The sequence below is a fragment of the Pseudonocardia sp. T1-2H genome (assembly GCF_038039215.1).
Lineage (GTDB): Bacteria > Actinomycetota > Actinomycetes > Mycobacteriales > Pseudonocardiaceae > Pseudonocardia.
The window spans coordinates 4433054-4545861 of sequence record NZ_JBBPCL010000001.1; the positions used below are offsets into that span (position 1 = coordinate 4433054).

Sequence of the window (112808 nt, forward strand, 5' to 3'; positions counted from 1 at the left end):
GGCCTGCCTCGCCACACCGCCGCCTCGGCGTACCTCCACGAGAAGGCGGGCGACCTTCGGACCGCGGCGCGGTTGTATGCCGACGCCGCCCGGTCCGCCCCCAACCTCGCCGAACGTCACCACCTCACCCGGCAGGCAGCGCGGATCAGTCAAGCGCTGCGTGGGTGAGCCTGTTGGTCAACCACTCCCGCAAGGCGAACCCCGGTCAGCCCGCGCTCCGCGCGGCGCCGCTCGGCCCGCTCGCCCACCGCGCGGAAACCGAACATCACCACGATGCCCGCGCCGAAACCGACGATCGCCACCATCGGCGACTGCTCGAGGACGCGGGGCAACAACTCGACCGCCACCGCCGCGAAGACGATGGACCCACCACCAGAGACGGCACCCTTGGCGGGTCGCTGCAGGAATGTTCAAGGTCCTGCTGCTGGCCACCAGCTCGGTGACCTTCCGGGTGCCCGGCGCGAGCGGATCGACACGCCACCGCCGGATTTCCGATCGGCCACCACTCGCCTGGGTACCCCAAGGACGTCGACCTGGGCAGGTCGACAACCGAACCGACCCGGAGAGGGAACCATGATCAGTGCACTACCCGTCCCCGCTCGTGACGTCGCACTGCTCATCGTGCGGATCGTGCTGGGCGTCATCCTCATCGCGCACGGTGCGCAGAAGTTCTTCTCCTACGGCATCGGCGGCACCGCGGCGTCGTTCGCCCCGATGGGGATTCGCTGCCGACCGTCTCGGCGGTGGTCGCGGCCGTGATCGAGCTGGTCGGCGGGGCGTTGCTAATCGTGGGCCTCGCGACGGCCGTGGCGGGCCTGCTCGTCGTCCTCGACATGCTCGGCGCGGCCCTGTTCGTGCACGCAACCCACGGCATCTTCGCGGCCGACGAGGGCTGGGAGCTCGTGGGCGCGATCGGCGCCGCGGCGTTGGCCCTGGCGGCCGTCGGCCCCGGCCGCTTCAGCATCGACCACGCCGTCGGGGCGCGCCGGCCCACAGCCGTGACCCGCTGACTCTCACCAGGTCGCCCCCGTTCGCGGCGGCTGACGGGTGGCGAAGGTTCATGGATACGGCCACGGGTTCTCCGACACCCGTCCAGGCCGACGGCTGCTGCCCTTCGGCCCGCCGCCGCAGGACAGGCTCTCCGCACGCTGCGCGCCGTGGGTTCATCACCGCGGCGGACCCGGACGGGAGCCCGCTCCGATCCCCCGCATCGTCCTGCGCCCACCGCGTCGACGATGCCGCTCGCTTCTACACCGTCGCCGTGGTGAGCTTGCTGGTGTCCTGCCTGCTAGGGACGCTCGACGACCAGCTTCGGCACCTGCCCACCCGGGCCGGCGTCCGCCGGACCCTCTGATCCGAGGAAGGACGATCCGACCATGAGGTCCGAACCGCGCACGGATCCGGATGCACCGGTCCTGGTGCTGGGCGCGACCGGAGGACAGGGCGGTGCGGTCCTTCGGGCCCTGCGGGAACGCGGCCGCAAGGTGCGCGCACTGGTGCGGGACCCGACGGCCCCTTCGGCACGCCGGCTCGCCGCGGAGGGCATCGGACTGGCCGCCGGCGAGTTCACCGACCGCGACGCGCTGGCCGCGGCGATGAACGGCGTCGTCGCGGCGTTCGCGCTGACCACCCCGTTCGAGTCCGGCGTGAACGCCGAACTGGTGCAGGGCCGGGCGATCCTCGGTGCCGCTGCCGACGCCGGCCTGCCGCACCTGGTGTTCGCGTCGGTGGCGGGGGCGACGTCGGGCTCCGGGGTGCCGCACTTCGAGAGCAAGGCCGTCGTCGAGCGCGAGCTCGCCGGCGGAGACCTGCCGTACACGGTCGTTGCGCCCACCTACTTCTACGACAACGCCCTCAGCGGCGAGCGGGAGATCCTGGACGGCGTCCTGGCCCTGCCCCTTCCACCCGACCACCCGCTGCAGCAGCTCGACCGGGACGACCTCGGCCGGTTCGTCGCCGAGGTCCTCGACGCACCGGCCCGGTACACCGCACAGCGGATCGAGCTGGCCGGTGACGATCCGACCCCGAAGCAGATGGCGTCCGCGCTCGCCGCCGCGTCGAACCGGCCCGTGCGGCACGAGGAGGTACCGATGGCCGCGGTCCGCCGGGGCAGCGCGGACATGGCCGCGATGTGGGAGTTCCTGCGCGGCGACGGCTACCAGGTCGACATCGCGGCCCTGCACCGCGATCACCCGGAGATCGGGTGGACCTCGTTCGCCAGCTGGGCCGATCGCACGTTCGCCGGAGGTGGCAACTGATGGTTCCCTCCCTGTCGGACGACCGGCGGCCCCGGGGCCGGCTGGGCGGAAGCTGTGGTGTCCGCAGGCGCCGGCCTCCCGACCAGGCATAGCGGTCGATGTCCCAGCCGGCTCGAGAGGCGCCGGCCCGGTAGGCGCCCTCGTAGAAGTCGAGCATCGCGGCCCGACGCTCCGGTGCGGCGCGGACGTCGGCGTAGGGCAGGACGGCGAGGTGGCTGCCGTCCCGCTCGAGCCAGTGGGCGCCGGCCGGCAGCGGTGCGTCGGCCACCCCCGCGGGCTCGGGTGCGGTGTAGGGGTAGAACGCCGACTCCGGGTAGGTCGGGTCGCCGAACCAGAACACGGAGCTGATCACCTCGCGCGAGTAGGCCTCGCGGGTCACATCCCGTTCAGGTTGGGGCGGGGTCGGGACAGGATGATCTGAGCGACCCCGACGATGAGGACGGCGATGGTCAGCAGCCGTTCAGCGGCGGGCAGTGGCCGGAAGTAGCCGTAGACCTGGGTGGCCACGGCGAACAGCTGGGCGCCGAGTGGCAGCACGATCGCGGGCCAACCGGTGATCTCCCGCGACGGACGGGGTAGCGACGGCAGCCGGGTGGCGCCGACCGCGAACGCGAGCGCGCCCGCGCTCCAGAGGAAGTCGTAGGGTCCGTTGTGGGCCACGACGTCGGCCGCGGTGAGGCTGTATGCGGTGTCGGCGACGGTCGGGCAGACCAGCCCCACGCCCACCCACGGCCAGCTACCCCCAGACGCCAGGACAGCAGCGGGAGGCTGCCGAGGAGCGCGCCGAGCAACAGCACGTCGCCGAGGGGGTAGGCGACGGTGACGATCTTTCCCAGCGGATCGATCGGAGCGTTCCCCAGCACCGGCTCGATGAGCAGCAGCACGCCTGGGGTCGCCACGACGAGGACCAGGACAAAGCCGTCGAGCCACCGGCTCCACGGGACGTCGAGCGCCCGGGCCCGGATCATGAGCACGAGGCCCGCCATGAACAGCGGATACGTGCTCAGATAGAGAGCGTCGGTGGGGTTCGGCGAGGGCACGTCGCCACCGCCGGAGTACAGCGCACTCCAGGTGATCTCGGCGAGGCCGAACAGCAGCATCGCCGCGGCGAAGCACCACCACGCCGCCCGGGACGGACCCGCACGCCGGCGACGCGCACCCCACGCGCAGATCGCGCTCGAGGCCAGGATCAGCCCTGCCTGGAGCCAGTCGTCGACGACCGGCAGATCCGAAGGGTGGTCGCCGCCGGAGAGCTGGTGGACGGCCTCCACGACCAGCCCGATCAGCAGCACCACGGCAAGGGCCCACCGCGGACCCGTCCCGCCGCTTCGCTCGCGGAGCCGCACGAGCCAGCGTGGGTGCGACACAGCTCCGCCTCCGATACCTGAGGGGTCCGGCTCTCCCCCGACCCAGGACCTTCCACGCCAAGTGCAGTGCGGTTGACGGTGGCAGTCGTGTCGATCACGGTGGATGAGCCGGCCAAGCAACTCTACGTCGACCCGGGCGACGTCCGCGTCATTCCCGCCACACTCACGGACGAACCGATGTGGGCCGAGCGGGCTCCCGCAGCCCGTCGAGCCCGGCCCGCGACCGCATGATGCCTTTCTGATGCTCTTCCGACCCCGAACATGACGAAGGCCCTGGTCTCAGATCCGCGGTTAAGACGTCATTTCAGAAGTCGGGCCCGCTTCTGGTGGCTCCGGTGGGGCTGACAGCATCGAAGGATGCCCGCGCCTCGCGTGACTGCGAAGACGAAGATCTTCGAGTTCGAGATCGTGTTGGAGGAGGTCCAGCCGCCGGTCCGGCGCCGCGTGCAGGTCCCGGGCGAGGTGAACCTGGCCGTGCTGCATGAGGTGGTGCAGTCGGCGATGGGCTGGACCAACTCGCATCTGCACGAGTTCGAGATCGGCGGGCGCCGCTACGGGGTCCCGGACCCGGACTGGGACGGCCAGCAGGTCACCGACGAGGCCAAGGGCAAGCTGTTCCGCCTGGTCAAGCCCGGTGACCGGTTCGGCTACCTGTACGACTTCGGCGACAACTGGACCCACCAGCTCACCGTGGAGAAGATCGTCTCGCCGGAGCCGGGTGTGCGCTATCCGCGGTGTGTGTCCGGGCAGGGGGCCTGCCTGCCGGAGGACGTCGGGGGCCCCTGGGGCTACGAGGAGTTCCGGGCCGTGCTGGCCGACCCGTCGCATCCCGAGCATGACGAGCGCCTCGAGTGGGCCGGCGGACAGTTCGACCCGCACCGCTTCGACCTCGACGAGGCCGATCGGGCCCTGGAGTGGCTGGCCTGGCGGCCGCTCACCTCCCTGTCATAGAGCGCGGCGAAAGCGGCGCCGGAAGCGCCGTCACGACGGTCGCGGGCGGTGCTGGGCGAGGCGGCGGCGACAGATCAGGGCGCCGGCCAGCGACAGCAACGCCGTGATGGTGGACTCGCAGCGGTCGTAGCGCAGCGCCAGGCGCCGGAAATCCAGCAGCCAGGACATCGTGCGCTCGACGACCCAGCGGACCCGCCCAAGGCGAGTGGAATCCTCGATCCCGCGCCGCCCGATCCGCACCCCGATCCCGCGACGGGCCAGGTAGCGCCGACAACGGGGGTAGTCATAGCCCTTGTCGGCATGCAGCTTGCCCGGCCGCCGACGGGGACGACCCGGCCATCCTGCGCGTTCGCGGACGCCCGGGTTGGTGTCCAACAACTTCGCGAGCATGCGGCTGTCGTGGGTGTTCGCGCCGCTGACCAGGGCGTGCAGCGGCAGCCCGTTGCGGTCGCACAGCACGTGGTACTTGCTGCCGGCCTTCCCGCGATCGGTCAGCGACGGCCCGGTGGCCTCACCGCGCCGCTTGGCCCGCACGCTCACGCTGTCCACCGCAGCCCGGGACCAGTCCAGCAGATTCTGCTGGGCGAGCCGGTCGAGAACGACCCGGTGCAGCCGCTGCCACACCCCGGCGTCCTGCTACTCGCGCAGCCGCCGCCAACAGGTCACCCCGGAGCCACACCCGAGCTCCTGGGGCAGGTCGTTCCAGCTGATCCCGGTCCTGAGCACGAACACGATCCCAGCCAGCGCAGCACGGTCCGGCACCCGCGGCCGCCCGGTCCGTCCTCGCTCCGCCGGCCGAGGCTTCCGGATCAGCGGTTCCACCAGCTCCCACAGCTCGTCGCTGACCAACCGCTCGACACAAGATCGTCTCGCCATCGACAGCGATGATCAGCAACGGGCGCGGATCCACACAGGACCGACACGCCGACTTCTGAAATGACGTCTAAACCAGACTGGCCCCTGCCCACCCGCGGCGGCGGGGTCGGCGATCGCCTCCAGGTCGCCATGCGGTCGCGGGGCCCTTGGAGGGCCGGCCGCCTCGCGCCTCCCAGTTGGCCTCGCCCGCGCCTGCCGCCGGCCTGGCTGGGGCCCTCGGTCCCCGCCCGGCCACGCCGGCATCGCCACCCCGGTTCTCGACGAGCCCCATGACGTCGACGACGAGCCCGAGGCCGCCGCGGAGCCCGAGCCCGGGGCCGGGGCCGGGGCCGGGGCCGGGGCCGCAGGTCAACCCAACGACGACGGGCCTGGCACGGAAGCCCCCTCCAAACGGGCGTATCTGCAGCTCGCGACGGGTAAGCCTATTCCCAATTTCCAAATCTATGGGCCATCCGGGGGCAAGTGTGTGGGCCATGCGCGCGGACCGCGTCACGACGGAGGGTGGAATTAACTAGGCGAATCGCTACAGGCGTATCCGTGATTTCGACGATGCAGCGCTGGCGGGCGCCCCGTTTGACTGCATGACGTCGGGTCGAGTTACCGGTAGGCTACTTGCCCGGGGCGATCCGGACGGGAGACGCGATGCCAACGACCGATCACGACTGGATCAAACCCGCGGCGATGGCCATTCCTAAGGAGGGCTACTTCGAGCTTGAGCGGGGCAGGTACGGCCCGATCTACCCCAGGACACCGGCGTGTTACGGGTTCTCGATCATCGCGAAGGTCAAACCGGGCCGCGAAGAAGCCGTTCGGGCGCACGGAAAGGAGATCGAGGCCACGATAGCCGCTAGCCCCAATGCGCTGGCCCCGCTGCGGCTGCATTATCTGCGTTGGCTGCTGTTTGATGTGGGCTTCGGACTGCATTTCCAATATCAAGGCATCTTCGACACCGATTTCGACAAGTACACCGAGGATGCAGTGGAGCTGTTCAGCCAAACCGGCATCACCACTGTATTCACGAACCTCGAAGGGTTTCCCGAGGACTGGAAAACAAACCCCGAGGCATTCGTCATGTTCGTTCGTGAACATCATTTTCCGAGCTTCCTGGAGTACGGAGAATACCCCTACGTCACCTCGGATGAGATCAAGAAAGCGCTGCGGCTGAAGGCGGCGTTCTCGGACATGCTCGATCAGATGCAGTGACCGCACCAGGGCGTGCGCCATGCTTGAGCTCGATGACATCCAGCACATCCTCCTGACCCGGACGCCCGCGATGACAGGGCGCTATGAGTTTCTGTCGTTCGATGACCCCGCCGGCGGCCGGGCCTGGCTGGCGGAGTTGCTCGACCGGGTGCAGTCCGCCGCCGCCGTGCGAGCCACGATGGACAGCTCTCAACGCTGGATCACGTTGGCGTTCACCTGGAACGGTCTGCGGGCGCTCGGGGTGCCCGAGGAATCACTGGCGAGCTTCCCGGAGGAGTTCCGGGAGGGCATGGCCGCTCGCGCCGACATCCTTGGCGACACCGGCGCGAACCACCCCGACAACTGGGTGGGTGGTCTTGCGAGCGAACACCTACACGCGATCGCTATTTTGTTCGCACGCACCGATGCCGAGCACCTGCGGTGCACAGGAGAACACGACAAGCTGGTCGCGCGGTGCGCTGGCGTGCGGGTGCTGTCTTTTCTGGATCTCAACGCCACGCCCCCGTTCAATTACGCCCATGACCACTTTGGGTTCCGTGACCGGTTGTCGCAGCCGGTGATGGAGGGATCGGGCGAGGAGCCGACGCCGGGATCGGGTGCACCGCTGAAGCCGGGCGAGTTCATCCTCGGCTACCCCGACGAGAAGGGGCCGCCCACCGGCCCGCCTCAGCCGGATGTGTTGTCCCGCAATGGCAGCTACCTAGCCTACCGGCGGCTACAAGAACACGTCTCGTTGTTCCGCGACTACCTGCGCGAGTATGCCGACTCACCGGAAGAACAAGAACTGCTCGCCGCTAAGTTCATGGGCCGCTGGCGCAGCGGCGCGCCGTTGGTGCTGGCACCTGCACACGACGATCCAGAGCTCGGCGCGGATCCCATACGCAACAACGACTTCAACTACAGAGAGATGGATCCGCACGGCTATGCGGTGCCGTTGGGTGCGCACACGCGTCGCCTCAACCCACGCGACACCGCAGTGAACATGAATCGCCGCAGGATGATTCGCCGTGGCGCCACCTATGGACCGGCCTTGGCGGAAGGTGCACCCGATGATGGGGCGGACCGTGGCATTGCCGCATTCATCATCTGCGCCAGCCTGGTTCGCCAGTTCGAGTTCGCGCAGAACGTGTGGATCAATGACCCAACATTCCACGAACTCGGCAATGAGCGCGATCCCATCATCGGCACCCAGGACGGCACACTGGAGTTCACAATCCCGAATAGGCCCATCCGCAAAGTCCACAAAGGGCTGCCAGCCTTCACCACCCTGAAGGGCGGAGCGTACTTCTTCCTGCCCGGGCTCAAGGCGCTGCGATACCTAACGACGCTCAACGGTTAAGAGGAATCACGATGAGTACGCTTCCCGCTGCACGTACCTATAACCAGAACCAGGTTCCCCGCAAGCACACACCGGGGCAGCGGCGCATCAGCATCTACTGGACCTGGAGTTATCCCTGGGAAGCCCAACGCGATCCCGCCGAAATGTACAACCGCTTCTCTACGATGACCGAAGTTCGCAACGTCTTGTGGCCCAGCTACGAGACCCCTGAGTACGATGCGGCGCACTTCCTGCAGGGCATCGCCGGAACACTGGAGCTGTTCCACCGCTCGACGTTGGCTTTCCAAGAGCTGGCCGGTGAAGCTACCGGCCACCCGGTCGCTGTGTTCCAGCGCATCGACCAGGCGGGCTACAAGCTGCCGATCGACGAGCGGGTCCTCGCCGATACCGACACTCTCATGGTCTTCGGGCTTGACCACATCCTCTCCGAGCAAGAAGCCGCACCCGAGGAGGTCAGCGCGATCCGTGAATGGTTGCAGAAGGAAGGCACGTGCCTCCTGCTGGCTCCGCATCACGATGTCGGCTTCACCGACGATTTCACCCAGCGTCAGGTTGAATACCAACACCACGGCGACGCACTGGTTCCGCGCCAACAACGTTTCGGCCAGTACACCCGCTCGCTGATGGAAGCGCTCGACGTGCCGGTTCACAACAAGTGGGGGCTACGTCCCGCTGTCGTCGAGGGCACCAACGAGATCGCACCGCTGACCGCGTTTCGTGATCTGGACCCAGCGAGGCTGCTCGGCAACGTCACCACGTTTAACTTCCATCCTCATCTGCCGCACTACGAACTCACCGCGCCGCAAAGTGACTCGGTGCGGGTACTGGGCCGCCAACGCATCGACCCCAACCGGCCCCACCCCTTCACCGAAGCAGGCAATACCGAATTCAACGCCCTTATCTGGATGCCGCCGGAAGGACAACGTGCAGGCGACATCGTCCTGGTCGACTCCACCAACTTCACCACGCTCTTCGGCGGCACCGACAGCCTCAGGAACCTTTGGCGCAACCTCGCCACCATGAAATAGCAGGCGCCATGATCAGCATCGAGCACTGCTCCATACCGGGCCGACACGCCTACTTCTGAAACGACGTCTAAGCGGCTGACCAGGGCCTTCGGCAAGTGGGCGATACTGGGATCGAACCAGTGACCTCTTCGGTGTGAACGCGGATGCGGTGGGATCTCGGCGCCCGGCTGGTGCCGTCCTGTGCCGTCTGATCTGGGGCTTCGTGCCGTCGAGTACCGACAGCTACCGGACGCTGACGGTGGCCTCGCTCCGGAAATGCTCCGCTGCGGACAGGGTGTGCTGGCCGACGCCTCAGCTCGCGCAACCATGTGCCCAACGTCGCTACAGCATGAGTAGCAGGACGATAGCCGTCGCGAAGCCGGCCACTGCCCAGCCGATCAGGAGGACCTCGGTCCGGGCATCGGACACGATGTTCTTTCCCGCTATGACACGGATCGCTCTGGTCCGCCGCCCGCGCCTGTGACCGAGCCCCAGGACGAGTACCGCCAGCAGCGCCGCCGTGGCGGCCAGGAGGGTACGTGCGGCTGCGGGTGGTCCAGTCTGCCGGAACAGCAGGATCGCGCTGCTGGCAAGGAGCCCGATTGCGCTGCGCTCCCACGACAGCTCGGTTCGTTCCGCTTGCAGTCCGGGCTTGTCCTGGGGTTGACGAGGCACGTCACGGCCCCCTACGGCCCCGGGACGAGGAACACGACGAGCACCAGGACCGCCACGGCCAGGAGGGTGATGCCGAGCAGTACCGGAACCCGGGTTGGTGGCAGCTCGGCATCTCGGCGCATCGCGGTTTGTACTCGTTGCCAGCGCCGGACGGCCAGCGCCGCCAGAACACCACCCCCAGCAGCGAGTAGCACGCCGAGGGCGTGCCGCCCTCCTGGAATTCCGAACTCCGGAACGAGCTGGACGACGGCGACGCCGCCGGCGATCAGCGCGAGCGCGGTCCGGATCCAGGCGAGGAAGGTCCGCTCGTTGGCGAGCGTGAAGCGGTAGTCCGGCTCCTGCTCGTCGCCGGCCACCTCGTGTTGTCGTTCCTGATCGGCCGGGTTCATCAGCTCACAGAGTCCTCAGCGCGCTGGACGGCGCCGATCGATTGGTTGCGGCGTCCTCGTGCGACGGTTCGGCTCCGCAGAGCACGCATTGGAGATTCGACGCACACGGGGTGGGCCAGCACCGAAGTTTGGAGGTAGCCCAGCTCATTCCACGACGTGGAGTCTGGTTGGGTGTTGCCCTGGTCATCGGTGGCGCGTACCCGCAGCGTGTGTTCGCCGGGTGCCGGAGTCCAACTGAACTGCCAGCGCACCCACACCCCCGGCGTTACCGGCGAAGTGATCAACGCGTCCTGCCAAGGACCGTCATCGATGCGGTACTGGACCCTCTCGACCCGGTTCTCACCGGCGAACGCTCGTCCTCGGATCATCTGCGGTTCCGGCCGTAGCCGCGCCGGCCAGGGCAACTCCACCAGACTCGACACCGGGAGCGCGGTGATCGCCGGGCCACGTGCGGGCTCAGCCGCGGGGAAGTCCGGGCCGATCAGCACGTAGTCCTCGGTGTTCCAGGGCACGTACAGGGGATGGTCGGAGACCTGGATCCGGCCCAGCCATTTGATGCTGGCCGCACCGAGCCACCCGGACACCACCAGGCGAGCCGGGAACCCGTGATCAGCCGGGAGCACCTCGCCGTTCATGGCCAACGCGACCAGGGTGTCGTCAGCACACGCCTTGGCCAGCGGCACCGGCAGGCGAGCACGGATCTCGTCGAGTGATTCCGACATGACCTCGCACGCGCCGGGGGTGATCCCGGCCGGTTCCAGCAGGTCGCGCAGCCGGACGCCGGTCCACTCGGCGGTGCCGATCGCACCGCGCCCCCATTGAGTGCCCTCGAACGTGCGCCCGACTTCCTCACCGAACAACACACGGCGATTACCCGCACACTCAATCGTGCGATTCACGGAAACCAGCGGAAAGCGATTCCACAGATCGTCGTAGGTGTAGGCGATCGGTTCGTGTACCCCATTGCCCTCGACCTGAAGTGTCCACGTCGCCGCATCCAAGTGCGGAGTGGGCGCGTGGCTGCGGAGGTAGAAGCGATCGGTCGGGGTGAGATAGCCCGGCATGCGGTCTGGTCGGGTCCCGTAGTCCAGGCCCGTACCCGCGTCCTCCATCAGCTCCTCGGGAGTGGCTTTGACGACTTTGGGGTCGGCTGAGGAGGCACCTGCCGCCGTAGTTCGGGCGCTCATCGAATACATCTCCTCCCCACTCGCTGCGCAACCTTCGTGGTCTCTCGGGGTGACGGGGGTGCGACGACATCCATGACTGCGATAGTCGACTCTTGCGGGGGACATATCGTCACGGTCACCGCCCATCTGCGCTCCCGGTCAGCCGGACTCTGGACATACCCGCCAGCTGCAAATGCCTCGGGCCGGCTACCCAGCTGCTGCCATACCTCGGTGCGCAGAGGCAACCGACGACCGAGCCACCTGCGCGGGGAACCTCATCCTGAACGCGAACCTGCGGTGGCCCGATCAGCCCCCATGACCGCCTCTTCTCCGAGCACGCGGCGCAATGGGTGGCCACCTGGAACACCGAGACCACGACCGCGGCCCTGGACAGCTCGATCATGCGCACCCATGTGCTCTCGCAATGGGCCCGGTGCAGCTCGGCAAGATCGACCACGTGCACCCCACCGTCACGCCCGGGTCCAGGACTGGTGCGCCGGCAACGGGGTCGAGTTGGTGTTCCTGCCGACCCACGGCTCGTGGCTGAACCGGATCGAGGCCGAGTTCGCCGCACTGCGCTACTTCGCGCTCAACGGCACCGACCACCGCTCCCACGCCGAGCAGAACACCGCCATCGCCGGCTACGTGCGCTGGCGCAACGCCCGAGCTCAACCGAAGGTCCACTTCGCGGTCGGGTCACCGATCCGGACCTGGACCGATTACCCGGTCAAGGCTGCGTGACGAGCCACTAGGAACCGATAGGAACCATCACGGGCGCTCTCCTGCTCTATCGGGGACGCGTCCGGACCCCCTCCCGATGCCCGTCCAGCGCCCCGGCCCGCGGTGCGCGGATCCCGGGTCGGCAGGCGCATGGCGGCACTACTTGCCGCCGCCCACCCGGGAGGAAGGTGGCGTGGGTCGGCCGCGCCGCACCGCGGGTTCGGCGGGGACCGAACGCCCGGGCCTCGGGCCCGGCGCATCGCGGCGCTGCGTGCGGGGACGGCGATCCGCGCGGCTCCCCCGGCGCTCGCTCGGCTCGCTGTCCTCGCCCGCGGCGTCCTGCTCTGGCCCGTCCTCGTCGGCGCCGGCTCCTCTCGGCTCGGGCGGTGCCGTGCGGGATCGGCGGGCGAGGCGCCGCAGCGCCTCGAGCAGTTTCAGGGCCAGCCGCTGCAGGAACTGCAACAGCGCAACGGCGCGGGCGACGACGAGGCTGAACGCGGCGTCCATCCGCACGCGTACCGCCCTCCCGGTCTTCCGGACGTCCCCGGCGTCCTTCCGGTCCGACCGCAGCGGGGCGGGCCTGCCGGTCAGCGCCTCCCGCAGGCCGGTGCCCCCGCTCTCCGCGACGCGGTCGAGCCGGTCGGCGACACGGTCGACCCGCGAGACGGCCATGTCGACCACGGCCCCGAGCACCACACTGCCGGCTTCGCTCATCACCTTGCGGGCGGCCCCGCCCGCAACGCGACGACCGAACTCTCGGCCGGCCTGCTGGGCACCGCCGGCGGCGCGTGCTGCTGTGTGCGTCACGGTGTTGGTCATCAGGTCACGTCCCTTCTCGCGGCGCAGCGTTTCCATGATCATCGGTGCAGCCACCCCGGGTGGCGGGTGGAGCCATCAGCGGGGCCATCAACGGATCCGGTCCCGACCGGAGCCGGTCAGGCTCGACAGGTCCAGCGCGCCGTCGACCCAGCGGCCCACGAGCAGGCCGACAGCGCCGAGCACGAGCACGATGAGGAGGGCGACCAGCCCGCCGAACGCGCCGGCGAAACCGAGCGCCAGCCCAGCGAGCAAACCGATCAGGGTGCCGTTCATGGGTCAGAACTCCTTGGGCTCCTTCGTTCTGGCAGTGATGCCGGTGATGTCGGGCTGCGGGTGCGACGATGGTTCACCGGGAACCGCGAGGTCTTCGATGGCCACGGCGACCCGCAGCTCGCCCGCAAACGGCGCGACCGCCCGCCGGACCTGGCCGGCGACCTGCTCCATGACGGCGGGGTAGCAGGCGACGACGTGGATGGCCACCTCGTCGACGGTGATGCGGATGCCCGTGATCCGCCGCCCGGGCAGATAGGTGACCGCCTGGCCATCCCGGCCGCCGTGCAAACCGGCGACCAGCGGACAGGCCAGCACCGCGGCCACGATCGGGTCCACCCGCCGGTCGATCTCGCGCCCGATCGGCGCGGCGGCCGTGGTGCCCGGGTTGGTGGGATCGGCGGTCACGGATGCGGAGTCATTCGACGCGGGCCGGTTGCCGGGCCTGCTCCTCGCCGGTGTTCTCGCCGGGCAGCTGCAGGTCGACCACGCTGATGTTGACCTCGACGACCTCGAGACCGGTCATCTGCTCGATGGAGCCGATCACGTTGCGCCGGATCGCGCGGGCCAGCTCGACGATCGCCACCCCGTATTCCACGACGATGATCAGGTCGATCGCGGCCTGGCGTTCGCCCACCTCGACCGCCACTCCCTGGCTGCCGCTGGCCCGCGCGCCCGGGATGCGCTCGCGGACAGCGCCCATCGCTCGCGCCGCGCCGCTACCGAAGCCGGCGACCCCGTTCACCTGCCGCGTGGCCAACCCGGCGATCTTGGACACCACGGTGTCGGCGATCGTGGTCTTACCCTGGCTGGTTTCCAGATCGCCGCCGCGACCCCGAGCCGCGACCGTCGCGCGGGTCGACGCAGGTGCCTCGTTACGCGGGGTCTCCGGGCTGCTCGAGGCCGCGGCTCCGCTCGCGGCCGAGATTCCACTCGGTACAGTCATCATCAGCCATCGATCTCCCTCAGCTACCGGGAGGTGGTGCCCGAGGGATTGGCGACTTCCCGGAGCGGCGTGCGCGTCGCGGTGCGCCACTACCTGCTATATACCCGGCGCCCCCTCCCCGCGGATGATCGAATTCGTCCTACGAATGTGATATGTATCACATTCGTAGGGTAGGCCCCTGCAACCGGGAGGCGGCTCAGGTGAAAACGTCGTCGACGACGGACGACGACCAGCCGGCGCGGCGTCGGCCGCGACGCCGACTACCTCACCACCCACCTGCTGCTTCGGGTCGCCGGCCGCACCCGGTGCTACGCAGGCGCACCTGACGCCTGTCGACTGAGCCACCGATGGGCGAGGACTCCTGGCGCCGGTCGGGAAGGTGGGGCGGGTCAGCAACGACAGCAGCGGTTTCGCCGAGCGGCTGGCCTGGATCACCGACCACGCACCAGGCCCGCGGGTGGTGGTGTCGATCGAAGGTTCCCGCAGCGTTGGCGTCGGCGTGGCCCGCGCGGTCACCGCGGCCGGGCTGGTGGTGGTTCACGCTGGACGAGCAGGCCCAGCAGTCGCTGACCGGCGTCCTTCAGCGCGTCCGTGGGTAGGCCGTCCGCGCGGCCGGGCTTCCCCGTCGTCTCAGCCATTGCTGTCAGCAGGCCGGCCGCTCCTGCGACCGGCCGCGACCTTGCCTGCCGTATTTGCGACGGGGGCGGCCCTCCGCTTGGGGGTCGCCGTCGCGGCGCCCGCGCCCACAGGCGCGGCCCTTCCGAGCGAGGGCGAGCAGGAGGCGGCTCTGATGCCTCGGCTGTCTTCTCGTCCTCGGCAATGTCGTCGGGCTCGGCGCCCTCGTCCTCGGCGTACTCGTCCGTCTCGGGCTCCTCCTCGGCCTTTGCTGGCGGCACGGGTTGCCGGCTACACCCACGTGCAGCTCGACGGCACGCTGATCCGTACCGACCGCTACAAGGCGGTCGGCCCGACGGCGGAGGTCGACCTGTGGTGGTGCTCACGGCCGGGCCGCACCTCGGCCAGCGACGGAGGGGCCACCGGCCGCGTCCCGACGGCGGGGTCGCCCAGCCACCGACCCCTTCGACGCGGCCTGCACCGGCGGCCGACGGCTGGAACCTGGTGAGTGCGGACTGGCCCATCCGACCCGGGCTCTGCGCACCTGTCTCCGATCGGCAGTCCTACCCCACCCCAGCGATGTTTTCCCGCGATGGCCCCTGTGCTCGGGGTCACACCGGTACTAGCGTCGGCCGTTACCACCCAATCTGCACCAGAAGGGGGCTGCCATGCAGGTCGACGAACTTCTGAAGCCGTTCCCGATCAAGGAGTTCCACCCGTTCCCGCGGGCGATGATGGGGCCTGGGGCGCACGAGATGATCGGCCCGGAGGCCCTCAAGCTGGGCTTCAAGAAGACGCTCGTGATGACCTCGGGCCTGCGCGGCACCGACATCGTCCACAAGATCGTCGAGTCGATGAAGTACCACGGCCTCGAGGTCGTGGTCTACGACAAGGTCGAGTCCAACCCCAAGGACTACAACGTCATGGACGCTGTGGGCCTCTACCAGCAGAACAAGTGCGATTCGTTCGTCTCGATCGGCGGCGGTTCCTCGCACGACGCCTGCAAGGGCGCGCGCGTCTCGGTGGCCCACGACGGCCGCAACGTCAACGAGTTCGAAGGCTTCAACAAGTCCGAGAACCCGCAGAACCCGCCCCACATCGCGGTCTCCACCACGGCCGGCACCGGCTCGGAGACCTCGTGGGCCTACGTCATCACCGACACCACGACGGACCCGGACAACCCGCACAAGTACGTGGCGTTCGACGACGCGTGCGTGACCTCGCTGGCGATCGACGACCCGGTGCTCTACTACGACTGCCCGATCGACTACACCGCGCAGTGCGGCTTCGACGTGCTCGCGCACGCCTCCGAGCCCTACGTCTCCCGGCTGAACTTCCCGCCGTCGCTCGGCAACGCGCTCTACGCGATCAAGCTGACCAACCAGAACCTGCGTGCCGCGGTGTGGAACGGGCAGGACCTGCCCGGTCGCGAGGGCATGATGTACGCGCAGTACATCGCCGCCCAGGCGTTCAACTCCGGCGGCCTGGGGATCATCCACTCGATCTCGCACGCCATGTCCGCGTTCTACGACACCCACCACGGCCTGAACAACGCCGTCGCGCTCCCGCGCGTCTGGGCGTTCAACATGCCGGTGGCCTACGAGCGGTTCGCCGACATCGCCGAGATGATGGACATCGACACCCACGGCATGACCAAGGTGCAGGCCGCCGAGGCCGCGCTGGCGGCATCGATCCGGCTGTTGCGCGATGTGGGCATCCCGGAGCGCTTCGTCGATGTCACGAAGGACAGCTACTCGAAGAACCGGCTCGGCCAGGGCCCGACCAAGTTCTACGAGAATCGGGGCACCATCTCCGGTGACGCCACCGAAGTGGACCGCCTCACCAACCACGTCCTCGGTGACGCGTGCACCCCGGGCAACCCCAAGGAGTGCACGTTCGAGACGGTCCGCCCGGTGGTCGAGCACTGCATGAACGGCGACCTGGACGAACTCCTTCGCTGATCCGCCCCCAGCGAGGAGTGCGCGTCGCACCGCTGGTCACTCGCCTTCCGAGCGCTTCCTCGCCGCGCGCCCGCTGCTCGAGGCGATCCGCTACGAGCAGCCCGTCGTGCTGCTCATCGACGAGGTCGACCGCGCCGCGAGGCGCTGGAGGCGGTGCTGCTGGATTGGAGACCCGGGCGACCGGGAACGGGCGGCGAGGGACCGGGCGGCCGGCACGGCGAGGGCAGCTACGGCGACTCGGTGCGATCGGCCCGACCGGCCGAGGAGAACACCGCACCGGAGTCGCGCAAGGTCACCTCGAGCCAGGGCAGCCGGTCGTTCGGCCTGGGCCGCAAGCGCGCTCTGTGAGAGCGGCAGGGTAGGGAGGCGAGAGGCGTGGAAGCGAGCATCCACCGCTTCGTCCGACTGCTCCGGCGGCGGGGCGTGCGCATCTCGGTGTCCGAGACCCTGGATGCCATGGCGTGCGCAGGACAACCCGGAATCCTCGCCGAGCGGGAGGTGCTGCGGGAGGCACTGCGCGCCGCGGTGATCAAGGGCAGGCGCGACGACCCACCCCGGAGCCGCGGTACTCGTGGGCGCTCGGGCGCTGCGACCTGCCGGCCTACGCCGAGTCCTGCGACCGTGTGCGGGTGGTCCGCGACCTCACCGGCCTGGAGGCCACCGCCCACGAGATGGCCGACGAGCTGATCGGGCGCTGAGCACCATCCGGCCGACGGTCCGCCCTACGTGGTCGTGCTGGTTCGGACCGACCCAGCACGCGGACCGGTCGCGCGGCGGAGCCCTTCAACCCGGCGGCAGGCGCCATTACCCTCATCCTGCTTGGGAACGAGAGGTGGCAGCCGCCGATGATCTCGCTGGACAGGCTGGACAACGACCTCGCAGGCTGGCTGGCCCGCACCCTGATCGCGCCGGGGTTGCTGACCCCGGCGGCGTTCGAGGCCGCTTTCGTGGCAGTGGTGACGGCGGCGGCGGACGACCCGGACGACGCGTGGCTCGCCTTCTACCGCAACACCCTGGCCGCGCTGACCGGCCGCGCGGTCCCTGGTGGAACCAACGCCGAGCTGGCGCCGGTGTACGCGCGGGCGGCGGAGCTCGTCGTGGGCACCGACGTCGTGGAGCTCGGGTGCTGCTTCGGCTTCTTCGCGCTGCGCCTGGCCGGCGCCGGGCGCCGGGTCACCGCGATGGACATCTCGGCCGGCACCGTGGCGCTGCTGGCCCGGATCGCGCCCCGGCTGGGTCTGCACCTCGACGCGGTGGCCGGCGACGCCCGTGCCGCGCCGTTTGCGTCCGGATCGGCCGACACCGTGCTCGCCCTGCACCTGCTGGAGCACCTGCCCGAGGCCGCCGGCGACGCGGTGCTGGCCGAGATGCTGCGACTGGCCCGGCACCGGGCGGTCGTCGCCGTGCCCTACGAGGCGACGCCGAACCCGACCTGGGGTCACGTCCGCTGTTTCGACCACGCCGCGCTGCAGTCCCTCGGGGCGCGCACCGGCCGGCCGTTTCAGGTCACCGACCATCACGGCGGGTGGCTGGTCGTCGAGCCCTGACGGCAGTACTGGTACTTCGTGCGCTGGGAGCAAGCCAAGGCGACCGAGAAGATCCTGCCTGTCGTGCGTGCGCAGCTTCGGTTGCAGCAGGGTCGTAACGCCGAGCCCAGTGCCGGGCTGATCGGCTCCCAGAGCGTCAAGGGTGCCGACACCGTCGGGCGCGACACCCGCGGCTACGACGCCGGGAAGAAGATCAACGGCCGGACCGCGACGGCGCGAAGCCGGTGCTGCTGGACACCCACCTGCGCACCCGGGCGCGGTTCGTGTTCGCCGACGGCGGGTTCGCCGGCCGGCTCCTGGACTGGGCCACACAGGTTCTGCGCACCACGGTCCAGGTCGTGCGTAAGCCCGCGGACCAGCGCGAATTGGCTGTCCTCCCACGCCGGTGGGCGGTCGAACGCACGCTGGCGTGGCTCACTGCGCACCGCCGTGATCCGCTGGGCCGCGATCAACACCATGACCCGACGACTCGCCCACGGCGCCCCGGCAACCCGTCGACAACGGCGCACGTTCCAGCCCGTCAGATGATCTTCTCAAACACGCTTTGAGATCCGAGCACAAATGCGATTTCACGATACTCATTCGCACTCTCGGATGCTCATGGTTTCCGAGGGACCGTCGTTGGACACCTTCACGCAAGGGAGCTGGACTCGTATGCGAATTGTTGTGGTTGGCCCACCGGGAGCGGGCAAGGGGACCCAGGCGGAGCGGTCAGCCGCCCAGGTGAATGTCCTGCACGTTTCCACCGGCGAGCTGTTCCGCGACAGTCTGCAGAACAATACGCCGCTCGGTGTCGAGGCGAAACGCTATATCGATGCCGGCGATCTTGCTCCAGACGAAGTGACGTCGACATGGTGCGCGACCGGCTCGGCGAGACCGATAGCGCGGAGGGGTTCGTCCTCGACGGCTTTCCACGCACGGTGGCGCAGGCAGAGTCGCTGGCCGGATTGCTCGGCAAGCACGACACCGAACTCGATGCGGTCATCGAGTTCACTGCGCCCGACGACGTGGTTGTGCAGCGACTGATCGGCCGTGGGAGATACGACGACACCGAGGAGGTTATCCGCCGACGCCAGCAGGTCTACCGGGACGACACTGCGCCCTACTCGGCTTCTACCGCGACCGGCCGATCAGCGTCGACGCGGTCGGCACCGTCGAGGAGATCATCGACCGGCTATTCGACAAACTGCCAGACGAGCGGGCCGAGCAGGAGCAAGCATCTGAGGAGGCGATCACCCGCTTCGAAGTGGTGATTGCGACCGGACCGGCGCCGGTCGGCATCGATGCGTTATGGCGGATCAGCTGCCCGCTTTCTGGCGGAACGATTCGACTATTGCCTCATACGACGGCTGCTCGGCGACCGCATGCACATCCCAGCTGAGGAGGTCCATGTACGGCTGGAGCATGTCTGTCAGCTCGCGAGGATCGTCCGTCTCGATCAACATGAATCCTGCTCCACCACCGGCCAAGTCGTACCAGCCGCGAATCCGATCTGGCTGGTTCGTGCCGGCGCTGTCCTGTTCGAGGATCCGGCGGCGCAATGCTTCGACCGTGGTGTGCGCATGCCACTTGAATTTGCAGTACCACAGCATGTCTTTCGCCTCCTAATTTTGATCAATCCAATTGTTCACTGGGCCCGTGAGCGCGTCAAGCCAGCGTGAGTGTGAGGCGTCGTCGGGCGAGCGCGTGGAAGCCCGGTTCTCGACGAGGAGACTCGAACGTGTGGGTGCCCGAAACTCGGCACATGTCATGCGACGTGCTGGTATTCGTGAAGGAGTCCGCCGAGCCGGTCGTGTCGTCGGACGTGGGTGGTGTCGGTGTGGGTCTGGCGATGTTCGGGGGACTGAGTGGGAATCGGGGGGCGCCGTCAGGGCGACAGCGCCACCCGCAGACGCGTGCCGGGCGGCTCGTCCATCTACGGTGCTGCTCCAGGAGATGAGGTCGTTGCCCTCACGGGTATGGCACCTCGGTGTTCGATGACGCCGGACTCGACTTGTCGAAGCTGGGCGCCTGACGGTGGATACCCCACAGCTCGCCGGTGATCTCCCGGTGCTGGGCGATCTCCAGGGTCAGGGTGCGAGCGAGCTCGCCGAAGGAGACGTCGAGCGTCAGGGCGTTGTACAGCTCCGGGACGGAGTTGCGTGGGAGCTCGACGTCGACGACCGGGCCGGCGACCTGAGCGACCCGGCCGGCCCTGGTCTGGGTACCAGCGGTGGCGGTCATCAGGTCTCGCTTCCTGCGCTCGAGCCCTGGTGCGCGCTGGAGCCGGGTGGGCCTCGCAGAAGCGGTCGGCGGCCTCCTTGTCCCGCGAGTAGCCCGCAGCCACGGTCACGCCGCGGTTGGCCAGGCGATCGCAGGCCGCCCCGATGCCCCGGGTCCCCCGGTGACCAGCGCTACCTGCCCAGTCATGTCCGACATATCGATGATCTCTTCTCAGGCCGGAACGCGGAGGACGAGGGCTTCGCCCTGGCCGCCGCCGCCGCACAGGCCCGCGGCGCCGAGCCCGCCGCCGCGGCGGCCCAGTTCGAGCGCGAGGTGCAGGGCGAGACGAGCGCCCGACGCGCCGACGGGATGTCCCATCGCGATGGCCCCGCCGTTGACATTGACCACGGACGGGTCGATGCCCAGGTCGCGCATCGACTGGATGGCGACCGCGGCGAAGGCCTCGTTGATCTCGAACAGGTCGATGTCGGCGGGGGCCAAGCCCTCGCGGTCCAGAGCCTTGGCGATCGCGTTGGCCGGCTGGGACAGCAACGACGGGTCCGGGCCGGCGACGACGCCGTGCGCGCCGATCTCGGCGAGCACCGGAACGCCGAGCTGTTCGGCCGTGGCCCGGCTCATCACCACCACCGCCGCGCCGCCGTCGGAGATCTGCGAGGCAGATCCGGCCGTGATCGTGCCGTCGGCGGCGAAGGCAGGGCGCAGCTTGCCCAGCGACTCGGCGGTGGTCCCGGGGCGCACACCCTCGTCCTCGGTGACCAGCAGCGGGTCGCCGCGGCGTTGGGGCACCTCCACGTTGACGATCTCGTCGTCGAACAGGCCGTTCTTGCCCGCGGTGGTGGCTCGCTCGTGTGACATCGCCGAATACTCGTCCTGTTCGGCGCGCCCGATGCCCCGGGCTGCGGTGTAGCGGTCGGTGGCGTCGCCCATCCCGAGCTGGTCGAACGAGCAGAACAGCGCGTCGCGCTGGGTGGCATCGATGAGGGAACCGTCGCCGTAGCGGTAGCCCAGCCGCGCGCCGGACAGCAGGTAGGGGCCGTTCGTCATCGACTCCATGCCCCCGGCGACGACCACGTCGAACTCGCCGTAGCCGATGAGCTGGTCGGCCGTGGCAATCGCATTGAGACCGGACAGACAGACCTTGTTCACGGTCAGCGCCGGCACGGTCATCGGGATCCCGCCCTTGACGGCGGCTTGGCGGGCGGTGATCTGTCCCGCGCCGGCTTGGATGACGTGTCCCATGATCACGTAGTCCACTTGGTCACCGGAGACCCCGGATCTGACCAGGGCTTCTGCGATGGCGATGCCCCCCAGGTCCATGGCCGTGAAGCACTTGAGCGCGCCGGAAAGCTTGCCGATCGGGGTCCGGGCGCCTCCGACGATGACCGACCCTGGCATTGGGAACACTTCCTCACGTGGACTTACTTCGAATTGCTTGTCGGGCACATAGTTGGTGCTTACTGCAGACCGTGGTGGCCAACCCTGGACGAGCGGGCCGATCCCACCCGGAGGGTGCGCACCAGGCCAGGCTCTGTCGATCGGCCGCCGCGGCGCAGGGTGCCGGCCTGCGCTAGGGCGCTCGGGTGAAGTCCGCAGGAACGATCAGATCGTCGCGAACAAGATCGTGGATCGAGGCCCGCCCGAGTCCGAGGAGTGCCTCGTCGATCCCGCTGCGCAGGATCTCCAGCACGTTCTTGACCCCGGCCTCGCCGTTGGCCGCCATCCCCCACAGGTAGGCGCGTCCGATCATCACGGCCTTGGCACCGAGGGCGAGGGCCTTGACGACGTCGCTTCCGCGGCGGATCCCGCCGTCGAGCAGGACCTCGATCTGGTCTCCGACCGCGTCGACCACGCCGGGCAGGGCGCGGATGGACCCCGGGGTGCCGTCGAGGTTGTTGCCCCCGTGATTGGACACCGAGATGGCGGTGGCCCCGATGTCGACCGCGCGGCGGGCGTCGTCGGGATGCATGATCCCCTTGATGGCGAAGGGGCCGCCCCACTCCTCGCGCAGCCATCTGACGTCGTCCCATGCCGGCAGCGGCGTGCCCATCCACTCCCCGTAGGCACCGAAGAACGTCGGGGCCTGCTCGCCGGGCGCGGCGAGGTTGGGCGTGGTGAGGTCGGGAATCCCGCCGTGGCGCATGAAGTCGATCAGCCACCAGGGCCGCACGATCCCCTCCGGCGCGAACCGCAGCATCGCCTTCAGGCTCATCCGCTCCGGGATCGGCGGGCTGCCCCAATCCCGCCGGGTGGAGAACGACCAGTCCAGCGTGACGATCAGGGCCTTAGCCCCGGCCTTCTTGGCCCGCTCCGCCCGCTCCAGGATGCGCTCCCGGGTCCCCACCCAGTACATCTGGAAGAAGACCTGCGGGTTGGCCTCGGCGACGTCCTCGATCGGTTTGCTGGCGAACGAGCTCAACCCGATCGCCGTCCCGGCCGCCGCCGAGGCCCGGGCGACCGCGACCTCCCCGTCCGGGCTCACCGCCTGCACCCCGGTCGGCGAGATGATCACCGGCAAGGAGATGTCCTGACCGAGCACCCTGGTCGACTGGTCCCGGTGCTGGGGAAGGTCGGCGATGTGCGGCCGGAACCCCAGCTCACTGAACGCGTTCACGTTGTCGTCGAGGGTCAGGCCCTGCTCGGACCCGGCGACCAGCGCCATGTATACCGATTTCGGCAGCCGCTTCTTCGCCCGACGCTGCGCCTCGGCAACCGTCTCGAACCACTCTCTACTGCTTGCCATTTCCACTCCCGTACCGCTCTCACAGCCGGTCCAGATCCGATCTGGTGAGGGGTTGCGTCGGGTGCCGCGACGCGGCCCCGACCCCGTTCATGTGCCCCTCTCCATTGCGGAACTCCGGTCAGAGGGACCGGTCCTGGTCACAGTCGCATGCACACGGATTTGATCTGGGTGTACAGGTTGAGGACCTCGTGGCCCATTTCGCGGCCCCACCCGGACTGCTTGTAGCCGCCGAAGGGCAGTGCGGCGTCGAAGACGTTGTAGCAGTTGACCCAGACGGTGCCGGCGTGCAGCCGTTCGGCCATGCGGTGGGCTCTGCTCAGGTCCTTGGTCCAGACCCCGGAGCCGAGGCCGTAGATCGTGTCGTTGGCCGCGGGCAGCACGTCGTTCTCCCGGGAGAAGGGATGGGCGGTGACCACCGGCCCGAAGATCTCCTCGCGCACCACCTTCATGTTCGGGTTGGTGTCCACCAGCACGGTCGGTTCGATGAAGTATCCGGGACCGTCCATCTTGCGGCCGCCGCTCAACGCCCGGGCCCCCTCGGCGAACCCGGACTCGACGTAGTCCCAGACCCGGTCCAACTGCTCCTCGGCCACCAGCGGGCCCATCTCGGTGGCCGGATCCATGCCCGGGCCGACCTTCATCTGCTTCGCTTGTTCGGCTACTCCCTCGGTCACCTCGTCGAAAGCGCCGTCCTCGACATACAGCCGCGACCCGGCCGAGCAGACCTGGCCGTGGTTGAAGAAGATCGCGCTCGCCGCACCGGGAATCGCCTGATCCATGTCGGCGTCGGCGAACACCACGTTCGGCGACTTGCCGCCCAGTTCCAGCGTGACCTTCTTCAGGTTGCCCGTCGCAGCCCCGATGATGCGTTTGCCGACCGCGGTGGAGCCGGTGAAAGCGATCTTGTCCACGTCCGGGTGCGCGGCCAGGGCCTCCCCGGCGATCGGCCCCGGCCCGGGAACGACGTTGACCACACCCTTGGGGAAACCGGCCTCCATGATCAGCTCGCCCAGGCGCAGCGCCGTCAGCGGGGTGTGCTCGGCCGGCTTGAACACGACCGTGTTGCCCCCGGCCAGGGCGGGACCCAGTTTCCAGGCGGCCATGAGCAGCGGGAAGTTCCACGGGATGATCTGCCCCACCACCCCCAACGGTTCCCGCAGCGTGTAGGCGTGGTACATCGCGCCGGGCGTGTAGGGCACCGACAGCGGGATCGTGTTGCCCTCCAGCTTGTTGGCCCAGCCGGCCATGTACTGGAACAGCTCAGCGGTCAGCGGCACATCGACCGCGCGGGTGACGCTGATCGGCTTGCCGTTGTCGAGGGTTTCCAGCTCGGCGAACTCCTCCAGGTGCTCCAGCACCAGATCGCCGAGCTTCCAGATGAGCCGCCCCCGCTCGGTCGCGGTCATCGCCGGCCAGGGCCCGGTCTCAAACGCCCGCCGCGCCGCCCGCACCGCCCGGTCGATGTCGACCTCGTCGGCCTGGGCGCACTCGGCCAGGAGCTCACCGGTGGCCGGATTGTGGGTCTGGAAGGTCTGCTCGGACTTCGCCTTCACCCAGTCCCCGTCGATGAGCAGCTCCCACCGACGGGCGGTGTACTCCTTGACCTTCGGGTCTACCGGAAGATCAGCTATCGCGTTCATGAATCCTCCCATGCCGGTGCGGTGTCCCACCGCGCGATCGTGGTGGGCGACATGGCCCGATGGTCGACAAAAAGTAGGCACGCTGCAGCGGAGCCGAGCAGGCCGGGAACCGTCTGTACCGTGAGCCGAGCCAGACGCGTTGCTCAGGGAACCGCCCTGGGCAGCGGTGGGAAAGGACGGATCGGAGAACGGCTCATCACCATCCCCGATAACACCTTCATGATCGCCCTCAGGATCGCGCTTGGCCCGCCACCTGAGCCCGCGGTTCCAGCCAGCCCAGCCGCCGGGACAGCGCGCGGGCGCACCCGAGGACGGCGTGGACGTGCTCGGAGGAGTCACCGGCCCGCCACAGCAGCGACCACGGATAGCGCGACGGGGGAGCCACCAACGGCCTCCATGCCATCCCCGTCCCCGGCGGTACACACGAGGACGGTGCACACAGCACGCAGCGCTGTTGCACGACGAGGTCGACCGAGGCTCGGATGCTGTCCACGGTCCCCCGGTACAGGGTGGGGATGAAACCGACCGAGCGGCACAGCTCGATCACGAACTGGTTGAACTCCGGGGCCCGTTCGTCCTCGGCGAACAGCAGAGGTTCGGTGGCGAGGGTGGCGACCGGGACGACGGACAGCCCCCCGAAGCGGTGTCCCTCGGCGACGAGCACCCCGAGCGGGTCCAGACGAAACAGTTCGGAGGCCACGCTCGGCGGGGCCAGCGACGCCCGCCCGAGGCCCACGTCCAACCGCCCGTCGACCAGTCGCTGGAACTGTTCGGGCACACCGACCTCGACCTGGTGGATCTCCAGGTCGGGATAGCGCTGCCGGAGCTCATGCAGGATCAGTGGCATCGAGTCGTAGCTGGCGTCGACGATCCCCACCCGCAGGTGGGGCGTTGAGCAGGCGGCGCGCTGCGCGGCCACCGCCGCCCGCTCGACGTGGGCGAGGATCTGCCGGGCCTCGATCAGAAAAGCGGCGCCGGCCGCGTTCAGCTGCACGTGGTGGGTCGTACGCTCGATCAGGAGCACCCCCAGCTCCCGCTCCAAACGTTGCAGCTGCTGGCTCAGCGCAGACTGGACGATGTGTTCGCGTGCCGCGGCCCGGCCGAAGTGCAGCTCCTCGGCGAGGGTGACGAAGTAGTGCAGCTGCCGAAGCTCCATGCGCGACACCCCCGATCAGGCTTGCCGTGGAGTCACGCCGCTACGGTCAGTCTGGCGGGTTGCCTTGGCACAGTCCAGGTCCCGCGGCCGGAGCGAGGTGCCGTTCACCTCCCGGGTGGCCGGGGTTCCCTGTTCCTGTGCGACCCAGCGCGCTAGCCTGATCGGTCCGCACCGTTTGATCCCTCGCCGGGCTTCTTCCCAGGAGCGAGTGATGACTGACAACGCCAAGCTCGTGCAGAGCGCAGCAGAACTCGAGCGGCTCCTCGACGACCTGCAGAAGGTCGAGAAGTTCGAGCCTCCGGCGAAGTTCCGCGCCCGGGCGCGCGTGCGGGACCCCGGTGTGTACGAGGTGGCTGCGCGCGACCCGGAGGGCTACTGGGCCGAACAGGCCCGCCAACTGCACTGGGACCGGCCGTTCACGACCGTTCTGGACGATTCCGACCCACCGTTCTTCACCTGGTTCGGCGATGGAACCCTCAACGTCTCCTACAACTGTCTGGATCGGCATATCGAGGCCGGGCTCGGCGACCGGGTCGCCTATCACTGGCGTGGCGAGGAGGGCGAGGAGCGCGCGATCACGTACGCGGATCTGCACCGCGACGTGCAGCGGCTGGCCAATGGCCTGAAGGATCTCGGAGTCGGCAGGGGGGACGTGGTCGGGATCTTCCTTCCGATGATTCCCGAGGTCGTCGTCGCGATGCTCGCCTGCGCCCGGATCGGTGCTCCGCACAACGTGGTCTTCGGCGGCTTCGCCCCGGAGTCGGTGCGGGAGCGGATGGAGGTGTCGCACGCGAAGGCGCTCATCACCGTCGACGGCGCCCGGCGCAAGGGCAGGACGGCGCCCATCAAGCGCGAGGTCGATCGGGTCATGTCCGGCCTGACCGAGCTTCGCTCGATCGTGGTGGTTCGCCATACCGGCGCCGACTGCCCGATGCAGGACGGCCGGGACGTCTTCTACGACGACCTGCTCGCGCGCAGCGAGCCGGTCTGCCCGGCCGAGCCGCTGCCGGCCGAGCATCCGCTCTTCATCCTGTACTCGTCGGGCTCGACGGCGAAGCCGAAGGGCATCCTGCACACCACCGGTGGATACCTGACCGGAGTTGCGGCCACCCACCGGGACGTCTTCGACCTCCGGCCGGACTCCGACGTGTTCTGGTGCACGGCCGACGTCGGCTGGGTCACCGGGCACTCCTACATCGTGTACGGGCCGCTCGCGAACGGGTGCACCAGCGTGATGTTCGAAGGCGCCCCGGACTACCCGAGCAAAGACGTCTGGTGGGAGATCATCGAGCGCTACGGCGTCACGACCTTCTACACCGCGCCGACCGCCGTCCGGGTCTGCATGAAGTGGGGTATCGAGTACCCGAACAGGCATGACCTGTCGTCGCTGCGCCTGCTCGGGTCGGTCGGCGAACCGATCAACCCGAAGGCCTGGCTGTGGTTCTACGCGGTGATCGGCCGCCAGCAGTGCCCGGTCGTCGACACCTGGTGGCAGACCGAGACCGGGCACATCATGATCGCGCCGCTGCCCGGGCTGACGCCGACCAAGCCCGGTTCGGCCACCCTTCCGTTGCCCGGCGTCTCGGCGGCACTGGTGGACCTGGACGGCAACGAACTGGCCGAGGGAACCGGGTTGCTGGTCCTCACCCGGCCCTGGCCGGGGATGCTGCGCACGCTCTACGGCGACGACGAGCGCTACGTCTCGACGTACTTCGACCGGTTCGGACCGCGCACCTACGTGGTCGGTGACGCGGCCCGGCGCGACAGCGACGGATACTTCTGGATCATCGGACGGACCGACGACGTCATCAACGTGTCGGGCCACCGGTTGTCCACCGCGGAGGTCGAGTCCGCGATCGTCGCCCACGAGAAGGTCGCCGAGGCGGCCGTGGTCGCCGAGACCGACCAGGTGACCGGTCAGGCCATCGTCGCCTTCGTGACGTTGAACGCGGACCTGCGGGGTGACGACCAGGTGGCCGCCGAGATCCGGGAGTACGTCGGCGTGCGGATCGGCAAGCTGGCCCGTCCGAAGTCGATCATCTGGGCCGAGGATCTGCCGAAGACCCGCTCCGGAAAGATCATGCGCCGGCTGCTGCGGGATATCGCCGACGGGCGTGAGCCGGGTGACGTCACGACGCTGGGCGACCCGTCGGTTCTCCACCAGCTTCAGGAGAGAGCCGCCGCCCGCGGAAAGGCCACGTCGTAGCGGGAGGCGGTGAGGCGATCTCATGAGCGGGTCGGTCGTCCTCGTATGGAGCGAGGAGCTGCTGAACTACGACCTCGGAGCCACTCACCCGATGGCTCCGGGCCGCCTCGAGTTCACCATGGCCCTGGCCCGCGACCTCGACGTGTTCGCCGGGCGCCACACGCGGATCACGGCACCGCGGCCGGCTTCCGACGACGTGCTCCAGCTCATCCACGACCCGGCTTACGTCGCCGCGGTACGCGCCGCGCCGCGGCGCCGGTCCGCCCAGCCGTACGACACGTTCGGGTTGGGCGGCGAGGACAACCCGATCTTCGGCCGGATTCACGAGGCGTCGGCTCTCGTCACCGGCGGCACGGTGGACGCCGCCCGGGCGGTCCGCAGCAACGGGGCGCAGCACGCCGTCAACCTCGCCGGCGGTCTCCACCACGCGATGCCGTCGAAGGCATCCGGGTTCTGCGTATACAACGACGCCGCGGTTGCCATCGCCTGGCTACTGGCCGACGGTGTACAGCGGGTGGCCTACGTCGACGTGGACGCCCACCACGGCGACGGCGTGGAGGCGGCGTTCTACGGCGACCCCCGAGTTCTGACGATCAGCCTGCACGAGAGCGGCTACACAGCATTCCCGGGCACCGGTTTCCCGGAGGAGTCCGGCCACGGCGCCGCGGAAGGCGCCGCGGTCAACGTCGCGTTGCCGCCGGGTACCGGCGACGCCGGCTGGCTGCGCGCGTTCCATGCCGTCGTGCCGCCGCTCGTGCGGGCCTTCGAGCCGCAGATCCTCATCACCCAACTCGGCTGCGACACCCACCGCCTCGATCCGTTGGCCCAGCTCAACCTCACCGTCGACGCGCACCGGCACAGCTACGCGGTGCTGCACCAACTGGCACACGAGGTTGCCGGCGGCCGCTGGGTCGCGGTCGGCGGCGGGGGCTACGAGATCGTGCAGGTCGTACCCCGGTCGTGGACCCACCTGCTTGCCGAAGTCACCGGTAGCCCGCTCGACCCCGACACGGCGACGCCCGACGGCTGGCTGCAGTTCGTCCACGGACGTACCGGACGCGAGGGACCGAAGCTCCTCACCGACGGCACCGAACCGACGTACTACGCCTGGGACGCCGGTGAGGGCGACCCCGACGATCCGGTGGATCGCGCGATCGCCGCGACCCGTCGCGCGGTGTTCCCCGACCACGGCCTCGACCACATCGATCCGCGATGAGTCCAGGTTCCGCGGCCGGAACGAGGTACCGCTCATCATCTCCGGTGATGAACGCTCCACGTGTTGGCCATTTCGCGCACGGCCGAGCGAGAGTTGGCTAGCCGGGCGCCAGATGGCATGGGGCACGGCAGCGAGGAGCATGATGCCAAGAGCGATCCTCCACAGGGCAGACCTCGGTGACCTGCGCCGCTGCGCGCACGCTGCCGCCGCCACGCGCGTCGAGCCCCTCTCCACGGTGTGTCTGGAGTGCCGGGAACACGGGCACGGCTGGGTCGAGCTGTGGTTGTGCCTGTCCTGCGGCTGGGTGGCATGCTCGGACAATTCACCCAACCAGCACGCCAGAGCCCACTACGAGGAAACGGATCACCCCGTCGCCGGGCCACTGCAGGACGACGCACGCCCGCGGTGGTGCTACGTCCATGAACGCTCCGTCGGATCTGTATCCGCAGGTAGACCTTGATCTTCATGTCGTGTGCTGCAGTCGCCGGACGGCTCAGCGCAGCTGCTGGATGCGGATCAGGTTGCCCGCGGGATCGCGGAAGGCGCAGTCGCGAACCCCGTACGGCTGCTCGATCGGCTCGTGGACGACCTCGGCGTCGCTGGCCTGCAGCTTCTCGAAGGTGCCGTCGCCGTCCTGTTCGGTGTGCTCGCCGTCATCGGCAGCGGCGTCGACCGCTCAGCAGGCGGCGGCAGCAGCGCGAACGGGCTGTCCGCGTCCTCGGGCGTCGACGAGCGGATCACGATCCCCAACGTCGTCGGCATGACCGGCGACCAAGTGGCCCAGACCCTCAACGCCGCCGGCGCTACGAACGTCCACCTCCCGCAACACGCCGCCAGTCTCCCGATCCCGCTGACCCAGCCGGCGCACCACGACACGGACGCCGCTCCGGGAAGTCGCCAGTACCCTCGGGCACCACCTCCCGGTAGCTGAGGGAGATCGATGGTTGATGATGACTGTCCCGAGTGGAATCTCGGCCGCGACCGCCGCCGCCGACTCGAACACGCCGCAGACCGTGCGCAACGAGGCAACTGCGTCGACCTGCGGGCCAGTCTCGGCCCGCAGTCGCGGCGATCTGGAAACCAGCCAGGGTAAGACCACGATCGCCGAGACCGTGGTGTCGAAGATCGCCGGGTCGGCCACGCGGTAGGCGAACGGGGTCGCCAGCTTCGGTAGCGGTGCCGCGCGCCGATGAGCGCTGTCCGCGAGCGCATCCCGGGCGCGCGGGCCAGCAGCAGCCAGGGAGTGGCGGTCCGGCCGAGATCATGAGCGGCCTCGTGACACCATGATCCGGACATCGTTGCGATGGTCGCTCGAATTCACCGACACACGTGCTCTCCCGTTGCGCCTGTCAGGACGTCGTTCTAGCCTTCCGGTAGAGCCAGTAAGGCTCCGCCTTATGCCCCGGACCTCGGTGTATCGCCTTGATGCAGTTCCCGTGGACGGGGCTGATTTCTGTGTTTACACGCGCGGTGACCGGCCGAAGCGTCGGAGACCGGGTTGCCCGACGAACGCTCGCGCAGCTCCCGGCACCCGTCCGCCGGCACGCGGTCCTTGGTCCGAACCCTGGGCGCCGTGCCGTGGACGGGTGGACAGAACGTCCGCTCGGCCCGTGCCGAGGAGGCGGCGCGCGTGAGCTGACCGTCGGAACCCCTCGGGTCCCCGTCGTGCTCGGGCTCCGGAGCCTGCGAACGAAGATGTGTGGTGGCTGCCGATGACCGACCTCGATCACGGCTGCCGGTGCCGGGGCGGCGCGAATGGTTGAGCTGGGTTCGGTCACCCGAGCGCTGCTGGCCATCGCCCATGACGGCGCGGACGAGCGCGCGTTGGCCGAGCGGATCTGTCAGGCGTGTGTGACGGGTTTGGACGTCGACGGCGCGGTGATCTCCGTGCTCACCGCGAGTGTGTCGCGGGAGACGTTGTGGGCCACCGACGCGACGGCGGAACTGTTGGAGGAGTTGCAGTTCACGCTGAACGAGGGCGCCTGCATGGAAGCGGCGGCGACCGGGTCACCGGTGCTCATCCCGGACCTGCACCACAGCACCGAGACGGCGCGCTGGCCGATGTTCGCCGCCGCCGTGGCGGAGCAGACAGATGTCAGGGCACTGTTCGCCCTGCCGCTGCAATGGGGAACGGTCAACGTGGGTGTGCTCGACCTGTACCGGATCGCGCCGGGCGGGTTGAGCGCGGCGCAACGCCGGGACGCCGTCAGCGCTTCGGAGACCGCAACGTTGCTGATACTCGGGTTGCGCACCGACCCTGGGCACTCCGACCCCGAACGCGACGGCGGCATGTCATGGCTGGATCAGTCGCACAGCAGCCGCGCGGAGATCCACCAGGCCACCGGCATGGTGCTGGCCCAGCTCGGGGTCAGCGCACAGGAAGCGTTGGCCCGGATGCGGGGCCTCGCGTTCGTCGAGCAGCGGTTGCTCATCGACGTGGCCCGCGACGTGGTGTCACGACGGTTGCGGTTCACCGAGGAGATGAGGTAGCACCAATGCGATCCCGGGAGGAGAAGACCCTCATGAGCCAGGCGGGCAGAGGTCGCGAGCAACTGGTGGGCCTGGCGTTCGTCTCCTTGGCCGACACCCTGGTCGACGAGTACGACATCATCGATCTGCTCGACCGGCTGGTCGGCCACAGCGTCGAGCTGCTCGCCGCGGACGCGGCCGGGATCGTGCTCGGTGACGCGCGGCGCGAGTTGCGGGTGGTGGCGGCATCCAGCGAGGACGCGCAGCTGATGGAGCTGCTGCAGCTGCAGAGCGACGAGGGCCCGTGCCTGGACTGCTTCACGAACGCCGCCCCGGTCAGCGCGGTCGACCTGGCCGAGGCCGCGGATCGGTGGCCGGTGTTCGCCGCTGCGGTCGCCGACCGAGGTGCGTTCCGCTCGGTCCATGCGCTGCCGCTGCGGCTGCGCGGGGAGGCGATCGGCGCGTTGAACCTGTTCCACCGCCAACCCGGATCGCTGCCCGCCGTCGACCTTGCTCTGGGCCAAGCGTTGGCCGATGTGGCAACGATCGGGATCCTGTCCGAACGCGCCATCCGCCGCGGTGAGGTGCTCAACGAGCAACTCCAGTCCGCACTCAACAGCCGAGTGATCATCGAACAGGCCAAGGGAGTACTCGCCAACAGCGGAAACCTGAGCACGGACGCGGCATTCGACCGGCTGCGACGCTACGCCCGCAGCAACAACCTGCGGCTCAGCGACGTGGCCCGCAACGTCGTCGAGACCGACCTCGCCGCCGACATACTGGCCCCGCGTGGGGCCTGGAGACCCAAGCATCGGTGACCACGACGTCACGCAATTGCTTGTTCGACTCCGGAGGGCCCGCCCAAACGGTAGCTGTCAGTGCGCCAGACCCTGGCAATCTCGTCCACGACGCCCGCCGGAGGTGGCTGCCATGTCGGGACAGCAGGACGACATCAGCTCAGACGCACGTCCTCGCACGGCAGCCCGTTTCGTCCACGGCGCCCGGGGTGATCCCGCTGCCTCGACTCTGATCACCAAGCTGGTGGCGCCGCTCCCCCGCGACTGGCGGTAGCTGTGCAGGCCTCCCACCACACCCAGGGCCAGCCCCTTGACGACGTATCCGACTTGGCCCAATCGCGCCACGCCGCTTCGGGCGACGGGGGACATCGACGAAGTGTCAATCTCCTCGCTGAAAGACTCCCCCACGCCCCTGACCACCGCCGTACGCCGACCCCGATGGTGATCGGCCCCGCGGCCACGCCGATCGCCCGTCCGCCGGGCCACGCGAGCACACCGGTAGTGGCGTGCTGCTGGGACTGCGAGCTCGACGATGTCGAGCCGAGCGCGACCGACGCTGCGCTGCCCCCCGGTGCGGCGTAGACCACGGCCTTGGCCCCGCTGAGGATCCGCTTGGCCCCTTCACGGTTGCGATAGCCCCAGATGGCTTGAGTGGCCTGCCAGAGCGCGAGCGCCCCACGCGATCTGCAGCGCCAACCACGCGATCAACAGGTGTACGACGCCGTAAGCGATCAACCCGACGCGGGCGAGCATCTCCAGTGACGTGCTGTCACCGGGCTGTTCGGCCTCGCCGCGGGGCTGCTTGGCCTTGCCGCCAGAATTGGTTGTCATCGCAGGGGCCCTCCGCCTCGGCGCCGGAGTTCCGCGCGGAACAGATCGTGGGCTTGTCGGCCGGGGGTGTCTAGCGGCCCCGGGCGTGCCCGAGTGCGAGGTACCCGGTACCGAAGGCCAGCTCATGAACCCGCAGGTCCGGGACGAACTCGGCCAGCAGTCGCCACGGCCGGTCGAAACCGGTGAAATCGTCGATGAACGGCGCGTGCAGGTCGGCCACCCACCCCCGCAGCGGCCACATCCACGGGCCGGGCTGTTTCCCGCCGGCCGCGGCCACCGCCGCGCCGGGACGCAGGTGGTCGAAGACGTTGCCCAGGGCTGCAGGGGACTGCATCACATCGTGCACCGCGCAGAACAGGGCGGCGTCGGCGGTGGCGTCGATCGGCGCGTGCTCGATCGGGGCGGCCAGGAGCCGCACGTTGTCCCAGCCGTGCTCGGCGACCCGGTCAGCGGCCACGGCGAGCATCTGCTCGGATGCGTCGATGCCCACGATGGCCCCGGTGGTGCCGGTCTTGTGCTGCAGCTGCGAGAGGCACAACCCGGTGCCGCAGCCCACGTCGAGGACCGTGTCCCCGCTGCGGGCGGCCAGCTGGTCGACCAGGAGTTCGCGCCAATAGCGGAAGGACTCGGTCCGCTGATCGTAGCGGCCGGCCTGGCTGCGGTAGGCCTCCGACGCTCTGCGTTGGTCTTGTGCGAGGCGGTGTTGCGGAGGGGGCCGGGGCAGCTGTCGGTCCGGCGCAGTTGACGCGGTGCGCGGTTGGGGTGTCGCCATGGTGAGGGCCTTCTCAGAGGTCGACGTACGCGAGTGGGGGGCGCAGGTGCGCTAGATGGCGGGGTCGTGATGCTCGGTGAGCCAGTCCCTGAGCACGGTGGCGAACCGGTCGGGGCATTCCACGTGGGGCAGGTGCCCGCAGTCGGGGAACAGCGACAGCCGCCCTCGGGGCAGCCGCTCCACCGCGGCGTGTGCCTGGTAGGCGGGTAGCACGTAGTCACACCCGCCCCAGACGACCAGGGTGGGCATCGTCACGGTGTGGAGTTGGCCGAGCAGGACCCCGCGCTGTCCGGTTGCGTCGAACAGGGCGCGGGCCATCGCGGTGGAGGCCTCGAGTTGGCCCGGGCGGCGTCCCAGGGCGTGCTGCTCGGTGAAGAACTCGGCGGGTACCCGCCAGGGCTGGGCGAACAGCATCGCCGCGGACATGCCGGTGCGCCCCACGTGTCCCCCCGGTACGCGGCTGAGCAGGATGGCCAGCTCGCCGAGGAAGGGCAGGGTGTCCAGGGCGAGCAGCGGGTTGACGTCGCGACCCAGGCCGGCGCTGTCGACCAGGGCCAGCGTTCGCACCCGCGCCGGGTTGGCCAGGGCCAGGCGCAGCGCGACCGCACCGCCGGCCGAGTGTCCGACCACGTCGAGTGGCCCGACGGCGAGGGTGTCGAGGAACTCGGCCAGGAACGGAGCCAGGTCCGCACCCGGGGCATAGCCACCGACCGCCGGGGCACTGTCTCCGTGACCGGGCAGGCTCAGGGCGAGCACCCGATGTGTGCGGGCCAGCGCGGGGATGACCCATCGCCAACTGGTTGCGCTCTGCTCGTGACCGTGCACCAGCAACAACGCCGGCCCGGTCCCGGCCTCCAGGTACTGGATGCTCATCCCATCCACGATGACCCGACGGTCTCGAACAGCGACCTCGCCCTGGTCCCGACGTTGTGACTCGGACAAAACAGGCATCGAGATGATTGGCATGACCGACATGGAGCCTCCTGGTGTGCGCCGCTGGTGTGATAACTGGCTGCGTCACCGAGGGCTGGGGCAACACCGGAACTTCGTGGAACAGCGACGGGAGTCGCCGAAAATCGCGTGGCGATAACTATAGTACGCGCAGTCGTCGTTGGTCGGATAGTGCCGGCCGCGATCCGCGATCCGCGATCCCAAGGATGCGTCCGGGCAACGCGCCGCCGCAACTGGCGGCCGTCATCGGAAGCGGCCGGTCGTCGGCACGTTACGCGTCGGCCGGGCGGACACGCGTCCCGAGCACACGGCGAGGCGCACGACCGGCCGGAGGATGTCAGGCTGGCCCGCGCCTCGTCCGTGCATCCACTCCGACCGTCGGCGGGGCGTTTGGCGGCCTCGACAGTCGGTGCTCGGGCTGGGAGACTGACCCGCACAGACCGCCCTGGACCTCGGCGGCCCACTAATGGGGCACGCTGAGGTGGGTTGTTAATGGGCGGCGAGACGTGGCCCGGTCGCAGTTCCGAGCCTGGTGGTGTGTGCACCACGCTCGCCGATGCCGGTGATGTCACCGTCATGCGGGTACAGGGCGAGGTGGACCTCGCCACCGTGCCGATCGTGCGAACCACGTTCGGTCGGGCCCTCGGTGCGGGGCCGGCGGAATCTCGTTGTGGATGTGTGCGGCGTGACGTTCTGCGGAGTGCGCGGTCTGGCGGACCTCATGAGCGCTGCGACCGTGGCTGCCGGGCAGGGAACCCGCTACGCGGTCAGTGGGCTCTCACCGTTTCTTGCGCGGATATGCGAGATGGCGTGGATCGGAATCCCGAGCCTCGCGGTGCGCACACCCTCACCCGCTCAACGGTGTCGGTGGTGACCGTGACGTGGGTACGGGGCGAGGTGGACGTGTCCACCGTGGCGATCGTGCGCACCGCGTTCGGTAGGACTCGGGGTCCGGGCTGGACGGAATCTCGTCGTGGATGTGCTCGGCATGACGTTCTGCGGGGTGTGCGGTCTGACGGACCATGCCATCCCGACAGATCCGATCCCAGCCGACCCCGGCGCGGCCGGTTGTGCAATCCAGGTCGCGGGTCGCGGGTGGATTCAGGAGACGCTCGACTTGGGGGTGACGCGTGAAACCGTTCGTGGTCAACCGACACGGTCGTCTGGTATTCCCGGCGAATTTCCTCGGCGAACTGGACTTCTCGGTCCTGGAGACGCTCGATCAGTTCACCGCCGTGATCGGGCGGGATTTCGAGGCGAAGGCACCGACCGGGACCGACATCCTGGGCCGGGTCGAGTCCGGGGCGTATCCGGGGCGTTTCGAACTGCTGCGTGATCTGGGCCAGAACCTGTTCTGGGTCAACCGGTACGCGATCACCATGTTCGAGAAGCGGCCCACGCGCTGGCGCGACGTGGCGAGGAGTCGCGATGACGTGTTCCTGCCGGTGCTGACCCCGTGGGAGGACGGCGAGCGGAAGGTGGCCGCGGTCGAGCGCGCCTACCGTGAGCTGCCCGCGACGTGGGATGCCGACGCCGAGGACACGGTGTTCGGCCTGTTGTTCGACCTGTTCCGCAACAAGCTGCACCACGCAACCGAGCTGCCGGCGATCAAGCCGACGGTCGCCGAGTTCCTGGGCCGGCCCGACGCGCTGACGTTCGTGCTGCCCGACCACGACCCCGATTACCCGGTCTTCCGGGCCGAGGAGATCCTCGACGCCGACGAGAAGGTGCCCGAGCTGGAAGCGCTGATGCGCTGGGCCATGGTGCTGCACAACCAGTACCCGTGGGACCGCTCCCGCACCGAGCTGCGCGGGCCCGCCGACATCGGCGACGACGACTTCGTGGTCGCGTTCCACCCCCGCAACCGCGACGTGATGGCCTTCATCGACCGGGTCAAGAGCGCCCGCGGCGCCGGTGAGAGCGCGGCCGGTGAGAGCGCCGCCGCGCCGACCCGGCGCGAGCCGGTCGAGGCCGTCGCGCCCGCTACCCCCTACCCGCCGGTGCGGGTGCGGGAGGCGTTCGCGATCCAGCCGAAACTGGAGGCGTTGGCGGTCGTGCGCGGGGAGCACGTCTGCGACAACGTCGACGTCATCCGCAACTCGAGTTTCTCCTGGTCGCCGATGACCGCCGACGAGATCGCCACCAAGACCGGCATCGAGCAGCGCCGCTACACCAGCCGGGAGCCGGAGCACCTGGCCCTTGACGCCGCCCGGGCCGCGCTGGCGAAGTCCGGCCGGACGCCCGAGGACATCGGGGCGGTGCTGGTGAGCACCTGCAGCAGCAACCGGCTGATCCCGTCGATGGCCTGTTGGCTGTCCGGCGAGCTGGGCCTGCTGCAGACCCACGCCTCGGTCGACATGGTGGCGGCCTGTGCGGGGCTGCCCTACGGGCTGGCCGAGGCCATCCGGCAAATTCAGGAGATCCAGCGACCGGTCCTGCTGGTGTGCGTGGAGAAGTTCTCCGACAAGATCGGCAGCGCCCGGACCTCGCGGATGATCTTCGGGGACGGCGCCGCGGCGTTAATCGTGGCCCCGGCCGCCGCGGGCACCACCGGCGACGTCGAGGTCGTGCAGACCTACGCGAGCGGGCCGTGGAGCGAGGTCAACTCGATCATCTGGCCGAACCCGGAGTTCGATAACGACCTCACCGTGTACGGCCCCGAGGTCAAGTCCCTGGTGCAGCGCTACCTGGCCCAGATGATCGACGAGCTCGGCGCGCAGTCGGATCCGGACGACCCCGGGCGCACGCTGCTGCAGAGCATCGAGCTGATCGTCCCGCACCAGGCCAACAAGACGATGATCCTGAACCTGGCCGCCAAGGCGGGGCTGTCCGCCGATCAGCTGTACTTCAACATCGAGACGATGGGCAACGTCTCGGCGGCGAGCATCCCGATCGCGGTGCACGACGCCGTACGCGACGGCGTGATCGCCCGCCCGACCAGGGTCTTCACACCCGGCTTCGGGGCCGGCGCCGTCGGCGGGTACGCGGTGATGCGGATCGACCCCGCGATCGTGGCCGACGAAGTGGTGCTGGACGACATCGCGGGGGCCGCCGGCAGCGGACCCGCCGGCGCATCACGGGTGACCGGGACGACGACCGACGACGTGCGCGTCGCGTTCGGCGGGTGACGGTATGAGCCACGGGACTCGACCTGCCTTCCAGCGCCTCGCGATCGTGAACCGGGGCGAACCCGCGATGCGACTGATCAATGCCGTGCGCGAATGGAACGCCGAGGCCGGCGCGCAACCGGGCGGCGCCCAGTGGGAACCGTTGCGCACCATCGCCATCTACACCGTCGCCGACCGGCAGGCGATGTTCGTCCGGGAGGCGGACGAGGCGGCGCTGATCGGTCCGGAGGACGAGGACGGCTTCGGCGCCAACCCGTACCTCGACTACGCCGAACTGGAGCGCGCACTGCGCGCGTGCCGCGCCGACGCGGTGTGGCCGGGCTGGGGGTTCGTATCGGAGAAGGCCGAGTTCGCCGAGCTGTGCGAGCGGCTGGGGATCATCTTCGTCGGCCCGTCGGCGGAGGTTATGCGCCGGCTCGGCGACAAGATCGAGTCGAAGCGGCTGGCCGGGCAGGTCGGCGTGCCGCTCGCGGCCTGGAGCGGTGGCCCGGTGGCCGACCTGGACCAGGCCCGCGAGCACGCCGAGACGATCGGCTACCCGTTGATGGTCAAGGCGACCGCGGGCGGCGGCGGGCGGGGCATCCGGCTGGTGAGCTCGCCGGAGGAGCTGGCGGAGGCCTTCGAGCGGGCGGGCTCGGAGGCGTCGAAGACCGCCGGGGACGCGACGGTGTTCCTGGAGCGGGCGATCCGCGGCGGCCGGCATGTCGAGGTGCAGGTCGTCGCCGATGCCGACGGCGCCGTGTGGACGTTGGGCGTCCGGGACTGCAGCGTGCAGCGGCGCAACCAGAAGGTGATCGAGGAGTCGGCCTCGACGGCGCTGGGCGCCGAGCAGGAGCAACTGCTGCGCTCCAGCGCGGCCGAGCTGGTCCGGGCGGCCGGCTACGCCAACGCCGGGACCGTGGAGTTCCTCTACGAGCCCAAGGATCGGCTGCTGTCATTCCTGGAGGTCAACACCCGGCTGCAGGTCGAGCACCCGGTCACCGAGGCGACCACCGGGGTCGACATCGTCAAGCTGCAGCTACACGTCGCGGCGGGCGGGCGGCTGGCCGACATCTCGACCGGCGCGCCGTCGGAGTTCGGGCATGCCATCGAGGCCCGGCTGACCGCCGAGGACCCGGAGCGCGGGTTCGCCCCCGCACCGGGTCTGATCGAGCACCTGGTGCTGCCCACCGGCCCGGGCATCCGGGTCGACACCGGAGTGGCGGCCGGCGACGTCATCCCGCCGCAGTACGACTCCATGATCGCGAAGGTGATCGCCTGGGGCCGGACCCGTTCCGAGGCACGCGCCCGGCTCTCGCGCGCGCTGAGCCAGACCACCGCGGTGATCGACGGCGGCACCACGAACAAGGCGTTCCTGCTCGACCTGCTCGACCGGCCGGAGTTCGTCTCCGGCGAGGTCGACACCACCTGGCTCGACACCATGATGGCTGACGGCTACACCCCGCCGCGACGCCTCGACGTCGCCCTGCTCGCGACCGCGGTGGAGGCGCACGACGCGCACGTGGCCCGCCAGCGCGACCGCCTGTTCACCTCCGCCGAGCGCGGCCGCCCCGAGGTCGGGCACGAGTCCTGGTACCAGGTCGACGTCCGCGCGGCCGGCGAGGCCTACCGGCTGCGGGTGGCCCGGTCCCGGGCCGCCCGGTACCGGGTGGAGCTGGACGGGCGCGCGGTGGACGTCGACGTCGAGCGGTCGGGCCGGTTCGAGCGCCGCCTGACCGTCGGCGACCAGACGTTCGCGGTGCTCTCGGTCGCCCAGGGCGCGGACTACCTCGTCGAGGTCGACGGCGCGGTGCACCGGATCTCCGGCGGTGAGGCCGGACTGGTCCGTGCCCCGGCACCGGCGATGGTGGTGGCCATCCCGGTGAAGGCCGGCGACACGGTGACCGAGGGCGACATCGTCGCCGTCGTGGAGAGCATGAAACTGGAGACGGCGCTGCGCGCCCCGCTCGCGGGCCGGGTCGCCGAGGTACTGGTCGACCCCAACACCCAGGTCGAGGGCGGCACCAAGCTGGTCCGCATGGAACACGACCCAGAACTGGACGGGGTCGGGGACCCTTCGTCGGGCACCCGGGCCGACCTGAGCGCGCTGGCCGGCACCGCCACGGCCGACCGCGGTGCGGCCGACACACTGGCCGCGCTGCGCTCGCTGGTGCTGGGCTTCGACATCGACGAGCGGGAGGCCCGCTCGCTGCTGCAGGGACTGACCAGCGCGCGGGCCGAGCTGCCCGCCGACGACCTGGGGCTGCTCGCCGGCGAGATCGAGGTCCTGCGGATCTTCGCCGACCTGTGCGCGCTCTCGCGCAACCGGCGGGTGCCCGACGGGATGGAAGGCGACGACTCCGCCGTCGACGCCGAGGCCACCCGCAACCCGCAGGAGTACCTCTACGCCTACCTGCGCTCCCGCGACGCCGACGCCGAAGGGCTGCCCGAGTCGTTCCGGATCAAGCTGCGCCGCGCCCTGGCCCACTACGGGATCACTGACCTGGAACCCTCGCCCGACCTGGGCCCCGCGCTCTACCGGATGTTCCTCGCCCACCGCCGCGCGACCGCGCACGTCCCGGCGATCTCGGAGCTGCTGCAATGGCGGCTGCGGCACCCGGAGTCGCTGCCCGCCGACGCCCGCGACGGTTACCGGCAGGTCCTCGACCACGTCGTCACCGCGACCCAGCTGCGGCATCCCGTGATCGGCGATCTGGCCCGGCAGGTCCGGTACCGCTGCTTCGACGCCCCGCTGATCGCCGAGGGCCGCGCCAGGGTGCAGCAGCAGGTCCGCGAGCGGCTCGACCAGCTGGCCGACGATCCCGCCGAGCGTGCAGCGCAGATCGACGAGATCGTCGCGTCCGGGGAGCCGATCCTCGAAGTCTTCGCCGAGCGGCACCACGCCGCGATGCTCGAGGTGATGACCCGCCGGTACTACCGGATCCGGTCGCTGCAGAAGTCGGCCGTCGTCGAGCACGACGGCCGTGCGCTGCTGACCGCGGACTACGTCCACGACGGCGAGGCCTACACGGTGCTGGCGGCCGTCTTCGACGCCACCGCGGCCGGCGGCGCCAAGGGGCCATCCGCGCTCGCGACCGACCTGAGCCAGATCGTCGACGCGCTGCCGCCGGAGCGGACCGCACTGATCGATCTCTACGTCACCTCGGCCAAGGCCTCCGGTGCGGATCCGGACGCCCGGGCCGAGCGGATCCGCGACCAACTCGGCAGTATCCCGGGCCCGGTCGGCCGGGTCGCGGTGGCGGTGCGCCGGCCCGACGGCGAGGAGAGCGGCGGGCCGACGTGGTTCACCTTCCGCGGCGGCCCGGAGGGCACTCCGGTTGAGGACCGGACGCTGCGCGGGCTGCACCCGATGATCGCCGAGCGGCTGGACCTGTGGCGACTGTCGGGCTTCGAGCTGACCCGGCTGCCCTCGGCCACCGACGTACACCTGTTCCGCGCGCAGGGCCGCGAGGTCCCCGAGGACCAGCGGCTCATCGCGCTGGCCGATGTCCGAGAGCTGACCACCCTGCGCAACGACGACGGCCGGATCCGCGGCCTGCCTCAGCTCGAACGGGTGCTCGACGCGTGCCTGGACAGCCTGCGCTCCGCCCGCTCGGCCGACCGGACCGCGGCGGAGCTGGAGTGGAACCGGGTCAAGCTCTTCGTCTGGCCGGTCGTCGACGTACCCCTCACCGAGTTCGAGGCCGTCGTGCGGACCCTGGCGCCGCGCACCGAGGCGCTGGGCCTGGAGCAGGTGCAGGTGCAGTTCCGGCTGGCCGGAACCGGGGACAACGACGGTGGCGCTGCTGGTGAGCCGCGCGAGCGGATGTTGCGGATGTCCCGCCCGCCGGGCGCCGGGCTGACGCTGCGGATCACCGACCCGCCGCGGCACCCGCTGCGTGAGCTGGACTCCTACACCCGGAAGGTGATCGGGGCCCGCCGCCGCGGCGCGGTGTACCCCTACGAGCTGATCCCACTAATCACCCGCTCGCCCGACCGCGGCGGCGCCCCCGGCACGTTCACCGAGTACGACCTCGACGACAGCGGCGCCCCGGTGCCGGTGGACCGGGCGCCGGGTTCGAACACCGCGAACATGGTGCTCGGGGTGGTCACCACACCCACCCAGCGTTACCCGGATGGGATGCGCCGGGTTGTGCTGCTGGGTGACCCGACCAAGGCGCTCGGCGCGATCGCCGAGCCCGAGTGCCGCCGAGTGCTCGCGGCCATCGAGTTGGCGCGGCGCTTCGACACCCCGATGGAGTGGTTCGCCGTCTCCTCGGGCGCGAAGATCGCGATGGACTCCGGCAGCGAGACCATGGACTGGATCTCGCGGGTGCTGCGCGGGCTCATCGAGTTCACCCAGGACGGCGGCGAGATCAACGTCGTGGTCACCGGCATCAACGTCGGCGCCCAGCCGTACTGGAACGCCGAGGCCACGATGCTGATGCACACCAAAGGCATCCTGGTCATGACCCCGGACTCGACGATGGTGCTCACCGGCAAGCAGTCGCTGGACTACTCCGGCGGGGTCTCGGCCGAGGACAACTTCGGCATCGGCGGCTACGACCGGATCATGGGCCCGAACGGGCAGGCCCAGTACTGGGCGCCGGACCTGTCCGGTGCCGTGGACGTGCTGCTCGCCCACTACGCCCACACCTACACCGCGCCCGGTGAGCGCTTCCCGCGGCCCGCACCGACCACCGACCCGACCCACCGCGACATCAGCGACTCGCCGCACTCCGGGCCCGGGACCGACTTCACCACGCTCGGCGAGATCTTCTCGGCCGACACCAACCCGGATCGCAAGAAGCCGTTCGACATCCGCTCGCTGGTGCGCGGCGTGGCCGACGCCGACCACGCGCCGCTGGAGCGGTGGGTGGACATGCACGACGCCGAGTCGGTCGTCGTGTTCGACGCGCACCTGGGCGGGCAGCCGATCGCGCTGCTGGGCATCGAGTCGCGGCCACAGGCCCGGCGCGGCCCGCTGCCGGTGGACGGACCGTCGCAGTTCACCGCGGGGACGCTGTTCCCGCGCTCGTCGAAGAAGACCGCCCGGGCGATCAACGCGGCGAGCGGCAACCGGCCGTTGGTGGTGCTGGCCAACCTGTCCGGGTTCGACGGGTCGCCGGAGTCACTGCGCGGCCTGCAGCTGGAGTACGGCGCCGAGATCGGCCGGGCCGTGGTCAACTTCGACGGCCCGATCGTGTTCTGCGTGGTCTCCCGCTACCACGGCGGCGCGTTCGTCGTGTTCTCCGGGACGCTCAACGACAACATGGAGATCGCCGCCGTCGAGGGCTCCTACGCCTCGGTGATCGGCGGCGCCCCGGCTGCGGCCGTGGTGTTCGCCGGTGAGGTCAACAAGCGCACCGCGGCCGACCCGCGGGTGGCCGACCTGGAGGTCCGCATCGCCGAGGCGTCCGACTCCGGGGAGGATGCCGACGCCGCCCGGCTGCGCGCCGAGCTGGCCGCGGTCCGGCCGGCCGTGCGCTCGGAGAAGCTCGGCCAGGTCGCCGACGAATTCGACACCCGGCACAGCATCGAACGGGCCCGCAGCATGGGCTCCGTGCACACCATCGTCCCCGCCACCCGGCTGCGGCCCTACCTGGCCGACGCGGTGCAGCGCGGAATCGCGCGCACGCTCACCCAGGAAGACGGCACGACCGGATAGACCCAACAGGACCGGAGTCACCATGTCCGACCAGTCGAACGACCAGCGCGTGGCGATCGTGACGGGCGGTACACGCGGAATCGGCGCCGCCATCACCACGGCACTGGCCCGCTCCGGGGTGCACGTCGCCGCCGGCTACAACAGCAACGCCCAGGCGGCCGAGGAACTCGCCGGCAAGCTCGGCGCCGAGGGCGCGTCGGTGTCGGTGCACCAGGGCAACGTCGGCGAGCCCGGGGACTGCACCCGCGTCGTCGGCGAGGTCCTCGAGGCCCGGGGCCGGGTGGACTACCTGATCAACAACGCCGGCATCACGGTCGACAAGACCATGCGCAGGATGACCGTCGACGACTGGCACGCGGTGCTGCGGATCAACCTGTCCGGCTCGTTCTACATGGCCAAGGCCGTCCTCGACCACATGCTCGAGCGCGGGTTCGGCCGCATCGTCAACATCAGTTCGACGATCGGGCAGACCGGCGGCATTGGCCAGGCCAACTACGCCGCGTCCAAGTCCGGCCTGTTCGGCCTGACCCAGAGCCTGGCCCAGGAGGTGGCCCGCAAGGGCATCACGGTGAACTGCGTGGCGCCGGGCTACATCGAGACCGAGATGGTGGCCGCGGTCCCCGAGGAGGTGCTGGCCAAGCTGCTCAAGGGCGTTCCGGTCGGGCGGCTCGGGCAGGCCAGCGAGATCGCCCGCGCGGTGCAGTTCCTGGTCGACGACGGCGCCGGCTACATCACCGGCAGCGTCATCTCCGTCAACGGCGGCCTGGACATGTGACCGGCGGCCACCGGTCAGCCGCAGAGTCCCTGAAGTGAAGATGCGGCTGACCGCGCGGTCGTTGTCTGCGCGGGAGATCCGGCCGGCGTCCATGCCCGCTGGAGCCTGTCGAGCACGGGGCGACCGGGCCGACCGGGGCGGACAGCGTCCGCTTCGGCCTCCCGACACCGCCTCCACCGTCACCGTCCAGGACCGATTCCGCCGCGCCTTGGCGGTGACCTGACTGACCCGGATCGCGGTTTGCCGGTGGGAAATCGAACCAGCCTCCTCGACGGTGGCGGCGCCCGTTTCGGGGCAGGTGGTATTGCATGGCCGAGAGCGAACTGACGGTGCGGGACCTGCGCAAGCGGGTGCCGATCGATCACCCTCGCGCTCGCCGCGGCGTCCCGCCGCCCTGTCCCGGGAACTCGCCGCCAGCCAGCGCAACGGCCGGCCGCCTCACGGCGGTGCCAGGGCCAGGGCCGGGTACCTCGGCCCGTCGGCGGCCAGCGCTATGTGCAGGTCTGCGTATCGAGGGTCGCCGGGAACCTCGCCTGCGTGGAGGAGGGCGCCGCGTTCAGACCTCCCGGAACCGGTTGATCTGCTCCGCGTGCCGTTCCCGGCGCTGGGTGTCGCTCACCCCGAGTCCCTCCCGCGGTGCCAGGCAGAGCACGCCGACCTTCCCCTGGTGAGCGTTGGAGTGCACGTCGAGCACGGCCTGAGCGGTCTGAGCCAGCGGGTAGACCTTCGAGAGCGTCGGGTGCACCTTGCCGGTGGCAACGAGGCGGTTGGCCTCCCAGGCCTCGCGGTAGTTCGCGAAGTGCGAGCCGATGATGCGCTTGAGGTTCATCCACAGGTATCGGTTGTCGTAGGTGTGCTCGTAGCCCGAGGTCGAGGCGCAGGTGACGATCGTGCCGCCCCTGCGGGTCACATAGACACTCGCGCCGAAAGTTTCCCGGCCCGGGTGCTCCAGCACGATGTCCGGGTCCTCACCGCCGGTCAGTTCCCGGATCTTGGCCCCGAAGCGCTTCCACTCCGCGGGGTCCTGGTGGAACTCGTCGCCCCAGAACGCGTAGCCCTCCGCGTTCCGGTCGATGATCAGCTCGACGCCCATCCTCCGGCAGATCTCCGCCTTCTCCGGGGAGGACACCACACACACCGGCGTGCCGCCGCCGTTGAGCACCATCTGGGTGGCGTGGGAACCCAGGCCGCCGGAGGCACCCCAGACCAGCACGGTGTCACCCTGCTTCATGTCCGCCCCGTTGCGCGAGACCAACTGCCGGTAGGCCGTGGAGTTGACCAGCCCGGGACTGGCCGCCTCCTCCCAGCTCAAGTGGGGCGCCTTGGGCATCAACTGGTTGGACTTGACCAGGGCCAGCTCGGCGAGGCCACCGAAATTGGTCTCGAAACCCCAAATCCGCTGCTCCGGGTCCATCATCGTGTCGTTGTGCCCGTCGGGGTTCTCCAACTCCACGGACAGGCAGTGCGCGACCACCCGGTCACCGGGATTCCAGGTGTGCACCCCGAGTCCGGTGCGCACCACGACGCCGGCCAGGTCGGAGCCCACCACGTGATAAGGCAGGTCGTGCCGCTTCGCCAGCTCCGACAACCTCCCGTAGCGGCGCAGGGCGCTGAACGTGGGGAGCGGCTCGAAGATCGACGTCCAGACCGTGTTGTAGTTGATCGCGCTGGCCATCACCGCGACCAGCGCCTCACCGGGTCCGAGATCCGGGGTGGCGACGTCTCCGACGTGCAGGCTCTGCCGCGGGTCCTTCTCCCGGGTGGGCAATCCCGCGAACATCTCGGTCTCGTCCGCGCGCACCGTGACGCCGCGGTAATGCTCCGGGATTTTCAACCCGCCGACCTCATCGAACTGTTCGGCGAGGATCGCGTCGAGAATCTGCTGCATATCCATTCTCCTGGTTCTCTACGCCGCACCGGGCGAACCGGAGCCTGCGTTTCCGCCTCGGCCCCTCACACCCGTCCGGGGTCGGCGTCGAGTAAGCGGCCACTGACGTGCACAACGTTTGCTCTCGCGTGCACCACTACTCCTGGGACCACTACAGGCGCATCGGCGCCGCCAGATGGACCGGAACCTGGCCGACTACGAGGTATCCGGCGCCGAACGCGATCTCGGTGACACCGATTGACAACGGCTCGTCGACGTTCTTGCCGACCTGCCCGTCGCGGTGGTCCCCGTCGCGGTGGTCCCTTGCACCGCTGGCTGGTCGCCGACCACCCGGGTGGTCACACCTCTGCCCATCGCCCGGGCCCGGCTCGGCACCGGCAGGTCCTGCGCAGTTGCAGGGGCGCCGTGAAGTCGGTGACGACAGCGGCTCTCATGGTGTTGTTCCGTTCGGTGGGGACGAGTGTGCCGCTGAACCCGGGGTGAGGCGGCCCGCGGAGTGGGTGACGAAACGCAGCCCCTCACCTGCGGGCAGCGAGAAGCCCTCCGGGTCGCCGCGGTCCACGTCCAGGACGAACCTGTCGTGCCGCCACGCCGCGTCGAGCGCATCGTCGATGTAGAAGGGGCAGCCTTCGATCTCGCCGAGCAGCACGTCGCCCTGCCCGACCATGAACTCGCCCTCGGGAAGGCACATCGGTGTGCTGCCCGCGCAGCACCCGCCGGACTGTACGAACATGACCGGCGCACCCCGGCTGGCGCGCAGTCGGCTGATCGCCGAACGGGCCGCCGGGGTTGCCGTAATCCGCTCCACGCCCGCGATCGGATTCATCACGGTTTCAGAACAGACCGAGCGGACTGTCGCTGTAGCTGACCAGCAGGTTCTTCGTCTGGCTGTAGTGGTCGAGCATCATCGCGTGGTTCTCCCGGCCGACCCCGGAGATCTTGTAACCGCCGAACGCCGCACCCGCGGGATACTGGTGGTAGCAGTTCGTCCACACCCGGCCGGCTTTGATGCCCCGGCCCATCTTGTAGGCGCGGGTGCCGTTGCGCGTCCACACTCCGGCGCCGAGGCCATAGAGCGTGTCGTTAGCGATAGCCAGCGCGTCGGCGTCGTCGGTGAACGTGGTGACCGCGAGGACCGGGCCGAAGATCTCCTCCTGGAACACCCGCATCTTGTTGTCGCCCTTGAGCACCGTCGGCTGGAAGTAGTTGCCGCCGGCGAGATCGGGGTCGACGTCCGCACGCTGCCCGCCGATCAGCACCTCGGCGCCCTCGTTGCGGCCGATGTCGACATATGAGCTGATCTTGTCGATCTGCTGAGTGGAGACCTGCGCGCCGAGCTGGGTGTCGGTGTCCAGCGGATTGCCCTGCCTGATGGAAGCGATCCGGGCCAGCGCGCGGACCATGAACTCGTCGTAAATGTCGCGGTGGACCAGCGCCCGCGACGGGGCGGTGCAGACCTCGCCCTTGTTGAACGCGAAGAGCACGAATCCTTCGACCGCCTTGTCCAGGAAGGCGTCGTCGTGGTCCATGACGTCGGCGAAGAAGATGTTGGGGCTCTTGCCGCCGAGCTCGACGGTGGAGGGGATGAGGTTCTGCGCCGCGTACTGCATGATCAGCCGCCCCGTCACCGTCTCGCCGGTGAAGGAAACCTTCGCGATGCGGCGGTTGGCGGCGAGCGCCTTGCCGATCTCGGCGCCTGGACCGTTGATGATGTTGATGACGCCCGGTGGGACGACGTCCTCGATCACCTCAGCGAGCTTGAGTATCGACCAGGGTGTCGGCGAGGCCGGCTTGAGCACCGAGCAGTTCCCGGCGGCCAGTGCGGGAGCGAGCTTCCAGCCGGCCATCAGGAGCGGGAAGTTGAACGGGATGATCTGGCCGACGACCCCGAGCGGCTCACGGAAGTGGTAGGCGACGAGCTCCTTGTCGATCTCGGTCGAGCGACCCTCCTCGGCGCGGGCGGCCGCGGCGAAGTAGCGGAAATGGTCCGCGAGCAGTGGTACATCGGCGCCCAGGGTCTCGCGGACCGGTTTGCCGTTGTCCCAGCTCTCGGCGACGGCCAGCATCTCCTTGTTCGCCTCGATCGCGTCGGCGATGGCGTTGAGCACCTCTGCGCGCTCGGTGGCTGAGGCCGCGCCCCACGCGTCCTTCGCCGCGTACGCGGCGTCCAAAGCCAGCTCGACGTCGGCCGGGGTGGACTGCGCGACCTCGGTGATGGGACGGCCGTCGGCCGGGCTCAGGTCGACCCGGTAGTTCCCGCCGGTCGGTGTCAACCACTTACCGCCGATGAAGTTCTCGTACCGTGGCGCGACCTCGACGATGCTGCCCGACTGCTCGGGTGGGAAATATTTCATGGCACTCCCCTTTCACGGACCTCACCTTTGACTGAACACCGATCCCTGCAGGCTCGACAGTGCTGAACGTCCCGTGCGCCGTAGGCTCAGCGGACGGTGCCTGCGCCGGGGGCGCCGTTGCGGGTTCAGGGCTCACCGGTCGGTGGCCAGGTAGCGGCCCGGGCCGCTGCCCGCGCAGGCGCCGGTCTCGAGCCATCGGGTAAACCCGTCGCAGTTCCGTCGGTCGAGTTCGTCGAGCAGGCGCTCCCGGATGCGCACGATCTCGCAGCGGCCGGGGCCCGCAGGAACGTCGAGCAGGGCGAAGGAGCTGCGCCGCGCTCCGCAGGTCCTCCGCGCGGTCCGCGGCCGCGCTCTCGGCGGTGATGTAGTCCTGCGGTGCCCCGCGGCCTAGCCGGATCCACAGCGCGGCGATGGCGACCAGCATCGCGATGACGACGGCGCCGGCCGCGCCCAGCAGCACCATCAGCCCGGCCAGGACCAGGCCGCTCGCCAAGGTCACCGCGGCCGCGGCGACCTTGGCCCGGGGGCCGGTGCCAGGCGCGGGAGTCTTTCCCCGGCCGAGCGCTGCTGCGCCTGGATCCAGGCGAGCGCCCCGATGAAAAATCCCAGGCCGATCCACGCCAGCACTGCTCCGGGGGACAGCGCCACCATGCCGACGACACCCAGCAGGTACCCCGCAACGGCGGCGAGGATGGTCCAGAGAGACCGGGTGAGCATGGTGGGCCTCCGCGATCGGGAGAGGTGCGCTGTCGGGTGTTGCAGGTCGGCCGGTTGCCGGCGGCGGTTTTCGCTGGGACCGTAATGGTGATCAGGAGCTTTGATCTTCCCCACTTCCACGGATACATCAGTCCGTGGTCCGCTGTAGGTGTCGCGATCAATTGGGTGTGGGAGGTAGCGATGCGGATCGCGGCGGCAATGGTCGTCGTCTGGCTGATCATCGGGGTCGTAGCTTCGGTGCAGCGCAACTACGTCACCGGGTCGGTCGCAAGCTGCGCTCTGGTCGGAACGGTCGCGATCACGATGCTTGTCGGCCCGTTGAACTGCGTCGGCTTCAACCCGCAGATCAGCTGCGAGGTGGCCTCAATCGTCGAATTGGCAACTAGTCCACTGCGAATTTTTCCTCCCTGTCTTAGGGGCAGTCTCGGTTACGAACGGCGTCAGCGTTGGACTGCACGCTGAGCAGGATTGGCTGATCTAGAGGGAGAGCAGGCGATCGAAGAACGTGCGGTAACGGCGGAGCGCGATCCGTAGATCCTCCGTGGTCGACTCGTTGTTTGCGGCGCGGCGATCCGGTGGCGTTTCGGTACCGGTCGCGCTGCGGACCGCAGCCACGCCATCTCCCACACCCGCGCAAGAAACGGTGAGAGCCCACTGACCGCGTAGCGGGTTCCCTGCCCGGCAGCCACGGTCGCAGCGCTCATGAGGTCCGCCAGACCGCGCACTGCGCAGAACGTCACGCCGCACACATCCACAACGAGATTCCGCCGGCCCCGCACCGAGGGCCCGACCGAACGTGGTTCGCACGATCGGCACGGTGGCGAGGTCCACCTCGCCCTGTACCCGCATGACGGTGACATCACCGGCATCGGCGAGCGTGGTGCACACACCACCAGGCTCGGAACTGCGACCGGGCCACGTCTCGCCGCCCATTAACAACCCACCTCAGCGTGCCCCATTAGTGGGCCGCCGAGGTCCAGGGCGGTCTGTGCGGGTCAGTCTCCCAGCCCGAGCACCGACTGTCGAGCCGCCAAACGGCCGCCCGATCGGTGTGAGGGGCCGAGCACTTTGCCGAGCCGGTACTGGTGTCTCGGGCAACGGTGCCCGACCCGGATGCCGACGATCTGGTCGAGCACTTGTTCGACAGGGCGAGCCCAGCACGACGACCCATCAGCGGCGAGCAGGATAGGCGGTAGGTCGGCAAGCGGGACGACTACCAGATCAGCGCTGCCCACCTGGTCGGGCGATGGTCGGCGGATGAACAGCCTCCCCGGGTTTTCGTCACTTGGCGCAGTTGAAGTGACCCCCGCTGACCGGACACCTTGGGATGCCCCGGGTTCCGTGGAGTCGGGTTCCTGGAAACTAGGCCACAACGATCTTACTGTTGGACTCGAGCTCTATCGGTGACAGCCAGCCCAGCGCGCTGTGTCGACGTTGCCGGTTGTGCCGGATCTCGAGGTACTCGAAGATCGCGTTGGCCAGCTCGATCCGGGTCCTCCACCACTGCCGGTCGAGCAGTTCGATCTGCATGCGCGACCAGAAGGCCTCGATCATGGAGTTGTCGAAGCAGTCCCCGACGCTGCCCATCGAGGGCACCAGCCCGGAGTCCCTGGCCCGGTCGGTGAAGGCCCAGGACCCGAATTGCGGTCCCTGGTCGGAGTGGATGATCGTCCCCGGTGGTGGCCGGCGGGAGTCGATGGCCATGCCGAGCGCGTTGGTCACCAATGCCGCGGTCGGTGAGGAGTCGATCGACCAGCCGACCACGCGGCGGGCGTAGGTGTCGAGGACGACCGCGCAGTAGAGCTTGCCTTCGCGGGTGTGGTGCTCGGTGATGTGCGCCTGGTGCGCTCGGGCGTGGCGGGCAGGGTCATCTCGTCGCGACGGTGTCCGGGTGGGCATTGGGACCACCGCTCGGTGGCACGACGACCCGCACCAGTGCGTCGACGACAGCGCCTCCGATGGGGAGACGACCAGCGGTTGATCTACGCCTCGGCCCGCCCCGGGCAGGGCTCGGCCGCCCAACCCAACCAGGCAGCGGCTTCACTCGCGACGGGGGCGTCCCCGGAGTGACGAGCTTGGGCCCACTGCGAAGCCCGTCCAGCGCGCCCGGCCTCGACGGCTCTAGCGTCACCGGTCATGCCGAGACCGCCAGGTGGCCGGTCACCCACCGGCCTCTACTCGGTGATTACCGGTTGGCCGCCGGTGTGCCCGCGGCGGCCATCTGTTCGCGCCGGCGCACTACGGTTGCGGTGAAGACGCCTGCCGCGGCCGCGGTCGCAGCGAGCAGCAGGAACCCGACCATGTAGTTGCCCAGGGCACCGTAGACCAAACCCATGACCAGCGGGGGAAGAAGCCTCCGAGCCCGCCGGCGGCGCCGACCACTCCGGTCACGGCCCCGACCTGTTCGGGTGCGACCAGCCGGGCGAGGAGTGCGAAGACCGCCCCGGTGCCGGCGCCCAGGGCCGCGGCAAGCCCGAGGAAGGCCCCCGTGCCGACTGGGACCAGCGGGAACTCGAACGCCGCCATCAGGGCCAGCAACGCGGCCGCGCCGTAGGCGCTGAGCAGAACCGCGATCGGCTTGAACCGGTCGGACAGCCAACCCCCGATGGGCCGCATGGCGACGGCGAGCACCACGAACCCGGCGGTCCGCAGCGCCGCGTCGCTGCGCTCGAGATGGTAGGCGGTGGTGAGGTAGGTGGGCAGGTACACGCTGAACGCCACGAAGCCGCCGAACGCGACGGCGTACAGGAACGACAGCTGCAGCGTCACCGGCATACGCAGCGTTGTCGCGAGCCGGGTCAGCATGCTCCCGGCGGCGACGGGCCGGTCCGGCCGGTCGCGCAGCAGCAGGTAGGCGACCACGGCGTACACCACGAGCGCCGCAGCGACCAGGTCGAACGGGAAGATGGGGCCGATCGCCTTGGTCAGCTGCACGGTGGTGAAGGCCGAGATCGCGGTACCGCCCATGCCGGCGCCGAAGATGCCCAGCGCGAGGCCGCGCCGTTGCGGGGGGTACCACGAGTTCACGAACGGGATGCCGATGGCGAATGTGGTGCCGCCCAGGCCGAGGAAGAAGCCACCGACCAGGTAGCCGGCGAACGAGCTTGCGAGGTGACCGAGGTAAAGCACCGGCAGCACTGTCAGCAGGGCAACGACCGGGAACATGCGGCGTGCGCCCAGCCGGTCGGTGAGCGCGCCGGCCGGGATCCGGCCGAGCGAGCCGACGATGACCGGTACCGCGACCAGCAGTGACTGCTGGAACGAGGTGAGCGACAGCTGCTCGCGCAGGGTCGCGCTCAGCGGCGACAGCAGCGCCCAGGCCCAGAACGTCACCGCGAAGCCGATGGTGGCCAGCGTGAGCATCATCGCCGGTCGCGGTGACGCCGCCGACGGCCCGGTGGCCGGTGTTGTCCCCTTCGCGGCCCGTCTGGTCACGGCGCATCTCCGATCTGCCGGTCGACCCTGCGCAGTGCGGCGGCTTCGGCCACAGGCGCCGACGAACGTCCATCGTCGTACGCCCGGGTGCCTGATCGGCAGGGCTGTTCCGTCCCAATTCTCGGGACCTTCGGCATTGATGCGCTCGGATCCGCCTGCCAGGATCAGAAGGGGGGCTGCTGCGGAAGGGACGCGGTCATGGCTCTGGACGCGGGCACAGGCAATGGGCGGGCGTGCCCCAAGGGCGGAACGGACGGACCTGCGGCCGATGCGCTGCTGCGGACCGGGCGGTTCTTCACCCGCCGGGAGACCTCGGACGATCTGCGGGCGGTGTTCCGCGAGGGCGGCCGGGAGGGCGACGCCTTCTACCGGGACCGCTGGAGCCACGACAAGGTGGTGCGCTCCACGCACGGGGTGAACTGCACCGGCTCGTGCTCGTGGAAGGTCTACGTCAAGGACGGGATCATCACCTGGGAGACCCAGCAGACCGACTACCCCTCGGTCGGGCCGGATTCCCCGGAGTACGAGCCGCGCGGCTGCCCGCGCGGGGCGGCGTTCTCCTGGTACACCTACTCCCCCACCCGGCTGCGCTACCCCTACGCCCGCGGGGTGCTCGTCGAGATGTACCGCGAGGCGAGGGCTCGGCTCGGCGATCCGGTGGCCGCGTGGGCCGAGGTCACCGGCGATGCGGACAAGCGCCGGCGCTACCAGTCCGCGCGCGGCAAGGGCGGGCACGTGCGGGTGTCCTGGGACGAGGCCGTGGAGATCGTGGCGGCCGCACACGTGCACACGATCAAGACCTACGGCCCGGACCGGATCGCGGGCTTCTCCCCGATCCCGGCCATGTCGATGGTCAGCCACGCGGCGGGCTCGCGGTTCATCGAGCTGATCGGCGGGGCGATGACCTCGTTCTACGACTGGTACGCCGACCTGCCCGTCGCGTCGCCGCAGGTGTTCGGCGACCAGACCGACGTCCCGGAGTCCGGGGACTGGTGGAACGCCACCTACCTACTGATGTGGGGCTCCAACGTGCCGGTCACCCGCACCCCGGACGCGCATTGGATGGCCGAGGCCCGCTACAAGGGACAGAAGGTCGTCGTCGTCTCGCCGGATTACGCCGACAACACCAAGTTCGCCGACACCTGGCTGCCCGCGCAGCCGGGCACCGATGGGGCGCTGGCGATGGCGATGGGTCACGTCATGCTCAAGGAGTTCTTCGTCGACCGGCGGGTGCCGTTCTTCGTCGACTACGTGCAGCGCTTCACCGACCTGCCGTTCCTCGTGACGCTCGAGGAACGCGACGGCGGGCACGTGCCCGGGAAGTTCCTCACCGCCGCCGATCTCGGCGACACCGGTGAGGGCGCGGCCTGGAAGACCGTGCTGCTCGACGGGCGCACCGGCGAGCCGGTCGTGCCGAACGGCTCACTGGGCTTCCGCTACACCGAGTCCGGCGCCGGGCGGTGGAACCTCGACCTGGGTGACGTCGCCCCGCAGCTCACCGTGCTCGGCGGCGAGACCGCGGAGGTGCTGCTGCCCCGCTTCGACGCGCTCGACGGCACCGGCGGGGTGCTGCGCCGCGGTGTGCCGGTGCGCCGGATCGGCGGGCGGCTGGTCACCACGGTGTTCGACCTGATGCTCGCCCAGTACGGTGTGCGCCGCGACGGAATGCCCGGGATATGGCCCGCCGGCTACGACGACCCGGCCGAGCCGTACACGCCGGCCTGGCAGGAGCCGATCACGTCGGTGCCCGCCGAGCAGGTCGTGCGTATCGCCCGGGAGATGGCCGCCAACGCCGAGGAGTCGCACGGCCGCACCATGATCATCATGGGGGCGGGGATCTGCCAGTGGTTCCACGGTGACGCCACCTACCGCGCGGTGCTGGCGCTGCTGATTCTGACCGGGTCGATGGGGCGCAACGGCGGCGGCTGGGCGCATTACGTGGGCCAGGAGAAGTGCCGCCCGGTCACCGGCTGGGCGACCATGGCGGGGGCGACGGACTGGCAGCGGCCGCCGCGGCAGATGATCGGCACGGCGTACTGGTACACCCACACCGACCAGTGGCGCTACGACGGCTACCGCGCCGACGCACTCACCTCCCCGCTGGCGCAGGGCCGGCTGGCAGGAATGCACACGATGGACACCATCGCGCTGTCCGCGCGGCTGGGCTGGATGCCCTCCTATCCGCAGTTCGACCGCAACCCGCTCGACGTCACCGACGAGGCCGCCGCCGCGGGCCAGGAGGTCCCGGCCTATGTCGCTTCGCAGCTGCGGGACAGGAAGCTGAGCTTCGCGATCGAGGACCCCGACGCGCCGGAGAACTGGCCGCGGTGTCTCACCCTGTGGCGGGCCAACCTGCTCGGCTCCTCGGCGAAGGGCGACGAGTACTTCCTCAAGCACCTGCTCGGCACCCACAACAATCTGTTGGCCGAGCAGACCCCCGCCGAGCGGCGGCCCCGCGACGTCACCTGGCGCGACGGTGACCCGCCCGAGGGCAAGCTCGACCTGCTGCTGTCGCTGGATTTCCGGATGACGAGCTCCACGCTGCTCTCCGACGTCGTGCTGCCCGCAGCGACCTGGTACGAGAAGCACGACCTGAACACCACCGACATGCACCCGTTCGTGCACGCGTTCAACCCGGCGATCGACCCGCCGTTCGAGTCGCGCACCGACTTCGACGCCTTCGGAGCCATCGCGCGGCGGTTCAGCGAGCTCGCCCGCACCCACCTCGGGGTGCGCCGCGACGTCGTCGCCGTGCCGCTGCAGCACGACACCCCGGGCGAGACCGCGCAGCCCGGCGGCCGGGTCCTGGACTGGCGCGCCGGTGAGGTCGAACCGGTCCCCGGTCGCACGATGCCGAACTTCGTCGTCGTCGAGCGCGACTACCCGGCCGTCGCCGACAAGATGGCCGCCGTCGGACCGCTGCTCGACCGGCTCGGGATGACGACGAAGGGGATCACCTACCAGCCGGACGAGGAGATCGCCTACCTGGCGGCGAAGAACGGCGTGATGCTCGGCGGCGCCGGGGACGGCCGCCCGGCGATCGACACCGACGCCAAGATGGCCGAGGCGATCCTCGCGCTGTCCGCGACGACGAACGGCCGGCTCGCCGTGCAGGGCTTCCGGGAGCTGGAGCGGCGCACCGGCACGAAGCTGGCCGACCTGGCCGAGGGCAGCGAGGAGCGCCGCATCTCCTTCGCCGACACCCAGGCCCGGCCGGTCCCGGTGATCACCAGCCCGGAGTGGTCGGGCAGCGAGACCGGCGGGCGCCGCTACGCCCCGTTCACGGTGAACGTCGAGCGGTTGAAGCCGTGGCACACCCTGACCGGGCGGATGCACTTCCTGCTCGACCACGACTGGATGCACGAGATGGGCGAGACGCTGCCGATCTACCGCGTGCCGCTGGACATGCACCGGCTGTTCGGCGAACCACGACTCGGCGAGCTGGGCACGGAGGGCGCCTCGGTGACGGTGCGCTACCTGACGCCGCACTCGAAGTGGTCGATCCACTCGGAGTACCAGGACAACCTGTTGATGTTGTCGCTCTCGCGCGGCGGTCCCACGGTGTGGATGAGCGAGGCCGACGCCACCGCGATCGGGGTCCGGGACAACGACTGGATCGAGGCGGTGAACCGCAACGGTGTGCTGGTCGCGCGGGCGATCGTCACCCACCGCATGCCGGTCGGGACGGTGTTCGTCTACCACGCGCAGGAGCGGGTGGTGAACGTGCCGAAGTCCGAGGCGACCGGGCGCCGCGGCGGCATCCATAACTCGCTGACCCGCATCCTGGTCAAGCCGACCCATCTCGTCGGGGGCTACGCCCAGCTGTCCTTCGCGTTCAACTACCTCGGGCCCGCCGGGAACCAGCGCGACGAGGTGACGGTCGTCCGGCGCCGTACGAGCCAGAAGGTCGAGTACTGACATGCGCGTGATGGCCCAGATGGGCATGGTCATGAACCTCGACAAATGCATCGGGTGCCACACCTGCTCGGTGACCTGCAAGCAGGCGTGGACCAACCGCAGCGGCGTCGAGTACGTCTGGTTCAACAATGTCGAGACCCGCCCCGGACAGGGCTACCCGCGCCGCTACCAGGACCAGGAGAGGTGGAAGGGCGGCTGGGTGCGCAACCGCCGCGGCCGGCTACAGCTCAAGGCCGGCGGCCGGTTCAGGAAGCTGCTCACGATCTTCGCGAACCCGGTGTTGCCCAACATCCGCGACTACTACGAACCCTGGACCTACGACTACGCGAACCTCACCGACGCCCCGCTGGGCGACGACTTCCCCGTCGCGCAGCCGAAGTCGCTGCTCTCCGGTGAGCCGATGGCCATCGAGTGGAGCGCCAACTGGGACGACGACCTCGGCGGCGCCCCCGAACACGGCCCGCGCGACCCCATCGTGGAGCGGCTGCGCGCCGAGTCGCAGGAGAAGGTCAAGTTCTCCTACGAGCAGGCCTTCATGTTCTTCCTGCCGCGCATCTGCGAGCACTGCCTCAACCCGTCCTGCGTGGCGTCGTGCCCGTCCGGGGCGATGTACAAGCGCGCCGAGGACGGCATCGTGCTGGTCGACCAGGACCGGTGCCGGGGCTGGCGGATGTGCGTCACCGGCTGCCCGTACAAGAAGGTCTACTTCAACCACCGCACCGGCAAGGCCGAGAAGTGCACGTTCTGCTACCCCCGGGTCGAGGTCGGGCTGCCCACCGTGTGCAGCGAGACCTGCGTGGGCCGGCTGCGCTACATCGGACTGTTCCTCTACGACGCCGACCGGGTCACCGCGGCGGCCTCGGTCGAGAACGAGCAGGACCTCTACGAGGCCCAGCTCGACCTGCTGCTCGACCCGACCGACCCCGCGGTGCTCGATCACGCCCGCCGCGACGGCATCGCCGAGGACTGGCTGGAGGCCGCCCGCCGCTCCCCGGTGTACCGGCTGGCCAAGACCTACCGGGTGGCGCTGCCGCTGCACCCGGAGTTCCGCACGATGCCGATGGTCTGGTACATCCCGCCGCTGTCCCCGGTCGTCGACCGGCTCGCCGAGACCGGCCACGACGGCGAGGACGCCGCCAACCTTTTCGGCGCCATCGACGCGCTGCGCATCCCGATCGGGTACCTCGCCGAGCTGTTCACCGCGGGCGACCCCGCGCCGGTGCGCGGCGTACTGCAGAAGCTGGCCGCGATGCGCTCCTACATGCGTGACGTGACGCTGGACCGGCCCCACAACGAGTCGATCGCGACGGCAGTCGGGATGACCGGCGGCGAGATCATCGAGATGTACCGGCTGCTGGCGATCGCCAAATATGAGGAGCGCTACGTCATCCCGACCGCCTACTCCGGCGAGGCCCACCAGCTCGAGGAGCTCGGCTGCAGCCTCGACGTCGACGGCGGTCCGGGCATGATCGGCAGCGGCCCGTTCGGCGAGGCCTCCGGTCGCGCGACCCCGGTGTCGGTGGAGACGTTCCACGCGCTGCGCGACCGGCAGACCAGCGACCACATCGCCGACCCGGGCGAGCGGGGCGCCCGGATCAACCTGCTGAACTGGGACGGTAAGGGCCGCCCTCCGGGGCTGTTCCCGCCGCCGCGGCAGACACCACCGGGCCCCGGAGACCTCACTGCAGGCGGCGCCGCGGCGGCGCGGACGGCCGAGCTCGGCGAGGACGGGCGATGAACGGTTACGGCGAACGGGCCCGGGCGGCGGTGCTGCAGGCGGCCTCGGTGTGTCTGCAGTACCCCGACGATGCCGTGCTGGCGACACTGCCGGTCGTCCGGGACGCGGTCGGCGCCTTACCCGAGGGCAGACCGCGGGAGCGACTGGGCGCCTTCCTCGACTCCGCCGCGGCCACCCCACCCGGCGAGCTGGCTCAGCACTATGTCGGCGTCTTCGACACCCGGCGGCGGTGCTGCTTATACCTGACCTGGTGGACCGACGGCGAGACCCGGCGCCGCGGCGGTGCGCTCGCCGCGCTCAAGGCCCGCTACCGGGCCGCCGGGGTCGAGCTGGACAGCAGCGAGCTGCCCGACTTCCTGCCGGTGGTGCTCGAATTCGCCGCCACCGCCGATCTCGCCGACGGGCTCCAACTACTGCAGGAGCACCGGGCCGGTGTCGAGCTGCTGCGGCTTGCCCTGCTCGATGTGCCCACGCCGTACGCCGCGCCCGTCGAGGCGGTCTGCGCGCTGCTACCGGGGCCCTCCCCGGCCGACGTCGCCGCGGCCAAGGCACTCGCGCGCAGCGGACCACCGCGGGAGCAGGTCGGGCTCGAACTCCCGCCGTTCGCACTGCGACCCACGGCATCGGGACCGCCGGGAGAACACCGATGAACTGGCAGGACGTGCTGCTGTGGGCCGTGCTGCCCTACGTCATGGTCGTCGTGCTCGTCGGCGGCACCATCTGGCGTTACCGCTACGACAAGTTCGGCTGGACCACCCGCTCATCAGAGCTGCACGAGTCACGGCTGCTACGCGTCGGCAGCCCCCTGTTCCACTTCGGGCTCCTCGTCGTGATCATCGGGCACGTGATCGGACTGATCATCCCGAAAAGCTGGACCGACGCGGCCGGGCTGAGCCAGCAGGCCTACCACGTACAGGCCCTGCTGCTCGGCGGCATCGCCGGGTTCTGCACCCTGGCGGGGGTCGCGATCCTGATCTACCGGCGGCGGACCACCGGTCCGGTCTTCATGGCCACCACGCGCAACGACAAACTGATGTACGTCGTGCTCGTCGCAGCCATCGTCGCCGGGTTGGCGACCACCCTGCTCGGCGCGGCCGGCGGCGAGGAGCACAACTACCGGCTGACGGTCGCGCCGTGGTTCCGGTCGCTGTTCGTGCTTCAACCCGACATCGCGAGCATGGCCGGGGCCGGGCTGGCGTTCCAGCTGCACACCCTCATCGGCCTGCTGCTGTTCACGATCTGGCCGTTCACCCGGCTGGTCCACGCATTCACCGCGCCGCTGGGCTACCTGTTCCGGCCCTACATCGTCTACCGATCACGGCGGGGCGGACCGGCCGCGCGCCCGGCACGCCGCGGTTGGGAACGGATCTGATGATCCTCCCGTGGAAAAGGACGAACCCGTGCAGAACACCTCTGGAGCGCTGGCCCGTGAGCAACTGGAGGCGGCCAGGTCAGCGTCCAGCAGGCGCGCCACCTGCACCGGCTGCCGTCCGAAGGCGGGGAGGCCCGGCCGAACCTGCGATGCCGAGGATCAACCAGCACGCGGCGGCGGCTGCAAGGCCGGCCCCGTCCCGACGAGGTCGACGCGTTGATCGCCGCCCTCCACATGCCGGCCGCCCTCGTCACCCTCACCGGTGCCCCGCACGAGCAAATCTCGTCTTCTCCTGGTCCGCCCCCACCGAGGCGAGCAGCCACGCACCGTGAAACGACCTCTTACACGGGAGCATGCTGGTGATGGTGGGCTTCGACGGGTCCATCCCCAGTCAGCGCACTCCGGTCTACATCGGCGGGTGCAGCGCAGCCGGGTCGCCCGGGTGGTGGTTACGTCGCTCCGGTCCCACCGCCCACGACGCGGGGAATCCAGATGATCGGAACACTGGGGCGGAGACCGCACATGGCCGTGAAATTGGGCGTCGCGGTCGCGGGTGAGGAACCGGAAATGCTGTCGTGCGGTGCCCCTCGGCTGACGTCGGGGCGCGTTCGGCGCCCGGCTCGGCGCGCTGGTGCAGGTCCCCGCCGACTGCGGTGAGGTCCCGGGCAGGGGCGACGCCGAGCTTTGGGTCGCGGCCGGCTGCCTCGGTGCGAGCACCACGGGCGAACGCCATCGCCGAACGGTTCGTCGGCAGCATCCGCCGCGAACTCCTCGACCAGATCCTCGTCATCAACCAACGCCACGTGTGCGGGGCGCTGTCCGAGTATGAGGACCACTTCAACCGCCATCGCCCACACCGCGCGCTGGTTCCCCTACGCCCGCTCCCAGAACGACGCCAGGACGACACCACGCGCGTCCGAGGACTTGACCGGCTCGGCGGCCTCCTCCACGTATATCAGCAGGTCGCATGACGTGAGCCGAGTTTCGGGCACCCACAGGCCCCGCTGCTCGACCGGATCGCCGCGGCTGGGAACGGATCAGTGAGCGCCGTGCAAAAGTCCTGCCTCGACGCGCTGGCCCGCAAACTGCTCGCCGCGGCCGGCGCATCATCCAGCGGCGCGCCGCGCGCACCGTCTAGGGTCACGAGCACGTACTCCGCCAGACTGTGATCGCACTGGCGGCCGGGCAGGCACTCGCCGAGCACGAGAACCCCGACGAGGCCACCGTCTACGTCCTCCATGGACGGATCCGCCTGGCCCCCGGCCTCGACTCCTGGGAGGCAGGAAAGGCGACCTGCTGATCGTCCCGCTCGCCCCGCACAGCCTGGAGGCTGTCGAGGACTCGGCCGTGCTGCTCACGGTGGCGAAGGCGGGTCGCTAGCTCCGATCACTGCTTCAGCGCCCGCAGCAGGGCGGCCGGCGACCGACCGCCGCGAAACGGATCAGGATGGGCACGATGCAGACATCCTCGCTCGACGCGCTGGCCGGGTGACTGCTCGCTGCGGCCACCACCACGCTGCCTGGTTTCACGGGTGGAAGTACGGCCATTTGCTGGTCTGCGCATGGCTGGCGGGGGCTAACCTCGACTTTCACACGATCGTGTAGAGCGGAACCACAGGTCCTTCCGAGGAGTCCGCGAATGATCTCAGACAGGTCCCGGCCCATCGTCGAGGCGACGCTGCCCGTGGTGGGGGAGAACATCCGGGAGATCGCCAGACGCTTCTACGAACACCTGTTCGCCAACCACCCGGAGCTGCTCGACGGCACCTTCAACCGCGGCAACCAGGTTGACGGTTCCCAGCAGCAGGCGCTGGCCGGGTCGGTCGCGGGCTTCGCCACCGCGTTGGTCAACACCCCTGGTCGGGTGCCGGAGAAGCTGCTGTCGCGGATCGCGCACAAGCACGCGTCCCTTGGCATCCGGGCCGAGCAGTACCAGGTCGTCCACGACAACCTGATGTGGGCAATCGTGGACGTGCTGGGCGAGGCGGTCACGCCGGAGGTCGCGGCGGCGTGGGATGAGGTCTACTGGCTGATAGCCAACGCGCTGATCAACCAGGAGCGGGGCCTGTACAGCGCGCGCGGGGTGCGGCCGGAGACGGTGTGGCGGCAGTGGCAGGTCGAAAAGAAGATCCGGGAGACCGACGACGTGGTGACGTTCGTGGTCAAGCGGATCGACAACCGGCTGGTGAAGTCCTCGCTGCCGGGGCAGTACGTGACCGTGCTGATGCCGATGCCGGACGGGGTGCGCCAGCCGCGCCAGTACAGCCTGACTCGGGCCGACGACGGCGAACACCGGCAGTTTTCGGTCAAGCGGGTGGACGGCGACGGGAAGCCGGCCGGTGAGGTGTCGACGCTGCTGCACGACTCGGTCGCCGTGGGCGACGTGCTCACCCTGTCGCTGCCTTTCGGTGACGTCGTGCTCGACGATGCCGGGCGACCGGTGGTGTTCATCAGCGCGGGCATCGGGATCACCCCGATGGCCGGGATGCTGTCGCATCTGGTTGCGGCCGGCTCCGAGCTGCGGACTGTGCTGCTGCACGCAGATGTGCACGAGAGGTCGTTCGCGCTGCGCCGCCAGGTCGTCAGCGATGTTCTCGCGTTGCGCAACGCCTCGATCCACCTCTGGTATGAGAAGGGCACCGGCAGCAACGAGCCGGTGGACGGGGTCTACTCCGGGATGATGGACCTCTCCCAAGTCAAGTTGCCCGACAACGCCTGGTATTACCTGTGCGGGCCGATCCCGTTCCTGCAGGCGGTGCGCAGCGCGCTGATCGAACGGGACGTGGTGCCCCACGACATCCAATACGAGGTGTTCGGCCCCGACCTGTGGCAGGCGGATCTCGACTGACGAGCCGTGGTCGCCGAGCGCGGGCAGCAGCTGCGCCCAGGCAGCCCTGTCCCGATTGGGACTCCGGCGACTGCCCGAGACGGCGTACAGCCGAGGCCCGCCCTCAACGGATGATCCCCAAGACCGGCGGCAAGCTGCGCCGCTTGGGGATTCCGACCGTGGCCGACCGGGTGGTCCAGGCGGCCCTGAAACTGGCGTTGAAGCCGATCTTCGAGGCGGACTTCCTGCCGTGTTCCTACGGGTTCCGTCCGAAGCGCCGAGCCCATTACGCGGTCGCGGAAGTGCATCAAGGGAACAAACGTGTGGGTGCCGAGAACGCCGTCACGTCATGCGACCTGCAGGTATTCGTGGATCAGTCCGCCGAGGCGGTCGCGTCGAAGTGCGTATGACGCGGTTCTCGGCACCCACAGGCTATTTTCGCCACCACCGGCATCCGCCGTTCTGAGGCGGTCGCCGCACTCCTCGCGCACGTCGACCTCGGCGCGCGAGCGATCACCGTCTGGCACACACGCGTCGTAACGGCCGGGAAGGCCCAGCCATCCGACGGCAAGAGCGAACGCTCCCGGCGCAGCCTCGCCCTCGACCGCCGGACCACGGCTGCCCTCGCCGCCCACGTCGCGAAGCTCGAGGACGAGAAGCGCTCGTTCGGTCGCAACTACTCCGACCACGGCCTGCTCTTCTGCTGGCCCGACGGCCGCCCGATCCACCCCGACACGATCACCGAACAGTTCAGCCGGCTCGTCGACCGTGCCGGCCTCCCGCATATCACACTCCACCAGGTACGTCACACCCACGCCACGATGTCACTTCGCGCGGGAGTCAACCCGAAGATCGTGAGCAAGCGACTCGGTCACGCAACCGCTGGTGGGTGCGAGGCCGCTGGCGTCCGGGGCCCGCTCCCGTCCTGGCTCGTGTCGATCCTGCGGGACCACATGGCGACGTTCGAGCTGGGCGAGGGTGGTCTCCTCTTCCCCAACGAGGCCGGCGGTGCACCGCGGCGGACGATCTTCCGTAGTCGGCACTGGCGCCCGGCCCTCGTTCGCGCCGGGCTGCTCGGTTCCGTGGTCGAGAAGGGCGACAAGTTCCAGGCCGCCTGGTCCACCGAGGACGGCCGTCCTCACCGCGAGCTGTTCGCGACTCGGGCCGCCGCGATCAAGACGGTTGCCCGGAAGCAGGCGGGCGGGCTCCGGTTCCACGACCTCCGGCACTCCTACGCCACCTGACTCGTCGACGACGGAGTCCCGCCGAACATGGTGCAGCGGGTCATGGGCCACGAACGCTCGTCCACGACGCTCGACCTCTACACCCGCCGGACCAACAACTCCGACCGCATCCTCCGGGCACTCGACGACGACCCGGCCGACGATGACGCAGACGACGACGGCGATGCTCCGCGGACCGCGTGATGCCTTTCTGATGCCTTTCCGACCCCGAACATGACGAAGGCCCTGGTCTCAGATCCGCGGTTAAGCGGCTGACCAGGGCCTTCGGCAAGTGGGCGATACTGGGATCGAACCAGTGACCTCTTCGGTGTGAACGAAGCGCTCTCCCCCTGAGCTAATCGCCCGCTGCCGTGGAGAACACTACATCACCCCAGGATCGGGCTCTTCAACCAGGTCCACCCATCGAGCCCGACCCAGCCCGCGACCAGGTACAACGCGTTGAGCAGCCACAGCGTCGCGAGGACGATCAACCCGGTCACGGTCAGCACGAGGAGCTTGACGAACAGGTTCTGCCGGCCGAGCCAGTCCGTCCAGGCGTCGTACTTGCCACGGGCGAACTGCAGGACGCGCTTGGCCCACATGAACTCGGACCCGAGGATCGCGAGGCCCGCGAAGACGATCAGCCAGCCGGGGCCGGGGTACGGGATCGCGACGATGCCGCCGATGAGCACGAGCGTGCCGATCACGCCCACGACGACGCGGTAGACGCGGAGCTGCCCGGGCTTCTCCGCGATGCGATCGCGGAACCCGGTGATCCGATCGCCGAATCGCCCGAGGGCCGACTGTGTCTCGTCCGTCTCGCTCAGGTCTCCACCTGCCCACTCGCGACCACAGCGGATGGCGAGGCCGGAGCGGTCCGGCCGGGCTCGAGGGAGATCGCATACAGGGCGAACCCGCCATCCGTGCCCGATCCTACGGATTGCGGGCCCTCGAGGTCGGCGGTGACGTCGAAGGTTCCGACGGCCTTCGGCGGGGTGTTCGCGTCCGCGAGCCCCCAGAGGACGTAGATGCGGTCGCTCGCGTTCGCCGCGAGCCCCACCGTCATCACCTGACGCTCGGCCCCGTTGACCATCACGGCCGCGACCGGCTGCGTCTGGCCCTGCGGGGTGAGGAACGCGTGCCGGGTACCCGGCCGGTCGAACTGGCTGACCATGTCCACGATGCTCTGCGCCTGGACGGTCGTCTGGTCCCGTTCGCTGCGCAGCTGGGCCGCGTAGGTGCCCAGCCCGCCGATCCCGACGACGAGGGCGAGCGCCACCGCCGCGGCCGCCAGCTTCCGGCGGGGCGTCCGGAGCCATCCTCCGCCGCGCCTGCCCCGATCACGACCGGGGCCGCTCGACGGGGTGCGCCGGGGCGGAGCGATGGGCATCCGGTCCTCGGCCGTGTCGCGCGGAGGTTCGGCGGCCGCCGGGGTGGGTGTCACCTGCGGGGTCTGCGCCGCGGCGTCGAGGATGCGGTCGCGCAGCCCGGCGGGCGGGTCCACCTGCTCGACGGCCGCACCGAGCCCGAACAGGCTCTCCTCGGTCTCCCGGACGACCGTGCGGCAGATCGGGCAGGTGGGCAGGTGCCCGAGGACCTCGATCTCCTCGTCCGGCTCGAGCGCGTGCAGGACCCAGCCGACGGACTGCTCCGCCATCGGGCACTCACGGGTGTGCGAGGTGTTCACCTGGCACCTCCGGAGATGTCTGGGGCGAACTCGCCGACGAGCGGACCGAGGACGTTGCGCAGCCGGGAGAGGCCGGTGAACATCCGGGACTTGACGGTGCCGAGGGGGACGCCGGTCAACGCGGCCACCTCCCGTTGTGTGTAGCCGCCGTAGTAGGCGAGCGCGAGGGCCTGCCGCTGCTCGGCCGGCAGCCGGCCGAGCGCGTCCCGCACCTGCCCGGCGACGACGGAGCCGAGCGCGGCCTGGTCCGCGCCGGGCCCGGGCGGGGCCGACCAGTCCTCGCCGTCCTCGGCGGCGGGCACGGTGCGGCGACGGATCGTGCTCTCGCGCCGGACGGCGTCGACCGACTTGTGGTGGACGAGCGTCAGCAGCCAGGTCCCGAACGCGCCACGGGCGGGGTCGAACCTGCCGGGGTCCTTCCAGAAGGCGAGGAACACCTCCTGGACGACGTCCTCGGCGATCCCGTCGTCCGCGCAGATGCGGCGGGCCAGGGAGAAGGCCGGGCGACCGAACCGGTCGTAGACGTCTCCGAGGGCGGTCCGGTCGCCCTCGACGACGCGACGGACCAGTTGCTCGTCGGCCGGATCGTGCCGGCGGGTACTGCTCGGCCGGTTCGGACCCCGTTCGGAGCGATCCGAGGCGTCGGCCGGTTCGGCGACTTCGGCCACCAGCGGGATCCTCACGTCTCTTCTTCGCTGCGGAGCAACGACCGGTTCAGCCTAGACGTCCTCCAGATATGTGGCTCACATTCCCGGGGGCCGTCCGGTCGTCCGCCCTGGTCGGCCCGGCGCGGGGTGGAACACACATGCACCCGTCCGGGTGACCGCCACGCGTCCACCGGACTGAGTTCGTCCCCCGACCCGTCACATCTTCGCGACACGCTCGTTTTTCAGCACGACGGACCACGAAGGACCAGAAAGAGGGACTTGAGGATGCGCGACGAGTTCATCTGCTCAACGGCGATGTTCGAACTGATCGCCCCCGACGCGCCGGTCGTGCCCGTCAAGGTGGAGCTTTCGTACTCCAGCCGGGACCCGTACGCGGTGCAGGCGTCGTTCCGGACGGGGCACGGCAGCGCGGTCGACTGGGTCTTCGCCCGGGACCTGCTCGCGGACGGCCTGCTCGGCCCGGCGGGCACCGGCGACGTGCGAGTGCAGCCGCTCCCCCATGACGAGACCCGGGTCGAGCTGGAGCTCACCTCCCCGTCCGGGCACGCGGTGTTCACCACGTGCGCCGCGACGCTGTCGGAGTTCCTGGAGCGCACCTTCGACGTCGTCCCCCCGACGACGGAGTACTCCTGGCTCGACTTCGACGACGCGCTGTCGACCCTGCTGGACGAGACCGACCGAGCCCGGGACTAACCGGGCCGGGCCTGCCGACGGGCCGCTACGGCGGCCCGAAAGCGCAGGTCGGAGGGCGTTTTCGGGACAACAGGGGGGCCGGTTTTGAACCCCCCGGAAGCCCTGCTAATGTTCTCCATGTCGCACCGAGCAGGTGCGGCCAGCACCGCGAAACACCGGTGCACATGCGGACGTAGCGCAGCTGGTAGCGCATCACCTTGCCAAGGTGAGGGTCGCGGGTTCGAATCCCGTCGTCCGCTCGGAGGAAACCTTGTGCTTTCGCCTGGTCCTCCAGGCTCTGACTCCCCGAGACGCCATCCGGGGACTCGGGCGGAGTGGCCGAGTGGCTTAGGCAAGGGCCTGCAAAGCCCTGTACGCGGGTTCGATTCCCGCCTCCGCCTCGGGCGATTAGCTCAGTGGGAGAGCGCTTCCTTGACACGGAAGAGGTCACTGGTTCAATCCCAGTATCGCCCACCAGGTCAGGCCCCGTCCGCATCAGCGGACGGGGCCTTTTGGCTTTCAGGGTGACTACCTGGGTGACTACGTCCCCGCAGTCGGGAAGATGAGGTCCATAGCTAGGGCGCGGTCCTCCAGTACCGGCCGCAGCTGGTGGCGATAGATCTGCTCGGTGACCGAACGAGATCACGGTCACACCACCCCGTGCCGGCGAGTGCGCGCACCGCGGCTTGCCGGATCCGATGCGAGGCCAACGCGGTCACGGCCCGCGCCGGCAACGCGAGCGTTCGGCGGGATCTCCGCGTCTTCGTGCCTCCGCCCGCGCGCACCGATCTCCAGTAGCCTCTCCGCGTCGGCGAGCGTGAGGGCCTTGGACGGTCGGCCGTCCTGCCCCTTCGGGGCAGCACAGAGCAGGACGACGTTCCGCTTCACCTTGTCGCGCGCCTGCACCAAGGCGAACGCGGTACCCAGGACGAGGACGGTCGGGCCGGAGACATCGAACAGCTCGTATGCGAGCAGGCACGTCGCCACACCGGCCACGGTCACCAACAGCGGCCTAGCCGGAGCAACCCGGGTGCCGGATCAGGTTGGGGGCGGGGGCGTTCGGGGCAGCGGCTCGGTGCTGAAGTTGTCCGTCCACACGGCGCGGGTGCCTGCGTCGCCGACCCGGTAGCACTGGACGGTCGCCCCGACGCCTGCGGCGAGGGCCGCGACCATCGTGACACCGGCAACCACGGTCGCCAGCGGGGAGCGGCGTCGGCCGGTGGGGGCCGTGGTCGCCCGGGTGAGCGTCTGGGTGTGTCCGGCGCCGGGCCCGGTCGTCGGCGGTCCGGGGTCCGCGCGAGCGGCGCCCTCGGCGCGAGCGGTGCCCTCGGCGCGGTCGGTGTGGTCGGTGTGGTCGTTGCCGGCGTCGGTGCGGTGGGAGGGCAGGAAGCGCTGGGCCCACACGGCGACGGCCACCACGAACAGCGCGATGGCCCAGGGCAGCATGCCGTCGCCAAGGTGGGCGTGCGCGCGTACCAGCGGCGTGATGGGAACCCGCCGGATCAGCCATTCCCCGGCGTTGATTGTCAGTTGCACGGCCCCGAGCGTGACCAGGGCGAGTATCGGGACCGCCACCCCGAGTCTGCGCCTGGCCGCCGGCCAGAACGCGGTGCCCACGACGAGCAGCGAGGTCAGGGGCACCAGCACGACCACCGCGTGCAGGAGCAGGACGTGGGCCGGTAGGCCGTTGATCTCGTACGGGATCATGGTCGGATCTCCTGGGGTGTGAAGGTGAGGAGTTCGGCGTCGAGGATGTCCGGATCCCTCACCATGTGTGCATCAACGGGAACGCGGTCACGGTCCTATGCGGCAGGCTCGATCGAGCTACCGGGCCGTGAGCGATCGGCCCGTGCGCACCCGCCTTGGATCACGGTCCGGCACCCCAGGGGACGTCGGATCCGCGCTGCTCCCACCGCTATAGAACCCCGGCAGGCCGGCAACGATTCAGCGTGCAATGCCGGACCACCCGCCTGCGCGCTTCGACCCCCGAAGGACGCACAGGGACTGAAGCAGGGATACCGCGAACGCGAGGGATGCCACTCCGACCGAGCGACGCATGCCGCCTACAGAAGGCAAGCACGTCGATGCCTGTCTCGTCGCCCAGTGCTGGTCGTGCAGCTGGAAGGCGCGCCCCCTACCGATGGCCGCTTGACCACATGGGGTTCGGCCGCGGCCGGCTGGGTCCTCGGGAGACCGGGCAACTTGAGATTCCAAGATCATGCCCTGGAAGGATCGTCGCCCGCCGACAGCCCGGCGGGGCCATTGCATGTGCACGCCCTGTTTCCGGGGAACCACCCCGGCGGGTCATCAGTGCGCCCCGCCCGTCTCCAGCGCCACGACGCCGGCGATCACCGCGACCAGCCCGGCGACCTGCACCCACGTCAGCGTCTCTCCCAGGAACGTCGCGCCGATCAGGGCGATGAGCGCCACACCGACGGCCGACCAGATCCCGTAGGCGACGCCGATCCCGAGTCCGCGCACCAGCACCTGCGACAGCATCGCGAACGCCGTGACGTAGCCCACGACCACCACGATCGACGGGACGAGCTTCGAGAACCCCTCGGAGAACCGCAACGCGACGGTCGCGGTCACCTCCGCGGCGATCGCGCCCGCCAGGAACATCCAGACCACGACTTCTCCTCCTCGACGGCCCGACTCCGTCCGGACGACTGTCGCAGAAGCCCCGCCCGGGCTGACCGGCGTCATCCCCTTTGTCCCGGCCGCCGGGGAAAGCGTCTGGACATCTGTCCAGAAAATTGGTGACATCGCCGCCATGGAGCCTCCCCTCTGCGGCGACGCGTTCTACGCTGCACCGATGGCAGACACGCCGGGATCGAGCTTCACCGTCGAGGGACAGCTCTGTTTCGCCCTGCACTCGGCCTCACGCGCGATGACGGGGTGCTATCGGCCACTGCTCGAGGCCGTCGGGCTCACCTACAGCCAGTACTCCGTGATGCTGGTGCTGTGGGAGCACGGCACGGTCACGCTGGGCCGTCTCGGCGAGCAGCTGTACCTGGACAGCGGGACGCTGTCCCCGCTGCTCAAGCGCCTCGAGGCGCAGGGCGTGGTGACGCGGCGGCGGCGGCTGGACGACGAGCGGATCGTCGAGATCCGCCTGACGACCGTGGGCGCGGAGCTCGAGGCGAAGGCCCAGGCGGTTCAGGGCCGGGTCGAGGAGGTCACCGGCCTGACGGCGCTCGAGCTCGCCACCCTGCGGGACGACCTGCAGCGCCTCGCCGCCCGGCTCCGGGCGGCGGAGATCGAGCCCGAGTCCGCGGCCGGCTGAACTCGCCGCCGCCCCCGCTCTCTCACTGCAGGGCGAGCGTGCGCAGAACCTGGCGCGCCGCGTCTCCCCCGGACTCCACGGCGAGCCGCACCGCCCCCGGGACGTCCAGGTCGTTCAGCAACGCGCCGCGGACGGCGGCGACCGCGGCCACCGACCCGTTCCGCGTCCCGGCCGCGACGTAGAGCCCCTCCAGCAGCGCCTCGGCCTGTTCCAGGGCGTTCGGGGTGTAGTCCCAGGGCTGTGCCCACGCCCGATCCAGCAGCATCAGCCGGACGGCCGCGCCCGAGGACCCCCGCAGCAGGTCCCCGACGAGCACCAGGTTCCCCGTCGACTTCGCCATCTTGACGCCGTCCCGTCCGACAGTCCCGGCGCGGACCTCGCGCCGCACGAACGGGCCGCTCCCGGTGGCCGCGGACGCCATCGCGCCCTGGTAGGCGTGGTGCGGGAACTCCAGGTCCGCCCCGCCCACGAGCACGTCGACGACGCCGCCGAGCGTGGCCAGCGCCATCGCCGCGCACTCCGCGTGCCAGCCCGGTCGGCCGCGGCCCCAGGGGCTCGGCCACGCCGGGTCGCCCTCGCCGGAGGGCCGCCAGACCGGGACGTCGAAGGGGTCGTCGCGGAGGGGGTCGTCCGGCTGGTCGCCGTTCTCGGTGAGCAGGGCCAGCGCCGCGTCCCGGTCCCGGCCCTCGGCGACGCCCGCACCGCGGAAGTAGACGAACCCGTCGCGCTCGTAGGCCGCGCCGGCCGCGAGCAGGGCCATCGCGAGCCGGACGACGTGGGAGACGTGGTGCCGGGCGTGCGGCGCGTGGGTCGGCGGCCGGACGTGCAGGGCCGCCATGTCCCGGTCGAAGTGGAACTCCTGGGTCAGCCCGAACTCGTCGAACCGCCGGCCGCGCTCGGCGGCGGTGCGGGTGAGCACGTCGTCGACGTCGGTGACGTTGCGGGAGACGACCGTGTCCACCCCGGCCATCCGCATGACCCGCCCGACGACGTCCGCCCAGACGAAGGTCGAGGCGTGCCCGAGGTGCGTGACGTCGTAGGGCGTGATGCCGCACACGTAGAGCCGGGCGGGGACGGTCAGCGGCAACGGCGTGCCGCCGAGGTGCAGGACCTCGCCCGGGTCCGTCACCGCGCCGGGACGGAAGCCGTGGTCGTCCGGGGAGAGGCCGAGGGAGGTCATCATGAGAATCATCCTTCTGGTTCGACGACCAGCCGCGCTACCGCCGCCGCCATCCGCCGCGAGCCGACGGCCGTCGGGTGGAAGGGGAAGGCGTCGTCGAGCCCCTTCAGATCCGGCCCCTGGTCCGTCGGCCCCTCCGTCGTCTCGCTCCTGTAGCGATCCAGCATGGGCAACGCGGGCGCGAAGGTCATTCGGGCGACCGTGCGACATGGCGATGAGAAGGCTCTCCACGACCGAGGCCGCGTCCCTGGTTCCGGGCCGCGGGCCTCGGGTGCGGCGGGGTCAGGCCGTCAGGTCGTAGACGGTCTGGCTGCCGACGGTCGTGGCGGTGAAGTTCGCCTCGACCCAGGCGGCGATCCGGCTGCTCGTGCCGTCCGCGCTGCCGCCGGGGCCGCCCTGGCCGCCACCGACGTAGTAGTGGATCTGGCCGTTCGCGACGTACTGCTGGAACTGCTCGAGGGTCACGGCGGAGTCCGAGCCGCTCCAGCCTCCGAGGGACATGACGGCGGTGCCGGAGGCCAGCTCGAGGCCGGCGGCGGACTGGGAGGTGCCGACGGCCGCGGACCAGGTGGAGTCGGTGGCGCTGAGCAGGGCGGTCAGCTCCGCGCCGGCCTCGCCGCCCATGCCGCCTCCGCCTCCCGGGAAACCGGCGGTCCGGTCGGTCCCGGCCGAATCCGCGGTCCCGGTCGTGGAGCCGGGAAGTGCCGGCGCGGTGCCACCGTCGGGGCGCTCGCCACCGTCACCCGTGCCGCCGGGACCGCCCGTGCCGCCCATCCCGGTGGACGTCGCGGTGGACGTCGCGCCGACCGACGGGATGCTGCCCGTGTGGGCGACCGACGCCGTGGCGACCGCGTACGCGCTGGTCCCGACCAGGCCGGTCAGCATCGCGGCGACCGTTCCGACCAGCAGGATCCTGCTGAGCCTGCGGGTGCCGGCCAGCAGGCCGACCACCCCGAGCACGGCCAGCCCGGCGACCATCCAGCGGACCCAGGCGTAGGACTCGGAGCTGCCCGCGAGGAGCACGAAGGACCAGACCGCGGTGGCGGCGACCATCAGCGCGAGGGTCGCCCGCGCCAGGACCCGATCGCGGTGCCGCCACAGTTCGCGGCCGCCGATCGCCAGGGTCCCGGCGATCCCCGAGGCCAGCGCGACGGTGTAGTAGGGGTGCATCGTGCCGCTCATGTAGCTGAACACCAGGGCGGAGACCAGCATCCAGCCGCCCCAGAGGACGAGGCCGGCGCGGACCTTGTCGGTGCGCGGGGGGCGTCGGGTCAGCCACAGGCCCGCGACCAGCGCGATGAGCGCGGCCGGGAGCAGCCACGAGATCTCATGGCCGATCTCGCCGGTGAACATCCGGGTGATGCCGGTGGCGCCGCCGAAGGAGGTGTTGTCGCCGCCGCCACCGCCGTTGCCCCCGAGCAGCCGGCCCAGGCCGTTGTAGCCGAGGGCGAGCTCGAGCAGCGAGTTCGTGGTGGAGCCGCCGATGTACGGCCGGCTCGCCGCGGGCCAGATCTCGACGAGCGCGATGAACCAGCCGGCCGACACGACCATCGTGACGACCGCGCCGAGCAGTTGCAGGATCCGGGTCCGCAGCCGCGGGGTGCCCGCGATCAGGTAGACCAGGGCGAACGCCGGGACGACCAGCAGCGCCTGGCCCATCTTGGTGAGGAAGGCGAACCCGATCGCCATGCCGGCGAGCAGCAGCCACCGCGTCGACGAAGTGGTGGTCGTGGCGTCCACGGCCCGGGAGACGAAGTACGCGCCGGCCACCATCAGCAGGACCAGCAGCGCGTCCGGGTTGTCGAAACGGAACATCAGGACCGCGGCGGGGGTGAGCGCCAGCGCGGCGCCCGCGAGCAGGCCCGCACCGGGTCCGGCCGAGCGGCGGACGGTCGCGTCCAGCAACCCGACGGAGGCGACGCCCATCAGCGCCTGCGGCACCAGCAGGCTCCACGAGGAGAAGCCGAAGATCCGCGCGGACAGCGTCATCACCCACAGCGCCGCCGGCGGTTTGTCGACCGTGATCGCGTTCCCGGAGTCCAGCGACCCGAACAGCCAGGCTTTCCAGGACTGCGTGCCGGCCTGGACGGCGGCGGCGTAGAAGTCGTTGGCGTAGCCGGAGGCCGAGAGGTTCCACAGGTAGAGGGCCGCAGTGCCGGCCAGCAGGACGGGCAGTGCCGGGCGTGCCCAGCGGGGCCGGTCGGACGGGCCGCGGAGCGGTGTCCCGGCCCGGCCGGGCCTCTCCGGCGGGCCGGAGTGTCGGCCGGGTGGGGCGCTCGCCTGCGCGTGGCGCGGCGCGGACGGCACCCGGGGCGGGGTCACGGTGCTCACGAAGGTCTCCCAGGGGGTGGTCGGGGGTTCCTCCGTACTGTCCGTTCCGGCCCTGGCCCGTCCTTGTGGCCCTGCTGTGCGACTCCTGTGCGGCCAATCCTGTGCGGGCGATCCTGTGCGTGTCAGCTCCGGCGGATCGCCTCGGTCACCCCAAGCAGGTGGAGCGGCAGCGTGGCCGGGTCCAGCAGACCCGCGCGGAGCCAGACGCACAGCTCGTCGACGTCGTCGGCGGTCTCCAACGGGCCGACCCGCACGGCCGCACGGACCGGGCGCTGCCGCTCGTCGCAGGGCTGGACCTGCACGAACGTGCCCTCGGGGTCCGGCGGCCTTTCGCTGGCAACGAGGATCCCGTGCCGCGTCGCGCGGACCGCGGCAGCGAGTTCGGCCGCCAGCAGCGCGTCGAGCGGGGTGCGGGACGCCGTGCTGCGGACGGCGACGAAGCCGGTGGTGTGGAGCGGGACCGTCACGGGAATCCCCCTTAGTCGGTAATGGTTATCATTGCCGAAACTAGCAGCCAGCTCGTCGAGGAGGAACCCTGATGCAGCCGAACATCCACCCCGGCTACGGACCCGTCGTCTACCAGGACAGGAGCACCGGTGAGGCGTTCCTGACCCGTTCGACCGCCACCTCCCGGGAGACGATCGAGTGGCCCGACGGGCAGACGTATCCCCTGGTCCGCGTGGACATCACGGCGGACTCGCACCCGTTCTGGACGGGCGCGACCCGCGTGCTGGACGCCGCCGGCCAGGTGGAGAAGTTCAACCGCCGCTACGGGCGCCGCGGCGGGCGGTGACGCCGCCCGGGGCCCACGCCGGCGGGCCCGGTCGTCGCGTGCCGGTCAGCGCGCGGCGGCCTCGCTCGCAGGCGCCGCGTAGGGCTCCGGACCCTCCGGGACCGGGAGGATCTGCCGGGGCAGGAGGTCGGTGACGGGCATGCCGTACCGCTCCTCGCGCGGCTTCCACTCCCGCGGATAGCCGAGGGATGCCTCGACGAACCGGACGCCGTCCTCGTGGAGGACGCGCGGGATGTGCAGGTGTCCGTAGACCACCGTCGACGCCCGGTACCGGACGTGCCAGTCCGCCGTCGCCGTCGTCCCGCACCAGAGGGCGAACTCCGGGTAGCGGAGCACCCGGGTCGCCAGCCTCGTCATCGGCCAGTGGTTGACCAGCACCGTCGGCAGCTCGGGATCGATCTCCGCCAGCCGCTTCTCGCTGTACTCGACGCGGGCCGCGCACCAGGCCTCCCGGGACGAGTACGGGTCCGGGTGCAGCAGGTGCTCGTCGGTGCAGACGACCCCGGCCTTGTAGGCCGCCTCCAGTCCCTCGGCCACGGTCGTGGTGCCCTCGGGCAGGAACGAGTAGTCGTAGAGCAGGAACAGCGGCGCGACGGTGACCGGTCCGCCGGCGCCGCGCCAGATCGGGAACGGGTCCTCCGGGGTCAGCACCCAGCTTCCCGGCAGCGCTCGACCAGATGCCGGTAGCGGCGCTCTCCCCGCAGATCGACCGGATCCTTCGTGCGCGTCCAGAGCTCGTGGTTGCCCGGAACCCAGATGACCTGGGCGAACCGCTGCGCCAGCACCGCGAGCGTGCCGACCGTGTCGTCCACCCGCTCCGCGACATCCCCCGCCACGATCAGCCAGTCCCCCGGGTCCGTGGGGTGCAGATCCTCCGCGAGCGAGCGGTTCTCGGGGTACCGGACGTGCAGGTCGCTGACGGCGAGGAGGCGGGCGGGCACGTACCAGTCCTACCGGACGAGCTGAGAATGTTCTGAATCCGAGCCCTGGGCAGAGCTAACTTACTCGCGGTAGCGTTTGCGGGACGACGACGTTCAGGAGACTGGCATGGCGGGTTCACGGGGTGCACGACGAGGGATCCGGTGGGTGCTGCGGCACGCGCTGATCCGCCGGGTGCTGCGCAAGGAGGTCGCCGCGGGGGACCTCGGCGCCCGGCTCATGGCGGATCCGGTGCTCATCGCGAACCCGTTCCCGCACTACGACGAGCTCCGCGCCCAGGGCGCGATCGTCAAGTCCGGGCTCACGCTCACCACGGCGAACCACGAGGCGTGCACGACGATCCTGCGCAGCCAGGACTTCTGCGTCGAGATGCGGATGCCGGAGAACCTGCCGAGCGCGGTCAGGGTGCTGCAGCGGATGGGCGGGAGCTGGGCGCTCGGGCCGGCCCAGCCGCCGTCGATGCTGGCGACGGACCCGCCGGACCACACGCGTTACCGCAAGCTCGTGACCAGGGCGTTCAGCGCCAAGAAGGTCGCGGCGCTGCGAGACCGGACCGAGGAGATCGCCACCGAGCTGCTCGACGAGCTGGCCGGCCGCGAGCAGGCGGACCTGATCGCGGACTACGCGGCGCTGCTGCCCGCGACCGTCATCGCCGAGGTGCTCGGTGCCCCGATGGAGATGCGCGAGCAGTTCCTGGAGTGGGGCGAGGGCGCGGCGCTCTCCCTCGACGCCGGGCTGAGCTTCCGGGACTTCCGGCGTTCGGAGCGCGACATCGACGCCCTGCACGCCTGGATGCTCGGCCACTTCGAGACCCTGCGCCGCTCCCCCGGCGACGACATCCTCTCCGCCCTCGTCACCGCGCACGACGAGGACGGGCGGCTCTCCGAGGACGAGCTGTCGAGCATCGCGATGCTGCTGCTCGCGGCCGGGTTCGAGACGACGGTGAACCTCATCGGCAGCGGTTCGGCGCTGCTGATCGACCACCCGGACCAGCTCGCGATCCTGAAGGCCGAGCCCGAGCGCTGGCCGACGGCGGTCGACGAGATGCTGCGCCTGGAGTCCCCGGTGCAGCGGACCGGCCGGGTCGCGCGGGCGGACACCGAGGTCTGCGGGCGTCCGGTGAAGCGGGGCTCGCTGATCGTCACGCTGCTCGGTGGTGCGAACCGGGACCCGGCGGTCTTCACCGACCCGAACCGCTTCGACGTCACCCGGCACAACGCCGGGGAGCACGTCTCGTTCTCCAGCGGGCTGCACTACTGCCTCGGGGCGGGGCTGGCGAAGATGGAGGGCGAGGTCGCGCTGCGGGCCCTGTTCGACCGCTTCCCGGACCTCGGCGCGGCCGGGGCGCCCACCCGTCGTCCCACGCGTGTGCTGCGGGGGTACGCGTCGCTGCCCGTGGCGCTGAACAAGGCGAGCGTCCCGGCGTGAGGTCCGCTCGTGCCGATGATCTCGCCGCCGCCCGGTTCCTGTTGCTCACCACCTTCCGCAAGGACGGCACCCCGGTCCCGACGGCGGTCTGGGCCGCGCCGCTCGACGGCGGCGAGATCGGCGTCTGGAGCGCGCCGGACGCCGGCAAGGTGAAGCGGATCAGGCGCAGTGGCACCGTCGAGATCGGCGAGTGCGACCGCCGCGGGAACCCCACCGGCCCCGCGGTGCCCGCCACCGCCCGCATCCTGGACCCGGCCGGGACCCGTTCCGTCCTGGCCGCGATCAACCGCAAGTACGGGATCGCGGGGCGGCTGGCCACGGGCGTGGCCCGGCTGCGCCGTGGCAAGGACGGGGCCGCGGGGCTGGCCATCACCCCGGGCTGACGCAGGCAGGTGGCCAGCCGAACCGGCACCGCCGTCCGCGTGACCTCCCATTGCGCCGGCCAGGTGGTCTTCGGACGGGCCGGATGACGGAACGCAACGTCGTCCGATCGGCGAGCGAGCTCACCTGTATCCGGCGCCGGGGGGCGGCGACCGGGAACGGGGGTTCTCCACATGCGTTCGAAGAAGATCGTCACGCCCGGCCGTGGTGAGCGGTGAGCGGGCTCGGGGGCAACTCGCTGGGCCCGCTCGACGATCCGGCTCGCAAGACGGCGGTGAACAAGTACTTTCGCCGGAGGCCTGATCCGGCCGACCGGTCGCGAGCCCGGTTGATGCTGTGGCTGGCGCTGTTCCTGGCCCTGTTCGCGGGGGCTGCTCTGGCGCTGTCCGGGAACGTGCTCGCCGCCGTCATCCCGGCCACCGCCGCGCTGATGTTCCTACTGCTGGGACTGCAGGCCCGCGCCGTCTACTGGCGCGCCTTCCACAAGGCCGAGCCCAAGCCGACGGACGGGCAGATCGACGACACGTTCCGCGAGGACCTCGAACGCGCGGCGAACCGGGCGATGGAGGTGTTCGGCCTCCACGACTCGCATCTCGTCCTCCACAGCGCAGACGTCCGGCCGCCGGGCGGGCCGCGGCCGTTCGCGGACCAGGGTGCCGGCCCGATCGTCGTGTTCGGTCCGGCCAAGGGCGCCAAGGCCAGGGAGGGCATCGACCGGATCTGGCGCTTCAGCCACTACGACGTCCTGGTGGTCTGCCCGACCGAGCGGCATCTGGGTGTCGTGGTCTCGCGGCTCGATCTCGCGTCGGGCCGCCGCAAGGACGAGAACACCGACGAGTTCCACTACGGCCACATCGTCGCCGTGACGACGCGGACGAAGCCCGTCGCGGACCTCGTCACGTCGGTGGTCACGTTCTGGGGCTACGCCGACACCTACAGCATGACGCTCGCCCGGGAGCTACAGGTGATCGTCGCCAGCGGTGACCGCACCGGGATCGTCGTCGGGGTCGACGAGCGGCCCGGGCAGCCCGCCGTCCTGCAGTCCTCGGGTATCGACTACGCGCTCGCACAGCTGCGGAACCTGCTGGCGCACAAGCGGTGGGAGCAGCGCAACGGCGCGTGGACTATTCGCTAGCCAGCGCCACGCCGAAACCGAGGAGCGCCGTACCCGTCACCGCGTCGACGGTGCGCCGGACCCTCCGGCGGCTGAGCCAGTCCCGGACCCGGTGCACGACGAGCAGCAGCAGGCCCAGCCACACCGCGCCCAGGATCCCGACCGTGTAGGCGAGGATGAGGGCGTCGAGGGTCGTGGTGACGCCCGGCGTGAGGAACTGCGGGAGCACCGACAGGTACATGACCAGCACCTTCGGGTTGGTCACGTTGGACAGGAAGCCCTCGCGGAACCGGCGGAAGCCGGCCCCGCGGCGGCGCGCGACGTCCTCCACCGCGGAGTAGTCCCCGCGGATCGCGCCCCGGAGCGCCTGCACGGCGAGGACGGCCAGGTACGCGACGCCCGCCCAGCGCAGGATCTCGAACAGGACCTGCGAGCGGGCGATCAGCATGCCGAGCCCGAGTGCCGCGGCGGAGCCCTGCACCAGGTTGCCGACGAGGATCCCGGCGCCGGCGAGCACGCCGCCCCGCCGTCCGCCGGCGAGGCCGTTGCGGAGCAGGACGAGCGTGTCCGGCCCGGGCGCCACCACCAGCAGGACGGCGATGATCAGGTACGTGCTGTAGGTCCCCCAGGTCACCCTGCGGACGCTACCCGGCGGTCCGGCGCGGTGACAGATCTCGGCACGCCCACCGGGGCGTCCCCGCGCAGCGTCACCCGGTGCATGACCCGGCGGGCGTCGCCGTAGTCCCGGTTCGCGTAGTGGGCGGTGGCGCGGTTGTCCCACATCGCGACGTCGCCCTCGGCCCAGCGGTGCCGGACGAGGTGCTCGGGCTTGGTGAGGTGGGCGAAGAAGAGGTCGAGCAGGTGGCGGCTCTCGGCGTCTGAGACGCCCGCGATCCGGGTGGTGAAGCCCGGGTTCACGAAGAGCGACCGCCGGCCGGTCTCGGGGTGCACGCGCACGACGGGGTGCTGCACCTCCTCGAGCGCGGTGAAGGTCTCGCCCTCCCAGTCGCTGCCGCGCCCCTGCCGGCGCTGCGCGAGGTAGTAGCCGAAGTCCCGGGAACCGTCGTGCACCGCGGTGAGCTCGTCCGCGAGCCGCTGCACGGCCGGCGAGAGCGACGCGTACGCCAGCTCGAGGTCCGCCCAGCTGGTGTCGCCGCCGTTCGGCGGCAGCGTGACGGCGCGCAGGATCGAGCCGAGCGGCGGCCGCTTCACGAAGGTGACATCGGTGTGCCAGACGTCCGCGTAGCCGTCGTCCGCGCTGTCCAGGGCGTAGATCTCGGTGTGCGCCTCGTCGATGCCGGGGACGACGGGATGCGACGCCGTCAGGTCGCCCATCCGGTTGCCGAGGCGGATCTGCTGGTCCGGGTCCAGTGTCTGGCTTCGGAAGAACAGCACCTTGTGCTCCGTCAGCGCGGCGCGGACGGCGGCGACCTGGGCGTCGTCCGCGGTGGCGAGGTCGAGGTCGTGGACCAGGGCGCCGAAGCGTGGGCCGAGCAGTTCGAGGTTGAGCGGACCGGTGGAAGAAGGCCCGGTGGAAGAAGGCACAGCGGAGAGCGGGGACATGCGGGTGCTCCTCGTGGACGTGTGCCCGCGGCAGCACCGGCGCGGGGAGGTGGGCGCCGCGCTGCGCGGGGATGCGGTCGTTCGGTCTCGGCCTGTCGGGCTACCGACAGACCGCCGACCGGGTCCGGCACAGGTCCACGTGCAGACGCGCCACGAGCCGGAGGTCCACGAACACCCCGCGATCGTGTCCGACGACCCCCGGTCTCCGCAAGGCGCCGATCGAGGGCTCAGCGCGAGCTGGAGGAGACCGCCGCCCCGGTGACCAGGCTGATGATCGCCAGGCCGATGACCAGGTGGATGACCGCCGTCGCGATCCGCACCGTCCAGGTGTCCTCGTTCAGTAGCGGGAGCACCGCGGCGACCGTGGTCAGCAGGCCCCCGATCCACCCGAAGTAGGCCATCGGGCTGGGCGTGCTCAGCAGCAGGACGTGGGCCAGGCCCGTCGCGGCCAGCGCGGCGATCGCGGCGAGGCTGCACAGCAGGATCGTCCGCGAGTCCCCGACCGGCCCGGAGTTGATCGGCGCGAGGTACGGGATCTGCAGCAGGACCCGCACGATCAGCAGCCCGACGAGCCCGATCAGCGCCGCGACGACCGCCGTCGCGACTCCGCCCGACCAGAGCCGGCCGGCGTTGACCACCGGCCCGCGCGGCGGCTCGGGTCGGTAGGCCTCCGGCTGGGCCCGGCCGCTTCCCGGGTCTGGTCGCCCCAGTCGTCCTGTTCCTGCCAGCCGCCGGCCATGGTGTGTGTCCCCGTCCTGGATCGCGTGCGGGCGCGGCGGAGCGGTTCCGTCCTGCGCCGTGGTGTTCGAGCGTCCCGCACCTGCCGCCGGGATCGTGGCAGGACGCGCCCGGGACCGCCCGGCGGGGTGAACCCGGAGCGGGCCACCACCGGTTCGTGATCGCTGCGATCCTCACCCGCCGCGGTCGGGACGACAGGCAGGTGGCGCTCGGAACGAGCATGCAGGCTCAGCCGCCCAGCGCGTTGAGCGCGGCCGCGGCCTGGTCGTGCACGGACTTCAGCCGCGCCTCGGCGAGCGCGCCCTCCTCGATGCCTTCGGTTCCCATGTGCCCGGCGGCGTAGCGGGTGTAGACACCCGCACCGATGCAGGCGGAGCGCCAGCGGGCGAACGCGAGGAAGTAGTCCAGGTCCGACGCGATCCGCTCGCCCCGCCCGGAGCGCTCCGCGTAGCGGGCCACCACCTCGTCGGCCTCCGGCCACCCGTCCAGCACGGTCGGACCGGACGTGATCGCGACGTCGGTGTCCCCCGGGCGTTCCCAGGACGCGATCAGCCAGCCCAGGTCCGCGAGCGGGTCACCGAGCGTGGCCAGCTCCCAGTCGAAGATCGCGCCGATGGCACCGTCCGGGCGGAAGGAGAGGTTGCCGGGCCGGTAGTCGCCGTGCGCGATCCGCAGCTCGGGGTCGTCCGGCATCCGGGCGACGAGCTTCTCGTGCACGGCGTCGATCACGGACAGGTCCTCCACGGCCGACGCGTGCACCTGCCGGTGCCAGCGGCGCAGCTGGCGTTCGAGGTAGCTGCCGGAGCGTCTGAGGTCCCCGAGCCCGACCTGCTCCGGGTCGACCCTGTGCAGCTCGGCGAGCACGTCCGCGCAGGCCAGGCCCGCCGCGTGCCGGCTCTCGACCGGCATGGCCGCGCCCGCCTGCGGGTCGCCGGGGACGACGCCGTCGACGAAGCCCATGACGTAGAAGTCCGCGCCGATCACGTCGTGGTCCGAGCAGAAGGCGACGGCCTGCGGGACCGGGACGGGCGTCGGGTCCAGGGCGGCGATGAAGCGCCACTCCCGGCCCATGTCGTGGGCGGTGGCGAGCACCCCGCCGAGCGGCGGGCGGCGCAGGGCCCAGGATTTGCCCGCGCCGTCGACGATCCGGAAGGTCAGGTTGGAGTGCCCGCCCGAGAGGCGCCGCACCTCGACCGGCCCGTCCCCCACCCTCACCTCGGGGACCTCGGCGGCGAGCCAGCTGGTGAGGGCCGCCGCGGGCACCGGGTCCGTCGTGATCTCCGTCGATCCGCTCATGGGGACATTACAACCGTTCAGGAGGCCGCCATGGGCGTGCTGTGCCTCACCGCGCCGGCCGGCCCGGCGCTCAGAGGGGCAGGACCAGGGCCTTGAGCAGGCGGTCGATCTCCGCGGCGGGGTCGGCGGTGAGCCCGGCGTGCACCGGGCCCGGGCGGACGACGGTGCTGCGCGGCGCGGTGAGCCGGCGGAACCGGCGTCCGATGTCCTCCCCCGCGCCCGGTCCCGACGCGGCGAGCGCGCCGTCCGTCCGGCGGTCCGAGCGCGGGGGCTCGGGCACGGCGCAGACCGCGGCGGCGACGTCCAGGAGCGCGGCGATCGCCTCGGTGTCCGCGTGCGGGTCGAGGGCCCGGACGCGGGCGACGTCGACGTGGGTGCGCCCGCCGAGGTAGTCCAGCCCGCGGCAGTAGAGCAGCACGCCGACGTTCACGGACTCGCCGCGCTCGGGCCGGGGCACGGCCTGCAGCAGCGCGTACTCATAGGTGTGCAGGGTGCTCGCCGAGGTCGTCATCGCGGGAGCCGCCCGGCGAGCCAGGCCGGCGGGTTCGGCGCCCGCGTCGCCGGCCGCGCCCGGCCCGCCGCGGCCGTCTCCCGCACGCCGGGCAGCCACAGGTCCCGCGCCGCGACCCGGGCGGTGAGGATGTCCACGTAGGCCTCGCGGACCTCGTCCGGGTCGTCGAAGCCCGGCTCGTCGGTCAGCCACAGATCCGGGACGGCGGCGGCCGCGGCGCGCACGGCCGCGGGGGTGACCAGCGGGGCGAGGGCGGAGTCCGCCGCGTCGAGGTCCGGGTCCGACCCGAGCAGCACGTGGTCCCGCGCGTCGTAGGGCCGCGCCGCGACGGCGGCGGGGTCGGCGAGCGCGGCCTTCCAGCCGTGGTGGAACGTCAGCGTCGCGCCGTGGTCGACGAGGTGGGCGGCGCGGTGCCAGAGCAGCATGTTCGCGTTCCGCCAGGAGCGGTCGACGTTGCCGACCAGCGCGTCGAACCAGAGGACGCGACCGGCGAACTCGGGCCCGGGATCGAAGGCGAGGGGATCGAAGTCCAGCGCGCCGGGCAGGTAGTCCAACCCGAGGTTGAGCCCGCGCGAGTTCCGCAGCAGGTCCTGGACCTCGTGGTCCGGCTCGGTGCGGCCGAGCGCCGGATCGAGCTCGACGGTGACGAGCTCCGGCACCGGCAGCCCGAGCGTGCGGGCCAGCTCGCCGCTGACGATCTCCGCGACGAGGACCTTGCGACCCTGCCCGGCGCCGTGGAACTTCACGACGTAGGTGCCGAGGTCGTCGGCCTCCATCAGCCCGGGCAGCGACCCGCCCTCACGCAACGGCGTGACGTAGCGGGTCGCGGTGACGTGGCGCAGCACGCGATCCCTCCCTCCGCTCCGGGAGCCGGAGCCGGCGGGCCCGTACGGGCCCGCCGGCCATGATCCCGTGCCGCGCCGGCCGATCACCGGGCGGGACCGCGATCCCGGATCGATGGTCGAACGATGAACGAGCCATCGACGCCACCGGCGCCCGACACGGCACGCCGCCACCCGGCGGGTTCCGTGGGTCGACTCACAGGGACGGCACGGCGACGACCCGGTGGCGGACCCTCGCCACGGTCGCGTGGTGACGGAGCCCGCCGGCCGGGGCCGGCCGGGAGAATCGTGCGGGACGGAGCTGCACGGGCGCGAGCGTGTCGTGACACGACCCTCGCCGCGGCGGCGCGCGGTGTCAGTCGCCGCGCGTGGTGAACAGCGAGTGCGTGTTCTCGTCACCCTCGGGGGCGGGGCGCCGTCCGGGCAGCTGGCGGGAGCGCAGCGACGCCATGCCGACGGCGGGCGCGCCGCTGCCGGGCGTCTGCACCTGCACGGGACCGGTCCGGGCCGGGGCGGGCTCCGAGGCGAAGCCGAACTCGTCGACCTCCGCGGTGCGGGACGCGACCGCCCCGAACCCTGCGGTCTCGACGTTGTGCTCGGCGATCCGGACGGCGGCGGTGCGGCGCTCCGAGGCGCGCAGGGCGCCGCTCGCCCCGGTGCCGTTCGCCCAGCGCTGGGCCGGCGCCACGGGAGTGTCCTGGGTGACGACGATCGGCGCCGGCGCCGGCGGCTCGGTGACCTTCCGGTCGAAGATCAGGTGGTCCAGGCTGTAGCGACCCGGCCCGGTGGCGGCGATCCCGAGGCAGACCGCGATGATCATGCCGACGAGCTCCCAGCCGCCGTTCTTCACGAAGATGCCGTGCGGGGCATGGACGAAGTAGATCGCGCCGGCCATGACGAAGGAGATCGCGCCGCTCGCCCAGGTCACGAAGATGCCCGAGGCCAGCAGGAGCGAGCCGACCAGCTCCGCGACCAGCGTGAACGCGGTGGCCACGATCGCGATCGGGATCCCGAAGTTGCTGAAGGCCCCGATGGTCTTGGTGAACCCCGTGCCGATGAACGTGTCCCAGACGTGGGCGAGCATCACGAACGAGACGAGCAGGCGGGCCGCGAGCAGCAGGACGTCGCGGGCGGGAGCGGGCAGCGTTCTGAACATCGGCGAGCTCTCCTGACGGTGATCGACTAACTCCGTTGGGCCACGACGCTAGCCCGAATCCGAGCCCTCGCAGGTCCGAACGGCGGCTTTGCGGTGATGCGCCGGTGAGGCGCGACGAGCAGCACATCCGCGCCACTCGTGTGAGTAACGCACGATCGAGCAAACGGTTACGGACCGTTCGCCCCTGCTGACCCTCCGCTGGGCGTCGATCATGACCGCCGGTCCCTCGCCGACGGCCGGAGAACCCCTATCCGCAGGTGGCAGCCCCTCAGGCGGGCCGGATCTCCCGCCACTGCTTCGTCGCCTTCCGCCCGGTGCCGATGTCCGCGAGACCACGGAGCGCATCCACGTGGGCCGCGCCGGTGGCGATCGTGACGCCCGGGCCCAGCGCCCCGTCGACCAGCGACGGATCCGACGAGGGCATCCCGTCGGGCCGGACGAACGCGATCTTGTAGAGCGTTCCGACGGCCCGCAGCTTCACCCCGCCGCCGAACCAGTACCACGGACAGGTGACGTCGGTGGGCTCGTCGCGCGCGACGTCTCGGGTACCGCTCCAGCACACCGTCTCCGGCCGCCGCACCGCATCGGCACCACGCTCCGTGGTGGTGCTGTCCACACCTGCGCAACCCACACCTGCGCAACCCACACCTGCGCAACCGCCTGTCGGGAGGGGCATGATGTCGCCCGTGTCCTCAGAAGCAGCTGCTGCAGAGCATCTCGACATCACCGCCACTCCGGAGTGGACCGCGCTGACCGAGCACCATGCGGCCGTCGAGCCGTTGCACCTGCGCGAGCTGTTCGCGGAGGACCCCGGTCGCGCGCAGGTCATGACGACGACCGGAGCGGACCTCGTCCTGGACTGGTCCAAGCACCGCGTCACCCGCGGGACGCTGCCGCTGCTCACCGCGTTGGCCGAGCGCGCCGGGCTGCCGGACCGGATCCGGGCGATGTTCTCCGGGGAGCACATCAACACCAGCGAGGACCGGGCCGTCCTGCACACCGCGCTGCGGCTGCCGCGGGACGCGTCGCTGACCGTCGACGGGCAGGACGTCGTCGCGGACGTGCACGCCACGCTCGACGCGATGGGCGAGTTCACGGACAAGGTCCGCTCGGGCGAGTGGACCGGCTCGACCGGCGAGCGCATCCGCACAGTCGTCAACATCGGGATCGGCGGCTCGGACCTCGGGCCGGTGATGGCGTACGAGGCGCTGCTGGACTACTCCCGGCGGGACCTCCGGTGCCGCTTCGTCTCCAACATCGACCCGACGGACCTCGCCGAGGCCACCCTCGACCTGGACCCGGCGACGACGCTGTTCGTGGTGTCGTCGAAGACCTTCACCACGCAGGAGACGCTGACCAACGCGCGCAACGCGCGGACCTGGCTCGTCGAGGGGCTGGGTGACGAGAAGGCCGTCGCCCAGCACTTCGTGGCGGTCTCGACGAACGCGGAGAAGGTCCGCGAGTTCGGCATCGACGAGGCCAACATGTTCGGCTTCTGGGACTGGGTCGGCGGGCGCTACTCGGTGGACTCCGCGATCGGGCTCTCGCTGATGATCGCGATCGGCAAGGAGCACTTCGCCGAGTTCCTCGCCGGGATGCACGCGATCGACGAGCACTTCCGCACCGCCCCGCTGGACGCGAACCTGCCGGTGATCGCCGGGCTGCTGGGCGTCTGGTACACGAACTTCTTCGGCACCGAGACGCACGCCGTGCTCCCCTATTCCCAGCACCTGCACCGGCTGCCCGCCTACCTGCAGCAGCTGACGATGGAGAGCAACGGGAAGTCCGTGCGCGGCGACGGGTCCCCGGTCACCACGGCCACCGGGGAGATCTTCTGGGGCGAGCCCGGCACCAACGGGCAGCACGCCTTCTACCAGCTCCTCCACCAGGGGACCCGGCTCGTGCCGGCGGACTTCATCGGTTTCGGGCAGCCGAACCACGAGCTCCCGGGCGAGGGGGACGCGGACATGCACGACCTGTTCATGTCCAACCTCTTCGCGCAGACGGCGGCGCTCGCGTTCGGCAAGACGGCCGAGGAGATCGAGGCCGAGGGCACCCCGGCGGACGTCGTCCCGCACAAGGTGATGCCGGGCAACCGGCCGACGTCGACGATCCTGGCCGAGAAGCTCACCCCGTCGGTCCTGGGCCAGCTGATCGCGTTCTACGAGCACGTGACGTTCGTCGAGGGCACGATCTGGGGCGTCGACTCCTTCGACCAGTGGGGCGTCGAGCTCGGCAAGGTGATGGCGAAGCAGTTCGGCCCCGCGCTCTACGGGGACGACCCGGACATGTCCTCGCTCGACGCCTCGACGAGGGCGCTGATCGAGCGGTACCGCGCGTACCGCGGGCGTTCCTGACGTTCCTCGCGAGCGCGGGCGGGCCGGCGCGGCCACACTGGTGATCGTGCCGTCCACCCGCCGCCTGTCGCCCAGCATCGTCGTCCCGGGCCCCGTCGTCGTGGTGCTCGCCGGGATCGCCGGTTGGCTGATCTACTCGGCGTTCACCGGGACGGGGCCGGGTGCGGACGACGGACCGGTGCTGGCCGAGGCCGTCGCCGCGCGCTCCCCGAGGCTGACGGGGCCGGCCGTCGCGATCACGACGCTCGGCAGTACCGCGGCGATGGCGGTGCTCGCGGTCGTCGTCGGGCTGGTGCTGTGGGTGCGGCACCGGCGCGCGGAGGCCGTCTTCCTCGTCGGAACCATGGCCTCGGCGAGCGCGGTGTTCACGCTGATCAAGAGGATCCTGGACCGGCCGCGCCCACCCGTCGCGGACCAGCTCGTGTCCGCCGGCAACGAGTCCCTGCCCTCCGGGCACGCGACGATGTCCATGGCCGTCGTCGGCGCGCTGGTGGTGCTGGCCTGGCCCAGGCTGACCCCGGGGCTGCGGCTGGCGGCGGTCGTCGTAGCCGGGTCCTGGATCGCCGCGGTCGGTTTCACCCGGATCTACCTGGGCGTGCACTGGTTCAGCGACGTGCTCGCGGGCTGGGCGCTGGGGGCCGCGTGGCTGGCCGTCTGCACGACGGCGCTGATCGTGTACCGCCACCGGAGGGTCGCGGTGCACTAGGCGGGTTCAGCACCCTCCTACACCTGCTCCCTGCTGCACCACCACGTGCTCCGGCCGCCGACCGTGCCGTGCCGCATCTGCGCGCCGCAGCGGGGGCAGTGCCCGTCGACGTGCCGATGCTCGATGATCGTCCCCGTGTGCACGCCACCCTTCTCCATCGCGGACCGCAGGGACCTCTCGAGGCTGCGGTGGAGCCGGTCGAGCTCCGTGCGGGTCAGCTCGTCCGCCTTCGCCGCCGGGCTCAGCTTCGCCTGCCACAGCGTCTCGTCCGCCAACAGGTTCCCGACGCCGGCGAGCACGCTCTGGTCCAGCAGCCGCGCCTTGACCGCCGTCCGGCTGCGGGCGATGCGGGTACGGAAGTCCGCCGCCGAGATGTCCTCCGCGTCCGGGCCCAGCCCGTCGAGGTTCGGTTCGAGGCGGACGCGGCCGAGCCGGCGCTTGTCGAAGAGCCGGAGCTGTCCACCGTCGGCGAAGTTCATGGTGAAGCGATCCCACTCGGCCTTGCGCGGTTGGCGGTCGGGGCGTTCCGGTCCGCCGCCGGTCCGTTCGCCCGCGGAGTCGGTGACGATCAGGCGCCCGCCCATGCCGAGGTGCACCCCGAGCGTCGGGCCCTCCGTGCCGTCCCGGTTCTCCGTTTCGCACCACATGGTCTTGCCCCGGCGATGCGCGACGGTCAGCTTCCCGCCGACCAGCGCCTTCGCGATCTCACCGGGCGGGTGCGGACGGCACACCCAGTCGTCGTTGTCGTCGATGGCCGTGATCTCGCGGTCCAGCGCTCCCAGGAGGACCTGGCGGGCGTTCTCCACCTCGGGCAGTTCGGGCACGAGATCGGAGTCTGCCTCCGCGGCGGAACACGCGCGCGCCGAACCGGTGTTGAGCCCGGCGTGACACGCATGCGGGTACGGGCTCCGGAGCTGCGCGGACGACGGTGGCTGAACACCGGCGGCAAGGACCTCTCCCTCGCCGAGCTGCGCGGGAAGGTCGTCCTGCTGGACTTCTGGACCTTCTGCTGCGTGAACTGCCTGCACGTCCTCGACGAGCTGCGGCCGCTCGAGGACGAGTTCGCCGACGTGCTGGTGACGGTGGGCGTGCACTCCCCCAAGTTCGTGCACGAGGCGGATCCCGGCGCCGTCGAGGCCGCGGTCGAGCGGTACGGCGTGCACCATCCGGTGCTCGACGATCCCGAGCTCGCGATGTGGGACGCCTACGCGGCGCGGGCCTGGCCGACGCTCGCGGTGGTCGACCCGGAGGGGTATGTCGTCGCGCAGCTGGCCGGCGAGGGACACGCGCACGGGCTCCGGGTGCTGCTGCGGGAGCTGGTCGAGGAGCACACGGCGAAGGGGACGCTGCACCGCGGCGACGGGCCGTACGTCGCGCCGCCCGCCCCCGCGACCGCGCTGCGGTTCCCCGGGAAGGTGGTCGCGCTGGCGGACTCGTTCCTCGTCTCGGACACCGCGCACCACCAGCTCGTCGAGCTCGAGGCGGACCTGACGACCGAGCGCCGCCGGATCGGGACGGGCTCGCGCGGCCGCCGCGACGGGGGCGCGCCGGAGTTCTCCGAACCGCAGGGTCTCGTGGTGCTGCCCGCCGGCGTCGCGGCGGGGGTGGGCTACGACGTCGTCGTCGCGGACTCGGTGAACCACGCGCTGCGCGGCCTGCGCCTCGCCGACGGGCACGTGTCGACGCTGGTGGGCACCGGATCGCAGCTGCGCGAACGCCTCGAGGTGGGCGGGACGTCAGCTGAGCTCTCGACGCCCTGGGACGTGGCGTGGTGGGACGGCACGGTGGTGGCCGCGATGGCCGGGACGCACCAGCTGTGGTCCTTCGACCCGCACTCCGGTGAGGCCCGGGTGCTCGCCGGGACGACGAACGAGGGCCTGCGCGACGGGCCGCCGGAAGACGCGTTCTTCGCGCAGCCGTCCGGGCTCGCCGTGGCGGGCGAGACGCTGTGGGTGGCGGACGCCGAGACGTCCGCGCTGCGGTCGGTGGTGCGCGCGCCGGCCGCCGGGGCGGCGGTGACGACCGCCGTCGGGCTCGGGCTCTTCGACTTCGGTTTCCGCGACGGACCCGCGGAGGACGCCCTGCTCCAGCACCCGCTCGGCGTGGCGGTGCTGCCGGACGGGTCGGTCGCGATCGCCGACACCTACAACGGCGCCGTCCGCCGCTGGTCCCCCGCCGACCGCACGGTGACGACCCTGGCCCGGGATCTCGCCGAGCCCAGCGACCTGCTGGTGGACGGGGACTCGCTGATCGTCGTCGAGTCCGCGGCGCACCGGCTCGTCCGGCTGCCGATCCCCGCGGGCGCCCGGGTGGACGCCGGGGCCCATCGGGTCCGCCGGGCCCGCACGGACCTCGCGCCGGGCCCGCTCGACCTGCGGATCGCGTTCACCCCGCCCACCGGCCAGCACCTCGACACGCGGTTCGGCGACCCGACGTCGTTGACGATCGCCGCGTCCCCGCCGTCGCTGCTGCGCTCCGGTGCGGGGACCGCGGCCGGGCTGGAGCGGACCGTCGAGCTCGGCGCGGGCGAGGGCGTGCTGCAGGTCAGCGTCGCGGCCGCCGCCTGCGACGACGGCGACGGGGTGTTCGCCGCCTGCCACCGCTACCAGCAGGACTGGGGCATCCCCGTCCGGGTGGTCGACGGGGCGCCGGGCGAGCTGGTCCTGGACCTGCGCGCCGTGTGACCACCACCCGGGAGCGACATCGCCCGTAGCCGGTCCGCTCTGGCGATCAGGGTGCCGCCGGGACCCCGGTGAGGACGAGGAACGTGCCGTCCGGCAGGGGCGCGCGGACGACGAGCGGCTCGGCCGAGCCTTGAGGACGGTGGCGGCCGTCGCGGCGGACAGGATCTCCCGGGTCCGGACGGTGAACGGGCGGGTGCTGCCGTCCGGGAGGGCGGCGTCGACGACGTCGCCGGGGCGCAGGTCCTGCACGGGGGCGGCGTCGTCGAGGTCGAAGACGGTCCGCGACGCGCCCGGCCCGGGGAACAGCGGGAACTCCGACGGCCGGCTGAGCGTGACGTGCCGGGGTGCGGCCTGCGCCGCGGTCGGTGGCGTCGTGGTCGGGGCCGCGGTGGTGGGGGCGGCGGTGGTCGGGGCAGCGCTTGTCGTCGGATCCGCGGACGCCGGACCCGTGATCGTGGGGTCCGCGGTCGACGGAGTCTCCGTCGTCGGGGTCGCCGCAGCGGGATCGGTCGCAGCCGGGCCGTCCGCCGCGGGCTCGGCCGCCGCCCGGGTGCCGGGAACCGCGTCGCCGGGTACCGGGGCCGCCGCCGCGGGTGCGAGCGCGGCCGGCTCCGGGTCGGTCACGGCACCCGGCTCCGCCTCGGACGGGTCGTCCGCGGCGGTCGATCCTCCCGCCGGGGCGCCCGTCACCGCTCCCGTGGAAGCGGGCTCGGCCGGGGGCACGTCGTCCACCCTCATCCCGCTCGGATGCACGGCGGCCGAGTCCCGGTCCCCGCTCACGGCCGGCCCCCCGGCCGCGACGGCCACGGCGGCCGTCTGCGGTTCCGGCGGGAGGTCCGCGCTGGGTGTGGGCAGGGGTCCCGTCGGCAGCGGTGCGGGCGGGGCCTCGAAGATCCGCAGCCGGGGTGTCGTGGCCGGCACGGGAACGGGGCTGAAGGGCAGCACCCCGGCTGTCCGCAGGCCGCCGGCGGCCGGGCGGGTGGCGCCGAGGTAGTCGTCGCCGCGCCAGCGGTAGTAGGCCGTGCGGACCGGCTGGCCGAACGTCGGCGCGTTCACCATCCGGCCGTCGCCCAGGTACATCCCCACGTGGTGCACGGCGTCCGGCGTCCCGTAGAAGAGCAGGTCCCCGGGTTGCAGCGGCGAGCCCGTGGGCACGTGCGGGCCCGCCCCGAACTGCGTGTGCGCCGTCCGCGGCAGCCGGATCCCGGCCGCGGCGTAGGCGAACGCGGTGAGGCCGGAGCAGTCGAAGCCGGCGTCGCCGGCCGTCGGCCCGTCACCACCCCACTGGTACGGCAGCCCGATCTGGGCCATCGCGACCCCGAGCGCGACGGCCGCCCGGGCGTCCGGCAGCGAGTCCGTGAACTCGACGGGCACGGGTGACGCCAGCGGGGCGCGCTCGGCGGGCGACCCGCGGGCGGCGTCGAGCGCCCCGGGGAGCGTGCGGTGAGTCCCGGGCGACGGGACGGCCGGCCGCGGCGTGACCCGGGTGTGGTCCGGCGCCCCGCGGTCCTCGATGACCCGCCCGGCGGCCGAGGGCACCGATCCGAGCACGGCGAGCCCGATCAGCGCGGCCGCGAGCCGCACCCCGAACGGCTTGATGAAGGGGGCGGTGAACCGGCGGGGCGACGGGACGTCCGGGCGCCAACGGTACGGCGCCGGGCGTTCCGGGCCCGCGGGCGCCGCGCAACCGACGGGCAGCAGCACCTGCTCCGCCGGGCGCGGGGCGGGGATCTCGAACGGCTCCACGGCGCGCCGGGGCGACGGGATGGCCTGCGGCTCGGCAGGCCGGCGCGGCGCCGGCACCGCGCCGGCCTGCACGACCGTCACCGGCTCCGCGGAGGTCGATCCCGTCGGTGGCGCGCCCGGCAGGGACGAGCGCGGTTCGGCCGAGAGGAGTTCGGCCACGGAAAGACCCGTGCGGTGCCGGCCCCGCACCGCGACACCCACACGCGCCCCGGTCCGGCGCGAGAGATCGCGCACCGTCATCCCTGGTCCCCCGCCAAGCTCGTGCCCACCCGTTCGACAGAGCCTCCTCCATACAGCGGGCTACGCACACGGCCCAGAAGGGGGACCCCCGGCCGGGGAGGGGCCGATCATGTCCGTACCAGGCGAGAACCGCCTTCGCCCGCCGATGACCGTCACCCGACGGGGCGAGCCCCAGCTTGGTGAAGATCGACGAGATGTGCTTCTGGACCGCTCCCGGGGTGATCACGAGCGCCCGCCCGATCATGTCAGGCCGAACCATGCCACCCGGCCTGGGCGCGGAGCCCGCGTCGACCCAGCCGGTGGGCCGCAGAACCGGGGGTGGGGCCGGCCCCACCCGCGTGTGATCCGATAGCGGCATGTCGTTCGTCGAGCGGGCCGACGCGGGCCCCGTACGCACCCTGACCCTGGCGGACCCGAAGCGCCGCAACGCCCTGTCGGTCGAGATGCGCGTCGAGCTGCGGGACGCGCTGGTCGCCGCGCACACGGACGACGCCGTCCGGGTGGTCGTGCTCACCGGCGCCGAGGGGTTCTTCTGCGCCGGCGGGGACATCTCCACGATGAGCGACGACGAGCAGCTCGGCGTCTACCGGCTGCAGGTGATCGCGGAGCTGGTGGAAGCCCTGGTCGAGGGGCCGAAGCCGGTGGTCGCCGCCGTCGAGGGTGGCGCCTACGGGGCCGGGCTGTCCCTCGTCGCCGCCTGCGACCACGTCGTCTCCGCCTCGGACGCGAAGTTCTGCGCCTCCTTCGGCGGGATCGGCCTGGCCACCGACGCGGGCCTCGGCTGGACGCTGCCGCGGCGGATCGGCCAGGGCCGGGCGAGCGAGATGATCCTCTTCGGCGAGGTCGTCGGGGCCCCGCGGGCCGCGGAGATCGGTCTCGTGGAGCGGCTGGCCGAGCCGGGTGGTGCGCACGCGCTGGCGGTGGAGCGGGCCGAGCTGCTGGCCCGTCGGTCGCGGCCGGCGCTGGCGGCGTCGAAGGCGTTGTTCGCGGCGGGCCACACGGACCTGCGGCAGGTCCTCACGGCGGAGGCCCGGGCCCAGCGGACGTTGTTCGTGGGCCCGGACTTCGCCGAGGGGGTCGGTGCCTTCCGGGAGAAGCGGCGACCCCGGTTCGAGGCGTGACTCCCCGGCTGGCTCACGGCGCCTTCCGCGGGCCCCGGATCAGCCGCCCGGGCAGCGCGTCGGTCTCCACGCCGCGGGTGTAGGTCTCCTGCCCCGCGACGATCGTGTGCTCGTACCCGTCGACCCGCTGCAGCAGCCGCCGGCCTCCGGCCGGGAGGTCCGCGCGCATCTCCGGACGGTGCAGCCGCATCCGGTCGACGTCGATCACGTTGAGGTCCGCGCGGTAGCCCGGCGCGAGCACCCCGCGGTCCCGCAGCCCGACCGCCCGGGCGGTGTCCCGGGACTGCCGCTGCACGACGAACGACAGGCCGAGCCGCGCGCCGGCGCGGTCCCGGGTCCAGTGCTGGACCAGCGTCGAGGGGAAGCTGCCGTCGCAGATCGTGCCCACGTGCGCGCCGCCGTCAGAGAGCCCCGGCAGCGTGTGCGGATGCACCAGCATCTCGTGCAGGTCGTCCAGGTTCCCGTGCGCGTAGTTGGCGCTGACCAGGTAGAGCATCCCGCCGGCGGCGACGATGTCGTAGGCGAGCTGGACCGCGTCGACCCCTTCGCGCTGCGCCCGCGCCGCGAGGGACTCCGACACCGGCGGCTCGTAGTTCGGCGGGTCCGTGAGCTCGTACATCAGCTCGTACTTGTGGATGAGCGTGCCGCCGAGACGGTTGCGCTCCTTCTCCCGGGTCTGCGCGGCGAGGATCTCCGCGCGCAGCTCCGGCTCACGCATCCGATGGGCCTGCTCCTCCGGCGTGAGGTCGGCCAGGCGACGCCAGACGGGGTTGGTCATGAACGGGTTCAGGGTGTTCCGGAGCCCGAGGATCATGCCGACGGGCCGGGCCGCGACCTGGGCCCGCATCTCCAGCCCGTCCGCCCATGCCCGTTCGAGCATCGCGAGCACCTGCTTGTGCCGCCCGGTGTCCTGCGGGAACTGGACCAGGGACACCGACAGCGGGCGGCCGGACTCCTCCACCATCCGGCGCAGCAGCGCGAACTCCTTCGCCGGGTCCGGGAAGTCCGTGACCAGCTGCAACACCCCGGTTCCGGTCTCCCCGACCGCCTTCGCGATGGCGATGAGCTCGTCCGCACCGACGTCGTAGGACGGGGTCAGCTCCCCGTCGATGCTCTTGTGGTTCAGCGTGCGCGAGGTGGAGAAGCCCAGCGCGCCGGCCTGCACCGCGGCCTTGGCGAGCTTCGCCATCAGCGCGATCTCCTCGGGCGTCGCCTCCTCGTACGCGGCGGCCCGGGCCCCCATGGCGTGCACGCGCAGCGCGGCGTGCGGGACCTGGGTGGCGAGGTCGACGTCGTGCGGGCGGGCCTCGAGCGCGTCGAGGTACTCGTCGAAACCGAGCCAGTTCCAGGCGAGGCCCTCGTGCAGGGCGACGCCGGGGATGTCCTCGACGCCCTCCATCAGGTCGATCAGCCGGTCGTGGTGCTCGGGCAGGGCCGGGGCGAACCCGACGCCGCAGTTGCCCATGACGACGGTGGTGACCCCGTGCCAGGACGACGGGTGCAGCCGGGACTCCCAGGTGGCCTGCCCGTCGTAGTGGGTGTGGATGTCCACGAACCCGGGGGCGACGACCGCGCCGGCTGCGTCGATCTCGCGGGCGCCGGCTCCGGCGACCCTCCCGACCTCGACGATCCGGTCGCCGGTGACGGCGACGTCCGCCGTGCGCGGTTCCCCGCCGTTCCCGTCGATGACGCTGCCACCCCGTACCACCAGGTCGTACGTCGCCATGGAAGACCCTCCGTCGCGGTCGGTCGATCCGTTGTAGCCCCGGAACTGTCGGTGGGGGAAGCCACACTGCCCCCATGACCACCGAAGAGAGCAACCGCATCAACCGAGCAGGCGTCCGCTTCACGATCGTTCCGCGCGGCGCCTACTCCCTCGCCGAGTCCGGGATGTTCGGCCGCGGCGAGCGCCGCGGGGACTGGCCCGGCTCCGGGGCCTACGCGCCCGAGGAGGGCGTGCTGCGCCTGGCGTTCCTGCTCGACGACCTGCGCACGCCGGTCGGCGTGGCGCTCGTCCAGGACGGCGCTGGCGTGCACGGCTCGGTCAGCGGGCTCGATCCCGGCGGGGACGTCGGACCGGTCCGGGACCAGGTGGCCAGGATGCTGTCCCTCGACGGCGACGGGGCCGGCTTCGAGGCCGTCGGCGCGCGGGATCCGCAGGTCGCGAGGCTACTGGCCGCCGCGCCCGGGCTGCGGCCACCGCTGTTCGCCTCCCCCTACGAGGCCGCGGTGTGGTGCGTGATCGCGCAACGCTGGGGAACCCGGCAGGCCGCGGCCGCGCGGGAACGGCTGTCCCGGGAGTTCGGCGCAGTGGTCGACGCGGGCGGTGTCGGGACGGCCGTCGTGCCCACGCCCGCGCAGGTGCTGGGGGCCGAGAGCCTCCCCGGCCTGCCGGCGGTGAAGCAGGAGCGGCTCCGGGCCGTGGCGCAGGCGGCGAGCGAGGGGATGTTCGAGCCGGTCGCGATCCGGGACGGCGATCCGGACGAGGTCCGGGCCCGGCTGCGGCAGGTGAACGGGATCGGCGAGTTCGCCGCGTCGCTGATCTACCTGAGGGCCTCCGGGGTCACGGATGCCCTGGTGGACGGCGAGCCGCGGCTGGCCGCGCTGGTCGGGGCGCTCTACGGCCTCGGCGGACCGGCGTCGCCGGAGGACCTGGCGGGGATCGCCGAGTCGTGGCGGCCCTTCCGCACCTGGGTCGCGGTGCTGGTCCGGGCCGCGGGCCGGCGGCTGCCGGAGTTCGCGGACATGCCGGAACCCGCTCCGGCGCCCCGGCCGCGGTCCGCCGGCCGCAGCCGCGCGCCGAGGCCGCCGGGCGTTTCACCGCTCGATCCGCCCCGGGCCCGGCTCGCGCTGATCGGCTGAGCCGGGTCAGACCGCCTCGTCGGCCAGGAAGTCCAGGACGGTCCGGGTGAAGACGTCGTTGTCGTCGCCCGCGACCATGTGGCCGGTCGCGGAGACGTCCACGTGCCGGGCGCCGGGGATGAGCTCCAGCAGCTCGGCGACGCCCTCGTCGCTCACGATGTCGGACTGCGCGCCCCGGACCAGCAGCGTCGGCACGCTGATGGCGGCGGCCGCGGTGGTGGCGCGTTCGTACGAGGTCGAGCGGCGGGGCTCGGACTCGATGCGGAGGAAGGCCGGGTCCCAGTGCCAGTACCAGCGCCCGTCCTCGCGCAGCCGCACGTTCTTCCGCAGCCCCTCGGGGCTCGGGGGGCGCTTGCGGTGCGGGTTGTAGGCGCGGACGGCCTCGGCCACCTCGTCCAGCGAGGCGAAGCCGTCCGGGTTCCCCCGCATGAACGCGATGATCCGGGCGACGCCGTCCGGCTCCACCCTGGGCACGATGTCCACCAGCACGAGCGCGCGGGCGAGATCACCCCGCTCGCCCTGGCCCACGAGGGAGGTCATCCCGCCCATCGAGGCGCCGATCAGCAGCGGCGGTTCGGGTGCGTCCAGTGCGGCGACGACCGCGGCGAGGTCCGCCACCAGGCCGTCCGTGCCGTAGTCGCCGTCCGGGGCCCAGTCGCTGTCGCCGTGCCCGCGGGCGTCGAGGGCGATCGAGGTCCAGCCGTGCTCGGCGAGTGCCGCGGCGGTCCGGAACCAGGAGTGCCGGGTCTGGCCACCGCCGTGCAGCAGGAGCGCGGTGCCGCGGTGGGTGCCGGCGGAGTCCCACCGGTCCCCGACGAGCTTGCCCGCCGCGCCGTCGAACACCACCCGTTCGCCGGGCGGCACGGTGGCACGCGGAGCGGGCGGTGGGTCGTTCGCTTCGGACATGCATCGCACCCTAACGCTCGCCCGCACGGGACCCAGGGGACCAGGCTGTGAGGATGAGCGCGTTGTGGAACGAGGTCGACGAGTACGTGGCGGGCCTGCTGGTCGGCCGGGACGAGGCCCTGGACGGGGCGCTGCGGGACAACGCCGCCGCCGGCCTGCCGCCGATCGACGTGTCCCCGACGCAGGGCAAGTTCCTGCACCTGCTGACCCGGGTCTCCGGCGCGCGGCGGGTCCTGGAGATCGGCACCCTCGGCGGCTACTCCACGATCTGGCTGGCCCGCGGCCTGCCGGAAGGCGGCCGGCTCGTCACGCTCGAGCGCTCCCCCGCCCACGCGGCGGTGGCCCGGGCGAACCTGGCGCGGGCCGGGCTGGACGGCGTGGTCGAGGTCCGCGAGGGCGCGGCGCTCGACCTGCTGCCCGCGCTCGTGGACGCCGAGCCGTTCGATCTCGTGTTCGTCGACGCGGACAAGGAGGCCAACACCGAGTACCTGGGCTGGGCGGTCCGGCTCACCCACCCGGGCGCGACGATCGTGGTGGACAACGTGGTCCGGCAGGGCCGGATCGTCGACGCCCGCGATCCCGAACCGCGGGTCCGGGCCACCCGGCGGTTCTTCGAGGCGCTCGCCTCGGACGAGCGCCTCGACGCCACGGCTCTGCAGACCGTGGGGATGAAGGGGCACGACGGATTCGTGCTCGCGGTCGTCCGCTGAGCGGTCGACCGATCGGTTAGCGTGCGGGGCGATGAGTACATCGACGGAGTCGGCGGCCCGGGCCGGCGACCCGGGGCCCCTGGCGGGGGTCACGGTGGTGGCCCTGGAGCAGGCGGTCTCGGCACCGCTGTGCACCCGCACCCTCGCGGACCTCGGCGCCCGGGTGATCAAGGTCGAGAACCCGCGCGGCGGGGACTTCGCCCGGCACTACGACGACGTGGTGCACGGCCTGGCCGCGCACTTCGTCTGGTGCAACCGCGGCAAGGAGTCCGTCACGCTGGACCTGAAGTCCGTTGCCGGTAGGGACCTGCTGCACCGGCTGCTGGCGGAGGCGGACGTGCTGGTCTCCAACCTCGCCCCCGGGGCGACGGAGCGGATCGGCGTCGGCGCCGCGCAGATGGCGCAGCGGCACCCGCACGTCGTCGCGCTGGAGATCTCCGGGTACGGCACCGGCGGGCCGCTGTCGGCGAAGAGGGCCTACGACATGCTCGTGCAGGGCGAGTCCGGTGCGTGTTCGATCACCGGCCTGCCCGGTGCCCCGGCCAAGCCGGGCCCGCCGTTCGCGGACACCAGCACGGGCCTCTACGCCGCGATCGCCATCCTCGGGGCGCTCTACGAGCGCGGGAAGGTGCGCAGCGCCGACGGCGGCGGCCGGGTCGCGGTGAGCATGTTCGACACGATGGCCGAGCTGATGGGCTATCCGCTCACCTACACCCGGCACAGCGGGGTCGAGCAGCAACCGGTCGGGATGGGCTCCCCCGCGGTCGTGCCCTACGGCGCATACCCGACGGCGGACGGCCGGACGGTGATCCTGGGCACCACGAACGACGCCGAGTGGCAGCGCCTCGCCCGGGACATGATGGGCCGTCCGGATCTCGCGGACGACGAGCGCTACCGTCGCGGCCCGGACCGGGTGGTCCACCGCGCCACGCTGGACGCCGAGCTCGCGGCCTGGTGCCGCACGCTCCCGCTGGCCGAGCTGCAGGCGAAGGCGGACACCGCCGGGATCGGGAACGCCCGGTACAACACGCCGTCCGAGGTCGTCGAGCATCCGCACCTGGCCGCGCGGGACCGGTGGCGGGAGGTCGAGACCCCCGGCGGCACGATCCCGGCGTTGCTGCCGCCGCCGGTCTACGAGGGCCGCGAGCTCAGGATGGGGCCCGTCCCCGGCCTGGGTGAGCACACCGACACCGTGCTGGCCGCGCTCGGGCTCAGCCCGGCGGAGATCATGGACCTGCGGGACCGGGAGGTCCTGTGAGAACGCGAAGTTGCGAGGGAGAGACGTGGACGTCAGCGACCTGAACGACGTGCTCGGCTCGGTGCGGACGTTCATCCGCAACGAGGTCGTGCCGCTGGAGGAGCAGATCGACGAGCGGGACGAGATCCCGGCCTCGATCGTCGCGCAGTGCAAGGAGATGGGCCTCTACGGCTTCACGATCGGGGAGGAGTACGGCGGCCTGGGCCTCTCGGCCACCGAGGAGGTGCAGCTGGCGTTCGAGCTGGGCTGGACCACCCCGGCGCTGCGCTCGCTGTTCGGCACGAACAACGGCATCGCCGGGCACGTGCTGCTCGAGGGCGGGACGGAGGAGCAGAAGAAGGCGTGGCTGCCCCGGCTGGCCTCCGGCGAGGTGACCGCGTCGTTCGGGCTCACCGAGGCGGACGCGGGCTCGGACCCGTCGTCGCTCACGACCACCGCCCGCCGGGACGGCTCGGACTGGGTCCTGAACGGCTCGAAGCGCTACATCACGAACTCGCCGGTCGCCGACGTGATCATGGTGTTCGCGAAGACGAACCCCGACGCCCCGGGCAACCGCGGGATCTCCACGTTCCTGGTGCCGAAGGACACGCCGGGCCTGTCGGTCGGCCCGAAGGACCACAAGATGGGCCAGTTCGGCGCCTGGACCGCGGACGTCTACCTCGACGACGTGCGGGTGCCCGCGAATGCGGTCGTGGGGGGCGAGGAGGGCATCGACAACGGCTTCCTCATCGCCGCGAAGTGCCTCGCGCACGGCCGGCTGCACATCGCGGCCGTCTGTGTCGGGATGGCGCAGCGGCTGGTGCACGAGACCGTCGAGTATGCGAAGACCCGGGAGCAGGGCGGCAAGCCGATCGCCCGGTTCCAGCTGATCCAGGGCCTGGTCGCGGACTCGGTCACGGACACCTACGCCGGCCGCGCGCTGGTCATGGAGACCGCGCGGGCGTTCGACGCGGGCACGGACAAGATCGCGGGCCCGTCTGCGGCGAAGTACTTCTGCTCGGAGATGGTCGGCCGCGTCGCGGACCGTGCGGTGCAGGTGCACGGCGGTGCGGGCTACATGCGCGGCGTCGCGGTGGAGCGCTTCTTCCGGGACGCCCGCCTCTTCCGGATCTACGAGGGCACCAGCCAGATCCAGCAGGTCATCATCGCGCGGGACGCGCTGGGCAAGGCGGCCCGTGGCTGATGGCTGAGTTCCGGGTCGCCTCGGCGGACGACTGGGCCGCGATCTGGCCGATCTGGCACACGGTCGTCGCCGCCGGGGACACCTACACGTGGTCCCCGGACACCACGGAGGAGCAGGCCCGCGCACTGTGGATGCCGCCACCGCCCGCGGTGACCGTCGTCGCCGAACGGGACGGTGCGGTCGTCGCCACGGCCCTGCTCAAGCCCGTGCAGTCCGGTCCGGGCGATCACGTCGCGAACGCGGGGTTCATGGTCGACCCCGCCCGGTCCGGCGGCGGGATCGGGCGGGCGCTCGCGGAGTTCGTGCTGGACGAGGCGCGCCGCCGCGGCTACCGGGCGATGCAGTTCTCGGCCGTCGTGGCCGCGAACGTCCGGGCCGTCGGGCTGTGGAAGTCGCTCGGGTTCGACATCATCGGGACCGTCCCCGAGGCGTTCCGGCACCCGACCGAGGGCCTCGTGGGGCTGCACATCATGCACCGCGCACTCTGAGCACACACGACGACGCCGGGCCCGCGGCGAACGCGGACCCGGCGTCGAGGTGCTCGGGGTGGTCGGCGACCCGGTGGTCGGCGACCCGGTGGTCGGCGACTCAGTGGTCGGCGGGCCGGATGTGGTACTCGAACACCAGGCCGCCGATCGTGATCAGCAGGACGATCATCGCGATCACCATCAGCCAGACGTACAGGAACGCGAGGCCGAGCGCGAACAGCGCCGCGGACCCGGCGACCGCGATGGGCCAGTAGCTGCCCGGCGAGAAGAAGCCGACGTCGCCGGCGCCGTCGGACACCTCGGCGTCCGGGTTGTCCTCCGGGCGCTCCTCGAGCCGCCGGGACACGAACCGGAAGTACGTGCCGATGATCAGCGAGAGGCCGGCGGTGAGGAACAGCGCGGCGATGCCGACCGGCTCGTGGCTGAGGACGGTGTAGACGATCGCGGCCAGGAAGAAGAAGCCGGTGCAGATCTCGAAGATGCGGGATTCGATCTTCATCGGGTGACTCCTGTCCGGATCAGCGGCCGGCCGCGACCGGCTCGGAGGCCGATCGCAGCGTGCGATCCGTCGCGAACGGGTAGGTCGTGACGGCCTGCGGTGCGCACCACTGGCCACAGTTCAGCGTGGTGAGCGCCTCGGCTGCGGTGTAGGGCGCGCCCGTCTGCGGGTTCGTGGCCTTGCGCAGCGCGATGTAGCGGTCGTAGAGCGCCGGCTGCAGCGCACGGACCTCGAAGTTCATCGACGCGTGATAGGTGCCGCAGAGCTCGGCGCAGCGTCCGACGAAGGCGCCCTCGCGCTCGATCCGGTCGATGGCCACGGTCTTGTCCGTGTCGTTCTTGTCCGGCATCGGGAAGACGTCCCGCTTGAACAGGAACTCCGGCACGAAGAAGCTGTGGATCACGTCGTTGGACGAGAGCGTGAACTCGATGCTCCGGTCCGTCGGCAGCACCAGCAGCGGGATCTCGGTCGACGTGCCGATCGTCTCGACGGGGGCGTTCGTCCCGGTGACGTTCTGGCCGGTGTAGTCGAACTTCCAGTTCCACTGGAACGCGGTGACGGCGACCCGGACGTCGGGGTCCGGGTTCGACTTGTCGACGTAGTTCTGCACCTTGACGGTGAAGCCGAAGAGCACCGCCACGATGATCGTGGGGACGATCGTGAAGACGATCTCGACGGGCAGGTTGTACTGCGTCTGCCGGGGCGGGGTGTCGTCGTCACCCTTCTTCTTGCGGTGGAAGGCGACCGCCCAGAACATCGCGCCCCAGGTGATGACGCCCACGATCAGCGCCGCGATCGCCGCCCACGTCCAGAGGGTGCGCATCTGCAGCGACTCGGGGGTGACGCCCACCGGCCAGCCGAAGCGGATGACCTCGTCGACGGAACACCCGGTCAAGAGCGGGACGGCGACGACCGCGAGCGCGGCCAGCTTCGCCACCCGCTTGAACCCCGTGCGGCCACGGACTGCTCCGCGCTCTGCTCGGCCCACTGCTGGCCGCCTCCCTACCGTCGTTCCCGCGCCCGGCTGTGCGCCGGGCCGCGCGTGAAGCTGAAGAACCTGTCCACCTGCGGTTCCGCCGGAACGTCACCACATCGGCCGAGCCCGCGGAACCCGCACTTTCGACCTGGCGTAGAGCCTAGCCGAGCAGATCGGTCGACGGCGCGTCCGGGGTCTCAAGAGGGGACCGCCGCGGCACGCCCGGGAGCGCTTGCGCATACTTGCTCGCTGTGTGCGGCTTGCTGGGACTGCTGACCGCCGGGGCTGACGCGGCCGACCGGACCGGACCGATCGCGGAGGCCCTGAGGTGTCAACGGCACCGGGGCCCCGACGAGAGCGGAACCTGGAACGACAAGGACGTCGTGCTGGGCTTCAACCGCTTGTCGATCATCGATGTGGACGGCTCCCACCAGCCGTTGCAGTACGAGGGTGGGCGCTACACGATCATCTTCAACGGTGAGATCTACAACTACCTGGAGCTGCGCGAGGAGCTGGCCCGCGACCACGGCGCCACCTTCGCGACCGAGGGCGACACCGAGGCCGTCGTGGCCGCCTACCACCACTGGGGTGCGGACGCGGTCCCCCGGCTGCGCGGGATGTTCTCGTTCCTGATCTGGGACGCCGAGGAGCGCCTGCTCTTCTGCGCGCGGGACCCCTTCGGCATCAAGCCGCTGTTCTACGCCACCGGGCCGACCGGCACGGCGTTCGCCAGCGAGAAGAAGAGCCTCCTCCAGCTCGCCGGCGAGCTGGGCATCCTGAGCGACCTGGACCCGGCCGCGCTGCAGCTCTACCTGACCCTGCAGTACGTCCCGGAGCCGCGGACCCTGCACCGCTCGATCCGGCGCGTCGAGTCCGGCACGCACGTCACCGTGCGGCCGACCGGCGAGGTCGTCGAGAAGCGGTACTTCACCCCGAAGTTCCTGTCGCTGCCGTCGCACGCGCCGGCCAGCGCGAAGGCCGAGGCCATCGTGCACGGCGAGATCGCGGAGGTCCTGCGGGACTCGGTGGCCAAGCACATGCGGGCCGACGTGACGGTGGGCGCCTTCCTCTCCGGCGGCATCGACTCGACGGCGATCGCGGCGCTGGCCAAGGAACACAACCCGGACCTGATCACCTTCACCACCGGGTTCGAGCGCGAGGGCTACTCCGAGGTCGACGTGGCGGCGGAGTCCGCGGCGGCGATCGGCGTCAAGCACGTCGTCCGGACCGTGACCGCGGACGAGATGATGGAGTCGCTGCCGCTGATCACCTGGTACCTCGACGACCCGGTGGCGGACCCGGCGCTGGTCCCGCTGTGGTTCATCGCCCGCGAGGCGCGCCGCCACGTCAAGGTCGTGCTGTCCGGCGAGGGCGCGGACGAGCTGTTCGGCGGCTACACGATCTACCGCGAGCCGTTGTCGCTCGCCCCGTTCGAGAAGGTCCCCGGCACGCTGCGCCCGCTGCTCGGCCGGGCGTCGCGGCGGCTGCCCGAGGGGCTGCGCGGCAAGGACCTGCTGCGCCGCGGTGCGCTGTCGCTGGAGCAGCGCTACTACGGCAACGCCCGGATCTTCCGGGACGACCAGTTGCACTCGATCCTGCGCCAGTACGACCCGCGGGTCAGCCACGCCGACGTCACCGCCGAGCACTACAGGGCGTCGGAGAAGTGGGACGCCGTCGCGCGGATGCAGCACGTGGACCTGTTCACCTGGCTGCGCGGGGACATCCTGGTCAAGGCGGACAAGATGACCATGGCGAACTCGCTCGAGCTGCGGGTGCCGTTCCTGGACCCCGAGGTCTTCAGGATCGCCTCCGCGCTGCCGCTGGAGCAGAAGATCACCTCGGGGGCCCAGGGCACCACGAAGTACGCGCTGCGCCGCTCGCTCGAGGGCATCGTCCCGCCGCACGTGCTGCACCGGAAGAAGCTCGGCTTCCCGGTGCCGATCCGGCACTGGCTGCGCGACGAGATGTACGCCTGGGCGCGGGACATCATCCGGGACTCCGACGCGGGACACCTGGTGGACCTGCCGGCCGTGCAGTCCCTGCTCGACGCGCACCGGGAGGGCCCGGTGGACCACAGCCGCCGGATCTGGACCCTGCTGGTCTTCCTGCTCTGGCACGGCATCTTCGTCGAGCGCCGGATCAGCCCGAAGATCCCGGAGCCCGTCTACCCCGTCCGCATCTAGCCCGACCCGCCGGCCTGCTGCCTGCGGGCCCGTTGCCCCGCGAGTCGCGCTCCGGACCCCCACGAGTCGCGCTCCGGGGCCGCGCGAGTCGCGCTCCGGGGCCGCGCGAGTCGCGCTGTCGGACCCCGCGAGTCGCGGTGTACAGACGTGCGAGTCGGCGCCTCCGGACGCGCGAGTCGGTGCCCCCCGACGCGCGAGTCGCGCCTCAGCGACCGACCGGTTGCGGTATGCCCTGCACCTTCGCGCCGCATGCGGAGCCGGCCGGCGAGACCACGGCTCAGGGGTACGACGCAGGTCGAAAGCCCGGTCCCCTGCCGACTGCCCCGGTTCGAGGCGCGCAGCTCCGACCCACGGGGCCCGGGGGCGCGCCGCCGTACAGGCCTCCGAGGAGCGGCGCCTCACCGAACCCTGCGGCCCACCGACGAGCGCCCTTTTCCGCCACCGCGTGCCGGCCGGCCCCTCGCGGCCCTGCACGGTGCTGCCCGCGACGGAGTAAGGACGTGTCGAGCCGCCGCGTCGCCGCGGGTTACTCCGCCCCGTTCGGGTCCGCGCCGGCTCGTCCTGGCGAGCGCGGGATCCTGCAGATCCCGCCCGGGTCCGACTCGAGAGGTCCCCGGCCGCGACTCGCCCGGTCGCAGATCCCGACTCGCGAGGTCCCAGACCGCGACTCGCCCGGTCGCAGATCCCGACTCGCGAGGTCCCAGACCGCGACTCGCCCGGTCGCAGATCCCGACTCGCGAGGTCCCCGACCGCGACTCGCCCGGTCGCAGATCCCGACTCGCGAGGTCCCAGACCGCGACTCGCGGGGTTCCGGGGGCCGACTCGTGGAGTAGGCCGGGCCGGGCTCAGGCGGGGAGGAGGGGGGCGATCTCGTTCGCGGCGTCGGGGCCGTACGCGTCCCGGAGGCGGACGAGTGCGGACTCGCGGTCCAGGCGCCACTCCTGCGGTCCGTCGGTCTCCAGGACCAGCACCGCGACGAGGGAGCCGAGCTGGGCGGCGCGCTCCAGGGACAGGCCGTTCGCCGTGCCCGTGAGGAAGCCCGCGCGGAAGGCGTCGCCGACGCCCGTCGGGTCGACCTTGCCGGTCTCCGGAACGACACCCACCTTGAGCTCGCTGCCGTCCGCGCCGACGATCAGGACGCCGTCCTCGCCCAGCGTGGTGACCCGGGTGCCGACCTTCCCCGCGACGTCGTCGGCGGTCCAGCTGGTCTTCTTGAGCAGGAGCTCCCACTCGTAGTCGTTGGTCAGCAGGTAGGTCGCGCCCTCGACGAGGCGGCGGATCTCCGGGCCCTCCATGCGGGCGAGCTGCTGGGACGGGTCCGCGGCGAACGCGTAGCCCCGGGTGCGGCACTCGTCGGTGTGCCGGAGCATTCCCTCGGGGTCGTTGGCCCCGATCAGCACCAGGTCCAGGCCGCCGACGCGCTCGGCGACCGGCGCGAGTTCTATGTCCCTCGCCCGCGCCATGGCGCCGGTGTAGAAGGACGCGATCTGGCACATGTCGTCGTCCGTGGTGCAGACGAAGCGCGCGGTGTGCACGTCGGAGAACACGTGGACCCCGGCGGTGTCGACGCCGTGGCGCTCGAGCCAGGAGCGGTAGTCCGCGAAGTCCGAGCCCACAGCGCCCACGAGGACGGGCGACTGGCCCAGCACGCCCATGGCGTAGGCGATGTTGCCCGCGACCCCGCCGCGCTTCACCGTCAGGTCGTCGACCAGGAAGCTGAGCGACACCCGGTGCAGCTGGTCCGCGACGAGCTGGTCCGAGAACCTTCCCGGGAAGTGCATCAGATGGTCGGTCGCGATGGAACCCGTCACGGCGATACGCACGGAGGGTCACCTTACGCCGAACAGCACGAACCCCCACGTCGAGGAGAGGTGATCTCCCCGACGCGGGGGTCCGTGTGGAACTACTGGCGGGTGCTCAGTTGAACGAGTCCCCGCAGGCGCACGAGCCGCCGGCGTTCGGGTTGTCGATCGTGAAGCCCTGCTTCTCGATGGTGTCGACGAAGTCGATGACCGCACCCTGCAGGTACGGCGCGCTCATCCGGTCCACGCCGACCTTGAGGCCGTGGTACTCGCGGAACAGGTCGCCGTCGAGGGACCGGTCGTCGAAGAAGAGCTGATAGCGCAGGCCCGCGCAGCCGCCGGGCTGGACCGCGATGCGGAGGTGCATGTCGTCCCGGCCCTCCTGCTCCAGCAGGGTGCGGGCCTTGATCGCAGCGTTGTCGGTGAGCTCGACGCCGTGCGTCTCGGTCGCGGCGTCGCTCTGGACGGTGTTCTCGACGGTCATGACCTCTCCCAACAGCACACGGGGTCAGATCTGTTCCCGACGTCGCCGGGAATCGTGCCGTGTCTCGGCGACCATAGTAGGCGCCCGATCCGGCGGCGGTCAGCCCGGCGGCCGTGACGACGCCGCCCGACGCGGTGATCCGAGTCACCGGCTCCACTGCGTGGCGACGTGCGCGGCGAGCGCCGCGAGGGTCCCCGCCGGATCCGCGAGCGAGGCCTCGACACTCCCCGCGTGTTCCGCCACCGCGTAGGAGGTGTCGACGCCGATCGCCCCCGCCTCGCGCCGTCCGACCAGCACCTGCCCGGCCAGGACCAGGCACGGGACGCCCTGCGTCGCGGCCCTCCGCGCCACGGCGGCGATCGCCGACCCGCGCAGCGACCGCCAGTCGAAGCAGCCCTCTCCGGTGAGCACGAGCCCCGGTCGGCCGTCGAACGCGGCCTCGAGGCCGGATGGCTCGACGGCCGGAAGCGGCAGCACCGTCGTCTCGTCGCCCGGTGCGCCCCGCCCCCAGCCCTCCGCGATCGCCGCCGCCGCTTCCGCCGCGCTGAGCGTTCCGGCGAAGGACGACGGGGCCACCAGCACACGCACGGGCGGCAGGGTAACGGCCCAGCTCAGCCCGTACGCTGTGACCCGTGAGGTTCCTGCGCCGCTCCGACGAGCCGTCAACGACCGTGACCCAGGCCGACGCCAAGCCGTCCGCCGACGCCGACGGGGTGCGCGTCGGGGGAAGTCGGTCGGGAAGGGCCGCCCCACCCCCAAGCGCCGCGACGCGGAGGGCCGCCGCCGCGGACCGGCGCCGGCCCCGCCCCGGACGCAGCGCGAGGCGTCGAAGCTCGCGCGGCAGAACCGCCCGAACAAGGACGAACGGCGCGCACAGGCCGCCGAGCGCCGCCGCCGGATGGATGCGGGCGACGACAAGGTCCTGCTCCCCCGGGACCGCGGACCGGTCAAGGCCTACGTCCGCGACGTCGTGGACTCCCGCCCGCACCTCATGGGCCTGTTCATGCCGCTCGCCGTGGTCGTGCTGATCTCCGTGCTGCTGCCGATCCCCGCGGCGCAGCAGTACCTGAGCCTGTTCAGCCTGGTCGCGCTCGCGGTGATGGTCGCCGAAGGCGTCACGCTCGGGATCCAGACCACCAGGAAGGCCCGCGCGAAGTTCCCGGAGGAGAACATCAGCGGCCTGGGCACCGGCTGGTACGCCTTCACCCGCGCGAGCCAGCTGCGCAAGCTGCGGGTCCCGAAGCCGAAGGTGCAGCGCGGGGCGCAGGTCTGACCCGGGTCTAGCCCTCCTGCAGCGACATCGGGCCGTAGACCTTCTCCCCGAGCCGTCGAGCAGGTCGACGGCGTCGACCCCGGCTTCGCGCAGGTCCTCCCAGGTGTCGCCGAACCACGCCTCGGCCTCGGCCTGGTCGTCGAACTCCTCGGGTGCGTCGGCGGGCGGGGCGGTCTCCGCGCCGCTCGCGTCGAGGTACCTCCATCGGAACGCCATGACCGGGAACCCTAACGCCCCGGCCTGCGCCGGAAACCGGACGCTCCTACCGTGGTCGGACATCTCCGGCGCTGTATCTCCGACGCGACGAGGAGCGGTAGCCCATGACCGAGGCGTCACCCCGTAGGACCGAGGCCTTCCTACCGCCCACGCCGCCCACCGGGGCGAAGGCGAAGTTCAGACAGCTCGGACCCGGCCTGCTCGCGGCCGCCACCGGCGTCGGCGCCGGGGACCTCGTCGCGACCATGGTCGCGGGCGCGGAGTACGGCACCGCCCTGCTGTGGGCCGCGCTCCTCGGCACCGCGCTCAAGCTCGCGCTCGGCGAGGGCGTCGGCCGCTGGCACCTCGCCTCCGGCTCCACCCTGCTCGACGGCTGGCGCCGGCTCGGCCGCTGGGCCACCGGCTTCTTCGGCGTCTACATCGTGATCTGGGGCTTCGTCTACGGCGCGACGGCCATGTCCGCGGTCGGGCTGCCCCTCAACGCCCTGTTCGGCGGCCTGTCCGTGCGCTACTGGGCGATGATCGCCGGCGTCGTCGGGCTCGCCCTGGTGTGGGCGCAGCGGTACCACTTCTTCGAGAAGTTCATGACGGTCCTGGTGCTGATCAAGTTCGTCTCCGTCGTGTCCATCGCGGTCCTCGTCTCGCCCGACCTGGGCAACCTGGCCAGCGGTCTCGTCCCGCGCCTGCCGGACGGCTCGGCGGTCTACGTGCTCGGCCTGATCGGCGGCGTCGGTGGCACGATCACGATGGCGGCCTACGGGTACTGGTTGTTCGCGAAGGGCTGGAAGGGCACCGGCTGGCTGTCGATGATGCGGCTGGACAACGCCGTCGGGTACGTCATGACCGGCATCTTCGTGGTCGCGATGCTGATCGTCGGCTCCACGATCCTGTTCGGCCAGAACCTCACCGAGTCCGACAGCGGCCTGCTCACCCTCGGCACCGCGCTGGGCGAGCGCTACGGCGACTGGTCCCGGATCCTCTTCCTCGTCGGCTTCCTCGCGGTGACCTCGACGTCCCTGCTCGGCGTGTGGAACGGCGTCAGCCTGCTGTTCGCCGACTGGGTGCGGGTCATCCGGCTGCCGCACGGCGCCGCGGCGGAGGTGGGCGCCGAGGCCGTGGTGCCCGGCGAGGCGAAGGCGGCCGACGAGAAGGGGTATTGGGGCGTCGCCGTCGAGAAGTCGCTGCCGTTCCGCGGGTACCTGCTCTGGCTGACGCTGCCGCCGATGGCGCTGCTGTTCATCGACAAGCCCTTCGGCCTCACGCTCGTCTACGGGGTGCTGGGCTCGGTGTTCATGCCGTTCCTCGCGATCACGTTGATGCTGCTGCTGAACTCGAAGCGGGTCGTCGGCGAGGGGCGTTCGGGCTGGCTGTCCAACATCCTGCTCGGCGCGGCGTCCGCGCTGTTCCTGGCGCTGCTGGTGACGGACCTGGTCGGCCGCTTCGGCTGAGCTAGCGTGCTCGCGTGACGCGCACGCTGGTCCTGGGTGGGACCCGGTCCGGAAAGTCCCGCTACGCGGAGGACCTGCTGCCCGCCGACGCCGAGGTCCGCTACGCCGCCACCGCCCGCCGGCACCCCGGCGACCCGGACTGGGACGCGCGGATCGAGACGCACCGCGCCCGTCGTCCGGCCGGGTGGACCACCGTCGAGGACCCGGACCTCGTCGCGGAGATCGCCCGCGGCGGGGTCCTGCTCGTGGACGACCTCGCCACCTGGCTCACCGGAATCCTCGACGACGCCGGCGCCTGGGACGCCCGGCCGGTGCCGCCGTCGGTCGGCGAGGCGGTCGACGCCCTGGTCAGGGCGGTGGCCGAGGCCCCGGGCGGCTCGCGATCGTCTCGGCAGAGGTGGGCCTGGGGGTCGTCCCGGAGACACGGTCGGGCCGGCTGTTCCGCGACGAGCTGGGCGCGGCCAACGCCGCGCTCGCGGCGGTGTGCGACGAGGTGCTGCTCCTCGTCGCCGGGCTGCCCGTACGGCTCAGGTGACGGCCAGGTAGGAAGAGCGCGTGACCTCACCCGACCTCCCCGAGGTGCCCTCGCCCGACGCCGAGGCCCGGCGCGCCGCCGTGGCCCGGCACGACGCGATGGCCGTTCCCGCCGGCGGCCTCGGCGTCCTCGCCGAGCTGGGGTGCTGGCTCGCCGCGGCGCAGGGCACGTGCCCGCCGCGGCCGCCCGCGCGGGCCCGGGTCGTCGTCGTCGCCGCGGACCACGGGATCGCCGCCGCCGGGGTGTCCGCGTACGCCCCGGACGTCACGGTCAAACAGGTCGCCGCGACCCTCGAGCAGGGCACTCCGGTCTCGGTGACGGCGACCGTCGCGGGGGTGTCCGTCCGGGTCGTCGACGCCGGGCTGGACGCGGAGCTCCTCCCCGGCCAGGGCCGGCACCGGGTCCGCCGGGGCAGCGGCCGGATCGACCGTGAGGACGCGCTGACGGCCGAGGAGACCGAGCGCGCGTTCCGGATCGGGCGTGGACTGGCGGACGAGGAGGTCGACGCCGGCGCGGACCTGCTGATCCCGGCCTCGCTCGGGGTGGGCGCGACGACCGCGGCATCGACGCTGGTCGCGGCCGTGACCGGGGCCGAACCCGTCGCCGTCGTGGGGCGGGGCAGCGGGATCGGCGACGGGGCGTGGATGCGCAAGTGCGCCGCGATCCGGGACGCGCTGCGCCGGACCCGGCCCGTGTCGAAGGAGCCGCTGGGGCTGCTGCGGACGGCCGGCGGCGCGGATCTCGCGGTGCTCACCGGGTTCCTCGTGCAGGCCGCGCTGCGCCGCACCCCCGTGCTGCTCGACGGCCTCGTGGTCGGCGCCGCCGCGCTGCTGGCGGACGAGCTGACCCCCGGCGCCCGCGCCTGGTGGCTGGCCGCGCAGATCTCCCCCGAGCCCGCGATGACCTTCGTGCTGCAGCACCTGCAGCTCGTCCCGGTGCTGGACCTGCAGGTCAGACAGGGCGACGGGACGGGCGCGGTCGCCGTCGTCCCCCTGCTGCAGATGGCGGCGCGGCTGCTCGGCGACACCGTCACCGCGGAGGCGGCCGGGATCGTGCCGGTGCGCGCCGTCTCGGGCTGAGCCGGTGCGCGGACTCGCGCTGGCGCTGAGCTGGCTGACCGTGCTGCCCGTCCGCACCGGGGCGCCGTCGGCGGGCACGGCGGCCGGCGCGCTGCGCTGGGCCCCGGTCGTGGGCGCGGCGCTCGGCGCGGCTGCGGGCGCGCTGCTGCTCGGGCTGACCGCGCTCGGGGTTCCGCCGCTGGTCGGTGGGCTGCTCGCCGTCGGGTCCCTGGGGCTGGCGACCCGCGGTATGCACCTCGACGGCCTGGCGGACACCGCGGACGGGCTCGGCTGCTACGGCCCGCCGGAGCGGGCGCTGGCGGTCATGAAGGACGGTGGGGCGGGGCCGTTCGCGGTGGTGACGCTGATCGTCGTGCTCGGGTCCCAGGCGGCCGCGCTCGCCTCACTGCCGCCCGGCCTGCTCGTCGGCGCTACCGCGCTGGCGGGGGCCGTCGGGCGGTCCGCATTCGCTTGGGTCGCGCGGCGCGGGATCCCGGCGGCGCGGCCGGGTGGGCTGGGGGCGACGGTCGCGGGGTCGCAGCCGGCCTGGGTCGCGCCCCTCTGGTGGCTGGTCCTGGCCGGGCTCGGCGCGCTGCTCGTCCCGGCCCGGTGGCCGGGGGCGCTCGCCGTCGGTCTCGCCGCGGCCGTCGTGATCGGGCTGTCCCGGCACACGGCGCGCCGCTTCGGCGGAATGTCCGGCGACGTCCTCGGCGCGGCGTCCGAGCTGGCCGTCACCGTGGTACTGGTGACCGTTTCCGCAGCTCAGCCTGGGTTGTGAGCGGGAAACCTCGTTCTAGCGAGGTTTCCCGCGCACAGTCAGAGGGCGGTCATCCAGCCGTGGGTGTCCGTGCCCTTGCCGCGCTGGATGTCGGTGAGCAGTGCGCGCAGCCGGGTGGTGACGGGGCCGGGCTCGCCGTTCCCGACGCGCACCTCGCCGTCGTTGTGCTTGACGTTCCCGATCGGCGTGATGACCGCCGCCGTGCCGCAGGCGAACACCTCGGTGATCCGGCCGTCCGCACAGCCCTCCAGCCACTCCGCGGCCGAGATCTTGCGCTCGGACACCTGGCAGCCGATCTCCTTGGCCAGCACCAGCAGCGACGCCCGGGTGACGCCCTCGAGGATGCTGCCGGACAGCTCCGGCGTCACCAGCTCGGCGTCCTCCCCGGAGCCGAGGACGAAGAACAGGTTCATCCCGCCCATCTCCTCGACCCACTTCTTCTCCGCGGCGTCGAGGTAGGCGACCTGGGCGCAGCCGTGCGCGGCGGCCTGGGCCTGCGGGAGCAGCGAGGCGGCGTAGTTCCCGCCGCACTTCGCCGTGCCCGTCCCGCCGACGGCGGCGCGGGTGAAGTCCGTGCAC

106 protein-coding genes, 4 tRNA genes and 13 pseudogenes (2 of these 123 running past the window's edge) are annotated in these 112808 nt (G+C 71.1%); 64 read left to right on the forward strand and 59 right to left on the reverse strand.

The window, feature by feature from the left end; all coding sequences use genetic code 11:
* On the forward strand, nt 1–168 hold the final stretch of the coding sequence (locus WBK50_RS21855) for an RNA polymerase sigma factor (RefSeq protein ID WP_341337392.1). The gene continues 978 nt to the left of window position 1, outside the view; the window shows 168 of its 1146 coding nt (coding positions 979–1146); its start codon lies off the left edge, out of view; its stop codon occupies nt 166–168.
* Here WBK50_RS21855 and WBK50_RS21860 read toward each other — a convergent pair.
* Complete coding sequence (locus WBK50_RS21860) at nt 150–347, reverse strand: hypothetical protein (protein ID WP_341337393.1); 198 nt, start codon at nt 345–347, stop codon at nt 150–152. The genes WBK50_RS21855 and WBK50_RS21860 overlap by 19 nt on opposite strands.
* A 226-nt stretch (nt 348–573) precedes the next feature.
* On the opposite strand from WBK50_RS21860, the gene WBK50_RS21865 reads away from it, so the two are divergent.
* The 3 genes from WBK50_RS21865 (at nt 574) to WBK50_RS21875 (ending at nt 2258) form a co-directional block, all read left to right on the forward strand.
* Nucleotides 574–759 (forward strand): DoxX family protein, encoded by a 186-nt coding sequence (locus WBK50_RS21865; protein ID WP_341337394.1) that lies wholly within the window; start codon nt 574–576, stop codon nt 757–759.
* Entirely contained in the window at nt 744–1010 is a 267-nt protein-coding gene (locus tag WBK50_RS21870) for a DoxX family protein (protein WP_341337395.1), read from the forward strand. The genes WBK50_RS21865 and WBK50_RS21870 overlap by 16 nt, the downstream gene beginning before the upstream one ends.
* Nucleotides 1011–1376: 366 nt before the next feature.
* On the forward strand, nt 1377–2258 hold the full coding sequence (locus tag WBK50_RS21875; protein WP_341337396.1) for an NmrA/HSCARG family protein: 882 nt from the start codon (nt 1377–1379) through the stop codon (nt 2256–2258).
* 151 nt (nt 2259–2409) lie between these two features.
* On the opposite strand, the pseudogene WBK50_RS21880 reads toward WBK50_RS21875, so the two are convergent.
* A pseudogene (locus WBK50_RS21880) lies at nt 2410–2637 on the reverse strand (DUF5996 family protein); the annotation flags it as partial.
* Nucleotides 2634–2984 carry a hypothetical protein gene (locus WBK50_RS21885; protein ID WP_341337397.1) on the reverse strand — a complete coding sequence of 117 codons (351 nt, stop codon included), beginning with the start codon at nt 2982–2984 and terminating at the stop codon, nt 2634–2636. The gene WBK50_RS21885 and the pseudogene WBK50_RS21880, both read right to left, overlap by 4 nt.
* A gap of 1013 nt (nt 2985–3997) precedes the next feature.
* On the opposite strand from WBK50_RS21885, the gene WBK50_RS21890 reads away from it, so the two are divergent.
* The gene (locus WBK50_RS21890; protein WP_341337398.1) at nt 3998–4576 is read left to right on the forward strand and encodes a plasmid pRiA4b ORF-3 family protein; all 579 of its coding nucleotides are present in this window, start codon (nt 3998–4000) and stop codon (nt 4574–4576) included.
* A gap of 30 nt (nt 4577–4606) precedes the next feature.
* Here WBK50_RS21890 and WBK50_RS21895 read toward each other — a convergent pair.
* Nucleotides 4607–5452: pseudogene (locus WBK50_RS21895) on the reverse strand (IS5 family transposase).
* Between the two features lie 642 nt (nt 5453–6094).
* On the opposite strand from WBK50_RS21895, the gene WBK50_RS21900 reads away from it, so the two are divergent.
* The 3 genes from WBK50_RS21900 to WBK50_RS21910 are packed head-to-tail and all read left to right on the forward strand — an operon-like array spanning nt 6095 to nt 9022.
* Complete coding sequence (locus WBK50_RS21900; RefSeq protein ID WP_341337399.1) at nt 6095–6655, forward strand: hypothetical protein; 561 nt, start codon at nt 6095–6097, stop codon at nt 6653–6655.
* Between the two features lie 19 nt (nt 6656–6674).
* Nucleotides 6675–7994, forward strand: coding sequence for a Dyp-type peroxidase (locus WBK50_RS21905; RefSeq protein ID WP_341337400.1), 1320 nt, complete (start codon nt 6675–6677; stop codon nt 7992–7994).
* A gap of 11 nt (nt 7995–8005) precedes the next feature.
* Complete coding sequence (locus tag WBK50_RS21910) at nt 8006–9022, forward strand: hypothetical protein (protein WP_341337401.1); 1017 nt, start codon at nt 8006–8008, stop codon at nt 9020–9022.
* Nucleotides 9023–9343: 321 nt separating this feature from the next.
* Here the strand turns inward: WBK50_RS21910 and WBK50_RS35290 are convergent, their stop codons facing one another.
* The 3 genes from WBK50_RS35290 to WBK50_RS21920 are packed head-to-tail and all read right to left on the reverse strand — an operon-like array spanning nt 9344 to nt 11261.
* Nucleotides 9344–9676 carry a DUF202 domain-containing protein gene (locus tag WBK50_RS35290; RefSeq protein WP_445942292.1) on the reverse strand — a complete coding sequence of 111 codons (333 nt, stop codon included), beginning with the start codon at nt 9674–9676 and terminating at the stop codon, nt 9344–9346.
* A gap of 11 nt (nt 9677–9687) precedes the next feature.
* Nucleotides 9688–10065 (reverse strand): YidH family protein, encoded by a 378-nt coding sequence (locus WBK50_RS21915; RefSeq protein WP_341337402.1) that lies wholly within the window; start codon nt 10063–10065, stop codon nt 9688–9690.
* Nucleotides 10065–11261 carry a sulfite oxidase gene (locus tag WBK50_RS21920; protein WP_341337403.1) on the reverse strand — a complete coding sequence of 399 codons (1197 nt, stop codon included), beginning with the start codon at nt 11259–11261 and terminating at the stop codon, nt 10065–10067. The genes WBK50_RS21915 and WBK50_RS21920 overlap by 1 nt, the downstream gene beginning before the upstream one ends.
* A gap of 486 nt (nt 11262–11747) precedes the next feature.
* Here WBK50_RS21920 and WBK50_RS21925 point away from each other — a divergent pair, with 486 nt between their 5' ends.
* Entirely contained in the window at nt 11748–11972 is a 225-nt protein-coding gene (locus WBK50_RS21925; protein ID WP_341337404.1) for a hypothetical protein, read from the forward strand.
* Between the two features lie 138 nt (nt 11973–12110).
* Here WBK50_RS21925 and WBK50_RS21930 read toward each other — a convergent pair whose 3' ends face one another.
* The 5 genes from WBK50_RS21930 to WBK50_RS21950 form a co-directional block, all read right to left on the reverse strand.
* Nucleotides 12111–12812, reverse strand: a complete 702-nt coding sequence (locus WBK50_RS21930; protein ID WP_341337405.1) for a hypothetical protein — start codon at nt 12810–12812, stop codon at nt 12111–12113.
* 45 nt (nt 12813–12857) lie between these two features.
* Nucleotides 12858–13043: a hypothetical protein gene (locus WBK50_RS21935; RefSeq protein WP_341337406.1), complete on the reverse strand. Its 186-nt coding sequence runs from the start codon at nt 13041–13043 to the stop codon at nt 12858–12860.
* Between the two features lie 3 nt (nt 13044–13046).
* On the reverse strand, nt 13047–13448 hold the full coding sequence (locus WBK50_RS21940) for a hypothetical protein (protein ID WP_341337407.1): 402 nt from the start codon (nt 13446–13448) through the stop codon (nt 13047–13049).
* A gap of 10 nt (nt 13449–13458) precedes the next feature.
* Nucleotides 13459–13986: an Asp23/Gls24 family envelope stress response protein gene (locus tag WBK50_RS21945; RefSeq protein ID WP_445942385.1), complete on the reverse strand. Its 528-nt coding sequence runs from the start codon at nt 13984–13986 to the stop codon at nt 13459–13461.
* 512 nt (nt 13987–14498) lie between these two features.
* Complete coding sequence (locus WBK50_RS21950; protein WP_341337409.1) at nt 14499–14624, reverse strand: hypothetical protein; 126 nt, start codon at nt 14622–14624, stop codon at nt 14499–14501.
* A gap of 245 nt (nt 14625–14869) precedes the next feature.
* On the opposite strand from WBK50_RS21950, the pseudogene WBK50_RS21955 reads away from it, so the two are divergent.
* The 7 genes and pseudogenes from WBK50_RS21955 to WBK50_RS21980 form a co-directional block, all read left to right on the forward strand.
* A pseudogene (locus WBK50_RS21955) lies at nt 14870–14989 on the forward strand (IS5/IS1182 family transposase); the annotation flags it as partial.
* 280 nt (nt 14990–15269) lie between these two features.
* Entirely contained in the window at nt 15270–16562 is a 1293-nt protein-coding gene (gene mdo, locus WBK50_RS21960; RefSeq protein ID WP_341337410.1) for an NDMA-dependent methanol dehydrogenase, read from the forward strand.
* A 46-nt stretch (nt 16563–16608) separates the two neighbouring features.
* A pseudogene (locus WBK50_RS35295) lies at nt 16609–16727 on the forward strand (AAA family ATPase); the annotation flags it as partial.
* A 296-nt stretch (nt 16728–17023) separates the two neighbouring features.
* A complete protein-coding gene (locus tag WBK50_RS21965) occupies nt 17024–17260 on the forward strand; it encodes a hypothetical protein (RefSeq protein ID WP_341337411.1) in 237 nt (78 codons plus the stop codon).
* 147 nt (nt 17261–17407) lie between these two features.
* Nucleotides 17408–18109 (forward strand): mycofactocin oligosaccharide methyltransferase MftM, encoded by a 702-nt coding sequence (gene mftM / locus WBK50_RS21970; RefSeq protein ID WP_341337412.1) that lies wholly within the window; start codon nt 17408–17410, stop codon nt 18107–18109.
* 209 nt (nt 18110–18318) lie between these two features.
* A pseudogene (locus tag WBK50_RS21975) lies at nt 18319–18657 on the forward strand (transposase); the annotation flags it as partial.
* Between the two features lie 106 nt (nt 18658–18763).
* Nucleotides 18764–19304 (forward strand): annotated as a pseudogene (locus tag WBK50_RS21980) (adenylate kinase); the annotation flags it as partial.
* A 103-nt stretch (nt 19305–19407) separates the two neighbouring features.
* Here WBK50_RS21980 and WBK50_RS21985 read toward each other — a convergent pair.
* From WBK50_RS21985 to WBK50_RS22010, 6 genes are all read right to left on the reverse strand, one after another.
* Nucleotides 19408–19701, reverse strand: a complete 294-nt coding sequence (locus WBK50_RS21985) for a DUF3303 domain-containing protein (RefSeq protein ID WP_341337413.1) — start codon at nt 19699–19701, stop codon at nt 19408–19410.
* 358 nt (nt 19702–20059) lie between these two features.
* Entirely contained in the window at nt 20060–20332 is a 273-nt protein-coding gene (locus tag WBK50_RS21990) for a hypothetical protein (RefSeq protein ID WP_341337414.1), read from the reverse strand.
* Nucleotides 20333–20542: 210 nt separating this feature from the next.
* A complete protein-coding gene (locus WBK50_RS21995; protein ID WP_341339474.1) occupies nt 20543–21727 on the reverse strand; it encodes an acetyl-CoA C-acetyltransferase in 1185 nt (394 codons plus the stop codon).
* A 172-nt stretch (nt 21728–21899) separates the two neighbouring features.
* Nucleotides 21900–23072 carry a pre-mycofactocin synthase MftD gene (gene mftD, locus WBK50_RS22000; protein WP_341337415.1) on the reverse strand — a complete coding sequence of 391 codons (1173 nt, stop codon included), beginning with the start codon at nt 23070–23072 and terminating at the stop codon, nt 21900–21902.
* A 137-nt stretch (nt 23073–23209) separates the two neighbouring features.
* Nucleotides 23210–24742 carry an aldehyde dehydrogenase family protein gene (locus WBK50_RS22005; RefSeq protein ID WP_341337416.1) on the reverse strand — a complete coding sequence of 511 codons (1533 nt, stop codon included), beginning with the start codon at nt 24740–24742 and terminating at the stop codon, nt 23210–23212.
* Nucleotides 24743–24941: 199 nt separating this feature from the next.
* Nucleotides 24942–25868: a LysR family transcriptional regulator gene (locus WBK50_RS22010; RefSeq protein ID WP_341337417.1), complete on the reverse strand. Its 927-nt coding sequence runs from the start codon at nt 25866–25868 to the stop codon at nt 24942–24944.
* Nucleotides 25869–26079: 211 nt separating this feature from the next.
* Between WBK50_RS22010 and acs the strand changes: the two genes are divergently transcribed.
* From acs to WBK50_RS35300, 3 genes are all read left to right on the forward strand, one after another.
* Nucleotides 26080–28074, forward strand: a complete 1995-nt coding sequence (gene acs, locus WBK50_RS22015; RefSeq protein ID WP_341337418.1) for an acetate--CoA ligase — start codon at nt 26080–26082, stop codon at nt 28072–28074.
* A 22-nt stretch (nt 28075–28096) separates the two neighbouring features.
* Nucleotides 28097–29290, forward strand: coding sequence for an acetoin utilization protein AcuC (locus WBK50_RS22020; RefSeq protein WP_341337419.1), 1194 nt, complete (start codon nt 28097–28099; stop codon nt 29288–29290).
* A 142-nt stretch (nt 29291–29432) separates the two neighbouring features.
* Nucleotides 29433–29750, forward strand: coding sequence for a UBP-type zinc finger domain-containing protein (locus tag WBK50_RS35300; protein WP_445942293.1), 318 nt, complete (start codon nt 29433–29435; stop codon nt 29748–29750).
* A 33-nt stretch (nt 29751–29783) separates the two neighbouring features.
* Here the strand turns inward: WBK50_RS35300 and WBK50_RS22025 are convergent.
* Nucleotides 29784–29927, reverse strand: a pseudogene (locus WBK50_RS22025) (VOC family protein); the annotation flags it as partial.
* Between the two features lie 310 nt (nt 29928–30237).
* Between WBK50_RS22025 and WBK50_RS22030 the strand changes: the two are divergent.
* The 3 genes from WBK50_RS22030 (at nt 30238) to WBK50_RS22040 (ending at nt 32577) form a co-directional block, all read left to right on the forward strand.
* Nucleotides 30238–30438, forward strand: a complete 201-nt coding sequence (locus WBK50_RS22030; protein ID WP_341337420.1) for a hypothetical protein — start codon at nt 30238–30240, stop codon at nt 30436–30438.
* A 607-nt stretch (nt 30439–31045) separates the two neighbouring features.
* The gene (locus tag WBK50_RS22035; protein WP_341337421.1) at nt 31046–31780 is read left to right on the forward strand and encodes a GAF and ANTAR domain-containing protein; all 735 of its coding nucleotides are present in this window, start codon (nt 31046–31048) and stop codon (nt 31778–31780) included.
* A 32-nt stretch (nt 31781–31812) separates the two neighbouring features.
* Nucleotides 31813–32577, forward strand: a complete 765-nt coding sequence (locus WBK50_RS22040) for a GAF and ANTAR domain-containing protein (RefSeq protein ID WP_341337422.1) — start codon at nt 31813–31815, stop codon at nt 32575–32577.
* A 212-nt stretch (nt 32578–32789) separates the two neighbouring features.
* On the opposite strand, the gene WBK50_RS35305 is transcribed toward WBK50_RS22040, so the two are convergent.
* From WBK50_RS35305 to WBK50_RS22055, 4 genes are all read right to left on the reverse strand, one after another.
* Nucleotides 32790–33143 carry a DUF1206 domain-containing protein gene (locus WBK50_RS35305; RefSeq protein ID WP_445942294.1) on the reverse strand — a complete coding sequence of 118 codons (354 nt, stop codon included), beginning with the start codon at nt 33141–33143 and terminating at the stop codon, nt 32790–32792.
* Nucleotides 33144–33177: 34 nt separating this feature from the next.
* Nucleotides 33178–33387: a DUF1206 domain-containing protein gene (locus WBK50_RS22045; protein ID WP_341337423.1), complete on the reverse strand. Its 210-nt coding sequence runs from the start codon at nt 33385–33387 to the stop codon at nt 33178–33180.
* Nucleotides 33388–33457: 70 nt separating this feature from the next.
* Nucleotides 33458–34159 (reverse strand): class I SAM-dependent methyltransferase, encoded by a 702-nt coding sequence (locus tag WBK50_RS22050; protein ID WP_341337424.1) that lies wholly within the window; start codon nt 34157–34159, stop codon nt 33458–33460.
* A 51-nt stretch (nt 34160–34210) separates the two neighbouring features.
* Nucleotides 34211–35032, reverse strand: a complete 822-nt coding sequence (locus tag WBK50_RS22055; RefSeq protein WP_341337425.1) for an alpha/beta fold hydrolase — start codon at nt 35030–35032, stop codon at nt 34211–34213.
* Nucleotides 35033–36240: 1208 nt separating this feature from the next.
* Between WBK50_RS22055 and WBK50_RS22060 the strand changes: the two genes are divergently transcribed.
* The 3 genes from WBK50_RS22060 to WBK50_RS22070 are packed head-to-tail and all read left to right on the forward strand — an operon-like array spanning nt 36241 to nt 44660.
* Entirely contained in the window at nt 36241–38238 is a 1998-nt protein-coding gene (locus WBK50_RS22060) for a 3-oxoacyl-[acyl-carrier-protein] synthase III C-terminal domain-containing protein (protein WP_341337426.1), read from the forward strand.
* A gap of 4 nt (nt 38239–38242) precedes the next feature.
* On the forward strand, nt 38243–43885 hold the full coding sequence (locus WBK50_RS22065) for an ATP-binding protein (RefSeq protein WP_341337427.1): 5643 nt from the start codon (nt 38243–38245) through the stop codon (nt 43883–43885).
* Nucleotides 43886–43907: 22 nt separating this feature from the next.
* Nucleotides 43908–44660, forward strand: a complete 753-nt coding sequence (locus tag WBK50_RS22070; protein WP_341337428.1) for a 3-oxoacyl-ACP reductase — start codon at nt 43908–43910, stop codon at nt 44658–44660.
* 556 nt (nt 44661–45216) lie between these two features.
* Here the strand turns inward: WBK50_RS22070 and ccrA are convergent.
* From ccrA to WBK50_RS22090, 4 genes are all read right to left on the reverse strand, one after another.
* Nucleotides 45217–46548, reverse strand: coding sequence for a crotonyl-CoA carboxylase/reductase (gene ccrA, locus WBK50_RS22075; RefSeq protein ID WP_341337429.1), 1332 nt, complete (start codon nt 46546–46548; stop codon nt 45217–45219).
* A gap of 430 nt (nt 46549–46978) precedes the next feature.
* Nucleotides 46979–47374: a DUF779 domain-containing protein gene (locus tag WBK50_RS22080; RefSeq protein ID WP_341339475.1), complete on the reverse strand. Its 396-nt coding sequence runs from the start codon at nt 47372–47374 to the stop codon at nt 46979–46981.
* 7 nt (nt 47375–47381) lie between these two features.
* Complete coding sequence (locus WBK50_RS22085; RefSeq protein ID WP_341337430.1) at nt 47382–48902, reverse strand: aldehyde dehydrogenase family protein; 1521 nt, start codon at nt 48900–48902, stop codon at nt 47382–47384.
* A gap of 495 nt (nt 48903–49397) precedes the next feature.
* A complete protein-coding gene (locus WBK50_RS22090; protein WP_341337431.1) occupies nt 49398–49619 on the reverse strand; it encodes a hypothetical protein in 222 nt (73 codons plus the stop codon).
* Between the two features lie 36 nt (nt 49620–49655).
* Here WBK50_RS22090 and WBK50_RS22095 point away from each other — a divergent pair, with 36 nt between their 5' ends.
* A complete protein-coding gene (locus WBK50_RS22095) occupies nt 49656–50081 on the forward strand; it encodes a hypothetical protein (protein ID WP_341337432.1) in 426 nt (141 codons plus the stop codon).
* A 900-nt stretch (nt 50082–50981) separates the two neighbouring features.
* On the opposite strand, the pseudogene WBK50_RS22100 reads toward WBK50_RS22095, so the two are convergent.
* Nucleotides 50982–51452, reverse strand: a pseudogene (locus tag WBK50_RS22100) (IS3 family transposase); the annotation flags it as partial.
* A gap of 405 nt (nt 51453–51857) precedes the next feature.
* The gene (locus tag WBK50_RS22105) at nt 51858–53054 is read right to left on the reverse strand and encodes an MFS transporter (protein ID WP_341337433.1); all 1197 of its coding nucleotides are present in this window, start codon (nt 53052–53054) and stop codon (nt 51858–51860) included.
* A 198-nt stretch (nt 53055–53252) separates the two neighbouring features.
* On the opposite strand from WBK50_RS22105, the gene WBK50_RS22110 reads away from it, so the two are divergent.
* The 11 genes and pseudogenes from WBK50_RS22110 (at nt 53253) to WBK50_RS22160 (ending at nt 64335) form a co-directional block, all read left to right on the forward strand.
* Nucleotides 53253–56972 carry a nitrate reductase subunit alpha gene (locus WBK50_RS22110; RefSeq protein ID WP_341337434.1) on the forward strand — a complete coding sequence of 1240 codons (3720 nt, stop codon included), beginning with the start codon at nt 53253–53255 and terminating at the stop codon, nt 56970–56972.
* 1 nt (nt 56973) lies between these two features.
* Nucleotides 56974–58710 carry a nitrate reductase subunit beta gene (gene narH / locus WBK50_RS22115; RefSeq protein ID WP_341337435.1) on the forward strand — a complete coding sequence of 579 codons (1737 nt, stop codon included), beginning with the start codon at nt 56974–56976 and terminating at the stop codon, nt 58708–58710.
* The gene (narJ, locus tag WBK50_RS22120; RefSeq protein WP_341337436.1) at nt 58707–59360 is read left to right on the forward strand and encodes a nitrate reductase molybdenum cofactor assembly chaperone; all 654 of its coding nucleotides are present in this window, start codon (nt 58707–58709) and stop codon (nt 59358–59360) included. Before narH ends, narJ begins: the two co-directional genes overlap by 4 nt.
* On the forward strand, nt 59357–60082 hold the full coding sequence (narI, locus tag WBK50_RS22125) for a respiratory nitrate reductase subunit gamma (protein WP_341337437.1): 726 nt from the start codon (nt 59357–59359) through the stop codon (nt 60080–60082). The genes narJ and narI overlap by 4 nt, the downstream gene beginning before the upstream one ends.
* Nucleotides 60083–60789: 707 nt before the next feature.
* The gene (locus WBK50_RS22130; RefSeq protein ID WP_341337438.1) at nt 60790–61053 is read left to right on the forward strand and encodes an integrase core domain-containing protein; all 264 of its coding nucleotides are present in this window, start codon (nt 60790–60792) and stop codon (nt 61051–61053) included.
* Nucleotides 61054–61247: 194 nt separating this feature from the next.
* The gene (locus WBK50_RS22135) at nt 61248–61382 is read left to right on the forward strand and encodes a hypothetical protein (RefSeq protein ID WP_341337439.1); all 135 of its coding nucleotides are present in this window, start codon (nt 61248–61250) and stop codon (nt 61380–61382) included.
* 386 nt (nt 61383–61768) lie between these two features.
* Nucleotides 61769–62929 carry a globin domain-containing protein gene (locus WBK50_RS22140; RefSeq protein ID WP_341337440.1) on the forward strand — a complete coding sequence of 387 codons (1161 nt, stop codon included), beginning with the start codon at nt 61769–61771 and terminating at the stop codon, nt 62927–62929.
* A 110-nt stretch (nt 62930–63039) separates the two neighbouring features.
* Nucleotides 63040–63318 (forward strand): reverse transcriptase domain-containing protein, encoded by a 279-nt coding sequence (locus tag WBK50_RS22145; RefSeq protein WP_341337441.1) that lies wholly within the window; start codon nt 63040–63042, stop codon nt 63316–63318.
* A gap of 42 nt (nt 63319–63360) precedes the next feature.
* A pseudogene (locus WBK50_RS35310) lies at nt 63361–63726 on the forward strand (tyrosine-type recombinase/integrase); the annotation flags it as partial.
* A gap of 114 nt (nt 63727–63840) precedes the next feature.
* Nucleotides 63841–64152, forward strand: a complete 312-nt coding sequence (locus WBK50_RS22155) for a hypothetical protein (RefSeq protein WP_341337443.1) — start codon at nt 63841–63843, stop codon at nt 64150–64152.
* A 27-nt stretch (nt 64153–64179) separates the two neighbouring features.
* On the forward strand, nt 64180–64335 hold the full coding sequence (locus WBK50_RS22160; RefSeq protein ID WP_341337444.1) for a hypothetical protein: 156 nt from the start codon (nt 64180–64182) through the stop codon (nt 64333–64335).
* Nucleotides 64336–64424: 89 nt separating this feature from the next.
* Here the strand turns inward: WBK50_RS22160 and WBK50_RS22165 are convergent.
* From WBK50_RS22165 to WBK50_RS22180, 4 genes are all read right to left on the reverse strand, one after another.
* Nucleotides 64425–64496 (reverse strand) — tRNA-Val (locus WBK50_RS22165).
* Between the two features lie 21 nt (nt 64497–64517).
* The gene (locus WBK50_RS22170; RefSeq protein ID WP_341339476.1) at nt 64518–64958 is read right to left on the reverse strand and encodes a TIGR02611 family protein; all 441 of its coding nucleotides are present in this window, start codon (nt 64956–64958) and stop codon (nt 64518–64520) included.
* Nucleotides 64955–65818 (reverse strand): anti-sigma factor, encoded by an 864-nt coding sequence (locus tag WBK50_RS22175; protein ID WP_341337445.1) that lies wholly within the window; start codon nt 65816–65818, stop codon nt 64955–64957. The genes WBK50_RS22170 and WBK50_RS22175 overlap by 4 nt, the downstream gene beginning before the upstream one ends.
* Entirely contained in the window at nt 65815–66486 is a 672-nt protein-coding gene (locus tag WBK50_RS22180) for an RNA polymerase sigma factor (protein WP_341337446.1), read from the reverse strand. Before WBK50_RS22180 ends, WBK50_RS22175 begins: the two co-directional genes overlap by 4 nt.
* Nucleotides 66487–66750: 264 nt before the next feature.
* Here WBK50_RS22180 and WBK50_RS22185 point away from each other — a divergent pair, with 264 nt between their 5' ends.
* From WBK50_RS22185 to WBK50_RS22200, 4 genes are all read left to right on the forward strand, one after another.
* Nucleotides 66751–67179 carry an SsgA family sporulation/cell division regulator gene (locus WBK50_RS22185; RefSeq protein WP_341337447.1) on the forward strand — a complete coding sequence of 143 codons (429 nt, stop codon included), beginning with the start codon at nt 66751–66753 and terminating at the stop codon, nt 67177–67179.
* Nucleotides 67180–67345: 166 nt separating this feature from the next.
* Nucleotides 67346–67418: transfer RNA gene (locus WBK50_RS22190), tRNA-Gly, on the forward strand.
* 69 nt (nt 67419–67487) lie between these two features.
* Nucleotides 67488–67559, forward strand: a tRNA-Cys gene (locus tag WBK50_RS22195).
* Between the two features lies 1 nt (nt 67560).
* Nucleotides 67561–67635: transfer RNA gene (locus tag WBK50_RS22200), tRNA-Val, on the forward strand.
* 171 nt (nt 67636–67806) lie between these two features.
* Here WBK50_RS22200 and WBK50_RS22205 read toward each other — a convergent pair.
* The 3 genes from WBK50_RS22205 to WBK50_RS22215 all read right to left on the reverse strand — a co-directional run bounded on the left by WBK50_RS22205 (nt 67807) and on the right by WBK50_RS22215 (nt 69780).
* Nucleotides 67807–68160 (reverse strand): hypothetical protein, encoded by a 354-nt coding sequence (locus WBK50_RS22205; RefSeq protein WP_341337448.1) that lies wholly within the window; start codon nt 68158–68160, stop codon nt 67807–67809.
* 36 nt (nt 68161–68196) lie between these two features.
* Nucleotides 68197–68865 (reverse strand): hypothetical protein, encoded by a 669-nt coding sequence (locus WBK50_RS22210; protein ID WP_341337449.1) that lies wholly within the window; start codon nt 68863–68865, stop codon nt 68197–68199.
* Nucleotides 68866–69465: 600 nt separating this feature from the next.
* Entirely contained in the window at nt 69466–69780 is a 315-nt protein-coding gene (locus tag WBK50_RS22215) for a DMT family transporter (protein ID WP_445942386.1), read from the reverse strand.
* Between the two features lie 193 nt (nt 69781–69973).
* Here WBK50_RS22215 and WBK50_RS22220 point away from each other — a divergent pair, with 193 nt between their 5' ends.
* Nucleotides 69974–70444 carry a MarR family winged helix-turn-helix transcriptional regulator gene (locus tag WBK50_RS22220; protein WP_341337451.1) on the forward strand — a complete coding sequence of 157 codons (471 nt, stop codon included), beginning with the start codon at nt 69974–69976 and terminating at the stop codon, nt 70442–70444.
* Nucleotides 70445–70466: 22 nt separating this feature from the next.
* On the opposite strand, the gene WBK50_RS22225 is transcribed toward WBK50_RS22220, so the two are convergent.
* The 4 genes from WBK50_RS22225 to WBK50_RS22240 all read right to left on the reverse strand — a co-directional run bounded on the left by WBK50_RS22225 (nt 70467) and on the right by WBK50_RS22240 (nt 74422).
* Nucleotides 70467–71627 carry a cysteine--tRNA ligase gene (locus WBK50_RS22225; protein ID WP_341337453.1) on the reverse strand — a complete coding sequence of 387 codons (1161 nt, stop codon included), beginning with the start codon at nt 71625–71627 and terminating at the stop codon, nt 70467–70469.
* A 5-nt stretch (nt 71628–71632) separates the two neighbouring features.
* Nucleotides 71633–71815 carry a hypothetical protein gene (locus tag WBK50_RS22230; RefSeq protein ID WP_341337454.1) on the reverse strand — a complete coding sequence of 61 codons (183 nt, stop codon included), beginning with the start codon at nt 71813–71815 and terminating at the stop codon, nt 71633–71635.
* 91 nt (nt 71816–71906) lie between these two features.
* The gene (locus tag WBK50_RS22235) at nt 71907–73955 is read right to left on the reverse strand and encodes a glycosyltransferase family 39 protein (RefSeq protein WP_341337455.1); all 2049 of its coding nucleotides are present in this window, start codon (nt 73953–73955) and stop codon (nt 71907–71909) included.
* Between the two features lie 122 nt (nt 73956–74077).
* The gene (locus WBK50_RS22240; protein WP_341337456.1) at nt 74078–74422 is read right to left on the reverse strand and encodes a hypothetical protein; all 345 of its coding nucleotides are present in this window, start codon (nt 74420–74422) and stop codon (nt 74078–74080) included.
* 71 nt (nt 74423–74493) lie between these two features.
* On the opposite strand from WBK50_RS22240, the gene WBK50_RS22245 reads away from it, so the two are divergent.
* Complete coding sequence (locus tag WBK50_RS22245) at nt 74494–74748, forward strand: type B 50S ribosomal protein L31 (protein WP_341337457.1); 255 nt, start codon at nt 74494–74496, stop codon at nt 74746–74748.
* A 45-nt stretch (nt 74749–74793) separates the two neighbouring features.
* Here the strand turns inward: WBK50_RS22245 and WBK50_RS22250 are convergent.
* Nucleotides 74794–75689 (reverse strand): annotated as a pseudogene (locus WBK50_RS22250) (metallophosphoesterase family protein).
* A gap of 106 nt (nt 75690–75795) precedes the next feature.
* Between WBK50_RS22250 and WBK50_RS22255 the strand changes: the two are divergent.
* From WBK50_RS22255 to WBK50_RS22265, 3 genes are all read left to right on the forward strand, one after another.
* Nucleotides 75796–77115: a cytochrome P450 gene (locus WBK50_RS22255; RefSeq protein WP_341337458.1), complete on the forward strand. Its 1320-nt coding sequence runs from the start codon at nt 75796–75798 to the stop codon at nt 77113–77115.
* Nucleotides 77112–77498 (forward strand): PPOX class F420-dependent oxidoreductase, encoded by a 387-nt coding sequence (locus WBK50_RS22260; protein WP_341337459.1) that lies wholly within the window; start codon nt 77112–77114, stop codon nt 77496–77498. Before WBK50_RS22255 ends, WBK50_RS22260 begins: the two co-directional genes overlap by 4 nt.
* Before the next feature lie 212 nt (nt 77499–77710).
* The gene (locus WBK50_RS22265) at nt 77711–78631 is read left to right on the forward strand and encodes a hypothetical protein (protein ID WP_341337460.1); all 921 of its coding nucleotides are present in this window, start codon (nt 77711–77713) and stop codon (nt 78629–78631) included.
* Here the strand turns inward: WBK50_RS22265 and WBK50_RS22270 are convergent.
* The 8 genes from WBK50_RS22270 to WBK50_RS22305 all read right to left on the reverse strand — a co-directional run bounded on the left by WBK50_RS22270 (nt 78621) and on the right by WBK50_RS22305 (nt 85332).
* Nucleotides 78621–79244, reverse strand: coding sequence for a LysE family translocator (locus tag WBK50_RS22270; RefSeq protein WP_341337461.1), 624 nt, complete (start codon nt 79242–79244; stop codon nt 78621–78623). The genes WBK50_RS22265 and WBK50_RS22270 overlap by 11 nt on opposite strands.
* The gene (locus tag WBK50_RS22275; RefSeq protein WP_341337462.1) at nt 79241–80173 is read right to left on the reverse strand and encodes a TauD/TfdA dioxygenase family protein; all 933 of its coding nucleotides are present in this window, start codon (nt 80171–80173) and stop codon (nt 79241–79243) included. The genes WBK50_RS22270 and WBK50_RS22275 overlap by 4 nt, the downstream gene beginning before the upstream one ends.
* 227 nt (nt 80174–80400) lie before the next feature.
* The gene (locus WBK50_RS22280) at nt 80401–80811 is read right to left on the reverse strand and encodes a DUF6069 family protein (RefSeq protein ID WP_341337463.1); all 411 of its coding nucleotides are present in this window, start codon (nt 80809–80811) and stop codon (nt 80401–80403) included.
* Nucleotides 80812–81139: 328 nt separating this feature from the next.
* The gene (locus tag WBK50_RS22285) at nt 81140–82207 is read right to left on the reverse strand and encodes a phosphotransferase family protein (RefSeq protein WP_341337464.1); all 1068 of its coding nucleotides are present in this window, start codon (nt 82205–82207) and stop codon (nt 81140–81142) included.
* Between the two features lie 70 nt (nt 82208–82277).
* Nucleotides 82278–82718 (reverse strand): DUF3037 domain-containing protein, encoded by a 441-nt coding sequence (locus tag WBK50_RS22290; RefSeq protein WP_341337465.1) that lies wholly within the window; start codon nt 82716–82718, stop codon nt 82278–82280.
* Nucleotides 82715–83563, reverse strand: coding sequence for a HipA family kinase (locus tag WBK50_RS22295; RefSeq protein ID WP_341337466.1), 849 nt, complete (start codon nt 83561–83563; stop codon nt 82715–82717). Before WBK50_RS22295 ends, WBK50_RS22290 begins: the two co-directional genes overlap by 4 nt.
* 352 nt (nt 83564–83915) lie before the next feature.
* Nucleotides 83916–84716 (reverse strand): DoxX family membrane protein, encoded by an 801-nt coding sequence (locus WBK50_RS22300; RefSeq protein WP_341337467.1) that lies wholly within the window; start codon nt 84714–84716, stop codon nt 83916–83918.
* A gap of 268 nt (nt 84717–84984) precedes the next feature.
* Nucleotides 84985–85332: a hypothetical protein gene (locus tag WBK50_RS22305; protein ID WP_341337468.1), complete on the reverse strand. Its 348-nt coding sequence runs from the start codon at nt 85330–85332 to the stop codon at nt 84985–84987.
* A 70-nt stretch (nt 85333–85402) separates the two neighbouring features.
* Here WBK50_RS22305 and pgi point away from each other — a divergent pair, with 70 nt between their 5' ends.
* Entirely contained in the window at nt 85403–87073 is a 1671-nt protein-coding gene (gene pgi / locus WBK50_RS22310; protein WP_341337469.1) for a glucose-6-phosphate isomerase, read from the forward strand.
* Between the two features lie 46 nt (nt 87074–87119).
* Nucleotides 87120–87779, forward strand: coding sequence for a phosphatase PAP2 family protein (locus tag WBK50_RS22315; protein WP_341337470.1), 660 nt, complete (start codon nt 87120–87122; stop codon nt 87777–87779).
* 17 nt (nt 87780–87796) lie between these two features.
* Here WBK50_RS22315 and WBK50_RS22320 read toward each other — a convergent pair whose 3' ends face one another.
* Nucleotides 87797–88603: an Fpg/Nei family DNA glycosylase gene (locus tag WBK50_RS22320; protein WP_341337471.1), complete on the reverse strand. Its 807-nt coding sequence runs from the start codon at nt 88601–88603 to the stop codon at nt 87797–87799.
* 69 nt (nt 88604–88672) lie between these two features.
* On the opposite strand from WBK50_RS22320, the gene WBK50_RS22325 reads away from it, so the two are divergent.
* Together WBK50_RS22325 and WBK50_RS22330 are read left to right on the forward strand one after the other, a co-directional pair.
* On the forward strand, nt 88673–90463 hold the full coding sequence (locus WBK50_RS22325) for an NHL domain-containing thioredoxin family protein (protein WP_341337472.1): 1791 nt from the start codon (nt 88673–88675) through the stop codon (nt 90461–90463).
* Between the two features lie 139 nt (nt 90464–90602).
* Complete coding sequence (locus WBK50_RS22330) at nt 90603–91457, forward strand: hypothetical protein (protein WP_341337473.1); 855 nt, start codon at nt 90603–90605, stop codon at nt 91455–91457.
* On the opposite strand, the pseudogene WBK50_RS22335 reads toward WBK50_RS22330, so the two are convergent.
* Nucleotides 91433–91771 (reverse strand): annotated as a pseudogene (locus WBK50_RS22335) (C40 family peptidase); the annotation flags it as partial. The gene WBK50_RS22330 and the pseudogene WBK50_RS22335 overlap by 25 nt on opposite strands.
* Between WBK50_RS22335 and WBK50_RS22340 the strand changes: the two are divergent.
* Both WBK50_RS22340 and WBK50_RS22345 read left to right on the forward strand, forming a co-directional pair.
* Nucleotides 91692–91910: a hypothetical protein gene (locus WBK50_RS22340; protein ID WP_341337474.1), complete on the forward strand. Its 219-nt coding sequence runs from the start codon at nt 91692–91694 to the stop codon at nt 91908–91910. The pseudogene WBK50_RS22335 and the gene WBK50_RS22340 overlap by 80 nt on opposite strands.
* Before the next feature lie 895 nt (nt 91911–92805).
* The gene (locus tag WBK50_RS22345) at nt 92806–93570 is read left to right on the forward strand and encodes an enoyl-CoA hydratase/isomerase family protein (RefSeq protein ID WP_341337475.1); all 765 of its coding nucleotides are present in this window, start codon (nt 92806–92808) and stop codon (nt 93568–93570) included.
* 13 nt (nt 93571–93583) lie between these two features.
* Here the strand turns inward: WBK50_RS22345 and WBK50_RS22350 are convergent, their stop codons facing one another.
* Nucleotides 93584–95296, reverse strand: a complete 1713-nt coding sequence (locus WBK50_RS22350) for an N-acyl-D-amino-acid deacylase family protein (protein ID WP_341337476.1) — start codon at nt 95294–95296, stop codon at nt 93584–93586.
* 74 nt (nt 95297–95370) lie between these two features.
* Here WBK50_RS22350 and WBK50_RS22355 point away from each other — a divergent pair, with 74 nt between their 5' ends.
* The gene (locus tag WBK50_RS22355) at nt 95371–96432 is read left to right on the forward strand and encodes a DNA-3-methyladenine glycosylase family protein (RefSeq protein ID WP_341337477.1); all 1062 of its coding nucleotides are present in this window, start codon (nt 95371–95373) and stop codon (nt 96430–96432) included.
* 6 nt (nt 96433–96438) lie between these two features.
* On the opposite strand, the gene WBK50_RS22360 is transcribed toward WBK50_RS22355, so the two are convergent.
* A complete protein-coding gene (locus WBK50_RS22360; RefSeq protein WP_341337478.1) occupies nt 96439–97338 on the reverse strand; it encodes an alpha/beta fold hydrolase in 900 nt (299 codons plus the stop codon).
* A gap of 53 nt (nt 97339–97391) precedes the next feature.
* Here WBK50_RS22360 and WBK50_RS22365 point away from each other — a divergent pair, with 53 nt between their 5' ends.
* The 4 genes from WBK50_RS22365 to WBK50_RS22380 are packed head-to-tail and all read left to right on the forward strand — an operon-like array spanning nt 97392 to nt 100977.
* The gene (locus tag WBK50_RS22365) at nt 97392–98048 is read left to right on the forward strand and encodes an O-methyltransferase (protein WP_341337479.1); all 657 of its coding nucleotides are present in this window, start codon (nt 97392–97394) and stop codon (nt 98046–98048) included.
* A 31-nt stretch (nt 98049–98079) separates the two neighbouring features.
* Nucleotides 98080–99306: a CaiB/BaiF CoA transferase family protein gene (locus tag WBK50_RS22370; RefSeq protein ID WP_341337480.1), complete on the forward strand. Its 1227-nt coding sequence runs from the start codon at nt 98080–98082 to the stop codon at nt 99304–99306.
* 25 nt (nt 99307–99331) lie between these two features.
* Nucleotides 99332–100489 carry an acyl-CoA dehydrogenase family protein gene (locus WBK50_RS22375; protein ID WP_341337481.1) on the forward strand — a complete coding sequence of 386 codons (1158 nt, stop codon included), beginning with the start codon at nt 99332–99334 and terminating at the stop codon, nt 100487–100489.
* The gene (locus WBK50_RS22380) at nt 100489–100977 is read left to right on the forward strand and encodes a GNAT family N-acetyltransferase (RefSeq protein ID WP_341337482.1); all 489 of its coding nucleotides are present in this window, start codon (nt 100489–100491) and stop codon (nt 100975–100977) included. Before WBK50_RS22375 ends, WBK50_RS22380 begins: the two co-directional genes overlap by 1 nt.
* 100 nt (nt 100978–101077) lie before the next feature.
* Here WBK50_RS22380 and WBK50_RS22385 read toward each other — a convergent pair whose 3' ends face one another.
* Both WBK50_RS22385 and ctaC read right to left on the reverse strand, forming a co-directional pair.
* Nucleotides 101078–101476: a cytochrome c oxidase subunit 4 gene (locus WBK50_RS22385; RefSeq protein ID WP_341337483.1), complete on the reverse strand. Its 399-nt coding sequence runs from the start codon at nt 101474–101476 to the stop codon at nt 101078–101080.
* A 19-nt stretch (nt 101477–101495) separates the two neighbouring features.
* Complete coding sequence (gene ctaC, locus WBK50_RS22390) at nt 101496–102413, reverse strand: aa3-type cytochrome oxidase subunit II (protein WP_341337484.1); 918 nt, start codon at nt 102411–102413, stop codon at nt 101496–101498.
* A gap of 290 nt (nt 102414–102703) precedes the next feature.
* Between ctaC and asnB the strand changes: the two genes are divergently transcribed.
* Nucleotides 102704–104635 carry an asparagine synthase (glutamine-hydrolyzing) gene (gene asnB, locus WBK50_RS22395; protein ID WP_341337485.1) on the forward strand — a complete coding sequence of 644 codons (1932 nt, stop codon included), beginning with the start codon at nt 102704–102706 and terminating at the stop codon, nt 104633–104635.
* Nucleotides 104636–105480: 845 nt separating this feature from the next.
* Here asnB and WBK50_RS22400 read toward each other — a convergent pair.
* The 3 genes from WBK50_RS22400 to WBK50_RS22410 form a co-directional block, all read right to left on the reverse strand.
* Nucleotides 105481–106416, reverse strand: coding sequence for a carbohydrate kinase family protein (locus WBK50_RS22400; protein ID WP_341339477.1), 936 nt, complete (start codon nt 106414–106416; stop codon nt 105481–105483).
* A gap of 136 nt (nt 106417–106552) precedes the next feature.
* Nucleotides 106553–106921 (reverse strand): HesB/IscA family protein, encoded by a 369-nt coding sequence (locus WBK50_RS22405; protein ID WP_341337486.1) that lies wholly within the window; start codon nt 106919–106921, stop codon nt 106553–106555.
* 144 nt (nt 106922–107065) lie between these two features.
* The gene (locus WBK50_RS22410; RefSeq protein ID WP_341337487.1) at nt 107066–107509 is read right to left on the reverse strand and encodes a glycerate kinase; all 444 of its coding nucleotides are present in this window, start codon (nt 107507–107509) and stop codon (nt 107066–107068) included.
* A gap of 44 nt (nt 107510–107553) precedes the next feature.
* On the opposite strand from WBK50_RS22410, the pseudogene WBK50_RS22415 reads away from it, so the two are divergent.
* The 6 genes and pseudogenes from WBK50_RS22415 to WBK50_RS22440 all read left to right on the forward strand — a co-directional run bounded on the left by WBK50_RS22415 (nt 107554) and on the right by WBK50_RS22440 (nt 112229).
* A pseudogene (locus WBK50_RS22415) lies at nt 107554–108194 on the forward strand (DUF3043 domain-containing protein).
* A gap of 320 nt (nt 108195–108514) precedes the next feature.
* Nucleotides 108515–109858: an Nramp family divalent metal transporter gene (locus tag WBK50_RS22420; RefSeq protein WP_341337489.1), complete on the forward strand. Its 1344-nt coding sequence runs from the start codon at nt 108515–108517 to the stop codon at nt 109856–109858.
* A gap of 14 nt (nt 109859–109872) precedes the next feature.
* Nucleotides 109873–110163, forward strand: a pseudogene (locus WBK50_RS22425) (bifunctional adenosylcobinamide kinase/adenosylcobinamide-phosphate guanylyltransferase); the annotation flags it as partial.
* Nucleotides 110164–110255: 92 nt separating this feature from the next.
* The gene (locus WBK50_RS22430; RefSeq protein WP_341337490.1) at nt 110256–110393 is read left to right on the forward strand and encodes a bifunctional adenosylcobinamide kinase/adenosylcobinamide-phosphate guanylyltransferase; all 138 of its coding nucleotides are present in this window, start codon (nt 110256–110258) and stop codon (nt 110391–110393) included.
* A 20-nt stretch (nt 110394–110413) separates the two neighbouring features.
* The gene (locus tag WBK50_RS22435; protein ID WP_341337491.1) at nt 110414–111472 is read left to right on the forward strand and encodes a nicotinate-nucleotide--dimethylbenzimidazole phosphoribosyltransferase; all 1059 of its coding nucleotides are present in this window, start codon (nt 110414–110416) and stop codon (nt 111470–111472) included.
* 4 nt (nt 111473–111476) lie between these two features.
* Complete coding sequence (locus WBK50_RS22440) at nt 111477–112229, forward strand: adenosylcobinamide-GDP ribazoletransferase (RefSeq protein WP_341337492.1); 753 nt, start codon at nt 111477–111479, stop codon at nt 112227–112229.
* Between the two features lie 38 nt (nt 112230–112267).
* On the opposite strand, the gene WBK50_RS22445 is transcribed toward WBK50_RS22440, so the two are convergent.
* Nucleotides 112268–112808, reverse strand: partial view of a branched-chain amino acid aminotransferase gene (locus WBK50_RS22445; protein ID WP_341337493.1) — the end only. The gene runs 554 nt beyond the window's last position; 541 of the gene's 1095 nt are visible here — the last part of the coding sequence; the start codon falls outside the window, past its right edge; it ends in the stop codon at nt 112268–112270.

Bases quoted from the DNA above. Each gene is read 5' to 3' on its own strand.
- WBK50_RS21905 (WP_341337400.1), top strand. From the start codon at position 6,675: ATGCTTGAGCTCGATGACATCCAGCACATCCTCCTGACCCGGACGCCC.
- WBK50_RS22010 (WP_341337417.1), bottom strand. From the start codon at position 25,868: ATGGAGCTTCGGCAGCTGCACTACTTCGTCACCCTCGCCGAGGAGCTG.
- acs (WP_341337418.1), top strand. From the start codon at position 26,080: ATGACTGACAACGCCAAGCTCGTGCAGAGCGCAGCAGAACTCGAGCGG.
- WBK50_RS21945 (WP_445942385.1), bottom strand. From the start codon at position 13,986: ATGACTGTACCGAGTGGAATCTCGGCCGCGAGCGGAGCCGCGGCCTCG.
- WBK50_RS22350 (WP_341337476.1), bottom strand. From the start codon at position 95,296: ATGGCGACGTACGACCTGGTGGTACGGGGTGGCAGCGTCATCGACGGG.
- WBK50_RS22285 (WP_341337464.1), bottom strand. From the start codon at position 82,207: ATGAGCGGATCGACGGAGATCACGACGGACCCGGTGCCCGCGGCGGCC.
- WBK50_RS21910 (WP_341337401.1), top strand. From the start codon at position 8,006: ATGAGTACGCTTCCCGCTGCACGTACCTATAACCAGAACCAGGTTCCC.
- WBK50_RS21985 (WP_341337413.1), bottom strand. From the start codon at position 19,701: ATGCTGTGGTACTGCAAATTCAAGTGGCATGCGCACACCACGGTCGAA.
- WBK50_RS22045 (WP_341337423.1), bottom strand. From the start codon at position 33,387: ATGACAACCAATTCTGGCGGCAAGGCCAAGCAGCCCCGCGGCGAGGCC.
- WBK50_RS21920 (WP_341337403.1), bottom strand. From the start codon at position 11,261: ATGTATTCGATGAGCGCCCGAACTACGGCGGCAGGTGCCTCCTCAGCC.
- WBK50_RS22160 (WP_341337444.1), top strand. From the start codon at position 64,180: ATGGTGCAGCGGGTCATGGGCCACGAACGCTCGTCCACGACGCTCGAC.
- WBK50_RS21900 (WP_341337399.1), top strand. From the start codon at position 6,095: ATGCCAACGACCGATCACGACTGGATCAAACCCGCGGCGATGGCCATT.
- WBK50_RS22245 (WP_341337457.1), top strand. From the start codon at position 74,494: ATGCAGCCGAACATCCACCCCGGCTACGGACCCGTCGTCTACCAGGAC.
- WBK50_RS22035 (WP_341337421.1), top strand. From the start codon at position 31,046: ATGGTTGAGCTGGGTTCGGTCACCCGAGCGCTGCTGGCCATCGCCCAT.
- ccrA (WP_341337429.1), bottom strand. From the start codon at position 46,548: ATGCAGCAGATTCTCGACGCGATCCTCGCCGAACAGTTCGATGAGGTC.
- mftD (WP_341337415.1), bottom strand. From the start codon at position 23,072: ATGGCAAGCAGTAGAGAGTGGTTCGAGACGGTTGCCGAGGCGCAGCGT.
- WBK50_RS22220 (WP_341337451.1), top strand. From the start codon at position 69,974: ATGGCAGACACGCCGGGATCGAGCTTCACCGTCGAGGGACAGCTCTGT.
- WBK50_RS22365 (WP_341337479.1), top strand. From the start codon at position 97,392: ATGAGCGCGTTGTGGAACGAGGTCGACGAGTACGTGGCGGGCCTGCTG.
- WBK50_RS22020 (WP_341337419.1), top strand. From the start codon at position 28,097: ATGAGCGGGTCGGTCGTCCTCGTATGGAGCGAGGAGCTGCTGAACTAC.
- WBK50_RS22070 (WP_341337428.1), top strand. From the start codon at position 43,908: ATGTCCGACCAGTCGAACGACCAGCGCGTGGCGATCGTGACGGGCGGT.
- WBK50_RS22370 (WP_341337480.1), top strand. From the start codon at position 98,080: ATGAGTACATCGACGGAGTCGGCGGCCCGGGCCGGCGACCCGGGGCCC.
- narI (WP_341337437.1), top strand. From the start codon at position 59,357: ATGAACTGGCAGGACGTGCTGCTGTGGGCCGTGCTGCCCTACGTCATG.
- narH (WP_341337435.1), top strand. From the start codon at position 56,974: ATGCGCGTGATGGCCCAGATGGGCATGGTCATGAACCTCGACAAATGC.
- WBK50_RS22145 (WP_341337441.1), top strand. From the start codon at position 63,040: ATGATCCCCAAGACCGGCGGCAAGCTGCGCCGCTTGGGGATTCCGACC.
- WBK50_RS22040 (WP_341337422.1), top strand. From the start codon at position 31,813: ATGAGCCAGGCGGGCAGAGGTCGCGAGCAACTGGTGGGCCTGGCGTTC.
- WBK50_RS22290 (WP_341337465.1), bottom strand. From the start codon at position 82,718: ATGACGACCTCGGCGAGCACCCTGCACACCTATGAGTACGCGCTGCTG.
- WBK50_RS21930 (WP_341337405.1), bottom strand. From the start codon at position 12,812: ATGATCATGGAAACGCTGCGCCGCGAGAAGGGACGTGACCTGATGACC.
- WBK50_RS22380 (WP_341337482.1), top strand. From the start codon at position 100,489: ATGGCTGAGTTCCGGGTCGCCTCGGCGGACGACTGGGCCGCGATCTGG.
- WBK50_RS21950 (WP_341337409.1), bottom strand. From the start codon at position 14,624: ATGGCTGAGACGACGGGGAAGCCCGGCCGCGCGGACGGCCTACCCACG.
- WBK50_RS22230 (WP_341337454.1), bottom strand. From the start codon at position 71,815: ATGACCTTCGCGCCCGCGTTGCCCATGCTGGATCGCTACAGGAGCGAG.
- WBK50_RS22215 (WP_445942386.1), bottom strand. From the start codon at position 69,780: ATGTTCCTGGCGGGCGCGATCGCCGCGGAGGTGACCGCGACCGTCGCG.
- WBK50_RS22030 (WP_341337420.1), top strand. From the start codon at position 30,238: ATGATGACTGTCCCGAGTGGAATCTCGGCCGCGACCGCCGCCGCCGAC.
- WBK50_RS22360 (WP_341337478.1), bottom strand. From the start codon at position 97,338: ATGTCCGAAGCGAACGACCCACCGCCCGCTCCGCGTGCCACCGTGCCG.
- mdo (WP_341337410.1), top strand. From the start codon at position 15,270: ATGCAGGTCGACGAACTTCTGAAGCCGTTCCCGATCAAGGAGTTCCAC.
- WBK50_RS22275 (WP_341337462.1), bottom strand. From the start codon at position 80,173: ATGTCCCCGCTCTCCGCTGTGCCTTCTTCCACCGGGCCTTCTTCCACC.
- WBK50_RS22210 (WP_341337449.1), bottom strand. From the start codon at position 68,865: ATGATCCCGTACGAGATCAACGGCCTACCGGCCCACGTCCTGCTCCTG.
- WBK50_RS21865 (WP_341337394.1), top strand. From the start codon at position 574: ATGATCAGTGCACTACCCGTCCCCGCTCGTGACGTCGCACTGCTCATC.
- WBK50_RS22355 (WP_341337477.1), top strand. From the start codon at position 95,371: ATGACCACCGAAGAGAGCAACCGCATCAACCGAGCAGGCGTCCGCTTC.
- WBK50_RS21995 (WP_341339474.1), bottom strand. From the start codon at position 21,727: ATGCCAGGGTCGGTCATCGTCGGAGGCGCCCGGACCCCGATCGGCAAG.
- WBK50_RS22090 (WP_341337431.1), bottom strand. From the start codon at position 49,619: ATGCTCACCCGGTCTCTCTGGACCATCCTCGCCGCCGTTGCGGGGTAC.
- WBK50_RS22420 (WP_341337489.1), top strand. From the start codon at position 108,515: ATGACCGAGGCGTCACCCCGTAGGACCGAGGCCTTCCTACCGCCCACG.
- mftM (WP_341337412.1), top strand. From the start codon at position 17,408: ATGATCTCGCTGGACAGGCTGGACAACGACCTCGCAGGCTGGCTGGCC.
- WBK50_RS22255 (WP_341337458.1), top strand. From the start codon at position 75,796: ATGGCGGGTTCACGGGGTGCACGACGAGGGATCCGGTGGGTGCTGCGG.
- WBK50_RS35300 (WP_445942293.1), top strand. From the start codon at position 29,433: ATGCCAAGAGCGATCCTCCACAGGGCAGACCTCGGTGACCTGCGCCGC.
- WBK50_RS22300 (WP_341337467.1), bottom strand. From the start codon at position 84,716: ATGTTCAGAACGCTGCCCGCTCCCGCCCGCGACGTCCTGCTGCTCGCG.
- WBK50_RS22065 (WP_341337427.1), top strand. From the start codon at position 38,243: ATGAGCCACGGGACTCGACCTGCCTTCCAGCGCCTCGCGATCGTGAAC.
- narJ (WP_341337436.1), top strand. From the start codon at position 58,707: ATGAACGGTTACGGCGAACGGGCCCGGGCGGCGGTGCTGCAGGCGGCC.
- WBK50_RS21935 (WP_341337406.1), bottom strand. From the start codon at position 13,043: ATGAACGGCACCCTGATCGGTTTGCTCGCTGGGCTGGCGCTCGGTTTC.
- WBK50_RS22080 (WP_341339475.1), bottom strand. From the start codon at position 47,374: ATGAATCCGATCGCGGGCGTGGAGCGGATTACGGCAACCCCGGCGGCC.
- WBK50_RS22055 (WP_341337425.1), bottom strand. From the start codon at position 35,032: ATGAGCATCCAGTACCTGGAGGCCGGGACCGGGCCGGCGTTGTTGCTG.
- WBK50_RS22050 (WP_341337424.1), bottom strand. From the start codon at position 34,159: ATGGCGACACCCCAACCGCGCACCGCGTCAACTGCGCCGGACCGACAG.
- WBK50_RS22385 (WP_341337483.1), bottom strand. From the start codon at position 101,476: ATGAAGATCGAATCCCGCATCTTCGAGATCTGCACCGGCTTCTTCTTC.
- WBK50_RS22345 (WP_341337475.1), top strand. From the start codon at position 92,806: ATGTCGTTCGTCGAGCGGGCCGACGCGGGCCCCGTACGCACCCTGACC.
- WBK50_RS22325 (WP_341337472.1), top strand. From the start codon at position 88,673: ATGCGGGTACGGGCTCCGGAGCTGCGCGGACGACGGTGGCTGAACACC.
- WBK50_RS22400 (WP_341339477.1), bottom strand. From the start codon at position 106,416: ATGCACTTCCCGGGAAGGTTCTCGGACCAGCTCGTCGCGGACCAGCTG.
- WBK50_RS21915 (WP_341337402.1), bottom strand. From the start codon at position 10,065: ATGAACCCGGCCGATCAGGAACGACAACACGAGGTGGCCGGCGACGAG.
- WBK50_RS21875 (WP_341337396.1), top strand. From the start codon at position 1,377: ATGAGGTCCGAACCGCGCACGGATCCGGATGCACCGGTCCTGGTGCTG.
- WBK50_RS21990 (WP_341337414.1), bottom strand. From the start codon at position 20,332: ATGACCGCCACCGCTGGTACCCAGACCAGGGCCGGCCGGGTCGCTCAG.
- WBK50_RS22110 (WP_341337434.1), top strand. From the start codon at position 53,253: ATGGCTCTGGACGCGGGCACAGGCAATGGGCGGGCGTGCCCCAAGGGC.
- WBK50_RS22225 (WP_341337453.1), bottom strand. From the start codon at position 71,627: ATGATGACCTCCCTCGGCCTCTCCCCGGACGACCACGGCTTCCGTCCC.
- WBK50_RS22085 (WP_341337430.1), bottom strand. From the start codon at position 48,902: ATGAAATATTTCCCACCCGAGCAGTCGGGCAGCATCGTCGAGGTCGCG.
- WBK50_RS22405 (WP_341337486.1), bottom strand. From the start codon at position 106,921: ATGACCGTCGAGAACACCGTCCAGAGCGACGCCGCGACCGAGACGCAC.
- WBK50_RS22185 (WP_341337447.1), top strand. From the start codon at position 66,751: ATGCGCGACGAGTTCATCTGCTCAACGGCGATGTTCGAACTGATCGCC.